This window comes from Agrobacterium tumefaciens, from assembly GCF_031801495.1.
Taxonomy (GTDB): domain Bacteria; phylum Pseudomonadota; class Alphaproteobacteria; order Rhizobiales; family Rhizobiaceae; genus Agrobacterium; species Agrobacterium tumefaciens_K.
Genome location: NZ_JAOEGC010000001.1, coordinates 1,001,856 through 1,116,069 on the forward strand (window position 1 = coordinate 1,001,856; position 114,214 = coordinate 1,116,069).

At 58.7% G+C, this 114,214-nt stretch carries 104 protein-coding genes (1 of these 104 running past the window's edge); 70 read left to right on the forward strand and 34 right to left on the reverse strand.

The window, feature by feature from the left end; all coding sequences use genetic code 11:
- The first annotated feature begins 390 nt into the window (after positions 1 to 390).
- A complete protein-coding gene (locus N7578_RS04625; protein WP_311109123.1) occupies positions 391 to 1,284 on the forward strand; it encodes an AraC family transcriptional regulator in 894 nt (297 codons plus the stop codon).
- 45 nt (positions 1,285 to 1,329) lie between these two features.
- On the opposite strand, the gene N7578_RS04630 is transcribed toward N7578_RS04625, so the two are convergent.
- The gene (locus N7578_RS04630; protein ID WP_311109124.1) at positions 1,330 to 3,504 is read right to left on the reverse strand and encodes a TonB-dependent siderophore receptor; all 2,175 of its coding nucleotides are present in this window, start codon (positions 3,502 to 3,504) and stop codon (positions 1,330 to 1,332) included.
- Between the two features lie 255 nt (positions 3,505 to 3,759).
- Here N7578_RS04630 and N7578_RS04635 point away from each other — a divergent pair, with 255 nt between their 5' ends.
- Genes N7578_RS04635 through N7578_RS04650 form a run of 4 tightly spaced genes read left to right on the forward strand, consistent with a single transcriptional unit; the run spans position 3,760 to position 7,653 of the window.
- Complete coding sequence (locus N7578_RS04635) at positions 3,760 to 4,770, forward strand: iron-siderophore ABC transporter substrate-binding protein (protein WP_311109125.1); 1,011 nt, start codon at positions 3,760 to 3,762, stop codon at positions 4,768 to 4,770.
- Positions 4,767 to 5,810, forward strand: a complete 1,044-nt coding sequence (locus tag N7578_RS04640) for an iron ABC transporter permease (RefSeq protein WP_311109126.1) — start codon at positions 4,767 to 4,769, stop codon at positions 5,808 to 5,810. Before N7578_RS04635 ends, N7578_RS04640 begins: the two co-directional genes overlap by 4 nt.
- A complete protein-coding gene (locus N7578_RS04645; protein WP_311109127.1) occupies positions 5,807 to 6,847 on the forward strand; it encodes a FecCD family ABC transporter permease in 1,041 nt (346 codons plus the stop codon). The genes N7578_RS04640 and N7578_RS04645 overlap by 4 nt, the downstream gene beginning before the upstream one ends.
- Positions 6,844 to 7,653, forward strand: coding sequence for an ABC transporter ATP-binding protein (locus N7578_RS04650; RefSeq protein WP_311109128.1), 810 nt, complete (start codon positions 6,844 to 6,846; stop codon positions 7,651 to 7,653). Before N7578_RS04645 ends, N7578_RS04650 begins: the two co-directional genes overlap by 4 nt.
- Positions 7,654 to 7,685: 32 nt before the next feature.
- Here the strand turns inward: N7578_RS04650 and N7578_RS04655 are convergent, their stop codons facing one another.
- Complete coding sequence (locus N7578_RS04655; RefSeq protein WP_311109129.1) at positions 7,686 to 8,561, reverse strand: AraC family transcriptional regulator; 876 nt, start codon at positions 8,559 to 8,561, stop codon at positions 7,686 to 7,688.
- Between the two features lie 136 nt (positions 8,562 to 8,697).
- Here N7578_RS04655 and N7578_RS04660 point away from each other — a divergent pair, with 136 nt between their 5' ends.
- From N7578_RS04660 to N7578_RS04685, 6 genes are all read left to right on the forward strand, one after another.
- Positions 8,698 to 9,912 carry an amino acid ABC transporter substrate-binding protein gene (locus tag N7578_RS04660; RefSeq protein WP_311109130.1) on the forward strand — a complete coding sequence of 405 codons (1,215 nt, stop codon included), beginning with the start codon at positions 8,698 to 8,700 and terminating at the stop codon, positions 9,910 to 9,912.
- 75 nt (positions 9,913 to 9,987) lie between these two features.
- Positions 9,988 to 10,860: a branched-chain amino acid ABC transporter permease gene (locus tag N7578_RS04665; protein ID WP_311109131.1), complete on the forward strand. Its 873-nt coding sequence runs from the start codon at positions 9,988 to 9,990 to the stop codon at positions 10,858 to 10,860.
- The gene (locus N7578_RS04670; RefSeq protein WP_311109132.1) at positions 10,857 to 11,765 is read left to right on the forward strand and encodes a branched-chain amino acid ABC transporter permease; all 909 of its coding nucleotides are present in this window, start codon (positions 10,857 to 10,859) and stop codon (positions 11,763 to 11,765) included. Before N7578_RS04665 ends, N7578_RS04670 begins: the two co-directional genes overlap by 4 nt.
- Entirely contained in the window at positions 11,762 to 12,490 is a 729-nt protein-coding gene (locus N7578_RS04675) for an ABC transporter ATP-binding protein (RefSeq protein WP_311109133.1), read from the forward strand. Before N7578_RS04670 ends, N7578_RS04675 begins: the two co-directional genes overlap by 4 nt.
- Entirely contained in the window at positions 12,483 to 13,205 is a 723-nt protein-coding gene (locus N7578_RS04680) for an ABC transporter ATP-binding protein (RefSeq protein WP_311109134.1), read from the forward strand. The genes N7578_RS04675 and N7578_RS04680 overlap by 8 nt, the downstream gene beginning before the upstream one ends.
- Positions 13,206 to 13,222: 17 nt before the next feature.
- Complete coding sequence (locus N7578_RS04685; protein WP_311109135.1) at positions 13,223 to 14,674, forward strand: aldehyde dehydrogenase; 1,452 nt, start codon at positions 13,223 to 13,225, stop codon at positions 14,672 to 14,674.
- Between the two features lie 45 nt (positions 14,675 to 14,719).
- On the opposite strand, the gene N7578_RS04690 is transcribed toward N7578_RS04685, so the two are convergent.
- The gene (locus N7578_RS04690; protein ID WP_311109136.1) at positions 14,720 to 15,616 is read right to left on the reverse strand and encodes a choline sulfate utilization transcriptional regulator; all 897 of its coding nucleotides are present in this window, start codon (positions 15,614 to 15,616) and stop codon (positions 14,720 to 14,722) included.
- A 94-nt stretch (positions 15,617 to 15,710) separates the two neighbouring features.
- Between N7578_RS04690 and choX the strand changes: the two genes are divergently transcribed.
- Both choX and betC read left to right on the forward strand, forming a co-directional pair.
- Positions 15,711 to 16,664 (forward strand): choline ABC transporter substrate-binding protein, encoded by a 954-nt coding sequence (gene choX, locus N7578_RS04695; RefSeq protein WP_311109137.1) that lies wholly within the window; start codon positions 15,711 to 15,713, stop codon positions 16,662 to 16,664.
- Positions 16,665 to 16,680: 16 nt separating this feature from the next.
- Positions 16,681 to 18,195 (forward strand): choline-sulfatase, encoded by a 1,515-nt coding sequence (betC, locus tag N7578_RS04700; RefSeq protein ID WP_311109138.1) that lies wholly within the window; start codon positions 16,681 to 16,683, stop codon positions 18,193 to 18,195.
- A gap of 12 nt (positions 18,196 to 18,207) precedes the next feature.
- Here betC and N7578_RS04705 read toward each other — a convergent pair whose 3' ends face one another.
- From N7578_RS04705 to N7578_RS04730, 6 genes are read right to left on the reverse strand one after another with little or no spacing between them, the layout of a single operon-like run.
- On the reverse strand, positions 18,208 to 19,107 hold the full coding sequence (locus tag N7578_RS04705; RefSeq protein WP_311109139.1) for a PfkB family carbohydrate kinase: 900 nt from the start codon (positions 19,105 to 19,107) through the stop codon (positions 18,208 to 18,210).
- Complete coding sequence (locus N7578_RS04710) at positions 19,104 to 20,144, reverse strand: sn-glycerol-3-phosphate ABC transporter ATP-binding protein UgpC (protein WP_311109140.1); 1,041 nt, start codon at positions 20,142 to 20,144, stop codon at positions 19,104 to 19,106. The genes N7578_RS04705 and N7578_RS04710 overlap by 4 nt, the downstream gene beginning before the upstream one ends.
- Complete coding sequence (argH, locus tag N7578_RS04715) at positions 20,144 to 21,658, reverse strand: argininosuccinate lyase (protein ID WP_311109141.1); 1,515 nt, start codon at positions 21,656 to 21,658, stop codon at positions 20,144 to 20,146. Before argH ends, N7578_RS04710 begins: the two co-directional genes overlap by 1 nt.
- 4 nt (positions 21,659 to 21,662) lie before the next feature.
- Positions 21,663 to 22,505 (reverse strand): carbohydrate ABC transporter permease, encoded by an 843-nt coding sequence (locus N7578_RS04720; protein ID WP_262526499.1) that lies wholly within the window; start codon positions 22,503 to 22,505, stop codon positions 21,663 to 21,665.
- Entirely contained in the window at positions 22,502 to 23,443 is a 942-nt protein-coding gene (locus N7578_RS04725; RefSeq protein WP_311109142.1) for a sugar ABC transporter permease, read from the reverse strand. Before N7578_RS04725 ends, N7578_RS04720 begins: the two co-directional genes overlap by 4 nt.
- A gap of 15 nt (positions 23,444 to 23,458) precedes the next feature.
- Positions 23,459 to 24,724 (reverse strand): extracellular solute-binding protein, encoded by a 1,266-nt coding sequence (locus N7578_RS04730; RefSeq protein ID WP_311109143.1) that lies wholly within the window; start codon positions 24,722 to 24,724, stop codon positions 23,459 to 23,461.
- Positions 24,725 to 24,966: 242 nt separating this feature from the next.
- Between N7578_RS04730 and N7578_RS04735 the strand changes: the two genes are divergently transcribed.
- From N7578_RS04735 to N7578_RS04745, 3 genes are read left to right on the forward strand one after another with little or no spacing between them, the layout of a single operon-like run.
- Positions 24,967 to 26,193 (forward strand): ROK family protein, encoded by a 1,227-nt coding sequence (locus N7578_RS04735; RefSeq protein WP_311109144.1) that lies wholly within the window; start codon positions 24,967 to 24,969, stop codon positions 26,191 to 26,193.
- Between the two features lie 19 nt (positions 26,194 to 26,212).
- Complete coding sequence (locus N7578_RS04740) at positions 26,213 to 28,615, forward strand: PIG-L family deacetylase (protein ID WP_311109145.1); 2,403 nt, start codon at positions 26,213 to 26,215, stop codon at positions 28,613 to 28,615.
- Positions 28,612 to 29,520 carry a DMT family transporter gene (locus N7578_RS04745; protein WP_311109146.1) on the forward strand — a complete coding sequence of 303 codons (909 nt, stop codon included), beginning with the start codon at positions 28,612 to 28,614 and terminating at the stop codon, positions 29,518 to 29,520. Before N7578_RS04740 ends, N7578_RS04745 begins: the two co-directional genes overlap by 4 nt.
- A 15-nt stretch (positions 29,521 to 29,535) precedes the next feature.
- Here N7578_RS04745 and N7578_RS04750 read toward each other — a convergent pair whose 3' ends face one another.
- Positions 29,536 to 29,997, reverse strand: coding sequence for a hypothetical protein (locus N7578_RS04750; RefSeq protein ID WP_311109147.1), 462 nt, complete (start codon positions 29,995 to 29,997; stop codon positions 29,536 to 29,538).
- An 87-nt stretch (positions 29,998 to 30,084) separates the two neighbouring features.
- Entirely contained in the window at positions 30,085 to 30,972 is an 888-nt protein-coding gene (locus N7578_RS04755) for an AraC family transcriptional regulator (RefSeq protein ID WP_311109148.1), read from the reverse strand.
- A gap of 197 nt (positions 30,973 to 31,169) precedes the next feature.
- On the opposite strand from N7578_RS04755, the gene N7578_RS04760 reads away from it, so the two are divergent.
- The 6 genes from N7578_RS04760 to N7578_RS04785 all read left to right on the forward strand — a co-directional run bounded on the left by N7578_RS04760 (position 31,170) and on the right by N7578_RS04785 (position 40,156).
- Entirely contained in the window at positions 31,170 to 32,636 is a 1,467-nt protein-coding gene (locus N7578_RS04760) for an alpha-glucosidase/alpha-galactosidase (RefSeq protein WP_311109149.1), read from the forward strand.
- Positions 32,637 to 32,740: 104 nt separating this feature from the next.
- Positions 32,741 to 34,840, forward strand: coding sequence for an ABC transporter substrate-binding protein (locus N7578_RS04765; RefSeq protein WP_311109150.1), 2,100 nt, complete (start codon positions 32,741 to 32,743; stop codon positions 34,838 to 34,840).
- Between the two features lie 96 nt (positions 34,841 to 34,936).
- Positions 34,937 to 35,944 (forward strand): ABC transporter permease, encoded by a 1,008-nt coding sequence (locus N7578_RS04770; protein WP_311109151.1) that lies wholly within the window; start codon positions 34,937 to 34,939, stop codon positions 35,942 to 35,944.
- Position 35,945: 1 nt separating this feature from the next.
- Entirely contained in the window at positions 35,946 to 37,076 is a 1,131-nt protein-coding gene (locus N7578_RS04775; protein ID WP_311109152.1) for an ABC transporter permease, read from the forward strand.
- Positions 37,077 to 37,090: 14 nt separating this feature from the next.
- Positions 37,091 to 38,758: an ABC transporter ATP-binding protein gene (locus N7578_RS04780; protein WP_311109153.1), complete on the forward strand. Its 1,668-nt coding sequence runs from the start codon at positions 37,091 to 37,093 to the stop codon at positions 38,756 to 38,758.
- Positions 38,759 to 38,782: 24 nt separating this feature from the next.
- Positions 38,783 to 40,156, forward strand: a complete 1,374-nt coding sequence (locus tag N7578_RS04785) for an alpha-glucosidase/alpha-galactosidase (RefSeq protein ID WP_311109154.1) — start codon at positions 38,783 to 38,785, stop codon at positions 40,154 to 40,156.
- On the opposite strand, the gene N7578_RS04790 is transcribed toward N7578_RS04785, so the two are convergent.
- On the reverse strand, positions 40,134 to 41,339 hold the full coding sequence (locus tag N7578_RS04790; RefSeq protein WP_311109155.1) for an MFS transporter: 1,206 nt from the start codon (positions 41,337 to 41,339) through the stop codon (positions 40,134 to 40,136). The two genes, N7578_RS04785 and N7578_RS04790, sit on opposite strands and share 23 nt — an antisense overlap.
- A 113-nt stretch (positions 41,340 to 41,452) precedes the next feature.
- Here N7578_RS04790 and N7578_RS04795 point away from each other — a divergent pair, with 113 nt between their 5' ends.
- From N7578_RS04795 to N7578_RS04830, 8 genes are all read left to right on the forward strand, one after another.
- Complete coding sequence (locus tag N7578_RS04795; RefSeq protein WP_311109156.1) at positions 41,453 to 41,941, forward strand: helix-turn-helix domain-containing protein; 489 nt, start codon at positions 41,453 to 41,455, stop codon at positions 41,939 to 41,941.
- A gap of 57 nt (positions 41,942 to 41,998) precedes the next feature.
- A complete protein-coding gene (locus tag N7578_RS04800) occupies positions 41,999 to 43,012 on the forward strand; it encodes a substrate-binding domain-containing protein (protein WP_311109157.1) in 1,014 nt (337 codons plus the stop codon).
- Between the two features lie 218 nt (positions 43,013 to 43,230).
- Positions 43,231 to 44,382: an extracellular solute-binding protein gene (locus N7578_RS04805; protein WP_311109158.1), complete on the forward strand. Its 1,152-nt coding sequence runs from the start codon at positions 43,231 to 43,233 to the stop codon at positions 44,380 to 44,382.
- On the forward strand, positions 44,379 to 45,263 hold the full coding sequence (locus N7578_RS04810; RefSeq protein ID WP_311109159.1) for an ABC transporter permease subunit: 885 nt from the start codon (positions 44,379 to 44,381) through the stop codon (positions 45,261 to 45,263). Before N7578_RS04805 ends, N7578_RS04810 begins: the two co-directional genes overlap by 4 nt.
- A 1-nt stretch (position 45,264) precedes the next feature.
- Positions 45,265 to 46,089 (forward strand): ABC transporter permease subunit, encoded by an 825-nt coding sequence (locus tag N7578_RS04815; RefSeq protein WP_311109160.1) that lies wholly within the window; start codon positions 45,265 to 45,267, stop codon positions 46,087 to 46,089.
- Between the two features lie 8 nt (positions 46,090 to 46,097).
- Positions 46,098 to 47,132, forward strand: a complete 1,035-nt coding sequence (locus tag N7578_RS04820) for an ABC transporter ATP-binding protein (RefSeq protein ID WP_311109161.1) — start codon at positions 46,098 to 46,100, stop codon at positions 47,130 to 47,132.
- A gap of 3 nt (positions 47,133 to 47,135) precedes the next feature.
- Complete coding sequence (locus tag N7578_RS04825; RefSeq protein ID WP_311109162.1) at positions 47,136 to 47,972, forward strand: glycerophosphodiester phosphodiesterase family protein; 837 nt, start codon at positions 47,136 to 47,138, stop codon at positions 47,970 to 47,972.
- Positions 47,969 to 48,778: an inositol monophosphatase gene (locus N7578_RS04830; protein WP_311109163.1), complete on the forward strand. Its 810-nt coding sequence runs from the start codon at positions 47,969 to 47,971 to the stop codon at positions 48,776 to 48,778. Before N7578_RS04825 ends, N7578_RS04830 begins: the two co-directional genes overlap by 4 nt.
- An 82-nt stretch (positions 48,779 to 48,860) precedes the next feature.
- Here the strand turns inward: N7578_RS04830 and N7578_RS04835 are convergent, their stop codons facing one another.
- The 7 genes from N7578_RS04835 to N7578_RS04865 all read right to left on the reverse strand — a co-directional run bounded on the left by N7578_RS04835 (position 48,861) and on the right by N7578_RS04865 (position 54,512).
- Entirely contained in the window at positions 48,861 to 49,574 is a 714-nt protein-coding gene (locus N7578_RS04835; protein WP_311109164.1) for an anti-sigma factor domain-containing protein, read from the reverse strand.
- Positions 49,571 to 50,113: a sigma-70 family RNA polymerase sigma factor gene (locus tag N7578_RS04840; protein ID WP_311109165.1), complete on the reverse strand. Its 543-nt coding sequence runs from the start codon at positions 50,111 to 50,113 to the stop codon at positions 49,571 to 49,573. Before N7578_RS04840 ends, N7578_RS04835 begins: the two co-directional genes overlap by 4 nt.
- Before the next feature lie 134 nt (positions 50,114 to 50,247).
- Positions 50,248 to 50,679 (reverse strand): DUF2177 family protein, encoded by a 432-nt coding sequence (locus N7578_RS04845; protein WP_311109166.1) that lies wholly within the window; start codon positions 50,677 to 50,679, stop codon positions 50,248 to 50,250.
- A gap of 15 nt (positions 50,680 to 50,694) precedes the next feature.
- Positions 50,695 to 50,997, reverse strand: a complete 303-nt coding sequence (locus tag N7578_RS04850; protein ID WP_422646688.1) for a DUF2147 domain-containing protein — start codon at positions 50,995 to 50,997, stop codon at positions 50,695 to 50,697.
- 68 nt (positions 50,998 to 51,065) lie between these two features.
- Entirely contained in the window at positions 51,066 to 52,325 is a 1,260-nt protein-coding gene (locus tag N7578_RS04855; RefSeq protein ID WP_311109168.1) for a cyclopropane-fatty-acyl-phospholipid synthase family protein, read from the reverse strand.
- Positions 52,312 to 53,130 (reverse strand): DUF1365 domain-containing protein, encoded by an 819-nt coding sequence (locus tag N7578_RS04860; protein ID WP_311109169.1) that lies wholly within the window; start codon positions 53,128 to 53,130, stop codon positions 52,312 to 52,314. Before N7578_RS04860 ends, N7578_RS04855 begins: the two co-directional genes overlap by 14 nt.
- On the reverse strand, positions 53,127 to 54,512 hold the full coding sequence (locus tag N7578_RS04865; RefSeq protein ID WP_311109170.1) for an NAD(P)/FAD-dependent oxidoreductase: 1,386 nt from the start codon (positions 54,510 to 54,512) through the stop codon (positions 53,127 to 53,129). Before N7578_RS04865 ends, N7578_RS04860 begins: the two co-directional genes overlap by 4 nt.
- Before the next feature lie 192 nt (positions 54,513 to 54,704).
- On the opposite strand from N7578_RS04865, the gene N7578_RS04870 reads away from it, so the two are divergent.
- From N7578_RS04870 to N7578_RS04895, 6 genes are all read left to right on the forward strand, one after another.
- Positions 54,705 to 55,496, forward strand: coding sequence for a DUF1295 domain-containing protein (locus N7578_RS04870; protein ID WP_311109171.1), 792 nt, complete (start codon positions 54,705 to 54,707; stop codon positions 55,494 to 55,496).
- Positions 55,493 to 56,518, forward strand: a complete 1,026-nt coding sequence (locus tag N7578_RS04875) for a cyclopropane-fatty-acyl-phospholipid synthase family protein (protein ID WP_311109172.1) — start codon at positions 55,493 to 55,495, stop codon at positions 56,516 to 56,518. The genes N7578_RS04870 and N7578_RS04875 overlap by 4 nt, the downstream gene beginning before the upstream one ends.
- Before the next feature lie 209 nt (positions 56,519 to 56,727).
- The gene (locus N7578_RS04880; RefSeq protein WP_311109173.1) at positions 56,728 to 57,792 is read left to right on the forward strand and encodes an HlyD family efflux transporter periplasmic adaptor subunit; all 1,065 of its coding nucleotides are present in this window, start codon (positions 56,728 to 56,730) and stop codon (positions 57,790 to 57,792) included.
- Between the two features lie 11 nt (positions 57,793 to 57,803).
- A complete protein-coding gene (gene rbbA / locus N7578_RS04885; protein ID WP_311109174.1) occupies positions 57,804 to 60,578 on the forward strand; it encodes a ribosome-associated ATPase/putative transporter RbbA in 2,775 nt (924 codons plus the stop codon).
- A complete protein-coding gene (locus N7578_RS04890; protein ID WP_422646668.1) occupies positions 60,575 to 61,693 on the forward strand; it encodes an ABC transporter permease in 1,119 nt (372 codons plus the stop codon). Before rbbA ends, N7578_RS04890 begins: the two co-directional genes overlap by 4 nt.
- 112 nt (positions 61,694 to 61,805) lie before the next feature.
- Positions 61,806 to 62,408 (forward strand): hypothetical protein, encoded by a 603-nt coding sequence (locus tag N7578_RS04895; protein ID WP_311109175.1) that lies wholly within the window; start codon positions 61,806 to 61,808, stop codon positions 62,406 to 62,408.
- A 138-nt stretch (positions 62,409 to 62,546) separates the two neighbouring features.
- Here N7578_RS04895 and N7578_RS04900 read toward each other — a convergent pair whose 3' ends face one another.
- Positions 62,547 to 63,743 carry an MFS transporter gene (locus tag N7578_RS04900; RefSeq protein WP_311109176.1) on the reverse strand — a complete coding sequence of 399 codons (1,197 nt, stop codon included), beginning with the start codon at positions 63,741 to 63,743 and terminating at the stop codon, positions 62,547 to 62,549.
- A gap of 125 nt (positions 63,744 to 63,868) precedes the next feature.
- On the opposite strand from N7578_RS04900, the gene N7578_RS04905 reads away from it, so the two are divergent.
- Positions 63,869 to 64,708 carry a helix-turn-helix transcriptional regulator gene (locus N7578_RS04905; RefSeq protein WP_311109177.1) on the forward strand — a complete coding sequence of 280 codons (840 nt, stop codon included), beginning with the start codon at positions 63,869 to 63,871 and terminating at the stop codon, positions 64,706 to 64,708.
- Positions 64,709 to 64,729: 21 nt separating this feature from the next.
- On the opposite strand, the gene N7578_RS04910 is transcribed toward N7578_RS04905, so the two are convergent.
- Positions 64,730 to 65,626, reverse strand: a complete 897-nt coding sequence (locus tag N7578_RS04910) for a helix-turn-helix domain-containing protein (protein WP_311110058.1) — start codon at positions 65,624 to 65,626, stop codon at positions 64,730 to 64,732.
- An 86-nt stretch (positions 65,627 to 65,712) separates the two neighbouring features.
- Here N7578_RS04910 and N7578_RS04915 point away from each other — a divergent pair, with 86 nt between their 5' ends.
- From N7578_RS04915 to N7578_RS04940, 6 genes are all read left to right on the forward strand, one after another.
- A complete protein-coding gene (locus N7578_RS04915; RefSeq protein WP_311109178.1) occupies positions 65,713 to 66,984 on the forward strand; it encodes an ABC transporter substrate-binding protein in 1,272 nt (423 codons plus the stop codon).
- Between the two features lie 100 nt (positions 66,985 to 67,084).
- Positions 67,085 to 67,945: a sugar ABC transporter permease gene (locus tag N7578_RS04920; protein ID WP_311109179.1), complete on the forward strand. Its 861-nt coding sequence runs from the start codon at positions 67,085 to 67,087 to the stop codon at positions 67,943 to 67,945.
- The gene (locus N7578_RS04925; RefSeq protein WP_311109180.1) at positions 67,942 to 68,778 is read left to right on the forward strand and encodes a carbohydrate ABC transporter permease; all 837 of its coding nucleotides are present in this window, start codon (positions 67,942 to 67,944) and stop codon (positions 68,776 to 68,778) included. The genes N7578_RS04920 and N7578_RS04925 overlap by 4 nt, the downstream gene beginning before the upstream one ends.
- A 12-nt stretch (positions 68,779 to 68,790) precedes the next feature.
- Positions 68,791 to 69,876, forward strand: a complete 1,086-nt coding sequence (locus N7578_RS04930; RefSeq protein WP_311109181.1) for a sn-glycerol-3-phosphate ABC transporter ATP-binding protein UgpC — start codon at positions 68,791 to 68,793, stop codon at positions 69,874 to 69,876.
- A gap of 41 nt (positions 69,877 to 69,917) precedes the next feature.
- Positions 69,918 to 71,921, forward strand: coding sequence for an aldo/keto reductase (locus N7578_RS04935; protein WP_311109182.1), 2,004 nt, complete (start codon positions 69,918 to 69,920; stop codon positions 71,919 to 71,921).
- Positions 71,922 to 72,019: 98 nt separating this feature from the next.
- Complete coding sequence (locus N7578_RS04940) at positions 72,020 to 73,252, forward strand: Xaa-Pro peptidase family protein (RefSeq protein WP_311109183.1); 1,233 nt, start codon at positions 72,020 to 72,022, stop codon at positions 73,250 to 73,252.
- Between the two features lie 2 nt (positions 73,253 to 73,254).
- Here N7578_RS04940 and N7578_RS04945 read toward each other — a convergent pair whose 3' ends face one another.
- The 3 genes from N7578_RS04945 to N7578_RS04955 form a co-directional block, all read right to left on the reverse strand.
- Positions 73,255 to 73,569 carry a cupin domain-containing protein gene (locus N7578_RS04945; protein ID WP_311109184.1) on the reverse strand — a complete coding sequence of 105 codons (315 nt, stop codon included), beginning with the start codon at positions 73,567 to 73,569 and terminating at the stop codon, positions 73,255 to 73,257.
- A 42-nt stretch (positions 73,570 to 73,611) separates the two neighbouring features.
- Complete coding sequence (locus N7578_RS04950) at positions 73,612 to 74,349, reverse strand: FadR/GntR family transcriptional regulator (RefSeq protein WP_311109185.1); 738 nt, start codon at positions 74,347 to 74,349, stop codon at positions 73,612 to 73,614.
- Between the two features lie 125 nt (positions 74,350 to 74,474).
- Positions 74,475 to 75,266, reverse strand: a complete 792-nt coding sequence (locus N7578_RS04955) for an NAD(P)-dependent oxidoreductase (RefSeq protein ID WP_311109186.1) — start codon at positions 75,264 to 75,266, stop codon at positions 74,475 to 74,477.
- Positions 75,267 to 75,396: 130 nt separating this feature from the next.
- On the opposite strand from N7578_RS04955, the gene kduI reads away from it, so the two are divergent.
- From kduI to N7578_RS04995, 8 genes are all read left to right on the forward strand, one after another.
- Positions 75,397 to 76,221: a 5-dehydro-4-deoxy-D-glucuronate isomerase gene (kduI, locus tag N7578_RS04960; RefSeq protein ID WP_311109187.1), complete on the forward strand. Its 825-nt coding sequence runs from the start codon at positions 75,397 to 75,399 to the stop codon at positions 76,219 to 76,221.
- Positions 76,218 to 76,961 (forward strand): 2-dehydro-3-deoxy-D-gluconate 5-dehydrogenase KduD, encoded by a 744-nt coding sequence (gene kduD, locus N7578_RS04965; RefSeq protein ID WP_311109188.1) that lies wholly within the window; start codon positions 76,218 to 76,220, stop codon positions 76,959 to 76,961. Before kduI ends, kduD begins: the two co-directional genes overlap by 4 nt.
- 108 nt (positions 76,962 to 77,069) lie before the next feature.
- The gene (gene kdgD, locus N7578_RS04970; RefSeq protein WP_311109189.1) at positions 77,070 to 77,981 is read left to right on the forward strand and encodes a 5-dehydro-4-deoxyglucarate dehydratase; all 912 of its coding nucleotides are present in this window, start codon (positions 77,070 to 77,072) and stop codon (positions 77,979 to 77,981) included.
- Between the two features lie 25 nt (positions 77,982 to 78,006).
- On the forward strand, positions 78,007 to 79,143 hold the full coding sequence (locus N7578_RS04975) for a mandelate racemase/muconate lactonizing enzyme family protein (RefSeq protein WP_311109190.1): 1,137 nt from the start codon (positions 78,007 to 78,009) through the stop codon (positions 79,141 to 79,143).
- The gene (locus N7578_RS04980) at positions 79,140 to 80,018 is read left to right on the forward strand and encodes an amidohydrolase family protein (protein WP_311109191.1); all 879 of its coding nucleotides are present in this window, start codon (positions 79,140 to 79,142) and stop codon (positions 80,016 to 80,018) included. Before N7578_RS04975 ends, N7578_RS04980 begins: the two co-directional genes overlap by 4 nt.
- Before the next feature lie 140 nt (positions 80,019 to 80,158).
- The gene (locus N7578_RS04985) at positions 80,159 to 81,136 is read left to right on the forward strand and encodes a TRAP transporter substrate-binding protein (protein ID WP_311109192.1); all 978 of its coding nucleotides are present in this window, start codon (positions 80,159 to 80,161) and stop codon (positions 81,134 to 81,136) included.
- A gap of 72 nt (positions 81,137 to 81,208) precedes the next feature.
- Positions 81,209 to 81,730, forward strand: a complete 522-nt coding sequence (locus N7578_RS04990; RefSeq protein ID WP_311109193.1) for a TRAP transporter small permease — start codon at positions 81,209 to 81,211, stop codon at positions 81,728 to 81,730.
- Positions 81,730 to 83,010: a TRAP transporter large permease gene (locus N7578_RS04995; RefSeq protein WP_311109194.1), complete on the forward strand. Its 1,281-nt coding sequence runs from the start codon at positions 81,730 to 81,732 to the stop codon at positions 83,008 to 83,010. The genes N7578_RS04990 and N7578_RS04995 overlap by 1 nt, the downstream gene beginning before the upstream one ends.
- Before the next feature lie 28 nt (positions 83,011 to 83,038).
- Here the strand turns inward: N7578_RS04995 and N7578_RS05000 are convergent, their stop codons facing one another.
- Positions 83,039 to 83,968 carry an AraC family transcriptional regulator gene (locus tag N7578_RS05000; RefSeq protein WP_311109195.1) on the reverse strand — a complete coding sequence of 310 codons (930 nt, stop codon included), beginning with the start codon at positions 83,966 to 83,968 and terminating at the stop codon, positions 83,039 to 83,041.
- A gap of 209 nt (positions 83,969 to 84,177) precedes the next feature.
- Here N7578_RS05000 and N7578_RS05005 point away from each other — a divergent pair, with 209 nt between their 5' ends.
- The 6 genes from N7578_RS05005 (at position 84,178) to N7578_RS05030 (ending at position 91,150) form a co-directional block, all read left to right on the forward strand.
- Entirely contained in the window at positions 84,178 to 85,059 is an 882-nt protein-coding gene (locus N7578_RS05005; protein WP_311109196.1) for a sugar ABC transporter permease, read from the forward strand.
- 4 nt (positions 85,060 to 85,063) lie between these two features.
- Positions 85,064 to 85,948 carry a carbohydrate ABC transporter permease gene (locus N7578_RS05010; protein ID WP_311109197.1) on the forward strand — a complete coding sequence of 295 codons (885 nt, stop codon included), beginning with the start codon at positions 85,064 to 85,066 and terminating at the stop codon, positions 85,946 to 85,948.
- Between the two features lie 2 nt (positions 85,949 to 85,950).
- Positions 85,951 to 87,051, forward strand: a complete 1,101-nt coding sequence (locus N7578_RS05015; RefSeq protein ID WP_311109198.1) for a sn-glycerol-3-phosphate ABC transporter ATP-binding protein UgpC — start codon at positions 85,951 to 85,953, stop codon at positions 87,049 to 87,051.
- Positions 87,052 to 87,093: 42 nt separating this feature from the next.
- Positions 87,094 to 88,359 (forward strand): ABC transporter substrate-binding protein, encoded by a 1,266-nt coding sequence (locus N7578_RS05020; RefSeq protein WP_311109199.1) that lies wholly within the window; start codon positions 87,094 to 87,096, stop codon positions 88,357 to 88,359.
- 128 nt (positions 88,360 to 88,487) lie between these two features.
- Positions 88,488 to 90,047 carry a glycoside hydrolase family 28 protein gene (locus tag N7578_RS05025; RefSeq protein WP_311109200.1) on the forward strand — a complete coding sequence of 520 codons (1,560 nt, stop codon included), beginning with the start codon at positions 88,488 to 88,490 and terminating at the stop codon, positions 90,045 to 90,047.
- 8 nt (positions 90,048 to 90,055) lie between these two features.
- On the forward strand, positions 90,056 to 91,150 hold the full coding sequence (locus tag N7578_RS05030; protein ID WP_311109201.1) for a glycoside hydrolase family 88 protein: 1,095 nt from the start codon (positions 90,056 to 90,058) through the stop codon (positions 91,148 to 91,150).
- A gap of 68 nt (positions 91,151 to 91,218) precedes the next feature.
- Here the strand turns inward: N7578_RS05030 and N7578_RS05035 are convergent, their stop codons facing one another.
- Positions 91,219 to 91,506, reverse strand: a complete 288-nt coding sequence (locus tag N7578_RS05035) for a hypothetical protein (protein WP_311109202.1) — start codon at positions 91,504 to 91,506, stop codon at positions 91,219 to 91,221.
- Between the two features lie 84 nt (positions 91,507 to 91,590).
- Between N7578_RS05035 and N7578_RS05040 the strand changes: the two genes are divergently transcribed.
- Entirely contained in the window at positions 91,591 to 92,784 is a 1,194-nt protein-coding gene (locus N7578_RS05040; RefSeq protein WP_311109203.1) for a M20 aminoacylase family protein, read from the forward strand.
- 176 nt (positions 92,785 to 92,960) lie between these two features.
- Positions 92,961 to 94,055, forward strand: a complete 1,095-nt coding sequence (locus tag N7578_RS05045) for a helix-turn-helix transcriptional regulator (protein ID WP_311109204.1) — start codon at positions 92,961 to 92,963, stop codon at positions 94,053 to 94,055.
- Positions 94,056 to 94,123: 68 nt separating this feature from the next.
- Here the strand turns inward: N7578_RS05045 and N7578_RS05050 are convergent, their stop codons facing one another.
- Positions 94,124 to 94,432: a hypothetical protein gene (locus N7578_RS05050; protein ID WP_311109205.1), complete on the reverse strand. Its 309-nt coding sequence runs from the start codon at positions 94,430 to 94,432 to the stop codon at positions 94,124 to 94,126.
- Between the two features lie 248 nt (positions 94,433 to 94,680).
- On the opposite strand from N7578_RS05050, the gene N7578_RS05055 reads away from it, so the two are divergent.
- Complete coding sequence (locus N7578_RS05055) at positions 94,681 to 95,379, forward strand: hypothetical protein (protein WP_311109206.1); 699 nt, start codon at positions 94,681 to 94,683, stop codon at positions 95,377 to 95,379.
- A 258-nt stretch (positions 95,380 to 95,637) separates the two neighbouring features.
- On the opposite strand, the gene N7578_RS05060 is transcribed toward N7578_RS05055, so the two are convergent.
- Positions 95,638 to 96,591: a sugar-binding transcriptional regulator gene (locus N7578_RS05060; RefSeq protein WP_311109207.1), complete on the reverse strand. Its 954-nt coding sequence runs from the start codon at positions 96,589 to 96,591 to the stop codon at positions 95,638 to 95,640.
- A 372-nt stretch (positions 96,592 to 96,963) separates the two neighbouring features.
- On the opposite strand from N7578_RS05060, the gene N7578_RS05065 reads away from it, so the two are divergent.
- The 7 genes from N7578_RS05065 to N7578_RS05095 all read left to right on the forward strand — a co-directional run bounded on the left by N7578_RS05065 (position 96,964) and on the right by N7578_RS05095 (position 104,215).
- Complete coding sequence (locus N7578_RS05065) at positions 96,964 to 98,598, forward strand: ABC transporter substrate-binding protein (protein ID WP_311109208.1); 1,635 nt, start codon at positions 96,964 to 96,966, stop codon at positions 98,596 to 98,598.
- Positions 98,599 to 98,691: 93 nt separating this feature from the next.
- The gene (locus N7578_RS05070; RefSeq protein WP_311109209.1) at positions 98,692 to 99,699 is read left to right on the forward strand and encodes an ABC transporter ATP-binding protein; all 1,008 of its coding nucleotides are present in this window, start codon (positions 98,692 to 98,694) and stop codon (positions 99,697 to 99,699) included.
- 1 nt (position 99,700) lies between these two features.
- Entirely contained in the window at positions 99,701 to 100,678 is a 978-nt protein-coding gene (locus N7578_RS05075) for an ABC transporter ATP-binding protein (protein ID WP_311109210.1), read from the forward strand.
- Positions 100,679 to 100,689: 11 nt separating this feature from the next.
- On the forward strand, positions 100,690 to 101,616 hold the full coding sequence (locus N7578_RS05080) for an ABC transporter permease (RefSeq protein ID WP_311109211.1): 927 nt from the start codon (positions 100,690 to 100,692) through the stop codon (positions 101,614 to 101,616).
- A gap of 11 nt (positions 101,617 to 101,627) precedes the next feature.
- Positions 101,628 to 102,509 (forward strand): ABC transporter permease, encoded by an 882-nt coding sequence (locus N7578_RS05085; protein ID WP_311109212.1) that lies wholly within the window; start codon positions 101,628 to 101,630, stop codon positions 102,507 to 102,509.
- A gap of 24 nt (positions 102,510 to 102,533) precedes the next feature.
- Positions 102,534 to 103,280 (forward strand): glycerophosphodiester phosphodiesterase family protein, encoded by a 747-nt coding sequence (locus N7578_RS05090; protein WP_311109213.1) that lies wholly within the window; start codon positions 102,534 to 102,536, stop codon positions 103,278 to 103,280.
- Positions 103,281 to 103,300: 20 nt separating this feature from the next.
- On the forward strand, positions 103,301 to 104,215 hold the full coding sequence (locus tag N7578_RS05095; protein WP_311109214.1) for a TIM barrel protein: 915 nt from the start codon (positions 103,301 to 103,303) through the stop codon (positions 104,213 to 104,215).
- Between the two features lie 51 nt (positions 104,216 to 104,266).
- Here N7578_RS05095 and N7578_RS05100 read toward each other — a convergent pair whose 3' ends face one another.
- The 6 genes from N7578_RS05100 to N7578_RS05125 form a co-directional block, all read right to left on the reverse strand.
- Positions 104,267 to 105,502, reverse strand: a complete 1,236-nt coding sequence (locus N7578_RS05100; RefSeq protein ID WP_311109215.1) for a Gfo/Idh/MocA family oxidoreductase — start codon at positions 105,500 to 105,502, stop codon at positions 104,267 to 104,269.
- A gap of 21 nt (positions 105,503 to 105,523) precedes the next feature.
- Positions 105,524 to 106,345, reverse strand: a complete 822-nt coding sequence (locus tag N7578_RS05105) for a sugar phosphate isomerase/epimerase family protein (protein WP_311109216.1) — start codon at positions 106,343 to 106,345, stop codon at positions 105,524 to 105,526.
- Positions 106,342 to 107,775 carry a mandelate racemase gene (locus tag N7578_RS05110; RefSeq protein ID WP_311109217.1) on the reverse strand — a complete coding sequence of 478 codons (1,434 nt, stop codon included), beginning with the start codon at positions 107,773 to 107,775 and terminating at the stop codon, positions 106,342 to 106,344. Before N7578_RS05110 ends, N7578_RS05105 begins: the two co-directional genes overlap by 4 nt.
- Position 107,776: 1 nt before the next feature.
- Positions 107,777 to 108,940 carry a dihydrodipicolinate synthase family protein gene (locus N7578_RS05115; protein ID WP_311109218.1) on the reverse strand — a complete coding sequence of 388 codons (1,164 nt, stop codon included), beginning with the start codon at positions 108,938 to 108,940 and terminating at the stop codon, positions 107,777 to 107,779.
- Positions 108,941 to 108,951: 11 nt separating this feature from the next.
- A complete protein-coding gene (locus N7578_RS05120; RefSeq protein WP_311109219.1) occupies positions 108,952 to 110,094 on the reverse strand; it encodes a Gfo/Idh/MocA family oxidoreductase in 1,143 nt (380 codons plus the stop codon).
- 249 nt (positions 110,095 to 110,343) lie between these two features.
- Positions 110,344 to 111,042, reverse strand: a complete 699-nt coding sequence (locus tag N7578_RS05125) for a TetR/AcrR family transcriptional regulator (protein WP_311109220.1) — start codon at positions 111,040 to 111,042, stop codon at positions 110,344 to 110,346.
- Positions 111,043 to 111,160: 118 nt separating this feature from the next.
- On the opposite strand from N7578_RS05125, the gene N7578_RS05130 reads away from it, so the two are divergent.
- The 3 genes from N7578_RS05130 to N7578_RS05140 form a co-directional block, all read left to right on the forward strand.
- The gene (locus N7578_RS05130; protein WP_311109221.1) at positions 111,161 to 112,450 is read left to right on the forward strand and encodes an ABC transporter substrate-binding protein; all 1,290 of its coding nucleotides are present in this window, start codon (positions 111,161 to 111,163) and stop codon (positions 112,448 to 112,450) included.
- Positions 112,451 to 112,522: 72 nt separating this feature from the next.
- Complete coding sequence (locus N7578_RS05135; protein ID WP_311110059.1) at positions 112,523 to 113,410, forward strand: sugar ABC transporter permease; 888 nt, start codon at positions 112,523 to 112,525, stop codon at positions 113,408 to 113,410.
- On the forward strand, positions 113,403 to 114,214 hold the 5' portion of the coding sequence (locus N7578_RS05140) for a carbohydrate ABC transporter permease (RefSeq protein ID WP_311109222.1). The gene runs 64 nt beyond the window's last position; the window shows 812 of its 876 coding nt (coding positions 1-812); it begins with the start codon at positions 113,403 to 113,405; the stop codon falls past the right edge of the window. Before N7578_RS05135 ends, N7578_RS05140 begins: the two co-directional genes overlap by 8 nt.

The following is a 114,214-nucleotide window of genomic DNA, read 5'->3' on the forward strand; positions in this document are numbered from 1 at the left end:
CATTTCATGAAAGAAGCCCGTCGCGTCCTGTGCGCGCCGGGCTTCAATGCCGCTTGTCTGTTTCAGGGAACATGCGACGGCCGATAGTATCGTCTACCTGTGGTGGCATATAGCCCGATAAATTACCTGCGATTTGAATCGAAATGTTCCGGGCGCGTTGTAAGAAACATTCCGCGCACCTCGGATCCGAAATATTTCGTTGCGATTTATAACCTTGCTACCGCCAGATAAGCTGATAAAATAAATCATGTTATCGACGTTGCCGGATGTGGGGAAGTCGGCATTTCAACAGCGTGCGAGAATGCGGCCGATGACCAGGAAATGTATCACCGTGACGCCATTTTACCCTGAACGACGATCTTCTATCTGAACTGCGGACGGACACCTACATTGAGTTTCTGGCATACCATGACATGGCATACGGAGGGCATCCGCGTAACTGCTCCCGTAAAATGGCGCTGCCTCGATGGCTTGGTGAGTGCGTTCTGGCAGGCTGAAAGTCAGGCTGGAGCAAACGGATATTATCTGGCCGATGATCCGCGCATCATGATCTTTTTCGATGATGTTTCGTCCCGTGTCCGTATTTCGAACCAGAACGGCGATTTTTCAGGGGATTTTCGCCCCATGACGCGTGCTGTCTATGTGCCTGCGGGGGTGCCCATGTGGACCTCCAGTACGGTGACGCACCGTTTCTCGCATCTCAATCTTCATATGCACAAGGACCGTGTGCTGCGGTTTTTGTCGCCGTCTCTGGGAGCCTCGGCGGCGATGACTGCGCTGCGCCGCCCGGTGGAAATTCAGGATATCGGAGCAATCGAGACGCTTGCCGGTCTTCTGGTCGATGAAGTCTCCGAACCGTCCAAACACCCGATCTATGCCGAAAGCCTGGTCGGCAGCATAGTCGCAGGGCTTCTGGAAATTCCTGAACATCCCGGTGAACCTTCAGGCGGGCGGCTGACGAAGGCCCAGATGAACAAGCTGACAGCCCGCTTCGATGGACGTTGCGATGGCCGCATGACCGTTGCAGAGATGGCAGCAGTCGTTGGGCTGTCTGAGAGCTGGTTCTCGAATGTCTTCAAGCAGACGACAGGCAAGACGCCGTTGCAGTGGCAGCTCGAAAAGCGGATCGATGCTGCGCAGAACCTTCTGCTCGGGGGTGATCTTACCGTCGCGGATATTGCCGCACAGCTCGGCTTTTCGGATCAGGCGCACCTGACGAAGACATTTCGTCAGGTGGTGGGTGACACGCCCGCCGCGTGGCGACGCTTGCGGCGGGCAGTCTGAACGGCATGTGTACCCGGCTGACTGAAGGGCCGCCGGGCCTTGACGTTACCAGGTCTGACGCAGCGTTGCGTAGATGCTGCGACCGGGATTGTAGTAGAGCCCGCCCGCGTCCCGGCTTGCCATGTGCTTCTCGTCGAACACATTGTTGACGTTCAGCTGGAAGGTCGTGTTTTCCTTGATCTTGTATGTGAAGGCGGCATCGAAAACGATGGCGCTGTCAGACGATATGGTGTTGGCAATGTCCGTGAAATAGGAAGCCGTGTAGCGAGCGCCAACGCCGAATGTCATGTCGCCGCGCGCGCCTTCGCCTTCGAGCGTGTAGGTGCCCCATAGCGACGCGAGGTTTTTCGGGACGCGCATCAGGCGGTTGCCGTCGTTCTTGCCACCCGGCTCGTCGATCTTGGAATCGATGTAGCTGTAAGCCGCGATCACGCTGATATTGTCAGTCAACTCCGCCTTGGCCTCAAGCTCCAGGCCACGGTGCCTGACCTTTTCGACGGTTGCGGGTATATAGCTCACCTGATCCTGCACGGTGATGTTCTCTTTCCTGAGGTCGTAGACCGAGGCCGTGAACAGGGCAGGGAAGGCATCCGGTCTGTACTTGAGACCAACTTCATACTGCTTTCCGGTCGTCGGTTCGATCTGACCGCCGGTTGCGGGATTGATCCCGACAGCCGGTGGTGCTGCGGATTCGGCGTAGCTGGCGAAAGCGGCCAGTTCCTCGGTGAATTTGTAGCTGGCGCCGAAACGTGTTGTCAATTCGCTGTGGTCGGCCGTCTGCGTTGTATATGGCGAGAACAGGTTCGTCTGGCTAAGGTCGAGCCAGTCGTTACGAAGGCCGAGGCTTACAGTCAGTCTGTCCGCAAAGGTCAGATCCTGCTGCACATAGATCGCATTCGTTTTCTGGTCGCTTGTGGAACCGGATGTGGGCGCGGTCGATATCGGTCCACCTGTATAGACCGGGTTCAGCCAGTTGATGGGCGGCGTCCCGGCAGGCGCGATATACAGCCCATAGTTCTGCGACTGGAAATGATTGTAATCGACGCCTGCGAGCGTGCGGCTCTCCACATTGTCAAAGGTCGTTTCGTAGATCAGGTTCGCATCGATCACGAACTGTTCGGTCGAGTTGTCGCTGCCAAAGAAGTAGCGGCCGGCCGTATTCGAGCCATCGGTACTTGTGCTTGCGATATAGGCACTGCCGAAATCGAGGTCGGAGCGGGCGTAGCGCGCATTCGAGCGGAAGCTCAAACCATTGCCGAAGTCGTGATCGAACATCAGGCTGTAGGTATTGCGGTTTATGTCGTTGAAATAATAGTCGGGTTCCCCGAAGAACACGCTTCGGTCGAAGTCCGTTCCAAGTGGATGGCCGCCGCTACCCGGAACGCCCTGCTTGTCCAGATGGTCGAAGACGAATGTCAGGCTCGTCGCCGCGGACGGGCGCCATGTCAGGCCGCCCATGATGAAGTTCTCGTCATTCTGCGAATAATCGTATTCACCGTCGGCGCGCTGGAGTTTGCCTGTCAGACGATAGGAGAGCGTGTCGTCCGCGGTGATATTGTCACCGAAGTCGAAACCCGTTTCCTTGTGAGAAAATGAGCCTGTCGTGCCGTAGACTTCGCCAAAACGCTCGCTCTTCGGTGTCTTCGTGACGTAATTGATAGACCCGCCCGGTTCGGCCGCCCCAAACCCTGCGGAGCTGGCGCCCTTCAGGATTTCGATGCGCTCGAAGGCATATGGCTCTTCCTTCGTGCCGCCGAACGTGCGGCCGACAATGAGGCCATCGCGATACGTATTGGGCGTGAAGCCGCGAATATCGACATAGTCGTAGCGGTCGTCGCCACCGTAGAAATCGGTCACGACACCGGCGGAATACTGAACCACTTGCTCGACGCTATCGGCTCCGCGTTCCTCGATCTCCTTGGAGGTGATGACGGAAACCGATGCGGGCGCCACCAGAACATCGGTCGCCATTTTGCCGGCGCCTGTCGTTTCCTTGGCGACGATCGACTTCGAATCGTTGCTGGTGTCGAGCCTTGCGGCGGTGCCGTTGCCCCGTACGACGATGGGGGCGAGCGTCGTGCCCGAATTTGATCCGTCTGCCTGCTGAGCGAACGAGAGAGATGGCGCAAGGGCCGCGAGTGCGGTGCAGCCGAGAAGCGCCATGCTCCGGGAGCGGATAAGCGCCTGTAATGAACGTCTGCCTGATCTATCGATATTCATTTGCCCAATTTCCAACAGAATAAAATAGTCGGGCCTCACTGCAGTGGCTTCCCCCGTGGAAGATGGCCTGATCAGATATGCCCCTCGCAGCGCCAATAACTTGAGAGAGTTTGTCCGGTATTGTAGATTTTGTCTGTTTTGTAGAAAACCACGGAAACTTCAAGGCTGATCTTCGCAAGCGGCCACATGATGCTTGACGATCAGGAGTTAAGCTGAGAGTTGAAGTCCACTTTTAACGTTTCGAGAGCTTGACGAATGTTCCGTTTGTTTCGTGGCCTCGCGCCCTTGATCGCGATCTGCCTGTCGGTCGCTGCCGTAACTCCTGCCGCTGCTGGCGAAAGCACGACCTATCCCGTCGTCATCAGACATGCGCTCGGCACCACGACCATTGCCAGGAAGCCGGAACGTGTCGCGACCGTGGCATGGGCGAACCACGAAGTTCCGCTTGCGCTTGGCATTGTGCCGGTTGGTTTTGCCGCGGCGAATTTCGGTGACGACGATGGCGATGGATTGTTGCCGTGGGTGGCCGAAAAGCTGAAAGAGCTCGGCGCCGAAAAGCCGGTTTTGTTCGATGAGGGCGACGGAATTGATTTCGAGGCGGTGGCTGCAACTCAGCCGGATGTCATTCTCGCCGCATATTCCGGGCTGAGCCAGTCCGACTATGACACGTTGAGCCAGATTGCGCCGGTCGTTGCCTATCCCGACGCGCCATGGTCAACCGGCTGGCGTGAGATGATCCGTCTCAACAGCGCGGGGCTTGGCATGAAGGTGGAGGGCGAGGCCCTGATCGCCCGCATCGAAAAGCAGATCGCAGATGTCGTCGCGGGCCACCCGCAACTCGCCGGCAAGAAAGCGATGTTCGTTACACATCTCGACTCGACAAATCTCAGCATCGTCAATTTCTATACGGCCAACGACAGCCGTGTGAAGTTTTTCGCGGATCTTGGCCTGACCTCGCCCAAAAGCGTGGTGGAGGCCACCAAGCCGGGCCAGTTTGCGGCAGGCGTCAGTGCTGAAAAGGTCGATGCCTTCGATGACGTCGATATTGTGGTGACCTATGGCAGCCAGCCTTTGCTCGACGCCATGCGAGCCGATCCGCTGCTGTCGCGCATGCCCGCCGTGACCCACGATTCCATCGTCATGCTTGGCCGTAACCCGCTTGGCACTGCATCAAACCCCACGCCGCTGTCGATCTCATGGGTTCTGAAGGACTATGCGGATCTGCTTGCCGGTGCGGCTGGCAAATCCGCCGGAAAATCGCAATGATATCCGGCGAAGCCGAGCCGCAGCATGCAACGGGGTTCAAAGTCCGGTCGGATAGCGTGCGCACGCTTGCGATGATTGGCGCGATTGCTCTGGTTGTTTTTCTGTGTGTGCTCTCGGTGTCCGTCGGCACGCGCTCGGTTAGCCTCGCGGATATTGTCGCGGCACTCGGTGGTCAGGTCGACAATATCGGGCAGGCGGCCGTCGCTGTCCGGTTGCCGAGAACGCTGCTTGCCCTGTTGGCCGGGGCGGCGCTCGGACTTGCAGGTGCGGTCATGCAGGGTGTGACCCGAAACCCTCTTGCCGATCCCGGCATTCTGGGGGTCAACATGGGCGCGTCACTGGCGGTCGTGGTTGCCGTGGCATGGTTCGATATCGCTTCTGCCAACGCCTTCATTCTGGTCGCCATCGCAGGGGCAGCGGCCTCTGCGGTTTTCGTATATGTCATCAGTTCTCTGGGGCGCGGCGGAGCAACGCCGCTCAAGCTCGCACTGGCCGGTGCCGCCACGTCGGTTGCCTTCTCGTCTCTGGTGATCGCCGTGGTGCTGCCGCGAAACGATATCGCCGGCGGTATCCGCGCCTGGCAGATCGGTGGCGTCGGTGGTGCGACGCTCGATCGTATTCTTCCTATTCTGCCGTTTTTGCTGGTCGGTTTCGCGATCAGCCTCTTCTCGGCGCGAAAGCTCAATTCACTGGCTCTGGGCGATGAGCTGGCGGCTGGCCTTGGTGAAAATGTTGCCGTCGCCCGCGCCGTCGCCTCCTTCGGTGCCATCCTTCTGTGTGGGGCAACAACGGCGATCTGCGGACCTATCGGCTTCGTCGGGCTGGTCGTTCCGCATCTCTGCCGCTTGCTCGCGGGTGTCGACCATCGCTGGCTACTGCCATTTTCAGCGCTTGGAGGCGCATGCCTGCTGCTGGCCGCGGATGTCGGCGGGCGCATCGTTGCCCGGCCATCCGAACTCGATGTTGGCATCGTCACCGCTTTCATCGGTGCGCCGTTCTTCATCTGGATCGTCAGACGCCAGCGGGTGCGCGAACTGTGACGACGCTTGACCCCATCATCGCTTCCGTCAGCGGAAATCGCCGTTATCGCGCACGCAGACGCAACCTCGTCATCGCAGTTCTCGGTCTCATCCTTTTGGGCGCCTTTGCCGTCACACTCATGCTGGGGCAATCCTTCACGCCGCCCGGCGACGTGATGCGGGTGCTGTTCGGCGAGAACATCGCGGGCGTGAGTTTCACCGTGGGTCAGCTTCGCCTGCCGCGTGCTGTCCTTTCAATCCTGGCGGGATTGAGCTTCGGTCTTGGCGGTGTCGCATTCCAGACCATGTTGCGCAATCCGCTCGCCAGCCCGGATATCATCGGCATCAGTGCCGGGGCGAGCGCCGCTGCCGTATTCGCCATCGTCGTTCTGTCGCTGAACGGCCCGGCGGTATCCGTTTTTGCTGTTGTGGCGGGATTGGCCATCGCCCTGCTTGTCTACGGTCTTTCATTCCGCAACGGGGTTGCCGGAACGCGTCTTATTCTTGTCGGTATCGGCGTTTCGGCGATGCTCGAAAGCTTTGTCGCCTATGTGCTGTCGACCGCACCCGCCTGGACATTGCAGGAAGCGATGCGCTGGCTGACGGGCAGCGTCAACGGCGCTAAGCTCGATCAGGTGCTGCCGCTTCTCGTCGCGCTCGCGGTGTTCGGCGGCTTGCTGCTCAGCCGCGCCCGCGATCTGGAAGCGTTGCGCCTCGGGGATGATGCCGCTGCGGCCCTCGGCGTCGGCGTTGCGAAAACCCGGATCATCGTCATTGTCGCGGCCGTCGGTATCATCGCCACGGCAACGGCCGTCACTGGGCCGATCGCGTTTGTGGCATTCCTCTCAGGTCCGATTGCCGCCCGCATCATGGGGAGCAACGGTTCGTTGCTTCTCCCTTCAGCACTAGTCGGGGCCGTTCTTGTGCTGGTAGGTGACTATTGCGGCCAGTTTCTCCTGCCCGGACGCTATCCCGTCGGCGTCGTTACAGGCGCGCTGGGTGCTCCCTACCTCATCTATCTGATCGTACGCGTCAATCGCGGCGGAGGTTCTCTATGACAGCCCATTCCCTTTCCGTGAATCAGCTTTCGGCCGGGTATGGTGACGCGATCATCCTCGATAACCTTGATCTCGTTGTGCCTCCGGGCAAGGTCACGGTGATTGTTGGCGCCAACGCCTGCGGCAAGTCCACATTGCTGCGTGCCATGTCCCGGCTTGTCGCGCCGCGTCATGGGCATGTCCTGCTCGATGGAAAATCGATCCACAGAACACCGTCCAGAGAGCTTGCCCGCACCATGGGCCTGTTGCCACAATCGCCGATTGCCCCGGAGGGCATTCTGGTCGCCGATCTGGTCAGCCGCGGCAGATATCCGCATCAGGGCGTTTTTTCACGCTGGACACGCAAGGATGACGAAGCGGTTGCCGCAGCCCTTGCCGCCACCAAGACGGTGGCTCTGGCGGATCGTGCGGTGGATGAACTTTCCGGAGGGCAGCGCCAGCGGGTCTGGATCGCCATGGCGCTGGCCCAGCAGACAGATATCCTGCTGCTGGACGAGCCGACGACATTCCTCGACATCAATCATCAGGTCGAAGTGCTGGATCTTCTGACCGATCTCAACCAGACGCGTGGAACCACCGTCGTCATGGTTTTGCATGATCTCAATCTGGCAGCCCGCTACGCGGATTTCCTCGTCGCGATGGAGGGAGGACGGCTGCATGTCTCCGGCAGGCCCGAGGAGGTGTTGACGGAGGAGAACGTTCTTCATGTCTTCGGTATCGAAAGCCGCGTCATTGTCGATCCGACGTCCGGAAAGCCGATGATGCTGCCGATCGGCCGGCATCGCGCGTCACGGGAAGGGATCTGAACCTTTTCTAATGACAGAGTTCGGTGCGCTCTTCATGGCCAGGCGGCGTAGGACTGAACCGCCTTGTCCTGGGCGCGCCTTGCATTGCGGCGAAAACGACCCGGTGATGTGCCTTCGTTGCGGGTGAAAAACCGGTTGAAATATCCGGGGTCCTGGAAACCCAGCCGGAAGGCAATTTCCGTCACCTGTAGTGATGAGTTGACGAGAAGATCTTTCGCCTCCGCAAGCAGTTCGCGGTGTATGTAGTGCTGCGGTGACAAGCCCGTCGCCTTGCGGATAGCAGCGCCGAGCCGCTCGCGGCTGGTGCCAAGCTTTTCTGCACAGGTTTCGACCGTTAGCTGGTCGCGCTTATGCTGCGCCACAAGCAATACGAAACGCTCGACGATACTGCTCGTCGACGTCGTTGCGCTGGTGAGATTGACAATGGCCTGCTGGCAGAGGCGGATGAGGACAACACTCAAGAGGCTGGTGATGACGGTGTCTGATCCGGTCGCAGGTTGAAAACCCTCGGCCGAGATCGTCTCAAGATAGTTTGTCAGTTCCCGCCGGTCTTTGTCGGACAGGCTCTGGGTCAGAACACGCTGCAATGTTTCGCGCACCGCCATGGCGCTGGTGCCGGTTGGCATTGCGTGGGCAAGCCCGACTTCCGTCGCCTTGAGCCATGTGCCTCGGCTCCCCGCATTAATTCTAAAACGTCCTGCCCTGCCAGACGGCAACCATATCATTTCGGAGGCCTGGACCGCCATCTGCGCCTCGTCACGAATGATCTCCGCTTCTCCCGATGAAAGTATCACAAGGTGGGCGGCATTTGCCTCGAGGCGAAATTCCGAAGTCCTCAGTGCAGGCGCCAGAATTCGGGCCTCGATCATTTGTGAGCGGAGCGTTGGCAAAGGGAGCGATGTTGGCATCGTGTAGCTCCAAAAGTACAATAATGGGATACATTAATGCATTTTATATCGATCTGTCGCTGTTAAACTTTCATCAGCGCATAAGGATGCCGGAGAGGAGCCGGCTACCTTCACAGACGCGCTTGGGAGGAAAATCATGACTATTTTGAAGCGCAGAACGCTGTTCTGCCTGCTGTCCGGTATTGCCGTTTCGGCCATCACGCCGTCGCTGACCTACGCGGAAGACCGCAAGTCGGTAAAGATCGGTTATGCCGTGTCGAAGAGTGGTGCCAACGCGACCGGAGCAGGCATCACGACCATTCCGAATTACAAGCTCTGGGTCAAGGAAGTGAACGATGCGGGTGGTTTGACGCTTCCCGATGGATCACGCCTTCCCATTGAAGTCGTCGAATATGACGACCGCTCCTCTGCGGAAGATGCGGTTCGTTCGACCGAGCGTCTGGCCAGCCAGGACAAGGTCGATTTTCTCCTTCCGCCTTGGGGAACAGGGTTTAATCTTGCTGTCGCGCCGCTCTATGACCGCTTCGGTTACCCGCAGCTCGCAGTCACCGGCGTGACCGACAAGGCACCCGAGTTTGCCGCTCGCTGGAAGAAAAGCTTCTGGATGCTGGGGGGCGGGCATGACTATGCCAATTCGCTCGCGGGCGTTCTCAAGGCAGCGCGCGATACGGGACAGATCAACGACAAGGTCGCGGTGATTTCCGTCGCTGACGGTTTCGGGATCGATCTTATCAAGGCGGCACGTCCGGCCTTGAAGGAGGCGGGTTTCACACTGGCCTACGACAAGACATACCCGGTCGGCACATCGGATTTCGCCGCGCTCGTCAATGAAGCCGCCGCAAGTGGCGCAGATAGCTTCATTGCCTTTTCATACCCGCCAGACAGTTTTGCGGTGACGAAGCAGGCGCAGACCAACAAATTCAATCCCAAGGTGTTCTACGTTGGTGTTGGTGGTGCCTTCCCGATTTTCCCGAAAGTCTCGGACGGCAAGCATGAGGGCGTCATCAGCATTGGCGGTGTCGATGGAACGAGCGACAAGATCGCCGATTACTTCAAGCGCCATGAAGCGTTCATCGGTGCAAAACCCGATAGCTGGGCAAGTGCCATCACCTATGCCAGCCTCGAAATGCTTGCGCAGTCGGTAAAGCGCGTCGGCCTGGACAAGGCTGCTGTGGCAGAGGAACTGTCGACCGGAGAATTCGATACGGTCATCGGTCCCGTCAAGCTTGAGGACAACCAGCTTCGGCAACTCTGGTGGGCCGGACAGTGGCAGGGTGACCGTTTTGTCGCCATCGCGCCCTCTGATCGAACTGGTGCCGCAAAGCCGGTCGTCCCGAAGCCCGACTGGTAATATTTTACCGTGAGCCGGTGTCTTCAAGCGCCGGCTCCACATGTCCGCTACTCCTGCATAGTGGAGAAATTTCTCGTGTTTTTATCCACCCTGGTCTTCGGCTTGATGCTGGGCGGGACCTATGCGCTCATCGCGCTTGGACTTTCGCTGCAATATGGCATCGCGCGCATCATGAACCTCGCTTACGGCGAAGTCCTGATCGCCGCCGCCTTCCTGACTTTCGTGCTTTTTTCTGGCTTCGGCATTTCGCCCCTCATCGCGCTTCTGATCGCCGCCCCGGCCGGCTACGTATTTTCGTTTGTCGTCTATGAGGTCATGATGCGTCCGCTTGTACACCGCTCAGGCGGGAGCGGCCGTCTAGAGGTCGATTCCATTCTGGCAACCTTCGGCTTGCTGTTCGTCATCCAAGGCGTCATGCTCGTCGTCTTTGGTGGCAACTATCACTCCTATTCCTATCTGACTGAAGGCGTCGATATTTTCGGAACAACTGTTGCCCTCAACAGGGTGCTGTCCTTCGTCCTGTCCGTGGTGATCGGTGGCGGGCTCTATCTCGCATTGACGCATAGCCGCTGGGGCCTGAACCTGCGCGCCGTCGCCCTTGCTCCGCGCTCTGCGCCGCTTGTCGGCATCGATGTCAACCGTATCGCCGGTTCCGGATTTGCGCTTGGTGGCGCGCTGGCAGTCGCGGGCGGTGTCATGATTTCGATGTACCAGACGTTTTCTGCCTCCTATGGCGTGGTCTTCACCATGAAAGCACTCGTCGTTGTCATCATGGGTGGTGTCGGCAACCTGCTTGGTGCGCTTGTTGCAGGCCTGCTGCTCGGTCTCGTGGAAACCTTCGTGCTTGTTTATGTCGATCCCGGCCTGACACTTGCCGCAACCTACGCTCTGTTCCTCGCTGTCCTGCTCTGGCGGCCGGAAGGCATCTTTGCAAGGAGAGGCAAATGATCGCGCTCGTCATCTCCGCCATAGTGGTTGCCCTTCTGGCTCTCTCACCCTTCTTCTTCGATGCCTATGGTGTCGGCCTGATAGTCGGTCTTCTCGGTTACGCAACGCTTGCCTCGGCCTGGGCCATGTTCTCCGGCCCGACACGCTATGTCTCCCTTGCCACCGTCGCCTTCTTCGGTGTCGGCGCCTACACGGTCGCTGTCCTGAGCGAGGTGCTTGCCTGGCCTCTGGTTCTCGTTTCCGCCGCGCTCGTTGGGGCAGGGCTTGCGCTGGTCGTCGGCCTTTCGACACTTCGCGTTGCAGGCATCTATTTCGTGATTTTCTCCTTTGGTCTCGCCGAACTTATCCGCCAGCTCATTACCTGGTATGAGGTCAATCTGACCGGTACGCTCGGCCGCTACATCTTCCTTCCGATCGAACCCCAGCATGTCCTGTGGCAGCTTCTGGCGCTCGCCGTTTTAACCCTCTTGCTTGCAGCCCTTATCGAACGCAGCAGGCTTGGTCTCGCCCTCAAAGCAATCGGTGACGATGAGGTGGTTGCCCAGCATGCAGGCATCAATCTGGCGCGAGCCAAGCTGACCCTCTTTGTGCTGTCCGCTACGATCATTACACTGGTCGGTGCGATCCAGGCGCCGCGCTGGGTCTATATCGAGCCAGCCATCGTCTTTAACCCGCAGGTCTCGTTCCTGACCGTCATCATGGCGCTTCTTGGCGGCGCGAACCGTCGTTGGGGACCGATCCTGGGCGCCGTCCCGCTCTTCCTTCTGTTCGAATGGCTAGGGGCAAACTTTCCGAACCACTTCTCTATCATTCTCGGCCTCCTTTTTATCGTCATCGTTTTTGCTCTGCCCGATGGCGTCCTGGCTGCACTCGAGAAAACCCGCAGGAAGGAGGCGCGCGCATGACGCCCGTTCTCGAGATAAAAGAGATACGCAAGACATTTGGGGGGCTGAAAGCCGTGGACGGACTAAGCTTCTCCATCGCACCGGGTGAGGTTGTCGGGCTGCTCGGACCCAATGGTTCAGGTAAGACGACACTGATGAACCTCATCTCCGGTGCCCTGAAACCGACGGAGGGCTCGATCCGTCTGGACGGCAAAGAGACGGGTGGTATGCGACCGGATCTGATTGCCCGCACCGGAGTGGCACGGACCTTTCAGCTCGTGCGACTGCTGCCCTCCCTGTCGTTGCTGGAGAATGTCGCCGTTTCCGCGGTGTTCGGTCCGCGCCAGCTCTCCAGAGCCGACGCAGAGGATGTTGCCCGTCAATGCCTGAAGCGGATAGGGCTTGCGGGCCGGGAACACATCAACGCCGGCGACCTAACCTATATCGATCAGAAACGGCTGGAACTTGCGCGCGCACTTGCAGGCGAACCGAAGTTGCTGTTGCTCGATGAATGGCTTGCAGGCCTTAATCCGACAGAATTGACGGAGGGAATTGAACTGATCCGCCAACTCGCGCGTGAAGGAACGACCATCCTGCTCGTCGAACATATCATGGCGGCCGTGCGCGCACTCTGCCCTCGGTCCGTCGTCATGGCGGCAGGTCGCAAGATTGCGGATGGCCCAACGTCTTCCGTCCTCGACGATCCCAACGTGATTTCAGCCTATCTCGGAGTGGTCCATGCTTGAGATCGACTCCCTGACAATCCGTTATGGTAAACATCTTGCCGTGGACGGCGTAAGTTTAAGCGTTGCTCGGGGGGAAACCGTTGTGCTTCTTGGCGCAAACGGTGCTGGCAAGTCGTCGTTACTGAAAGCGATTGCCGGCCTTGTCAAACCGGTCTCCGGAGATGTTCGTGTCGACAATAACTCGCTCGCCACCATTTCAGCCCACGCGATTGTCGACCACGGCGTCGCAGTCGTGCCGGAGGGGCGAGGCATATTCCCGGCTCTGACGGTCGAGGAAAACCTTCGCCTTGGAGCCAATCCTTCACATGCCCGCGGCCTTGAAGCCAAAACACGTGACAGCATTTTTGCACTCTTTCCGCGGCTAGCAGAACGGCGGGGTCAGATCGCTGGAACCATGTCCGGCGGCGAGCAGCAGATGGTGGCGATCGGTCGCGCGCTGATGTCTGCGCCCGATTACCTGTTGCTCGATGAACCCAGCCTCGGTCTTGCGCCGATTGTGACGCAGGAACTTTTCGCGGCTCTTGCCCAGATCCGCGCCACCGGGCTGGCGATTCTTCTTGTGGAGCAGAATGTGCGTGAGAGCCTTGCTCTTGCCGATCGGGGCTATTTGCTCGAGGCCGGACGTGTTGTCGGAGCTGGTTCAGCCGCGAGCCTTTCTGCCGACCCGGCTGTGCAGCGGGCGTTTCTTGGCGGTGCGACCGCCGCTGTCAATTGAATTCAGGAGGAATTATCATGCAATCCATCAATCTCTTCATCGCTGGCGAACATCGCCCCGCAGGCGACGGCAAACGCTTCGAGAGGAGCAATCCGATTACCGGTGATATTGCGACCAGTGCGGCCGCTGCGACCCTTGATGATGCGACGCTTGCTGCCGATGCGGCCGCGGCCGCCTTTCCTGTCTGGTCGGCAACACCTCCCGGTGAACGCCGTCGCCTGCTTCTGGCTGCCGCCGAGGCCCTTCGCGCTGCAGGACCTGCAATCACCGACGCGATGAAGGAAGAAATTGGTGCGACCGATGCCTGGGCGGGCTTCAACGTTAAGCTCGCAAGTGACATGCTGGTTGAGGCAGCGAGCCTGACGACGCAGATCAAGGGAGAGGTCATTCCCTCCAACCGGCCGGGGACTATGGCGATGGCTTTGCGCCAGCCGGTTGGCGTCGTCCTTTCGATGGCGCCCTGGAATGCGCCCGTCATCCTCGGTGTTCGCTCACTCGCCACGCCGCTTGCGTGCGGAAATACCGTCGTCATGAAGACCTCCGAACTGTGCCCGCGCACCCACGCTCTGATCGTTGAGGCCGTAGCATCGGCCGGACTCCCGAAGGGTGTTTTGAACGCCGTATCCAATGCACCCGAAGATGCCGCAAAGATCGTCGAAACACTGATCGCTCATCCAGCTGTCAGACGGGTCAATTTCACCGGATCGACGCGTGTTGGCCGCGTTATTGCCGAGACCGCCGGCCGTTACCTCAAACCCGCACTTCTGGAACTTGGAGGCAAGGCACCCTTCATAGTCCTCGACGATGCCGATATCGATGCTGCTGTCGCCGCTGCTGCCTTCGGTGCCTTCATGAACCAGGGCCAGATCTGCATGTCGACGGAACGTATTATCGTGCTGGATGCCGTTGCCGACACATTCGTCAGTGCGTTTGCCAAGAAGGTCGAGACACTGAAGGCAGGCGATCCGCGTGAAGGCAAGACACCGCTTGGCTCGCTCGTCAGCGCTGAGGCCGCCGCCCGTATTCGCACCCTCGTCGACGACGCCGTTTCCAAGGGGGCGAAACTCGTTGCCGGTGGCAGCGGAAGCGGCACGATGCTCGATGCACTGGCCGTCGACGGTGTGACGCCAGCAATGCGACTTTACTCGGAAGAGAGCTTCGGTCCGGTCGTTTCCATCATTCGTGCCACAAGCGTTGATGAAGCTGTCAGTATCGCAAACGAAACCGAATTCGGTCTTTCGGCCGCAATTTTCGGTCGCGACCAGGCGCGGGCCCTTCAGATCGCCGGGCGTATCGAAAGCGGTATCTGCCACATCAACGGTCCAACCGTGCACGACGAGGCACAAATGCCGTTCGGTGGCGTGAAGGCGTCCGGGTATGGTCGTTTTGGTGGGACCGCCGGTATTGCCGAATTCACTGAGCTGCGCTGGGTCACGCTTCAGGACGGGCCGCTGCATTACCCCATCTGAGGAGGAGAAACCTTTGATTGGCGCCGCTCTTTGATAGGAGCGGCGTCATCGCGCCTGGCCGACAAGCCAATTCGTCAAGTTCCGGACAGGATCATCCTGACGTTTCGGCTTTACGAGCCAATACCCCCGGTCAGGGGCATCAAGGGCAGGGCCTGCAATAACGAGCACACCTGCATCAACAAGGGAATCGACAAGTCCCGCCCACCCGATTGCCAATCCTTGTTCACCGACCGCTGCCTGTACCACCATGGAATAGTTGTTGAATGTCAGGTCGCCCTGTTCCATTGCCGACTGCCGTTCGACGCCGAAATGGCTAAAATAGCTCCTCCAGTCGAACCACTGCGTTGACGAGGTGTTTTCCAGATGGATGAGCTTGTGGCGAGACAGTGCTCGCGGATCTGTCTCTGCTCCTGCTTTTTGCAGATAGGCAGGAGCGCAAACCGGTGCGATCTTCTCCGAGACAAGCAGGACCGCACCTTCGCCGGCTTCTGCGCGTGAACCGAAGATCACCATCACATCGCCGTCTTCCTTCGCCTGCCTCAGCGGGTTCTGGGTTGCGACGATCTGGATATTGATATCAGGATCGACGGCACGGAAGGCGTGCATGCGGGGAATGAGCCAGAGCGAGGAAAAGGCGTAATCGGTGTGGACCCTGATTGATGGCCGCTCGCTCTTGCGGCGCAGTTGCTGCGTAAAGAGATCGACGGCATCGACGTTGTTCGAGACGATCTCGAAAAGACGCTTGCCATCTGTGGTCAGTTCTATGCCGCGATGCTTTCGTCTGAGAAGCGCTGTCTGCAGTTCGTCCTCGATCTTGCGAATCTGGTAGCTGACAGCAGGCTGCGTCAATCCAAGGTTTTCGGCTGCCGATGTCAGACTACCGCGGCGCACGACTTCGCAGAAAATGCGCATCCACCCTAGGTCGAGCGGTCTCTCAGGCATAAAAAATCCTTATGTGAAATATCGAAAATTACCGGCTTCACAGCAGGTTCGGTGCTGTTGTTCAATAAATATCTCTAATAACTGCGGAACTCCAATGAAAACCATCTCTCGCATGAACAGGATTGCCACAGGTGTCTTTTTCTGTGTGGCTGCTTTCTCCACGACTGTTCAGGCCGCTGACGATGCCGCCTGCAAGACGGTCCGCATGAGTGATCCCGGCTGGACGGATATTACCGCGACCAACGGTGTTGCCGCCGTCCTTCTGGATGCGCTTGGCTATGAAGCCGATGTCAAGACGCTCTCGGTTCCTATCGGCTATCAGGCCATGAAAAACGGCGAGATCGACGTTTTCCTCGGCAACTGGATGCCGGCCCAGAAATCCTTCGTCGATGACCTGAATGCTGCAAAAGCGGCCGAGGTGATGACGAAGAACCTCGAAGGTGCAAAGTTTACGCTCGCTGTCCCCGCCTATATGGCAAGGAAGGGTGTGAAAGACTTTTCCGACCTCGCCAAACACGCAGACGAGTTCGAAAGCAAGATCTACGGCATCGAGCCAGGTGCTCCGGCAAACCAGAATATCCAGAAGATGATCGATGCCAATGATTTCGGTCTGAAGGGCTGGCAATTGGTCGAATCCGGAGAACAGGCCATGCTTGCCCAGGTCGAACGTGCCGGCAAACAGGAGAAGGGTGTCGTTTTCCTCGCCTGGGCGCCCCATCCCATGAATGAGAAGATCGAGATTTCCTATCTGTCGGGAGGGGACGCCTATTTCGGAGCGAATTTCGGCGGAGCTGAAGTCTATACGCTGGCAAGGACCGGATGGGCACAGCAGTGCCCGAATGCGGCGAGCCTCTTCAAAAAACTGAAATTCGAAATCGGAATGGAAAACAGCCTGATGGGTTCGATCCTCGGCGGTGAAGATGCAAAGGCCGCAGCCACAGGCTGGCTCAAAGCCAATCCGACGGCGCTCGATGGCTGGATGACGGGTGTGACCACGCTCGATGGCAAGCCGGGCGCGGACGCGGTCAAAGCCAAGCTCGGGCTCTGACAGGAACCATTATTTCATGACGCGTCCGAATATCCTGATCCTCATGGTCGACCAGTTCAACGGAACATTGTTCCCTGACGGGCCGGCCGATTTTTTGCATGCCCCGCATCTGAAGGCGTTGGCGGAACGCTCTGTGCGTTTCGCCAACACCTATACGGCAAGCCCCTTATGCGCGCCGGCACGCGCGTCGTTCATGTCCGGGCAGTTGCCGAGCCGTACCCGTGTGTACGATAACGCGGCTGAATTCGCCTCAGATATTCCGACCTACGCACATCATCTGCGGGCAGCAGGTTATTACACCGGGCTTTCGGGAAAGATGCATTTTGTCGGGCCTGATCAGCTACATGGTTTTGAAGAACGTCTGACAACCGATATCTATCCGGCCGATTTTGGATGGACGCCCGACTATACGAAGCCCGGCGAGCGGATCGACTGGTGGTACCACAATCTCGGTTCGGTGACGGGGGCAGGGGTCGCCGAAATCACCAATCAGATGGAATATGACGATGAAGTCGCCTATCATGCGACCCGGAAGCTCTATGACCTGTCGCGCAAGCTTGATGACCGCCCGTGGTGCCTGACGGTCAGCTTTACGCACCCGCATGATCCATATGTCGCGCGGCGGAAATTCTGGGATCTCTATGAAGATTGCCCCGTTCTTGATCCGAAGGTCGGCGCCTTGCCGTTCGAGCAGCAGGACCCGCATTCGAAGCGCCTGCTCGAAGCCTGCGATCATACGGCGTTCGACATTACGGATGAGGAGGTGCGAAGGGCACGCCGCGGATACTTCGCCAATATCTCCTACGTCGATGAGAAAATCGGCGATATCCTCGATGTGCTGAAGCGCACCCGCATGGATGACGACACGATCATCCTGTTCCTCTCCGATCACGGGGATATGCTGGGTGAGCGCGGCCTCTGGTTCAAGATGTGTTTTTACGAGGGATCTTCGCGGGTGCCCTTGATGGTCGCGGCTCCAGGATGGGAGCCTGCGCGGATCGATGCACCGGTTTCAACGCTCGACGTCACACCCACGCTGTGCGGGCTGGCTGGCCTCGATATGGCTTCGCTGAAACAATGGACGGATGGCGAAGACCTATCCGGCGTTGTCGCCGGCACGGGCGTGCGTGGTCCAGTGCCGATGGAATACGCCGCAGAAGGTTCGATCGCCCCGCTTGTCGCTATCCGGGACGGTCGCTTCAAGCTCACAGTCTGCGACGCCGATCCGCCCTTGCTGTTCGATCTCAATCAGGACCCTGACGAGCGGGTCAATCTTGCCGATGATCCGGAGCATGCGGCGGTCGTCAGGGATATTCTCTCACAGATCACAAAACGCTGGAACCTTGCATCCTTCGACGCATCGGTGCGGGAAAGCCAGGCAAGGCGCTGGGTGGTCTACAAGGCGTTGCGAAACGGTGCCTATTACCCCTGGGATTACCAGCCGTTGCAAAAGGCATCCGAACGCTACATGCGCAACCACATGGATCTCAACGTGCTGGAAGAAAACCAGCGTTTTCCACGCGGAGAGTAAGCGGTCAGACAATCAGGCCGAGCGATGTACTCTCGGTGCGCCTCCCATGGCCTGCACCGCGAGGCTGCCAGCCTGGATGCCGGCTTCAAGGCATTGTTGCGGGCTTTCACGGCTGAGCCATGCGTCAAGGAAGCCGGCATTAAAGGCGTCACCGGCGCCGGTGGTGTCTATGACGGGAACATTGCGGGCGGCCGCGTGGAAAACACCACGATCCGCTGATAGCCATGCGCCTTCAGCGCCGCCTTTCAGCGCAACAACGGGAAATGCGGATGATAGGGCATCAATTGCCTCGCGAGGGTCGGCCTTTCCGGTGATGGCTTCTGCCTCCTCAAGGTTCGGTAGGAAGACATCGACGCCCTCGCAGGCCGCGAGCAGGCCGTTGCTGTAGATGAGGGCGGCGTCCCAGCTTGGATCGAGCGAGACGGTAAGGCCGTTCTCCTTGGCGCGGGTGACGAGATCGGGGATTTCGTTGAGGGTGGCAAACTCGGCAATGTGGAGATGGCAAGCCTTTTCCCAGGCGAAGGCCGCATCCAGTGTCGACGGCCGCGCATGTCCTGCACGATGCGTCAGGAACGCCCGGTCATGCCCGACAACCGTTGCAACGGTGACTTGCGGACCGGCGTCGGCTGAATGCTCCAGGAATTGCAGATCGATACGATGCTCACCCATCTGTTTGCCGATGGCGCTGGAGAAGGTATCGGTCCCGAGCCTTGCCAGTAACGCAACGTCACGGCCAATATACGCAAAATGGGCCGCGGCAATGAACGCACCGCCGCCGGCTGCCATCTTCATATCGCTCGCAAATGTCTCCCTACCAAGGACGGGCATCGCATCGAGCCCGGTGAAGACTAGGTCGCAATAGATGCGACCAACACTGATAATCGCAGACTTACGCGTGACACTCGCCATCATGCACGGTCCAGAAGCTTTTCCGTTTTGGTATCAAACAGATAGAGAGAACCTTTTTCCGCGTGGCATCGGAGCTGGCTGCCGACTGCTGGTATCGATTTGCCGCGGGCGGTCGCGATGATCGAACTTGTCGACGTATCCAGATGGACAAGCGTTTCAGGGCCGAGAGGCTCGACTGCTGTTACTGTCCCTTCGATGGAAAACGTGCGCTCCGTCTCACTGTTCTCGCCAACGAGAAGATCATGAGGGCGTATGCCGATCAGCAGCTCACCTGTGGCTGAAAACGTTATGCCTTCGGCTTTGCGCGTTCCCTGCAGGAGGTTCATTGACGGACTGCCGATAAACCGCGCCGTAAAGACATCCACGGGTTTCTCGTAAAGTTCAGATGGCGTGCCGACCTGAAGGATATGCCCGTCTTTCATCACAACGATCCTGTCGGCCATCGTCATGGCCTCCACCTGGTCATGTGTCACGTAAACGGTGGTTGTCTTAAGACGTTGATGCAAGCGTTTGATCTCTATGCGCATTTGTGATCTGAGCTGTGCGTCGAGATTGGACAACGGCTCATCGAACAGAAAGGCAGAGGGATCACGCACCATGGCACGTCCGATCGCGACGCGCTGCCTCTGGCCGCCCGATAGCGCGGCCGGCCGGCGGTCAAGCAGGGCCTCGAGGCCGAGAACACGTCCGGCCTCTTCGATGCGTCGGTTTTTTTCCGCGCTGTCGAGCTTTGAGGTGTAGAGACCGAAGCCAATGTTCTGGCGCACGGTCATATGCGGGTAGATCGCGTAATTCTGGAACACCATGGCGATATTGCGCTGCTTGGGTTCCTTCTCGTTGACAACATTGCCGCCGATTTTCAGCGTTCCGTCAGAAATCTCTTCGAGCCCGGCAATCATCCTGAGCGTCGTCGATTTTCCGCAACCGGATGGACCGACGAAAACGACGAATTCCCCATCCTCGATGGCGAGATCAATACCCTTGACCGCCTCGACCTTGCCGTAGCGCTTTACGATTTGATTGAGTTCGATTGTCGCCATTATCGCGCTCCCGTCAGGGCGGTAAATTTCTCGGTGAGTTCAGCGGCTTTCGCGGCTTCGTAGTCGGCCGACTTTTGGGCCTCGGCAGCAAGGGCGCCTAGCTTTTCACGATAGGCCGCGATTGCCTCGCGCATGGCGGTCGGGGCAGGACCGCCGAAACGGTTGCGAACGGCAACGAAGTGCTCCGGCGATACGATTTTTCTGAATGTCGTTTCGTCGACGGTCGTATCGTGGCCTGCCAGTTCCCTGAAGGCTTTCTGGAATGGAGGAAAGCCGTCAGTCGGCAGGTCGCCTTTCAAGGCGACAACACTTTTTGCGACCGCAGCAGCGATTTCATGTGCCTGGCGGAAAGAGAGGCCCTCGATGCGGACTAGGGAATCTGCAAGTTCGGTGATGGTGATGCAGGAGCGGCGAATGTTCTGATCGACCCGTTCAGGATCGATGCTGATCTTGCCGATGAGGCTGGCAAGGAGATCAAGCACACGTCCGGCCGAGGCGAAGGCCTCATAACCGACACCCTGCGTTTCGCCTTCGCTGTCATTCATGTCGGTAAAGGGCGTGTTGTGCATCACGTCGAGCATGGTGCGTGCCCTACCGAAGGTTTGGCTTGCGAGATGGCGCAGGTGCTCGATCGGGACGGGATTGCGCTTTTGCGGCATGATCGAAGATATCTGCACGAGCGAATTCGGTACGTATATCTGGCCGACTTCAAAACTCGTCCAGAACTGAAAATCCTGAATGAGCCGCCCAAGATGCAGGAACATCAGTTCCATGGCCGAATAGGTTGCTGTGGTATAGTCGACTGCAGCAATACAGGAATAGGAGTTGCGCAGCGGTGCCGAGAAACCCAGCAATTCTGCGACCCGGGCCCGGTCGATCGGAAAACCGGACGTCGTGATGGCCGCAGCGCCCATCGGTGAAAGGTCGACAATCCGCCGGGCTTCTGCGAAGCGGTCGATGTCGCGCACCAAAACCTCGATCGCCGCGGAGAGATAGTGGCCGAACGTTGTCGGCTGCGCCGGTTGCCCGTGGGTGTAGGCGACGATCAGCGTGTTTTCATTACGCTCGGCGGCGTCAATCATTGCCTCAAGAAGAAGACGCGCCTTGGTCATCAGGGCATCGATCTTCTCTTTCAGGCCGATCTTGAAAAGCGTGTGATCAATGTCGTTTCGTGAGCGGGCGGTATGCAGTCGCCCGGCCACATCGACACCAATCCTTGCTTTCAGTTCTTTCTCGATCAGGAAAAAGAAGTCCTCGACCTCGCCGGTATAGATGAGCGTCGAGGGATCGATGGACCTGTCGATATCCTCAAGGGCACCAGCAATTTTTGCGGAGGTTTCAGCGTCAAGAATGCCGGTTTCACGCAGCATGACCAGATGAGCACGGTCAATGCGCCTAAAGCCATCGACGTGATGATTTTTTGCGCCATCGAACAGGGGGCGAAGCACTGTTTCCTTGTAAACGGCATCGGGAAACTTGCTGGTATCGGAAAGGCGCGGGTTCGTATCGGCCATGATGTTATCCTTTCAGGCCCGCCAGCATCACACCGCGGACGATGTAGCGTTGCAGGACGATGAAGACGATCAATGTTGGAATGGTCGCAATAGCGGCTCCGGTCATGATCATTTCCCACTGGATCTGCTGCTCGACAGCAAAGCTCGAGAGGCCGACAGGCAAGGTGTAAAGCTCCTTGCTGGTGGTCACGATCAACGGCCAGAAAAAAGCTGTCCAGTTGCCAAGGAATGTGAAGATGGCAAGGGCGGAGAGCGCAGGTGTCACCAGAGGCAGGGCAACCTTCCACCAGATCTGGAATTCGTTCAGTCCATCGACCCGGGCAGCCTCGATGAAATCGTTTGGGACCGTCTCGAAGAACTGCTTCATCAGGAATGTGCCGAATGCCGTCATCATGCCCGGGAACATGATGCCCCAGTAGCTATCCAGCCAGCCGAGCTGGCTAGACATCAGATACCATGGAATAACGAGCATTTCCGTCGGGATCATCAACGTCGAGAGAATTGCGATGAAGATGAAGTAGCGTCCACGGAACTCGAATTTTGCCAGCGTGTAGCCAACAAGACTGTCGAAAAAGCAGTTCGAGAGGGTCACGATGATCGCAACCAGCATCGAGTTGAAGAACCACCGCAGGAAGCGTCCGTCAGCCATCACGGTGACATAGTTCGAAAGCGTTGGCGCAGCCGGAATAAGTCGGAGATCGTAGACCTGATCTGCCGTTTTCAACGATGTCGAGAACATGAAAAGCAGCGGTGATACCATGATCAGGCCGCCAATAAAGAGCAGCGTCCATGCGATGATGCGGCCAGGACGGATACGGGCGTGGGAAAGTGGCTGTGCTTCGCTCATTTATTTCCCCTCAGCACCCAGAGCTGAACCAGCGATACGGCAAGTAGAATGGTGAACAGAACGACCGTTTGTGCGGCCGCATAGCCCATCGCATAGGAGTTGAACGCCGTCTGGTAGATCATCAGCACAAGCGGCTTCGTTGATCCGAGCGGGCCGCCCGGGTCGTTGGTGGTCATGTTGTAGACCTGGTCGAAGATGCGCAAAAATCCGATCGACGAGAATACCACGAGAAAGACCGTGGTCGGTTTGAGGAGCGGCAGGGTGATCTTGCGCAGGATCGCCCACTCGCCAAGGCCGTCTATGCGCGCAGCCTCATAAAACGTTGTTGGAATGGCACGCAGCCCGGCCATGAAGATGATGATCTGGAAACCCAGCCCCGCCCAGATGGCCGTCACCATGATCGAAAAGAGAGCCTGGTCAGTCGAACGGATGAAAGGCTGCTGCGGAATTCCGATGAGGCCCAGCACGTCATTGATGATGCCGATCGGGGGTGGTTGATAAAACCATCGCCAGACCCACGCCATCGCCGCAGCTGTCGTCAGATAGGGAAGGAAATAGAGCGCGCGGATAAGCCCGTGCAGAATGCGGACACGATCGAGATAAAAGGCGATAACAAATGCCAGAACGAGGCTGATCGGTGTGCCGATGATGAGATAGGTGAACGTGTTCTTGAAGACCTTCCAGAACTGTGGGTCCTTGAACAGTTTCACATAGTTGGCAACGCCAATGAACTTGGCCGGCCGCAGCAGATCCCAGTTAGTGAAAGACAGCCAGAAGGCCTGCAGCGTCGGATAAAAGCGAATGACGCTGTAAAACAGGATTGGGATCGCCAGGAAGCTCCAGATCCAGATAAGCCGTTTGGTGCGCATGGAAAGGCGATCTCCAAAGGAGCCGCCGGGGCGGCCGGATGCCGCCCCCTGTTGGTCGATCGCTGTCATGACTTGACCTTCAGTTTAAGGCTTGGCCGCGTCGATGATTTCCTGTTCGGCCTCGGCGGCCGCCTTGATGGAATCCTCAACCGATTGACCCTCCAGCAAAACGCGGTTCGTCATGTCGATCGCGTTTTGTCGTTGGGCAGCCTCGTCCTTGAAGAGGGTGGTGTGGGCGTACTCAAGGCCCTTCAGGAACGGCGCATAAACCGGGTCCTTCAGGTTCTCAGGTGTCAATGCCGCTTCACGTCGGGCGGGCAGTTCACCCACTGTCTTCAGCCAGATCGCCATGGCCTCGGGCGAGGAGATATAAGCGAGGAATTTCTTCGAGGCCTCCAGTTCTTCGCCGGTCGTTTTGGCGCTGATGCCGTTTGCGAAGTAGCTGGCGTAGTTCGAACGGATGTTCTTCTCATTTGTGGGAAGCTCGGTGACGCCCCATTCGAAATCCTTGATGGTCCGGAAGGAGCCGAGACGGAACGTACCGTCGATCGTCATACCCGCTTTTCCGGCTCGGAAGGCGGCCTGGCCTTCATCCATGAAACCAGCCTGACCGATCTTCTTTTCAAGCTGCAGGCTCGTGTAGAATTTAAGCGCCTGAACACCGGCCTCGCTGTTATAGGTAACCTTCTGGTCGTTGTCGGTATAGGGCGCGCCGCCATACTGGCGAATCAGCACCTCACGCCACCATTGGTGATCCTGACCACCCATGTCGAGTGTCGAGCCAGCAACGGTGAGGTTGCCCGCTGCATCATGCTTGGCGATTTTTTCTGCGGCTGCGACAAATTCATCCAGCGTTTTCGGAGGGTTGGCAGGATCAAGGCCCGCTTCCGCAAACAGCTTCTTGTTGTAGAAAAGGGCAAGCGAGCGAACCGCTGTCGGAAGGCCGTAATAGTCGTCGCCACGCTTCATGGCGCTGACGATTGGGAAGAAATCGCTTTCGATCTTGTCGTGCGGGAATGCATCGGTTGGCAGCGGCTGCAAGATCCCGCCGGCAGCGAACTTGTCCAGCCAGCCATAGAAGAGTTGCATGACGTCAGGGCCATTGCCGGACATGTTGGCGGCAATGACGCGTGTCTGATAGTCGGCGTAGGGGAAGGTTACCTGTTTAACGGTTATATCAGGGTTTGCCTTCTGGAACTCCGCAATGAGTTCGTCCATCGCTTTTACGCGTGTGTCGAAGACATATTGCCAATATTCGATTTCGACAGCTTGCGCTGCGTTGAATGCGAATGTGCTGAAACCGGCGACCAAGCCGGCGAACAAAGTTGCCCTGCGCATGTAAGCCTCCATTGTCTCCGCCTGCTTTGCAGATGCGGAGTGAGTTCCCTTTATCCACGCTTTCGCGCGCACTTTATCGGCTCGCAACAGTAGGGTTTGCCAATCCCTGAAACGCGCTGAGCCGGACCCCCGGTCGGCCTCTACGGTTCTCTGAAGGCGCGAGTTTGTCAATAAGATAATTTACTTGAATTATTATATTGCGCTTATCGTTATTTCGACGGTATGAATTTTCTACGATACGGGAAGTTGAAGAGATGACGGTGCACACGTTGGATGCCTATCCGGTCGCAATTGGCAAAAATCCCGAGCGAAGCCGCGAACATAACAGGCGGGTCGTGCTCGATCTTGTTCGCCGGCACGGCTCGCTTGGTCGCGCCCAGATTGCCAAGATCACCCACCTGACCCCGCAGGCGGTTGCCAACATCGTCGACGAGCTAATGGGCGAGCAGCTTCTGAAGGAAATCGGACGTCGGCGCACCGGCCGTGGCCAGCCGCCGATCCAGTTTGCGGTCAACCCCGACGGTGGGGCGACGATCGGCGTGGAAATTGCCGCCGACCGCATGGTCACGGTTGGTCTCGACCTTGCCGGCGTTATGCGCGCCGAGCGTGTGACGCGCCTGAAAAAGACTACGCCGGATTATATCCTCAAGACTTTTGCCGCAGAGCATGCCGCTGTCGCGGGAGCTCTGGGATGCAGGCTGCTAGGCACCGGTGTGGTTATGCCAGGGCCTTTCGAGATCGACGGTATGACGTCGGTCGGGCCGACAACCCTCTCGGGCTGGGTGGGGATCGATGCCCGTCAAATGCTCAGCGATGCCTGCGGCCAACAGGTCGTGGTTGAAAACGACGCGACCGCAGCCGCCGTCGGTGAGCGCCTGTTCGGTCAAGGTCTCAGCATCCCGAACTTCTGCATGATCTATTTCGGTGTCGGTATCGGCCTAGGCATGATTCAGGAAGGCGCCCCTTACCGTGGTGCCTTTGGAAACGCCGGTGAAATCGGCCATGTGACCGTTTCCCCACGTGGCAGGCCTTGCCCGTCCTGCGGACAGAGAGGCTGCCTGGAAGCTTATGCTTCAGCTTATGTGCTCAAGGAAAAATTGCAGGCCATCGGCATTGTCGATACCGAGCTTGGTGACCTTGAGGGGCTGTTCAACGCATCCAATCCCGTCATGATGACGTGGATTGATGAGGCCGCCGATCATCTGGCGCCGATCATCGCGATGCTCGAAAACATCCTCGATCCGCAGACAATCATTCTGGGTGGCGCATTGCCGGAGCCCGTCATCCGCGAAATCATCACCCGCATGGGCAGCTTGCCGACATCGGTTGCGAGCCGCCGGCAGCGCGAGTTGCCACGCGTGATCCATGGAACATCCGGGCAGTTGACGGCGGCCCTTGGCGCTGCAGCTCTTCCCCTGTTCGATATCGTCACACCGAAACTCGAGACGTCGACTGCGGCGATTGGGGCTGCACAGACCTGAATTCTGGAGGAGACTGTCAATGCTGAACCCACGAGAGCGCATCGAACGGCAGATGGCCGATCCATGGCTTGTGCGCATGCACCGACGGCTGAGTGCTCTGAAATCGGTTGCGACGGTGATGCACACCGGTGCGCATCCCGATGATGAGCAGAACGGGTTGCTTGCCTATCTCAGGATGGAGCTGGGCATGCGGGTCATTATCGCCTGCTCGACGCGTGGCGAAGGGGGGCAGAATGCTCTGGGGCCAGAACGCCTCGGTGCTCTTGGCGTCATACGGTCCCGCGAGCTAGAGGAGGCCGCTCGCGTCATCGATGCCGACGTCCATTGGCTCGGGCACGGACCGGTGGACCTCATTCATGATTTTGGCTTTTCCAAGGATGGTGACCGGACGTTCGACCGGTGGGGAGAAGCGCGCATCGTTGAACGTTTGGTCCGTGCCTATCGCAAGGAACGTCCCGATATCGTCATTCCGACCTTCCTCGATGTCCCGGGGCAGCACGGGCACCACCGCGCCATGACACGCGCTGCGAGAAGTGCGATCTCGCTGGCTGCTGACAAGTCGGCCTTTCCGGAGCATTTTTCCGAAGGACTGACGCCGTGGAAAGTGGCGAAATTTTATCTTCCTGCCTGGTCAGGTGGGGGAGACACCTACGACGATGAGGTTCCTCCACCCGAAACGACGCTCGTCATCGCCGCGCAAGGAAAAGAGCAGGCAACTGGTGCTCAATACGACCGCATCGGTGAATGGTCCCGTTATTATCACGCATCACAGGGGATGGGGCACTGGCCGAAGGATCCGCAGGTATTTTGGCCGCTGCACCTTGAGACAAGCGAGGGCAGCGATCGCGACGAGGCAACGATTGCCGACAACCTTCCATCGTCACTCCTGCACCTTGCCGCGCATCCGGGACTTGAGGCAGATCTGGCGAAGGCATTGAGCGATGCCGATGAGGCGATTAACAGGGCAGTTTCGGCCTTTCCAGACCGGCAGTCAATCGAGGCGTCACTTCTTGAAGCGGCGACCCTCCTGCAACATGTCGACGAAACCGCAGGAGAGGAATTCAGGGGCCTGCACGGGCATCGGATAGTCCGTAAACGAGCTCAGCTTGACGCGGCGATCCTGACGGCGATCGATATTTTTGAACGCGCCTATGCGGAGCCTGCCGAGATCAGCCCGGGCGGACAAGCTGTTTTGCACGTCGAATTTTCGGCATCACCTTCTGATTACGAGGTCGACGTCACGCCTGTTCTTCCACCCGGCGTCTCATGCTCCGTTCAAGCGCTCGGTCAGGCCACGATGTTTTCGCTGCTCGCCGAAAAGGATACGCCTGTATCAGGGTTCTACCAGCCTGTCTGGAATGCCATGGGTGGCAATGGTCATGCATCTGTCCGGGTGTCGGCGAAGATTGGAGGGCGGACCGTCACGGCCGGCTTTGATCTCGAAGAGCCGTTTTTCGTTTCCCCCGCGCTATCTCTGACACTGACGCCCGACGCGCTCCTGGTGCCACTTGGCAGTTCGGCGGCACAGTTGGGGTTCAAGGCGGTGACAAAGGGCGGCGAGGCGGCTGTCTCTTTCAATCCCGTGGACGGCTGGAATGCGCGGAAATCAGGCGAAGACTGGGTTGCAGAGCGCACAGGGGAAGCGGTTGCGGGACTTGTTTCGCTTGAAGCACACATCGGATCACATGCTGTGTTTCAGGTGACGCCGATTGCCTATCCTCACATCGGCCGGGCGAGGTTCTTGGTCCCGTCCAGACTCAGAATTTTATCGCTCGACATGAAGCTACCTGCCGAAGCACGGGTGGGTTACATCGGCGGTGGCGCAGACAACGTTGGATCCTGGCTCGGCCGCATGGGCCTCGATGTTACCGAGCTCGATGCGCAGGCACTCAGCGGCGATCTCAGTCCCTACACGACGATTGTCGTGGGTATATTCGCTTTCGGCATTCGTATGGATCTCGCCGCAGCAACCGTCAAACTGCACCGATTTGTCGAGCAGGGAGGGCATCTCGTCACTCTCTATCATCGCCCGACCGATGGATGGGATCCTCAGTCAACGCCTGTCAGGCAGCTTGAAATCGGAAAACCGTCTTTACGCTGGCGCGTGACGGACCCTAATGCCGAGGTGACGGTGCTGGCGCCGGATCACCCGTTGCTTGCGGGGCCGAACGTGATCAGTGAGGAGGATTGGGCCGGATGGGACAAGGAGAGAGGCCTTTATTTCGCGGCACGCTGGGATGATGGTTACGAACCATTGCTTGCCATGCATGATGTCAACGAACAGCCCCTGAAGGGCGCTTTGATTTCGGGCCGTTTTGGTAGGGGACGCCATACGCATACCAGTCTTGTCCTCCATCACCAGATGGACAAACTGGTTCCCGGCGCGTTCCGTCTGATGGCAAACCTCGTGCAGCCGGCGTGAACGGGCAGAGCGATAACGCAGCCGCATCGCAGACGCATGGCTCCAATGCCCGCGCCGGTGTCAGCTGGCTGCTGCTTGACATGACCTTGGTGGCGGGCGGCATGACGGCGCTCGTCAAGGCGCAAGGTGCGACCTATCCCGCGTTTCAGCTGGTCTTCATTCGCGCAATGATCGGCCTATTGTTCATCCTGCCGTTGGTCTGGCGTCATCGGAGGGAAATGCTGCGTGTTAAATATCCGCTCCGCAATCTCTTTCGCATTGCCTGCAACGCGATCGCACTGACGAGCAATTTCCTCGCGATCACCATGTTGCCGCTTGCGACGGTCACTGCAGTTGGCTTTTCAAGGCCGCTGGTGACCATGGCAATGGCGGTCCTGTTTCTCGGCGAATATGTCAGCCGCATTCGCTGGGCGGGGGCGATCGTGGCGTTCTTGGGTGTTCTCGTGGTCATTGCACCGGGGACGTCCGATTTTAACGCAGGCGTCCTGGTCGTTCTCGTTTCGGTCATCTTCGGAGCACTGGCGATCATACAGACCCGTGCGCTGCGCGAGGAAAACACCACGGTGATGATGGTCTTCTACACTGTCGGTCTGGCAGCCATCACAGCGGTCCCGGCACTCTGGACGTGGCAACCGGTTCTGCCGTTCGACTGGGTGCCGCTCCTGGCGATAGGCATTCTTGCACAGCTCGGGCAATACTGCTTCCTTCGAGCCTATCGCATGGCGGACGCCAGCCTTCTTGCGCCGGTCGGTTATCTCTCGCTGCTTTTTACGACAGCGGTCGGTTACTTCATTTTTGGGGAGGTGCCGGAGGCACGCGTAGGCGCTGGCGTTGCAATCATCCTTGTCTCACTCCAGGTCGCGGCGCTGTTGGAAAGACGCTCGAAAAGGAGCGACGAACCATAATTGCCGTGATGCGCTTCAGGACATGAGAACGCGCAACCGCACCCAGTTCAACACGGCAAGTCTGATCCGATCGTAAAACGCCCTTGCGATCCCTACGTAGCGCATGCCCCATGCGAGCCAGGCATAGGTCAAAAGCTTTTCTCGACCGGCATGATAGATGCGCTCAACAATCAGGAATGTCGCAAGGTGCGCCATAATGACCATAGTAAGGCCGGACGCGACGTGTCCGTGTGCCATGACGATTAGTCCGACCACCTTTAGCGGTTCGGCAATTGCAAAAGGCACAGCAAGAAGAAGCAGGATCACCAGTCGCGACTGCCTGGCGATATGAGCCTCGATATGCCTGAACACCGCCATTGCCGAGATTGCCTTTACCACGGGCCGGTAAAGTGGGCGAAAGATCACATCGATGAAAGACACCATGACAATGATCGCCCGAATTGGCATTGATAAAACCAGCCAGAACGTCCTTTTCATTTCAAGCGGTCTCCATCGTCGGCACTGCCTAGCCTTTCTCTTTTTTAGCCGCCTCAAACGTGGCAAAAGCAAGTCTTGAACACGTGCTCACGTGTGTCTGATGCTCGCATACATACCTGTCGTGCGGAAATCGCGTGGGTTGGTACCATAGAGGCGTCTGAAGACTTTCGAAAAATAGTTGGGATCGTCAAAGCCGCACAGAACGGAGACTTCTTTGATAGGCATCGTCTCGGCTGTCGTCAGCAGTTTCGCGGCGCGCCTGAGACGTCGCTGGAGAACGAATTCTGCAGGTGGCATGCCTTCACTCGCGGCAAAGATCCGTGAAAAATGCGCGCGGCTGAGGCCGGCAACGGCGGCAAGGTCGCCGACCGAAAGACGGTCGCCGAGATGGCTGTCGATGTAACTCAGGACCTGCTGCATCGTACGGTATTCACCACTGAAGGAAGGGTGAGAGCCGAAGACGTCATCGTAGAGGATCATTGCCGCCTCATAGGCGACTGCGGAAGCTGCTCCCGGGGTTTCCGCACCATTGACGAGCCGAGAGCAGCAGGAGGCAAGATGGTCTATCGTCGCTGCCTGCAACTTGAGGATCGGGCCTGTGACGGCGAGAATGTTGCGATGGATGCGCAAGGCCTCCTCGCCATTCATGGAAATCCAGAAGAACTCCCACTCCCTACCGTCTTCCAGCCAGTAACGATGATTGTGGGGGATCAGGAGTAACAGCGTCTCACCCGGTTTGACGGTGTAGAGGCGGTTTTCGTAGCGCAAATTTCCCTGCCCGGCGATTGAGTGCTGGAGAACGGTAAAGGGCGTCTGCCCGCGTTTGCGCCCGTCCCAGTCATAACCGCTGTCACGCCGGATTTCATAACCGCTGCTCGTCGGCATGGTGTGCAATGTCTGGCGCCCGCGTGGCAACGAGACCGTCCGCATCCCAGGGCCCGCGTTAATCAAATCCTGCAGCACAAAATTACCCATGAAAGCATAATCCTTCTCTGGTTATGCCCATCATTATACGCATAATCCCGATCCGAGGAGACAGTCAGAGGGACGATCGGGAGGAAAGTTTGGAAATAGCGCTGATTTTTTAGCGTTTCTGAACTTTGTGGTGTCTGATCGCTATTTGAGACCCTCTGGTCCGTTTCACCCGTTCGATATGCAACAGAGGTGATGCTATGAGTTTCAAAATCGCTATTATTGGTGCTGGCAGCGTTGGATTCACGAAAAAGCTGTTCACGGACCTGTTGTGCGTTCCGGAGTTTCGCGATATCGAAGTCGCGCTGACCGATGTCAGCCAGCACAATCTCGATATGATCAAGGCAATTCTCGACAAGGTCGTCGAGGCAAATGCGCTGCCGGTGAAGATCACTGCAGATACCGAGCGCAGAAAAGCTCTTGAGGGCGCAAAATACGTTATCAGCTGCGTTCGTGTCGGTGGGCTTGAAGCCTACGCAGACGATATCCGTATTCCGCTGAAATATGGCATCGACCAGTGCGTCGGAGACACCATCTGCGCCGGAGGCATTCTCTACGGCCAGCGCAACATCCCGGTCATACTCGACTTCTGCAAGGACATCCGCGAGGTTGCTGCACCCGGTGCGAAATTCCTCAATTACGCTAACCCCATGGCCATGAACACCTGGGCGGCGATTGAATACGGCAAGGTTGATACTGTAGGGCTTTGCCATGGCGTCCAGCACGGTGCTGAACAGATTGCAGAAATACTCGGTGCCAAATCCGTGTCCGAGCTGGATTACATCTGCTCGGGGATCAACCATCAGACATGGTTCATCGATCTCAGACTGAACGGCCGCAAGATTGAAAAGGACGAGCTCGTTGCTGCCTTCGAGGCTCATCCGGTGTTTTCTCAGCAGGAAAAGCTGCGCATCGACGTATTGAAGCGTTTCGGCGTCTATTCGACCGAGAGCAACGGCCATCTTTCCGAATATCTTCCCTGGTACCGCAAGCGTCCTGACGAGATCGCCCGCTGGATCGACATGTCGGACTGGATTCATGGCGAGACTGGCGGATATCTGCGCCATTCGACGGAAACCCGAAACTGGTTTGAGACGGAGTTCCCGCAGTTTCTTGCATCGGCAGCAAAGCCGATCGAGCCGGCCAGGCGTTCGAATGAACACGCAAGCCATATTCTTGAAGCTCTCGAGACAGGGCGCGTCTATCGTGGTCACTTCAACGTCAAGAACAATGGCGTCATCAGCAACCTGCCATCTGACGCGATTATCGAATCGCCCGGCTTCGTTGATCGTTTCGGGATCAACATGGTCTCCGGCATCACTATACCGGAAGCGTGCGCTGCCACCTGCCTCGCGTCCATCAATGTTCAGCGCATGTCGGTCCATGCGGCGATCAGTGGCGATATCGATCTCTTGAAGCTTGCCGTGCTGCACGATCCGCTGGTCGGTGCCGTCGCCACACCGGAGGAGGTCTGGCAGATGGTGGACGAGATGGTCGTCGCGCAGGCGCGTTGGCTTCCTCAATATGCGCACGCCGTACCGGCGGCAAAGGAACGTCTTGCGAAATCGAGCGTCAAGACGCGCGACTGGGCCGGTGCTGCCCGCCGCAATGTCCGCTCCATCGAGGAGTTGAGAGCCGAAAAATCGGCGCTGAAGAAAGCTGTGTGAGCAAATGCATAAGCGTGGTGCGTGGCGATAGGGAGTTCGCAACGCACCCGTCGCCATGGAGAAGAGGCAGACGCCGGGCGCGCTGCCATTTGGGAGGAATGACGATGCAACTTCGACGTAAGACTGCCACCATCGCTGCCTTGACCCTTAGCGTTTCAATGATTGCGCTTGGTGCCAATGCGTTCGAACCGACCACGCCGCCGGAGCCGCCAAAGTTTCCGGCAGAGGGCAAGGTCAACTATGTGCCGCGCGATTCCATTCTCGAATTCAAGGCGCTGCCGCAATACAGCCAGCCGGAATGGGTGGCGGAAAAGTTCGAAAAGACCGGCAATCTACCGCCGCTGAAGGATCGCCTGCCGGAAGAACCGCTGGTCTACAAGACCGGCAACATGCCCGATGGCGTCGGCGTCTACGGCGATACAATGCGCCATGTGGTTGGCGGGCGGCCCGAGGGGTGGAACTATATTGCCGGGCAGAGCCAGGGCTGGGGCGGCATCGATATCGCGCTGTCAGAATGCCTGACCCGCACCGCGCCGCTGTTCCAGGTCAATGCCGAAGATACCGAGCCGCTGCCCAATCTCGCCAAGAGCTGGGAGTGGTCTGAAGACGGTCACAAGCTGACCATGCATCTGGTCAAGGGCGCCAAATGGTCCGATGGCGAAGCCTTCAACGCCGATGACGTGATGTTCTATTGGGAGGATGCCGTCCTCGACCCGAATGTTTCTCCGCTCGGCGGCGGTGCGTCGCCTGAAGCTTTCGGCGAAGGCACGACGCTCAGGAAGATCGACGACTACACCGTCGAGTGGACGTTCAAGTCAGCGTTTCCAAAACAGTATCTCTATACGATGGCCTACCCGACCTTCTGCCCGGGACCGTCGCATCTCCTGAAGCCTCAACATCCGAAGTATTCGTCCAACACCTATAACCAGTTCAAGAACGCCTTTCCGCCGGAATTCATGAACATGCCGGTCATGGGCGCCTGGGTGCCGGTCAGCTATCGCTCCGACGACATCATCGTGCTGCGCCGCAACCCCTACTACTGGAAGGTCGATGAGAAGGGGCAGCAGCTGCCTTACATCAACGAGCTTCACTACAAGCTTTCGACCTGGGCTGACCGTGACGTGCAGGCGGTGGCCGGTTCCGGTGACCTTTCCAATCTCGAGCAGCCGGAGAATTTCGTCGCTTCGCTGAAGCGCGCCGCGGATGAAAACGCACCGGCCCGTCTCGCATTCGGCCCGCGCCTCACCGGCTACAATCTCCTGATGAATTTCTCCGCCAACGGCTGGGGCAACCCGGATGAACGCGGCCAGGCGATCCGCGAACTCAACCGCAACCCGGAATTCCGCAAGGCAATCACCTCCGCGATCGATCGCAAGGCGGTCGGCGACTCGCTGGTGAAAGGGCCGTTCACGGCCATATATCCGGGCGGGCTTTCTTCCGGCACGAGTTTTTATGATCGTGCCTCGACGGTCTATTACCCCTTCAATCTGGAGGAGGCCAAGGCGGCGCTAACTAAGATCGGGCTGGTCGACACCGACAATGACGGTTTCGTCAACTTCCCGGCCGAAACTGCGGGCGGCAAGAATGTCGAGATCGTCGTTCTGGTCAATAACGGCTATGCGACCGACAAGAGCCTTGCCGAAGGGCTGGTGGGTCAGATGGCCAAGCTCGGTATCCGTATCGTCATCAATGCGCTCGATTCCAACCAGCGTGACGCCAAGCATTACGGCGGTCAGTTCGACTGGGCGGTTCGCCGCAACAGCACCGAACTGTTTTCGGTCGTGCAGAACACCGAGCAACTGGCGCCCGTTGGCCCGCGCACCAGCTGGAACCACCGCGCGCCCGAAGGCAAGCAGGTCGATATGATGCCCTTCGAGGCTGACATGGTCGAGGTCGTGAACAAGTTCACCGCATCGCAGGACAATGCCGAAAAAGCGGAGCTGATGAAGCGCTACCAGAAGCTCTATACCGAAAACCTCTACACGATCGGCCTGACGGAATATCCGGGGGCTCTGATCATCAACAAGCGCTTCTCCAACGTTCCGGCTGGCACGCCCATCAACATGTTCAACTGGGCCGAAGACGCCATCATCCGTGAACGCATGTGGGTGGCCGCCGACAAACAGGGCAAATACGAACTGTTTGCCGAGCAGCTGCCCGGCAAGCCGGGTGACAAGGGCCCGGACAAGGGCCCGACCCAATAACCTCCTCCCAGAAGAAGCCACCGGTCGCGCGCGAAGTGCGGCCGGAGAGGATAAGATCCGGGCGCCCCGGCGTCCGTCAAAAGGAGAGAGACGGAAATGCTTAGATTTCTGTTGACCCGCATCGGCTCCGCCATACCGGTGCTGTTCATCCTGAGCGTGGTGACATTCGCCATCATTCAGGCCCCACCCGGTGATTACGCCGATTACATCCGCTCACAGCTGATGAACCAGGGCGGCGCATCCTTCGAACAGGCGGAAGCGCAGGCGCAGGCCTATCGTATCGAGCACGGCCTCGACCGGCCGATGGTGGTGCAGTATTTCAACTGGATCAGCGGGATCGTGACGCGCGGCGATTTCGGCTACAGCTTCTATTACAACAAGCCGGTCGCCGAAGTGGTGGGGGAACGCCTTCCCCGCACGCTGGCTCTCGCCATCGTCTGCCATATCCTCGCATCGCTGTTCGGCATCGGTTTCGGTATATGGGCCGCAACCCGGCAATATTCTTGGATCGACAACGTCCTGTCGGTCGTCTCTTTCCTCGGCATGACCATACCGCGTTTCCTGATGGCGCTGGTGCTCGTCTATTTCATGGTCTTCCATTACGACGTGTCGGAGATCGGCAGTTTCTTCTCGCCGCAATATGGCGGTGCGCCTTGGTCATGGGCCAAGTTCGTCGACCTCGTCAGTCACGTCTGGCCGGTCGTGGCGATCGCCGTGTTCGGCGGGCTCGCCTACAACATGCGCGTCATGCGCGGCAACCTGCTCGACACGCTGAATGCCCAATATGTGGAAACGGCGCGGGCCAAAGGTCTGTCGGAAGGTGCTGTCATCATGCGCCATGCGGTGCCGAATGCCGTGCATCCGCTTGTCATGTATCAGGGCGTCGTTCTGCCCTACATGCTGACCGGGGAAATCGAGACGGCGATCATCTTTTCGCTGCCGACCGTCGGTCCGGCCATTGTCGGCTCGATGGCGGTGGGGGACGTCTATGTTACCGGCACGTTCATGATGGTGCTCGCCGCAACGCTGATCATCGGCAACATCATCGCCGACATGCTGCTTGCCTTGCTCGACCCACGCGTCCGCGAATTCGGGAGGGCGTGAGATGACTGCCATCGATCAAACCACCACCAAGACGATCACGCCGGCTGCCGAGCCGCAGCAGGTCAATGAAAGTTATGTCGCGCTGGTCTGGCGGCGTTTCCGCCGCTCCGTCACCGGCATCCTCGGGCTGATCCTCGTCGGCCTTCTGTTCCTCATCGCCATCTTCGCTAATTTCTTCGCGCCGATGGACCCGATGGAAACGCATGCGAGCTTCGCCCCGCCGCAGGCCATCAGTTTCACAGACAAGGAAGGAAGTTTCAGCTTCTTTCCGCGGGTCTATGCCATCGCCGAAACCGAGGAGCTTGATCCCGTCACGTTCCAGCCGATCGTGGGCCCGGATTACGACAACCCGCATTATCTCGGTTTCTTCGTGAAGGGCGCGGAATACAATCTGTTCGGCCTGATCCCTATGGACCGTCATTTCTTCGGCGCTACCGATGGCCATCCCGTGCATTTCCTCGGCACTGACAAGTTCGGACGAGACGTGTTGTCGCGCGCCATCCACGGTTCGCGTATCTCGCTTTCCATCGCGCTGAGCGTGGTTTTCATCGTTACGGTGATCGGCACCACGGTCGGGCTCGTGTCGGGTTATTTCGGCGGAGCGGCGGATACCTGGATCCAGCGTTTTGTCGAGGTCGTGCTGGCCTTTCCGCAACTGCCGCTTTACCTGGCGCTCACCTCGCTGATTCCGGTCACGGCGCCAACCCACGTGTTCCTGACATTCGTGGTCGTCGTCATGTCGGCGCTCGGTTGGGCGCAGATGTCACGCGAGGTGCGCGGTAAGTCGATGGCGCTCGCCCGTATCGATTACGTACGCGCGGCAATTGCCGTCGGCGCCACCGATCGCCGCATCATCTTCCAGCACATTCTGCCCAATGTGATGAGCCACGTGATCGTGTCGGTCACGCTGCATATCCCGAGCGTCGTGCTCTTGGAATCCTTCCTCGGTTTCCTTGGTTTTGCGGTCAAACCGCCGCTGATCTCCTGGGGCCTGATGCTGCAGGACACCTCCACCTATTCCGTCATCGGATCCTATCCGTGGATCCTCGCCCCCGTCGGCTTCGTGCTGGTCACCGTCTTTGCGTTCAACGCGCTGGGTGACGGTCTGCGCGATGCGGTCGATCCCTATTGAGCGGAGGACAGAACATGGCTCTCGCAATCGTCAACAACTACGCGCCGGTCGACCGTTTCGATCATGATGTGCAGAAGGGCGTCCCGATCATCGATGCCCGCAATGTCGGCGTCACCTTCAAGGTGGAGCATGGCACGGTGGAAGCGGTGAAGGATATTTCCTTCCAGCTCTATCGCGGCGAGACCATCGCCATCGTCGGTGAATCCGGTTCCGGCAAGTCGGTTACGGCACGCACCGTGATGGGGCTGCTGTCGAAGCGCGCAACCATTTCGCCGAAGGCGACGGTCGGCTTCAACGGCGACAACATCCTGAAATTTTCTCCGCGTGCCCGGCGCGCTTTGCGGGGTAACCGCATCTCGATGATCTTTCAGGAACCGATGAGCTCGCTCAATCCGCTTTATACGATCGGTAGTCAGATCATCGAGGCGATCCGCGCCCATAACAGGGTCAACCGTCGCGAAGCGGAGGCCAAGGCGCTCGATCTCCTGAAGCAGGTGCAGATCCCTGAGCCGGAAGCGCGGCTGAAACAATATCCACACCAGCTTTCAGGGGGGCAGCGCCAGCGCGTCATGATCGCCATGGCGCTGTCCAACGATCCCGACGTACTGATTGCCGACGAACCGACCACGGCGCTCGACGTGACGGTTCAGGCGCAGATACTCAACCTCATCCGCAATCTTCAGAAAGAGCGTGGCATGGCCGTGGTGCTGATCACCCACGACCTGACGATCGTGAAGAAGTTTTCCGACTACGTTTATGTGATGCAGCATGGCGAAATGCGCGAGCACAACACGACGGAGCGTATCTTTGCCGATCCACGGCATCCCTACACGAAAAAGCTTCTGGCCTCCGAACCCCATGGTCATGCCGGACCGTTGCCGGAGGATGCCGGTGTGCTGCTTACGGCGAATGGCGTGCGGGTGTCGTTCATGATGCGCCATGGCGGTTTGTTCAAACCGGACCTGCGCGAACTGGTGGCTGTCGATGGTCTGGCCTTGAGCCTCCGCCGGCACGAAACACTCGGTATCGTCGGCGAATCCGGCTCGGGCAAAACCACGTTCGGGCAGTCGCTTTTGCGTCTCAACCAGCCGAGTGCCGCCGAGATCACCTTTGACGGTGAACGCATCGACGCCCACTCACGCGCCCAGATGCGACCGCTACGGGCGAAAATGCAGATCGTTTTTCAGGATCCGTTTTCCTCGCTCAATCCGCGCATGACGATCGGTCAGATCATCGAGGAGGGGCTTGTCGTCAACGGTCTCGGCGCGACCCGCGCCGAACGACTGGCGCGGGTGCGCGAAGCGCTCGATGCGGCGGGCATGCCGACAAACATCCTGTCGCGTTTCCCGCACGAATTTTCCGGCGGTCAGCGGCAGCGTATCGCCATTGCCCGCGCCGTGGCGTTGGAGCCGGAATTCATCCTGCTCGACGAGCCGACGTCCGCGCTCGACCTGTCCGTTCAGGCGCAGATCATCGAGCTGCTTCGAAAACTGCAGGACGAGCGTGGCCTGAGCTACCTGTTCATCAGCCATGACCTGAAAGTGGTGCGGGCACTCTGCCACCGCGTCATCGTCATGCAGAACGGTCGCATCGTGGAAGAGGGGCCGGTCGCGGACGTGCTCTCAAACCCGAAAACCGAATATACACAGCGGCTTGTGAAGGCTGCTTTCGAAATCGCTTGATATTGCCGAATGTCGGAGGAACACATGGCAGGACATCCCAAAATCACATTCATCGGTGCCGGTTCGACGGTCTTCATGAAAAACATCATCGGCGACGTGCTGCAGCGGCCCGCTCTTTCTGAAGCCCATATCGCGCTGATGGACATCAATCCGCAGCGGCTGGAAGAAAGCGCCATCGTCGTCAACAAGCTGATTTCGACGCTTGGCGTGAAGGCGACGGCGGAAACCTTTACCGATCAGCGCAAGGCGCTGGCCAATGCCGATTTCGTCGTCGTGGCTTTCCAGATCGGCGGGTACGAACCCTGCACGGTCACGGATTTCGAACTGCCAAAAAAATACGGCCTGCGCCAGACGATTGCCGATACGCTCGGCGTTGGCGGCATCATGCGTGGGCTTCGCACCGTGCCGCATCTGTGGAAAATCTGTGAGGACATGCTCGCCGTCTGCCCCAATGCGATCATGCTGCAATACGTGAACCCGATGGCGATCAACACCTGGGCGATAGCGGAAAAATATCCGACCATCCGGCAGGTAGGGCTTTGCCACTCAGTGCAGGGAACGGCGATGGAGCTCGCCCACGATCTGGATATCCCTTACGAGGAGATCCGCTACCGCTCGGCCGGCATCAACCACATGGCGTTTTATCTCGAATTCGAGCATCGCCAGAAGGACGGCAGCTATCGCAATCTCTATCCGGATCTGCTGCGCGGTTACCGGGAAGGCAGAGCGCCAAAGCCCACATGGAACCCGCGTTGCCCCAACAAGGTGCGGTATGAGATGCTGACGAGGCTCGGTTATTTCGTCACCGAAAGCTCGGAGCATTTTGCTGAATACACGCCCTATTTCATCAAGGAAGGCCGCGAGGACCTGATCGAAAAATTCGGCATCCCGCTCGATGAATATCCCAAGCGCTGCATCGAGCAGATCGAGAAATGGAAAAATCAGGCGGATGCCTATCGTTCGGCCGAAAAGATCGAGGTCAAGCAGTCGAAGGAATATGCCTCCTCGATCATCAACTCGGTCTGGACCGGTGAACCCTCGGTCATCTACGGCAACCAGCGCAACAATGGCTGCATCACCTCGCTGCCCTTCAATTGCGCCGCCGAAGTGCCTTGCCTTGTCGATCACAACGGCGTCCAGCCCACCTTCATCGGCGATCTTCCACCGCAGCTGACGGCGCTGATGCGCACCAATATCAACGTCCAGGAACTGACGGTTCAGGCACTGATGACGGAAAACCGCGAGCATATTTTCCACGCCGCGATGATGGACCCGCATACGGCGGCGGAACTCGATCTCGACCAGATCTGGTCGCTGGTGGATGATCTGCTTCTGGCGCATCGCGACTGGCTGCCGGAATGGACGCAGCTTGAAGTCAAGCGGGTTCGCGCCGTGTAAGGGCGATCATCCATACCACGAGCGCACCGGCGCTGAAGGTCGCTCCCAAAAATGATACGCCCGTCCATCCGAGCCGGGCGTAGGCTGTTGTCGAGGCGACAGCTCCGATTGCGCTGCCGATGGAATAAAAGACCATATAACCTCCGATCAGGCGGCTGCTCATTTGAGGGTGCAAGGCGACGATGACGCCAAGGCTGGTGACGTGAACGGCATGCACTGCGAGATCGAGCAGGAGGACGCCCGCCAGCAACAATGGCATGGATGTTGGAAGAAAAAAGATCAGCCCCCAGGATGCCAGCAGAAGCGCAAGAGAGACACCTGTCGTCCATTTGCCATAACCGCTATCTGAAAGCTTTCCAGCATAGGTCGCAGCGACCGCGCCCGCAACACCAACGAGCCCGAACAGGCCTATCTGACCATGGGAGTACGAGAATGGTGGAGCGCTCAAGGGCAGGACAAGAGCTGTCCAGAACGTGCTGAAAGACGCGAAGATCAGAAGAGCAAGCGTGCCTCGAAGGAGCAGAGCCGGTTCACCAATGAACGCGCGCGGTATGGAAACGAGGGCGTTGATATAGGTTTCTGGTGCCCGGTTTCCTGTTTGTCGCGGCAGTTTTGATAACAACGCGGCGACCATCATGATCATCAGGATGGCGGACATGAGGTAGACGGCGCGCCAGCCACCGAAATCCGCAACCACACCGGCCACGGTGCGGGCTGCAAGAATACCCGTGACGACCCCGCTTGTAACCGCGCCGACGATCCTGCCGCGTTGTGACGAGCTTGCGAGAGCGGCTGCGTGGGCGACGAGTATCTGAACGAGAACAGCAAGCAGACCGACCACAATCATGCCCATCAGCAGCATGGTTGCCGTGGTGGCTGTTGCGACGACAGCAAGGGCGGTCGCCGACAGAAGGCTCAGGACCACGATGAGATGGCGTCGATCAATAATGTCTCCAAGCGGTACGATGAAGATCAGGCCGAGGCCGTAACCGATCTGCGTCAGTGTCACGATGAGGCCGACCGCTGCCGGTGAAATTCCAAGGTCGCCGGCAATCAGGTCGAGCAGCGGTTGGGCGTAATAGATGTTGGCGACACTCAGGCCTGCGGAGGCCGCGAGTATGACAGTCTGTAGTCTCGACAGCCCTTGGGCGTGCCCGTCACGTGTAGCGGCGCGTGATCTCATGTCCATTGTTCAACCCTTTTTGATGCCGGTTTGGTTGCATCTTGAGATCATTTGGATTGCTGCATTTCCAGTTCCAAGTTAGAACCAGTTTGACGAGATGGAGATTAGCGTGGATGGTGAAACGTGTCAGCCTGTGGAACGCCGGATGTCCGGTGGCGCGTTCGCTCGACGTGATTGGCGACTGGTGGTCGCTGCTGATCATTCGCGACGCATTCGATGGCGCGCGCCGTTTCGGTGAATTCCAGACGGGGCTGGGTATCGGCAAAGGCGTGTTGGCCACCCGGTTGCGCGACCTCGTGGAACGCGGGATTTTTGAGACTGCACCCGCCTCTGACGGAAGCGCCTACCGCGAATATGTTCTGACGCCGAAAGGGCAGGGGTTGTTTCCCGTCATTGTCGCGCTTCGGCAATGGGGGGAGGGGCATCTGTTCGCACCAGACGAAGATCGCTCGTCGCTGGTCGACAGGCAAAAAGGTCAGCAGATCGCACGGCTGGACGTACGATCTGCCGATGGCCGCGCCCTTGAGTGGAGCGACACGGAGGTGCGGCCTGCAACACGTTCTGGCGCACGGCCACGTCGAGGGCATGAACAGGCCTCTTGACCAAACTCCGCGCTTCGCCACTATCGCGCCAGCATTCAAACCGAGCACGTACCCCTCATGAGTGAACAGGAACGCCGTCTTTTCATCAGTGCCCGCATGGTTGCGGAACGGGCGGGCGTTTCGCGCTCTGCAGTCTCCCGGACATTTACCGATGGTGCCAGCGTCTCGGAAGAAACCCGTCGAAAGGTGCTGGAATCGGCACAGGCTCTCGGTTATCACGTCAATCATCTCGCTCGTGGTTTGCGAGAACGCAGCAATATCGTTTGTCTCGTCGTTGCGGATATCGCCACGCCCATCCGGGCAAAACTGATCGATGAACTTACCCGCAAGTTGCAGGCTGCCGGAAAGATCACCATGGTCATCAACAGTGAGACGGACACGGCGAGCGTGTCGGCAGCACTGGGCATGACCCTGAACTACCGCGCCGATGCAACGGTGGTTCTCTCCGGTACCCCTTCCGCTTCGCTCATAGAAACCTGTCTGGCGAACGGTCAGCAGGTCGTGCTCATCAATCGCGACGATCAGTTTTCCGGTGGACACAATCTCGGCGTGGACAATGCGTTTGCCGGGCGAGAAGCGTTTTTCCTGCTGCAGCGGGCCGGTTGCAAACGTCTCGGCGTGGTCACGTCGACGGCGCGGACGGCCAGCCTCTTGGAGCGCGAGCGCGTGTTCGTCGAGGCGGCAGAGCGGGCGGGAGTGCCGGTTTCCGTCATCGCAAGCGGTCCCACCAGCTACGCATCCGGGCTGGAGGCTGCGCGTCGGCTGTTTGGCCGGTCAGAAGCGCCTGACGGCGTATTCTGTGTCACGGATCTTCTGGCTCTGGGGTTTATGGACGGTGCCAGGGATGAGTTCGGGATCGATGTGCCCGGCGATCTATGCGTCGTCGGGTTTGATGATATCGCCGAATCCGACTGGCGAGCCTATCGGTTGACGACGTTCGCCCAGCCTCTCGCTGAAATGGCGCAACACGTTGTTGCACTCATTGCTCAACCGGCGTTCGGCGGAGAAGAAAGACGTATCTTCGAGCCTATGCCTGTGTGGCGAAATTCGGTAAGGCCATCCGCACGATAGACGAATATCGGCATGTCGATCAGGCCGCTCGATCGAGTTTGCACACGTGATCATTTGTTTCTCTGTCATGAAAGCGTTACTTACCGGTTTTAGAAGCTGATCAGGCAGAACAGATGAGTGCACACGTGTGTATCTCTGTTGGCCTGCGTCGGTTTTCGATCTCCAGGCAATCGGGTCCGCGCTTCAAAAAGTCAACGCCGACTGAATCGGAGACAACGATGAAACGCCGCACTTTTATGATATCCGCAGCCGGCGCCGCCGCTGGTTTCGCACTCGCACCACGCATGAGCTTCGCTGCTCAGGGAACGATCGACTGGTATACGGGCTCTGATACCAACGTCCTCGACTTCTGGACCAACACCGTCAAGCCTGCTTTCGAAGCGGCCCACGCCGGCATCAAGCTCAACCTCGTCGATGCAGGCGACAATGCCGGTATTCTGGCGATCGCCGATCGCGCCATTGCTGCCAAGCAGACGGGTACCGATCCGCAGGCTGACTATTTCGAGCACTCCGATCCGCTTCTGCCGGCTGGCGCCATCGATGCGGGCATCTATGTCAATCTGGCGAAGGCCGGTCTTTCCAACTACTCGCGCGTCAACCCGCTCGCCATCCAGAGCGAATACAGCCTTCCCTATCGCGGCAGCCAGGTTCTGCTGGCGTATGACACAACGAAGCTGAAGCCGGCCGATGCGCCCAAGACCTGGGATGAACTCGTTACCTGGATCAGGGCCAATCCGGGCCAGTTCGTTTACAACCGTCCCGACAAGGGCGGCTCTGGCGGCAATTTCGTTCGACGCGCCATCCATGAAGCCAATGGTCGTGATCCGCAGGCCTTCACCGTCGATAACTATACTCAGGAATTTGGCGACGAAGCGCTCGGCAAGGCCTGGAAACTGCTGACCGACATCGCGCCTTCGCTTTATGACAAGGGCGCTTACGCCTCGGGCAACACCCAGTCGCTGCAGCTTCTGTCGCAGGGCGTGGTCACGATGATCCCGGTATGGTCCGATCAGGTGCTTCAGGCAATCGATCAGGGCGTGCTGCCGAAAGAAACCGGTCTTGTTCAGCTACAGGATCTGGCGCTTTGCGGTAATTTCTCGCGCGCCGTCGTCCTCGAGAACGGCGTCAACCGTGATGCCGCGCTCAAGCTGGCCGATTTCATTCTGTCGGAAGAGATGCAGGGCGCGATCCTCACCGAACTCGGCGGTTTTCCGGGCGTTTCGTGGGATCACGTTTCGGACGATCTTCGCAAGAAGTTCGCCGACATCATTCCGCAGTCGATCCCGACTTTCCCCGGCGGCAAGTGGGAAGCGGCCATCAATGATGGCTGGTATCGCAACGTCGCACCAAGCATCGATCGCAAGTCGTGAGCGAGGTTGTTGAAAGAGCGGCTGCGCCGCTCGCCGAAACCGCAGCAAGCAGGAGGCCCGTCGGCCTCCTGCTTGTCGCCATACCCGTTTTTCTGGTGATCTGGCTCGTCATATGGCCTGCGATCAATGCCATCAGCCGTACGATGTGGCGAACCGATGCAGATGGTCGGTCAGGCTTTGATCTCTCAAGTTATGCCTTCTTCTTTTCGGATGGCTACAGTCTCGATAATCTTGCGGTAACGCTGTGGACCACGATAGTCTGCGCCGTTCTGCTGCTGGTTATCTGTCTGCCGATCGCGCTTTATCTGCGGTTTTCGCAAGGCCGACTGCCAGCCTACGTGCAGGCGCTTGCCATCCTGCCGATGTTCGTGCCGTCGATCATCCTGGCTTTTGCGTTCATCCGCGTACTTGGTCCAAACGGCATGCTGGATATTCTCCTGAATGCCGTAGGGCTTCCCAAGATCCGCACGCCCTATCTCACGCCCTGGGGGCCGGTCATCGGTCTGGTGTGGGACAACATTCCGCTGACTGTCCTGATCCTGCTTTCGGGTCTTGGTAGCGTCGCCAATCAGTCTATCGAGGCTGCGCGTGATATCGGTGCCAACGCTTATCGCGTTTTCTGGCACATCATTCTGCCGCGTATTTCCAACTCCATCCTCGTGGCGCTTTCCTTCTCGGTGCTCGGTATCTTTTCGTCCTTCACGCTTCCCTATCTGCTCGGCCCGGCTTCGCCGGAAATGCTCGGCCCCTTTATGCAGCGAACCCTTCGCGACGTTCAGGATCCCATCGGCGCCATGACGCAAGCCGTCGTTGCCTTCGGTTTCTGCATCGTGTTCGGGTTGTTTTACGTGCGCTCCGTCGCCAGAAATCGGGGTAAATGAGATGGCCGCGATTGCTTCCACACGATCCCGCATCGACTGGTTTGGCATCACCTTTGCCGTCTTGCTGACGCTCGTCATCGTCGGCCCGCTCGTCGTCGTGGCTACATGGGCCTTTACCGAGGTCTGGCGTTATCCGAACATCATCCCGCAGCAGTTCGGCTTCCGGTTCTGGGGGCAGACGCTCGGGCGACCCGATGTCTGGAACGCGCTGATGCTGAGCCTCAAACTGTCGACGGTGGTGACGCTGCTATCGGCGCTGATCTGCCTTCCGGCAGCTTACGCTTTCGCGCGGATGAAGTTTCCGGGGCGTGATGTCCTGTTCTTCTCCTTCCTCGCCGGTCATGCCTTTCCGAAATTCGGCCTGCTGGTGGCGATTGCCGCCATCTTCCTGCAGCTCAATCTCATCGGCACCTTCTGGGGCGTCGTGCTGATCCAGCTCGTCGGCACGTTGATGTTCATGATCTGGATTCCGGTCGCAGCCTTCCAAGCGGTTGATCGGCGCATGGAAGAGGCCGCCCGTGATGTCGGCGCAAGCCCCTTGCGGGTATTCTGGTCGATCACCCTGCCGCAAGCGGGACCGACCATCTTTGCCGCCGTCCTGCTGAGCTTCGTCGGCACCTTTTATGAAACCGAAGGCGCATGGCTGATTGGTGCTCCCGGCATCCGCACCATGCCGGTGCTGATGATCAGCTACATCAACAACCAGATGGTCATTCAATACGGCGCGGTTCTTTCGGTCCTTCTTTGGGTCCCATCGTTCGTCGCCCTCATGTTCGCCCGCCGCGTTATCGGTGGCGGCGCATTCGCCCGCGGTTTCGGCGGCTAGGAAACATCATGTCAGTTCTTCATATCGCTGAGGTTACAAAAACCTTTTCCGGCGGCACCCACGCCGTCAACAGCTTCTCCCTCGATGTCGCAGATGGCGAACTCGTCTGCCTTCTTGGCCCGTCCGGTTCCGGCAAGTCGACGCTGCTGCGCATGGTCGGCGGTTTCGAGCAGCCGACCAGCGGACGCATCACCATCGATGGCGAAGACGTCACGCATCTGCCGCCCGAGCGTCGCCCGACCGGCATGGTGTTCCAGAGCCACGCGCTGTGGACGCATATGAACGTCTTCAAGAACCTCGCTTTCGGCCTCAAGCTGCGCCGGATGCCTGCGGCCGAGATCAAGGATAAGGTCGAGGCCGTGCTCGAACTTGTCGGTCTGGCGGGATATGGCGACCGCATGACGAGCCAGCTGTCCGGTGGCCAGCAGCAGCGCGTGGCGCTTGCCCGTTCGCTGATTCTGGAGCCGAAGATCCTGCTGCTCGACGAGCCCTTTGCTAGCCTCGACCAGCACTTGCGCGAACGCCTGCGTGAAGAAGTGCGCGATATCCAGCAGCGCCTCGGCATTACTACCCTGTTTGTGACGCATGGTCAGGACGAAGCGCTTTCGATGGCGGATCGTATCGTTGTCATGGCAAACGGCAAGACCGAGCAGATCGGTCGCCCCGATGTTGTCTACCGCGATCCGAAGACACCCTTTGTCGCCGGTTTCATCGGCACGATGAACCTCGTCGAAGGTGAAGTCCAAAACGGCCAGTTCGTCCGTTCGGACTTCACTTTACTGCTGCCGATCGCGGATGGTCCGGCAGTGCTCGCCATCCGTCCCGAAGCACTGGATCTCGCCGCCTCGGACACGCCCAAGGCGATTGTGCATCGTGTGACCGATTACGGTTCGCACGGTCTGGTAGACCTCGATCTTGCCGATGGCACGCGGCTGAAATCGATGGTCGCCCATCCCGATCTTTTCCGGACCGGGCAGGGCGTCGATCTCAAGCCCCGCGCCGTCGCCGCCTATCGCAACAACCAGCAGATTTTTCGGAGCTGACCCGTGAGTGCACCTATCCATCTTGATCGCGATGGCCATCGTACCGCCATCAAGTGGCATCGCGGCCGTCGCCGTATCACCGATCCGGTCTTTACCGCAGCGCGTATCACCGAGGCGATGCGACTTGGCGCGAGCGTGGAAGTCGATCTCGTCGTCCACGGCGATCACGGTTTTGCCGTCCTTCATGACCTGATGCTGGAGCGGGAGACGACCGGTCATGGCAAGGTGCGGGAAACATCCGCTGCCGCCCTCCGTGAACTCCATCTGCGCGGAAATGACGGTGAGGCGATCACCGACAGGGTTCTGCTTTTGGAAGATCTCCGCACACTTCTCAGCCGCGAGGGTGTGCATCCCGATGCGCTGCTGCAACTCGACTATAAGGAAGATCTTGAGGCGCTGACCCCGCAGGCCATCGCCAATTTCGGCAAAAGTGCAGCGCCGATTGCCGCATCGCTCATTCTTTCGGGTGGCGGTTTCGACGCCATCCAGGCGCTGGCAAAGGCTGCCCCTGGCATCGCTACCGGATATGACCCCTGTTACGGCGAAAGCCTGGCGAGGCTGAAGGCGACGGGTGACTACCATACCTTCATCGAGCAGGCGCTACAGACGGCACCCGATGCCCGGATGATCTATCTGGATTACCGCATCGTCCTTGCCGCCGAAGATGCCGGTTTCGATCTGATAGCGCCCGTCCATGCGGCCGGCCGCCGCGTCGATGCCTGGACGATCAATCACATCACTCCGCAGACCATCCTCCAGGTCGAACGCCTCTTGAAGCTCAAAGTCGACCAGATCACCACAGATGACCCTGAAGGGTTAGCCAAGGCATTCAGTTCATGACAGTCAATTACAGCAAGATCCTCGATCACATGGTTGAAACCGCCCGCGAGGCCGGCGCTCTGACGCTCGAGCATTTCAAGCGGTTTCGCGATATCGAGATCGGCATCAAGGGGCCGGGCGATTTCGTCTCAGACGCCGACAAGCAGTCCGAAACCCTGATCCGCGAGCGTCTGCTCAGCCAGTATCCGTGGGGTCTGACCGGTGAGGAATTCGCACCGGTGGAAGGAGAAGACAGCGACCACCGCTGGCTGGTGGACCCGATAGACGGTACGACGAACTTCATCTACGGCCAGCATTACACGATCACAATCTCGCTGCGCCGCGGCAACGAGACGATGTGCGGACTGGTCTATAACCCTGTTTCAGACGAGATGTTCACCGCCATCAAGGGTGAGGGCGCCTATCTGAACGGCGCGCGGCTGAATGTCAGCGCCTCGACGGATGTCGCGTTGATGTGCGTCGGGACCGGCCTTCCCACGCCGAACCTGTCGCTGCATCCGGGTGCCTATCAACGCCTTGACGAAATCCGCGCACCCATCGGCGCGGTTCGCATCGTCGGCAGCGCGGCCAATTCCTGCGCCTATGTCGCTTGCGGTCGGCTGACCGGATATTACGAGGAAACCGGTTTTGTCGATACGGCAGCCGGCATTCTCATCGTGCAGGAGGCAGGCGGCATCGTTACCGACTGGTGGGGGCGCGGCCCGGAGGTCTACGAAAAAACCGGCACGCTGATCGTCGCCAATCCGGCAACCCACGCCTACCTTCTCGAACATTTGCGCAGCGCCCCGCCAAAGGACGCTGCATAGATTTCTGTCTTTCCGAGTTCCTGGTTGAAGCAGGATGCGCGCAAGCCTGAAAAGGCTTCCGCGCAGATTTTCGCGTCAAACGTCAAAGATGACGGGCTGTTCCAACTGCGATGACGGGGCCGGTCGCCTGCCCGGTCGGAGAACCGCCGAACGGCTCGACGCTGACCGCAAATGTCGTGCCTTCCGAGATGCTGGCGCGCATATCGGCCGGGATGATCAGATCGCCATTCGTGCCGGGCTGAAATACGCCGAGCGAACGGGTCGAGCCGTTTTTCTGCACGAGCCAGAGTTCCAGTGATTTTTCGTCGGGTCTGCCGACCGCAACCGGAACGATGCGCACCCGACCACTTTCCGTATCATAGGATGCGAGAAGATTGACCTGGCTGTCCGTTGTCGCAAGTTCCGCCACAAGCGGTGTCGATCTGTCCTGACGGATTGTGGGCAACAGGGCGAAGGCGATGGCGGCAACGGCAATCGCACTTGTGCCGAGCGAAAGCCAGCGCCAGAAGGTCACGGAACTCCACAGACCCGATCGTGTGTCCTGATTGGCGCGTCCGAACAGGCGTTCCTCGATACGCGCCAGGATCGCGGCATCCGGAACCTCGTCGTGATAGTCCTCGTTGAAGGCCGCAAGTTCCGCCTGCCAGCGCTCCACAAGCGATGCGAACGCCTTGTCCTCGACAATACGCTTTTCGATTTCACGGCGCTTTTCGAGTGAGACGACACCCAGCACATATTCACCGGCGAGGATTTCGTCGCGGGAGTTCATTCCACCGTTGTGAGGATCTCCGGTCATCGCTGCATGCACTCTCTCAGTTTGAGGAGGCTGCGTCTGAGCCACGTTCTGACGGTGTTCAGCGGGACCTGCAGTTCATCGGCAAGTTCGAGGTAACTCAGGCCTTCCACATAGGCCCGGCGCACGGCCCGTGCATGCACCGTTTCGAGCTCTTCCATGCAATTGTCGATCCTTCGGCCTTCGTCGGCCAGAACAACCTGCTGTTCAGGCGTGCGAATGGCGTCATCCGCAAGGTCGTAAGCCTCGTCTATATCATCGGTCTGTGGTCGACGTGCGCGGATCGTATCGATCGCGTGGTTGCGCGCAATCGCCGCGAGCCATGTCGCAGGTTTCCCGGCGCTCGTCGCAAATGTCCGGGCGCGCTGCCAGACCTTGATGTAGATTTCCTGAAGAGCCTCTTCGGCTTCCGCCCTGTCACGCAGGATTCTCAAGCAGATCGCAAAGAGTTTGGGACTGGTTGCCTGATAAAGAGATGAAAATGCTGCGCGATCGCCCATGCCGACGCGGTTTATAAGAGCTGCGATCTCACTACCTTGCATTCGCAAATACCTTGCTGATCTTCTTTTATAGGATTCATTTTCACAGGAAAGCAAGGGATCCGGAAAACGAAAATTCCACCATTCCGCGTATCTTGTGCCGGCGTTAGACGAGATCGATAGCGGGAACGCGGCTGTCATGGCATGCCTGCCGCGTTCCCGATGGGCGGAGCCAGCCGCATCGTGACGATATAGGCAATCGTGGTAGCAGAGGCGGAAACAAACGTTCCCCACGCAAGGTCGGCCAGCGTCAGTGTCGTCGACCAGTTCTTGAGCGTCGCCTGATTGGTCAGGTCATAGGTGGCGTAGGCCATGAAACCGACGACTGCGCCATAGAGCAGGGCCGTGTTCCACTGTCCCGAAACGAGCGCCGGTCTTACCGCGAGAAACGTCAGGCCCGCCGCATAGATCAGATAGAAGGCAATTGCAGGTGCGAGCCTGAAACTATCGGCGAGCATGTCGCCGATAGCCGGGCGATAAAGACGCGATGCCATGGTGCTCAGCCAGATGAAGTCAATCACCAGAAAGGCGATGAGCGTGGAGACATAGGCAACGAGGTAGGTTTTCATCGAGAGGCGTTCCTTTCAGTCGATCCGCGTCCAGTTGATGCCCTTGCAGAGAAGACCGGCGACGATGCAGCCTTTCGTCATCATGCTGTTGCCGTCGACGGTCACCGTAATCTTGTAGGATTTGTCGCGTTGCGGATCGAAGGCGGTGCCCGAATAGCTGCCGTCGGTATCCTGATTGATGTCCATGATGAGTTTGTCTCCGGCTTTTTCCTTCGGTGTTCCTGGTTTGATCCATGTATTGGTTGCACAGATGTTGTCACCGCAAGGAGCGATGTTCACCTTCGCCTTGCCATCGCCGCGCGCCCAGTTTCCGTCCATGTCGCCTGCCCAAACGTTGCAGGCTAGGAGAACGGAGGCGATGGCGGTTGCTGTAAAGATCCGGGTTTTCATGATACACCTCGCAGGGCTTCGTCCGGCTTGTTTTCTATCGTATAGAAGCCGACATTGATGGCACCTTCCGCAAAACCTGCCTCGCAATAGCAGAGGTAGTAATCCCACAGCCGCCTGAAGCGCTCGTCAAACCCAAGAAGTGCGATCGTTTGCCATCTGGCATCAAAACGCTGCCGCCATTCTGCAAGTGTGCGTGCGTAAGACTCACCGAAAAGTTCTTTTTCGCAGAGCTTTAGGCCAGCTTTCTCGACTGCTTTTTCAACTGCATTCTCCGAGGGCAGAAAGCCACCGGGGAAAATATACTTCTGGATGAAGTCGGCCTTGCGGCGATAGCTGTCGAAACGGTCTTCCTCTATCGAGATGATTTGCAGTACGGCGCGGCCGCCTGGCTTCAGGCACCGTTTCAGGGTGTCGAAATAGCTCGGCCAGTAAGCCTCGCCGACGGCCTCGAACATTTCTATTGAGACGATGCGGTCGAAGGTGCCATGCGTATCGCGATAGTCCTGAAGGCGAAGGTCGATGTCAGCTGACCTGGCCGTCTTTTCAGCTGCGGCCTTTGCCCACCCGAGCTGGGAAGGTGAAAGCGTGATACCCGTGACCTTGGCGTCGCATCGGGTTGCCAGATGGACGGCAAGCGCCCCCCACCCACAACCGATCTCCAGGACGGTTTCGCCGCCAGACAATTGTAGCTTGTCCACGATACGGTTCAGTTTGTTTTCCTGTGCCGCCTCAAGCGAAGGTGTCGTTTCGTCGAAAAGTGCGGATGAATACAACATCGAAGGGTCGAGCCACTGCCGGTAGAACTCGTTGCCGAGATCGTAGTGCGCCTCGATGTTGCGGCGGCTGCCGCGCCTCGTATTGGCATTCAGTGCATGGGCGAAGCGGTTGATGAGGCGTGCCGCAAGACTGCCTCGCATCGGTGAATGAAGCGCGTCTCGGTTCTGGGCAGCAAAACGGATCAGTGCCGTCAGGTCCGGCGTGGTCCAGTCGCCGGAGATGTAACCATCGGCAAACCCGATATCTCCGTTGACGATAAGTCGTCTCAGCGCCCGCCATCGGAGGATGACCAGAGTGGCCTCGCAACCCGGCTTTTCGCCGCAGGCCTCGATGACAGCCCCATCGGGGAGCGTGACGCGCAATCGTCCCCTGCTGACGCTTCGAAGCATGCGCTTCATCAACCAGCCACCTTTACCGGCGTGCCGGGGGTACAGTGCGCCATCGGCGGATATGTCGGAGAGATTTTCAAACGGGGTCATGGATTTTGGCCTCGGTTTGGTTGGATGGTTTACCGATGAAGGAAACGGGTGCGTTGGGTGGTGAGGGCCGCTTGGTCAGCCGCACGCCCTTGATCCAGATTTTCAGCGCTTCCCAGTGAATGCCGCCAACGACCCGGAGCGTCAGGAACGGGATACTGAAAAACGCCTTCAGAAGTGCACGGTCCGTCAGTTCTGTCCGCCGCGCCAGATGCCGTGCAGTCAGAACCATCCCCGTGTCATCGAATGTATCGATGCGGATTTTCAGCGTGTCGCGCGGCGGACTGACATGGAAGACATAGTGCAGATCCATGTCCATGAAGGGTGAGACATAGAAACACTTGTCGCAGCGCTGAACGATTTCCCCGGCTGCGTCATCTTCGACCGGGATGAGATAAGCGTGACGTTCGCCGAAAGTGTTGTCCACTTCCCAGAGGATAGCGGTGAGCGTGCCTTCCCGCCTGTAGCAGAAATAGACGCTGAGCGGATTGAAGGACCAGCCGAGAAGACGGGGCATGGTAAGCAGGCGTATCGGTCCGCCATCCGGAGCGATGCCCGCGCCAATCATCGCTTTTTCAACCTGTTGTCTCAGGTCGGCGCCGCTCCGGTCGCCACGATCCTTGCGGTGGAAGGAAAAGACGTTGAAACGGTCGACGGAAAACAGGTGCAGCTTTTTGTTGAGGGTGTCCAGCTCATCGAGATCGATCAGCAGGGAATAGATCCGGTAGCTGAGCTTGTGTTCCTTCGGCTTGAAGCGCGCATGCGTCACATGCCCGGGGAAAAGTGCTGAGAGGAACGGTGGCTTCATGCCATTTCCTCCAGACGTTGCCGCTCTGTTGCTTTTTCCATCAGCGGCAGGCGAATGATGCGGCCGCTGTCATTGCCAACCAGCCACGGACGTTTGAAACCGCCCAGGTCTTCCGCGACGGCCAGGCCTGCCTGGAGACCGTCCTCGTGAAAACCCGCGCCGAAATAGGCGCCGCAGAACCAGGTGTTACGATAACCCTGAAGCGCCCACAGATGCCGCTGCGCACGCTCGGTGTTTTCATCGAACACGGGGTGCGTGTAGATTTCTTCCGTTATGACCGTGCTCTCGTCCGGTTCACGGGCTGGATTGAGCGTCACGAAAGTATCTGGAGCATTCCCAAGCGGCTGCAACCTGTTCATCCAGTAGGTAATGGTCGGCTGTCCGGCGCGGGCGCGGGTGTCCGCAACATAGTTCCAGCTCGACCACGCGGCGCGCCTTTTCGGCATCAGGCTGCTATCGGTGTGCAGCACAGCCCTGTTTTTCGTGTAGCTGAAGGCTCCGAGCATGCTTTTCTCCGCATGTGTCGCGTCGCTCAGCATTTTCAGGGTCTGATCGGCATGGGTCGCGAGCACCACATCGTCAAATCTATGGAACTGCCCATTGCCATCGAGGATATCGATGCCGTCAGGCACGCGACGGATGCTCGTGACAGGAGTCGCCAGCTTGATCCTGTCTGCGAAATTTGCCGTCAAACGCTCCACATATTCGCGGCTGCCGCCGGATACGGTGCGCCATATTGGGCGGTTGCGCAGCAACAGCAGACCGTGATTGTCACAGAATTTCACGAACTGTGCTGCGGGGTAGCGCCCCACCTCCATGGCTGGGGTCGACCAGATGGCCGCTGCCATGGGGTAGAGGTGGTCGTCGCGAAATTCCTGGCCATAGCGATTGCGAGAGAGGTAGTCGTCGAGTGACATGTTGCCCATGGACGACAGATCGCGCGGCGCGTTGCGGTAGAAGCGCAGGAGGTCAGTCAGCATGCGCCAGAAGCGCGGCCGGAAAAGGTTGCTCTTCTGGGCTAAAAGCCCGAAGCGGGTCCCGCCGGAATATTCGAAGGCACCGCCGTCGAGCGACACGGAAAACGACATGTTCGACGGTGTTGTCGGCACATCGAGTGCTTTGAACAATGCAGTCAGATTAGGATAGGTAACCTCATTGTAGACGATAAAGCCCGTATCGACGGACACCGGACCGTTGGGGCTTTCGAAGTCGACGGTGTTGCTGTGACCTCCAACGCGGTCGGCTGCCTCGAAAACCGTTACATCGTGATGGCGCGACAAAAGCCACGCGGCAGACAATCCTGAAATACCTGTGCCAACGACGGCGATGTTCAACCGCTTTCCGCTCTTCAAGCCGTTCTGTGCCGTTTCAGGATCGATCATGGAAGTCCTCACGCTTGCAAGCATCGTTCCGATGCCAATTTTCACACAAGTACGAAGAGCAGGATCAATGAGTTTCACCGGCCTGATGAATTTTTGAATTTTTCCGATCTGGCGTGAAACCTGCCGAGGTTCTCGTCCGTACTTGTTGAGCGGGCAGTGTAACTGGCCGTGTGTCACAGGAATGGTATGTAGATGAACTGGCCTCTTCTCATTGTCATCGCGGCTTTTCTATCCATTGCCATGGCTGCGGCCTTCACGGTTCAGCGTGTGACGGGCTCGAGTGGCTGGATAGATACGATCTGGTCGGCGAGCGTTGGCATCGGTGGCGTGGCGGTCGCGATTTTTGCCGACGATACCGATATGCGCGGCCTCGCTGTGCTCGCCCTCGTCGTTGTCTGGTCGTTGCGTCTCGGCAGTCATATCGGCTTTCGCACGAAAGGTGGGGGTGAGGATCCGCGATATGCGGCATTGCTGGACGAGTGGGGTGAAAGCGCCTCGATGCGCCTCTTCGTGTTCCTGCAGATACAGGCGGTGGCTGCCTTCGTTCTTGTTCTTGCGGTTCATCTCGCAGCCGCCAACCCTGCTGAATTTCCACGGCTCATCGACATGCTCGCAATTTTGCTGGCGATAGCGGCTCTTGTGGGCGAGGCAGTTGCCGATGCCCAGCTGTCCCGGTTCAGGAAAACACCGCAGGCGAAGGGCGCCGTTTGCGAGATCGGCTTATGGCGGTACTCGCGCCATCCGAACTACTTCTTCGAATGGTTGTTCTGGTGCAGCTTTCCGCTTCTGGCGCTGAACGCGCAACCATTGTCGTGGCTCTCCATTGCCGCGCCCGTGATGATGTACTGGCTGCTTGTGCATGTCTCCGGCATTCCGCCGCTTGAAGATCACATGCTGAGATCGCGTGGCGACGCATTCCGCCAGTTGCAGAACCGAGTAAATGCTTTTTTCCCAGGACCGCGCAAAACCGGAGGTCGCTCATGAATATGCTTGCCTTTGCCATAAACGCCGCCGAACGGGCTCCATTGAGCGACAGCGTGACCCTTGCGGGGATCGATTTTCTGTGTGCGAGAACGAGACGTCGGCTGGCTGGCATTCCGTCGACGATCGAGGCGAAATTCGTTGAGGAGATGGCGGAGTTTCCCATCGCCACCCATACCGAAGAGGCGAACAGACAGCATTATGAGGTTCCGCCGGAGTTCTTCGGCCTCGTTCTGGGCGCACAACGCAAATATTCCTGCTGTTTCTATCCGGATCAAGCGGCCAGCCTTGATGAAGCGGAGACGTATGCGCTTGCCGAGACGGTCGAACACGCCGCCCTGGAAGATGGAATGGATATTCTTGAACTTGGTTGCGGATGGGGTTCGCTTTCGCTCCATATGGCAGCACGCTTTCCCAACTCCCGCATCACGTCAGTGTCGAATTCGGCGTCGCAAAGGCGTCACATCCTCGATATTGCCGGTGCACGCGGTTTGACCAACCTTTCGGTCGTGACCGCCGACATGAACGATTTTACTCCAGCTGGATCATTCGACCGCGTTGTGTCGGTTGAAATGTTCGAGCACATGTCGAACTGGCGCACCCTGTTTCAGCGGGTTCGTACATGGCTGAGGCCTGACGGAAGGTTCTTCCTGCATGTTTTCAACCATAGGGACCGGTCCTACCGTTTCGACCATCGCAACCCGGCAGACTGGATCGCCCGGCATTTTTTCACGGGCGGGATCATGCCTGCTTTTGATCTGCCACAACGTTTCAACGATCTTCTCACTGTCGAGCAGCAATGGCGTTGGTCAGGCACCCACTATCAACGCACTGCATTTCACTGGCTTGAAAATTTTGATCGCGAAATCGATCGCATCCAGCCGATCCTGAAAGAAGTGTACGGAGCGGACGCTGGCCTCTGGCACCGCAGATGGCGGCTGTTTTTCCTCGCGACGGCCGGTCTTTTCGGGCATGACAACGGCGAGGTCTGGGGTGTCGGGCACTATCTGCTGGCGCCTGCGTAGAACAATTCCCCCGATTGGCGATTGCCCGACGCGACTTGATGTGTGTCAAAGCCATCCGCCTATGCAGCTCTTAAATAATCTCGGCCGACCGCTTCATTGTTGCGACATGAAGCGAGGCAAATGATGCAATCTGAAATCCAAGATGGTTGGCATCCCGGATTTCAACGTATTATTGTAGGATCATTGAGGGTGTCTTCGGGGGAACGCTGGTGTCGAAAAAAGGCTTGCTCATTGGTCTGGGGGTTCTGGTTCTGGCTGGCGTCCTCTGGTTTTCATGGTCAAGACTGACAGCAGGCGGTTTGCCGTCCGGTTTCGTTGCCAGCAACGGCCGTATCGAGGCGGTCGAGATCGATATTTCCACAAAGACCGCTGGCCGCCTTCAGGACATCCAGGTGCGGGAAGGTGATTTCGTCAAGGCCGGTCAGGTGCTGGCCCGGATGGATACGGCACAGCTCGAGGCGAGAAAACGACAGGCGGAGGCACAGTTTCGCCGGGCGAAAATAGCCGTCGATACGGCCCACAGCCTTGTTGCGCAGCGGGAAGCCGAGAAGAATTCGGCAGGTGCCGTTATCGAGCAACGCAAGGCGCAGCTCGATTCCGCGTCAAAGACGTATAACCGCTCGAAGCAACTGCTGACGGGCAACGCCGTATCGCAGCAGATTGTCGATGACAGTGAGGCGGCGGAGCAATCCGCCCGGGCTGCCCTCGCGTCGGCGCAAGCGTCGCTTGCAGCCTCCGATGCCGCGATCAATGCGGCAAAGGCACAGATCGTGGATGCGGAAGCCGCCGTGGATGCGGCGCAGGCCGATATCGAAAGCATTGAAACGGACATTGCTGACGCGACACTCAAGTCGCCACGCGACGGCCGCGTGCAATATCGAATTGCCCAGCCCGGCGAAGTTCTGTCGGCCGGCGGGCGCGTCCTTAATCTCGTCGATCTCGGCGATGTCTACATGACTTTCTTCCTGCCTACGGCTGAGGCGGGCCGCACATCGATGGGTTCGGACGTACGCCTCATTCTGGATGCAGCCCCGCAATACACGGTTCCCGCCAAAGTCTCTTTTGTGGCCGATGTGGCGCAATTCACGCCCAAAACGGTCGAAACGGAGGAGGAGCGTCAGAAACTGACCTTCCGTGTCAGGGCGCAGATTCCACAGGAACTGCTCCAGAAATACATCCAGTACGTCAAAACGGGTCTGCCCGGCATGGCCTATGTCCGGCTTGATCCGAATGCCGCATGGCCGGAAAACCTCGAACGTAACCTCGTCCAGTGACGGTTGCCGCCATGGACGAGCGTTCGGGAAGCAATACGGGAAACAGGGCGGACCTGCCGGTCGTGCGGCTTGGTGGCGTGCGGCTCGCCTTCAGACAGACCATTGCCCTCGACGATATTTCCGTCGAAATACCGGCGGGCCGCATGATCGGTCTTATCGGGCCTGATGGTGTCGGCAAGTCGAGCCTTCTGTCGCTGGTGTCCGGTGCGCGTGCCATACAGAAGGGCAAGGTGGAGGTTCTGGGCGGCGACATGTCCGATCCGCACCACCGCGATGATACCTGCCCGCGTATCGCCTATATGCCACAGGGGCTGGGCAAGAACCTTTATCCCACTCTTTCCGTTTTCGAAAATATCGACTTTTTCGGTCGCCTGTTCGGACAGGATGGCCAGGAACGGCGCAGTCGTATCGCGGAACTGCTCAAAAGTACCGGTCTTGAACCGTTTGCCGATAGACCGGCCATGAAGCTCTCCGGTGGCATGAAGCAAAAGCTCGGCCTCTGCTGTGCGCTCATCCACGATCCGGATCTGCTGATCCTCGATGAGCCGACAACCGGTGTCGATCCGCTGTCGCGTCGTCAGTTCTGGGAGCTGATCGATACGATCCGCGCCGGGCGTCCGGGCATGAGCGTCATTGTTGCCACCGCCTATATGGAAGAAGCGGCCAGTTTCGACTGGCTCGTCGCCATGGATGGCGGAAGGATTCTTGCGACAGGTTCTCCCGCCGAACTGCTGGAGCGCACCGGTGCCGACAATCTCGATGCCGCGTTCATTGCACTTCTACCCGAAGAAAAACGCAAAGATTACAAAGAGGTTCACATTTCTTCTCGCAAAGCAGTGGAGGATGGGCAATACGCCATCGAAGCATCGCATCTCAGCATGCGCTTCGGCGACTTCACCGCCGTGGACAATGTCAGCTTCAAGATTCCCCGCGGCGAGATTTTCGGCTTCCTCGGGTCGAATGGTTGCGGAAAATCCACAACCATGAAGATGCTGACGGGGCTTCTCGCGGCAAGCGAGGGCGAGGCGAAGCTGTTCGGGCAGACGGTGGATGCCAGCGACATGGCGATCCGCCACCGGGTCGGCTACATGAGCCAGGCTTTCTCGCTCTATTCGGAACTGACCGTCCGCCAGAACCTCGATCTTCATGCGCGGCTGTTCAAGCTGCAGGAGGAGAGGATAGGTCCGCGCATCGATGAAATGGCAAGGCGTTTCGATCTTGGCGAGGTCATGGAGAGCCTGCCGGACGATCTACCGCTCGGCATCCGCCAGAGACTGTCTCTGGCGGTGGCTATGATCCATTCTCCGGATATCCTGATCCTCGATGAACCGACGTCCGGCGTCGATCCTGTCGCACGTGATGGTTTCTGGCAGATACTTGCCGATCTGTCCCGCAACGATAACGTCACGATCTTCATTTCCACCCACTTCATGAACGAGGCGGAACGGTGCGACCGTATCTCGCTGATGCATGCTGGCAAGGTGCTGGTCAGCGATACGCCGGAAGGCATCACCAGAAGTCGCAACGCCGCGACACTGGAGGAGGCGTTTATCGCCTATCTGGAGGACGCCGCCGGAATAAAGAAGGCTGACGGCGCGGCTGCGCCTGCCGTCCCGGTGCCGTCCAACGCGTCCCATGCGCCGTCGCAGAAGAAGCGGTTTTTCGATTTCAGGCGTATGTTCAGTTATACCCGCCGCGAGGCGCTGGAACTTCAGCGTGACCCCATTCGCGGAACGCTTGCGGTGCTCGGCAGCGTGATCCTGATGTTCGTTATCGGTTACGGTATCAATCTGGACGTCGAAGATCTGACCTTCGCGGTTCTCGACAGGGACGACAGCACCATCAGCCGGGACTATGTGCTGGATATCGCCGGTTCCCGCTATTTCATCGAGAAGGAACCGATCCGCGATTATACCGACATGGATCGCCGCATGCGCGACGGCGAGTTGAGCCTGGCGATAGAAATTCCACCCGGTTTCGGGCGTGACGTTCTTCGTGGCGATACGGTCGAAGTGGGGGCATGGATCGATGGCGCCATGCCGCAACGTGCGGAGACGGTGAGCGGATACGTCCAGGGAATGCACCAGACCTGGCTCACAAGGAAGGCAAGCGAGCTTTACGGGACCGCGGCCACGCAAGGCGCGTTCAGCATCGAGACGCGTTATCGCTACAATCCCGATGTCAAAAGCCTTGTCGCAATGGTTCCGGCCGTCATCCCGCTGCTCCTGATGCTCATTCCTGCCATGTTGTCGGCCCTCAGCGTCGTGCGGGAAAAGGAACTCGGTTCCATCGTCAACCTCTACGTCACACCGACGACGCGATTGGAATTCCTGATTGGAAAGCAGCTGCCTTATGTGGCGCTCGGCATGCTCAACTTTCTGCTGCTGACGGCATTTGCCATCTTCATTTTCCGGGTTCCGTTCACCGGAAGCTATCTGGCCTATGCGACCGGCGCGCTGCTTTTCGTCATCATCGCCACCTCCATCGGCCTCGTCATGTCGTCATTCATGAAAAGCCAGATCGCCGCGATCTTCGGAACGGCGCTGCTGACACTCATCCCGGCGACGCAATATTCCGGCATGATCGATCCCGTTTCCTCCCTGCAGGGAGCCGGCGCGGTGATCGGCGAGATTTATCCCGCCACCTATTTCATGACGATTTCACGCGGCACCTTCTCGAAGGCGCTCGATTTCGCCGGGCTTTCAAGCTCTTTCCTGCCGCTTCTCATCGCCATTCCGCTGTTGCTGCTGGCCGGTGCCGCGCTGTTGAGGAAGCAAGCGTCATGAGTTTGTTTTCGTCCAACATCTTTCAGCTCGGTGTCAAGGAACTGCGTGGCCTTGCGCGCGATGGCATGCTGTTGCTGCTCATCATCTACGCCTTTACGCTGCAGATCTATACCGGCTCCAGTGCCTTGCCCGAAACGCTTAACAATGCCGCCATCGCCATCGTGGATGAGGACCAGTCACCGCTTTCGGGCCGCATCAGCACGGCATTCTACCCGCCCTATTTCTCGCCGCCGAAGCAGATTTCGATTGCCGAGATGGACAAGCGCATGGATTCGGGCCTCGACACCTTCGCGCTGAACATTCCGCCGGATTTCCAACGACGCCTGATGGCCGGTCAGCACCCCGCCATCCAGCTCAACATCGATGCGACGCGCATGAGCCAGGCCTTCAGCGGCGGTGGTTATGTGCAGACCATCATCAACAGCGAGGTTCAGGAATTCACGAACCGCTATCGCGGTGCGGCGGCGGTGCCGGTTGAACTGACACTGCGCTCGCGTTTCAATCCGCAACTCGACAAGTCGTGGTTCGGTTCGATCAACAACATCATCACCGCCATCACCATGCTGTCCATCGTTTTGACGGGGGCTGCCCTGATCCGCGAGCGTGAACACGGTACGGTGGAGCACCTCCTGGTCATGCCTGTGACGCCACTTGAGATCATGTTGAGCAAGGTCTGGTCGATGGGGCTTGTGGTGCTCGTGGCGTCTGCCTTTTCCCTGTTCGTCGTCGTCAGGGGATTGCTGGGAATACCCATCGAGGGGTCGTTGTGGCTTTTCCTGTTCGGCACGGCGCTTCAGCTTTACGCAATGACATCCATGGGGATTTTCATGGCGACGGTCGCAGGTTCCATGCCGCAGTTCGGCATGCTGCTCATCCTCGTTCTGCTCCCGTTCCAGGTTCTCTCCGGCGCCATGACGCCACGCGAGAGCATGCCGGATATCATTCAGTACGTCATGCTTCTCGCCCCCAATACACACTACGTGATTCTGGCGCAGTCTGTTCGTTTCAGGGGAGCAGGGCTCGATGTCGTTTGGCCGCAGCTGCTGGCCCTTCTGGCAATAGGAAGTGTAATGTTCTTCCTTGCCCTGCGGCGCTTCCGGAAATTCCTGCGTTGAGATCCTGCTTGCTTTTGGTTGAACTTTTTGTGTTCGGCAACGGTATGTTGGTAAGGGCTGAATATCCCTAAAAGGCCATTTGTATTTAAGGATGAGTTCAGGAGTACCCCGAATGAAGATCGCACCACGTGTGGCATTCGCCGCGATGATTGCAACGGTGGCGACGCAATCCTTCGCCTCAGAAGACATGACGGAACCGACCCGTGAGGCGATATTCGGCTTTGCCGGTGCAATAACAAGGGTGGATATGCTGAAAAGCGCCGCCCTTGTTCCGATCGATTACGAGAGCAACGCCATTCTGGGCGGCGGTTATCAGTTCTTCCCCTACGATATCGGCAACGTGCGGCTCGGCGGTGAGATAGGCGCCGCAGCACGGTTTGGAAAAGGATTTACCGGCGAAGTCTGGTTTGGTCCGGTTGCCCGCTATGAGCAGATCAGGCTCGGCGAGCGGCTTCTTGTTACCCCCAGTTTCTCGGCTGGCCTCAGTCTGGTAAGCGGTGCGCAGCCGGGACGCGAGCGGGAGCAGGAAATCAAGGACGACGGCAACGCCAATGTTCTGTTTTACCTTGGGCCTGAGATCAATATGTCCTTCAGCGAAGAGTCTTCAACGGAGTTTTTCTGGCGGCTGCACCATCGCTCCGGCGGCGGCAAGACACTCGGCAACATGAAGGGCGCAATGAACGCCAATGTGTTCGGGGTGCGCTACAAGTTCTGAGATCGGCTGAACCGGTCCTTGCTGTCGTGGCCGGTGGTCTTATGCCGGGTAAATATCTTGATCCAGATGAATGAGCGCGCCCAGCGTCTGTTTTCACGTTGGGCGCGCTTCTTTTGGTTCCGCGTGTCTCGCGGCGGTTTATCTGTGGCTCGGCAGCTTCGGCAGGAACACCGTCAGCAGGCCCAGCAGCGGCATGTAAGAGCTGATGCGATAGACGAATTCGATGCCTTCGCGATCGGCGAAAACTCCCAGAACAGCAGCGCCGATACCGCCGAAGCCGAAGGCGAAACCGAAGAACATGCCGGCAATCAGGCCAACGCGTCCCGGCACCAGTTCTTGAGCGAAGACGACGATTGCCGAGAACGCTGAAGAGAAGACAAAGCCGATGATAACGACCAGAACGGCGGTCCAGAACAGATCGGCATAGGGGAGCATCAGCGCGAAGGGAATGACGCCGAGGATCGAGAACCAGATGACGACGCGCGATCCGAACCTGTCACCGATCGGTCCGCCGAAGAAGACACCCGCGGCCGATGCGCCGAGAAACAGGAAGAGCAGCAGCTGCGCGTCCTGCACGCCAATACCGAACTTTTCGATGGTGTAGAAGGTGAAGTAGCTGGAAAGGCTGGCCAGATAGGCGTTCTTGGTGGCCGTCAGCACGACGAGAACGAAAAGTGTCATCATGACCGTACCGCGTGCGAGCGGCAGCGTTCTGCTGACCGGAGCCCTGCCTGCCGTGGTACGACGGTGGCGGCTGTACCAGACGCCCACCCACGAAAGGACGGCGAAACCGGCAAGGGCGATAAGGGAGAACCAGCTCAGGCTCTGCTGGCCGAGTGGAATGACGATAAAGGCGGCGAGCAGCGGGCCGATTGCCGTTCCGGTGTTTCCTCCGACCTGGAAAAATGACTGCGCCAGTCCGTGCCGGCCACCCGATGCGACGCGTGCAACGCGCGATGCCTCGGGGTGGAAAATCGCCGAGCCGATACCGATAAGGCAGGCTCCGATGACGAGCACCGGAAAACTGTGCGCGAAGGCAAGGGTGATGAGGCCCGCGCAGGTAGAGAGCATGGCGACGGGCAGGGAGAATGGCATCGGGTATTTGTCCGTTACCAGTCCGACAGCAGGCTGCAACAGTGAGGCTGTCACCTGAAACGCAAAGGTCAACAGGCCGATCTGCACGAAATCCAGCGCATAGTTCTGCTTCAGTAGCGGATAAAGCGACGTCAGCAGCGATTGCATGATGTCGTTCAGCATATGGCAGAAACTTGCTGCTGCGATGATTGAGAACGTCGTGCGTTCTGGGCTGAACCCGGTGCCGGTCACGGTGGCCATGGTCTTTCCTCTTTCGGTTCCCGCCTCTGTCTGGCGGGACTGCATCCTCATTTCGTCCCGCTTTTATCGTTATTGTTGATGGCCTGCATTTGCATTTTGGACGATTTTCTTCGAGAATGGGCCAAATGATGAACATCAAGCCTCACGAGCCGGTTCGGCGACCGGAAATAGATCACGATACCAGCCTTCGATTGATCGAAGGGACGAACGAGCCCGTGCTCGCGCTGCAGCGGATCTATCCGAGCGGGCACCATACGCCGCTGCACCACCATGGGCGAGCCCAGATATGGTGCGCCCGAAAGGGCGTCGTGCTGGTCAGCACCGCCGGCGGGCGCTGGATGATTCCACCGGACCACGGGCTGATCATTCCCGCCGGAATGAAACATGAGGCGGATGCAATCAGCACGGTGGAAATGTATTCCATCTATGTGCATCCGGATCTGTTCTTTCCGCAGACGCCCAAAGTGGTGGAAATTACCGCGCTCGCATCCAGTCTGATCCTGGAATTGCTCAATGAGGAGCACAAGCCCTCCGCGTTCCATCGGCAAGGGCTTGTCCGGGCATTGCTGCTGGATGAGGTAAATAGCCTGCCGGAGCGTCCCCTCGGCCTGCCGTTTCCGCGCAACGCACGCCTCGCGGCGCTCTGCCGGGAATTCCTGAAAAAGCCTGTCGTCAAAATCGAGATCGATGACTGGGCCGCTGTTATGGGTATCAGCCGCCGATCCTTCACCCGTCTGTTTCGCAGTGAACTGGGGGTGAGTTTCGTCACCTGGCGCCAGCAGGCATGCATATTTGCCTCACTGCCAAGGCTTGCGGAAGGGGAAAGCGTCACCAGCGTGGCGCTGGATGCGGGATATGAGAATATTTCCGCCTTCACAACGATGTTCCGGCGCATGCTTGGTAGTTCGCCTCGCGCTTATGGCAAGCGAGCGGGAGGGGAGAGCGCGCCGTCGGCGGATGATTGAATGAGGCCGAAAATGTCGAAGTCAGGCGGCAGTCGCGCGCGTGTCGCGGCGAAAGTCGGAAGGTGACATTCCTGCAATCTGGCGGAATGCCTTGTTGAAGGCGCTCACGGAGCCGAAACCGCTTTCCATGGCGATCTGCAGGATGTTGTCCCTGTCGTTCATCAGCATTGCCTGAGCGCGGGAAAGCCGAAGCAGGGTCAGGTATTTGATGAGCGTCATGCCGGTCGACCTGCGAAACAGGTTCATCGCATATTTCGGATGAAGCGATGCGGCCCTTGCGATATCGGTCGCGTCTATGTCTTCCAGAAAGTTGGCCGCGATGTAGTCGCACATACGGACGACGCCTGCCGATGGCGCCATGCTCTCTTCGTCCATCGCACGTTTACCGTCGGCCGCCGAAGAGACGACGCTGTAGGGTTCCATGAACATCCGTTCGACGCGAAGAAGCAACTCCTCGACGGCATGCTGCGCCTTCGCCGCATCGCCTGATGTCGCGTAGCGGAACCAGCGGGGAAAGTTTTCGCGATCCGCACCGTCCGTTGCCGACGTCACCATGGTCGCCCCGCCCATCAACATGCCGGAGATCGCGGCCGGCAGTCGCATCCGGAAAAAATGCACCAGCGGCAGATGCGCGCCCGCATAGATCGAATCATCGGAGGACTGATCCATGCAATGCGGCTGTCCGCCCCAGAAAATACAGATTTCCCCGGCGTGCAGGTGCAGTTCATGGTCGCCGATGCGGTAGTGGACGTTTCCCGCCATTACGTAATTGACCTCCACCTGCGCGTGCCAGTGCGGTCTGAGCATGATGGGCGGATGATTGTGGAAAAACTGAAGCGTCGTCGGCATGCCTTCGATGCTGCTCGCGCCCGGCTGGTAAACCGCTCTTTCGGCAATCTTACTTTCCGCCAAATCGATGTTCCCTTTTTACGAGACAGATTTCCTTCGCTCGCTAATCTGCCCACGTTCGCTGAAGAACGGCAATTGAAAAAGGGAGGTTTTCAATGTGCTTTAGACTTCTGGGCGCGTCGACAGCTTTGGTGCTGCTCGCAGCCCCGGCATTTGCGCAATCCACAACTGTCACCATCTGGAGCTGGAACGTTGCCGCATCGGCGCTGAAATCCACCGTGGAAGGTTTTAATAAACAGAATCCCGACATCAAGGTCGTTGTTGAAGATCTTGGAAACAATCAGGTTTTCGATAAAACTCTGGCGGCGTGTGCTGCGGGCGGCGATGGCCTGCCGGATATTGTGACGGTGGAGAACTTCGAGGCCGAACTTTTCTGGAGCCGGTTTCCCGATTGCTTCACCGATCTGACGGCACTTGGATACACGCCTGAGAAACAAGCACTTTTCCCGGATTTCAAGCGTACTGAACTCGAGGTGGATGGTGTTGCCTATGCCGTTCCGTGGGATTCCGGCCCGGTGGCCGTGTTCTATCGCCGTGACTTCTACGAAAAGGCAGGTGTCGATCCTGCGACGATCAAGAACTGGGATGATTTCATCGCTGCCGGCAAGAAGGTCATGGCGGCCAATCCCGGAACGGTGATGGCGCAGGCGGATTTCAACGGCGACAGTGAATGGTTCCGCATGATCGCCAATGAGCAAGGCTGCGGTTACTTTTCGACCGATGGCCAGAGCATTACCATCAACCAGCCTGCCTGCGTCGCGACTCTTGAAAAGGTCAAGGAAATGAAGGACGCCGGTATTATCACGGCGGCCATCTGGGACGAGAAGATACAGGCCAACACGGCTGGAAAGGCCGCCAGCCAGATGTATGGCGCCTGGTATGAAGGCACTGTCCGCTCCGGCTCGCCAGATCTTTCGGGCAGATGGGGGACCTATCCGATGCCGAGCCTGACGGCGGACGGCCCGCATGCGGCCAATCTTGGCGGCTCGTCTCTGGCCATCAGTTCCGTGTCCGAGCACAAGGAAGCGGCATGGAAGTTCGTGGATTATGCCCTTACCACCAATGAGGGCCAGGTCACGATGCTGAAGTCTTTCGGTCTGGTGCCATCGCTGCTTTCGGCTGTTGACCATCCATTCGTCAAACAGGCGCAGCCCTATTGGGGCGGTCAGACGGTCTGGGCCGATATTCTCGCAACGCTGCCGAAGATCGTTCCAAGCCGCGGCACCGCGTTCCAGTCGGATGCCGATGCCATCTACAAGGCCGCCCAGACGAAATATTTCGCAGGCGGTTATCCCGATGCGAAAGCCGCACTGGATGATGCCGCAAAGCAGATAGAGACAGCCACCGGCCTGCCACAAGCGGAATGATGCATGACGGGGTCTGCCCTGTCCGCACCGGACAGGGCAAGCATCGACATCCACCGTATCTATCCCGCCCACTCACCTGAACCGGCAACGGGAGGTCGTCATGCCGTCAAGGAACAGGATCGCTTATGCGTTCCTTGCGCCCTATCTTCTGGTCTTTGCAACATTCTGGGTCTGGCCCATCATCAGCTCGTTTCTGCTGTCGTTCCAGAACACGCGTATCAACCCATGGCGGTACGCGCCTTCCCTGAACTGGGGCAGGCTCGTTGCCGATCCCGCTTTCTTCAATGCGCTTTATAATACCCTCATCATTCTCGTCATTCAGGTGCCGGTGATGATTGCCCTCGCCACGGTCATGGCGGTGCTCCTCAACTCGCCCCTTCTGAAGGCGCGGCCGCTTTACCGGTTTGCGTTTTTTGCGCCGGTCGTCGTCGGTGAGGTCGCCTATGCGGCGGTGTTGCGGCTGATGTTCAGCGCCGATTTCGGCATCATCAACAAGCTGATCACCTCGGTAGGTCTCTCGCCCGTCTCCTGGTTCGACAACGCCAATGCCGCCATGGCGCTCGTCATCATCGCCGTGACTTGGCGCTGGGCGGGTTACAACGCCATCATCATTCTGGCCGGGCTGCAATCCATTCCCGGCGATGTCTATGAGGCCGCCACGCTCGACAAGGTGAGCAAGAGGCAGCAGTTCTTCCACATCACGCTGCCGCTTTTGAAACCGATTATCCTGTTCTGCGTGGTCCTGTCGGTCATCGGCACCATGCAGCTGTTCGCCGAACCGTTCCTCATCACCAATCGCGGCGGACCGGGGGGCGGCACGGAAACGCTCGGGCTTTTCCTTTACCGACAGGGCTTCACCTCGCTGAACTTCGGATATGCTTCCGCCATCGCCTACACCATGGCAGCGCTTGCCATCGCCATTTCTCTTCTCAACCTCTGGGTCGGGAGGGATCCGAAATGAGATCGAAGTCAAAATCCCTGTTCTGGCAGAAAGTCACCCTGCATGCGGTTCTAACGCCGTTTGCCATCATCTGGCTGTTTCCGCTGTGGATGATGTTGGTGTTCTCGACGATGCCGGATTACGGCATTTTCAGCCCGGACATCGTGCTCGTTCCATCCACGAATTTTCTGGACAACTTTCAGAACCTTCAGGCGGATACAAACTTCCTGCGGGCCATGTTCATTTCGATCACCGTGGCGGTGATCTATACCGTCCTGTCGGTATTGCTGACGTCGATGGCGGGCTGGGCGCTGGCGCGTTACCGTTTCGCCGGAAAAACCGTCGTTGTCGCCATCATTCTGGGCACGATCACGCTGCCTTTCGCGGTCGTCGTCATTCCGCAGTTCATCATGGTGGCGCGTGAATTCAAGCTGGCGAACACATGGGTGGCGCTCATCGTGCCACCGCTGTTCAACTCGCTTGGCGTGCTGTTCATGCGCCAATCCTTCTCGATGATGCCGACGGAGCTTTTCGACGCCGCCCGCGTCGAAGGCGTCAAGGAATGGCAGATTTTCCTGCGCATTGCCCTGCCGTTGGCGCGGCCAACGATGGCGGCGCTATCGATCATTCTCTTTCTGGCCTCGTGGAACAACTACCTCTGGCCACTTCTCATCAATTCGCGCCCGGGAATGATGACCGCACCCGTAGCGCTTGGCACACTCATCGGGCTGACCAAGGTGTCGTGGGGCGGCATCATGGCGGGGGCTGTCCTGCTCACGGCGCCGATCCTCGTGGTTTTCGTCTTTCTGCAACGTCATTTCATTGCCGGCATTTCCGCCGGTGCGGTCAAGTAAGGGAGAGGCCGCATGGCGGAACTTTCGCTCAAAAATGTCATCAAGCGCTATGGTGCGCTGGAAGTTATCCATGGCGCCGATCTGGAAATTTCCGATGGTGAATTCGTGGTTTTCGTCGGTCCGTCCGGCTGCGGTAAATCAACGCTGCTGCGCATGATCGCCGGGCTGGAAGACATTTCCGACGGCGATATCAGCATCGGCGGGCGCACCGTCAACGATGCCGATCCAGCCGACCGAGGCATTGCCATGGTGTTCCAGTCCTATGCGCTCTATCCGCACATGACCGTCTGGGAAAACCTGTCCTTCGGCCTGCGGATGAATGGCAACCCCAAGACGGACACGGAAAAGCGGGTCGCCCGTGCGGCCGAAATCCTGCAGATCAACGAGCTGATGGAACGCCGCCCGAAACAGCTCTCCGGCGGGCAGCGCCAGCGTGTGGCCATCGGTCGCGCCATCGTGCGCGAACCGCAGGTCTTCCTGTTCGATGAGCCCTTGTCGAACCTCGATGCCGAGCTTCGCGTGCAGATGCGCGTCGAGATTTCGAGGCTGCACAAGCAGCTCGGCACGACGATGATCTACGTCACGCACGACCAGACGGAAGCCATGACGCTGGCCGACAAGATTGTGGTGCTGCGGTCCGGCAGGATCGAGCAGGTGGGGGCACCGCTCGATCTATACGACGATCCCGCCAACCGTTTCGTTGCCGGTTTCGTCGGCTCGCCAAAGATGAATTTCATGGACGCGACCGTGATCGCCTCCGGGATGAATGAGGTGACCGTGGCGTTGGCAAGCGATCCTTCCGTGCGGCTTTCCCTGCCGGTTCAAAGCCGGATTATCGAAGGGACTGCGGTTGCCCTCGGCGTAAGGCCGGAACATTTCGCGGATGCCGGTTCGGGTGATGCGGACCTTTCTGTCCACGTGGATGTCGCCGAGCATCTCGGCAATACGAGTTACGTCCACGCCAGCACGGAGGGCGGAGAGCCGCTCGTGATCGAGCGCCCGGAATCACGCGATGTCGGCAAGCGGGATCGCCTGACCGTTGGCATCAGCGCTCAGAAAGCATTCCTTTTCGACAGTCAGGGCAAACGCCTGCGCTGACGTCTTCCAAGAGCCACACTTAAACAGAGTACGAGGTTTTCATGACGACCGACCAACCGATCCGCTGGGGAATCATCGGCCCAGGAACCATTGCGCGGACCTTTGCGGATGGCATCGCGCATTCCGGAACCGGGAAACTGGAAGCGATCGCGACCCGCAATCCCGACAAGCCGGGCCTTGCTGAGGCATTCCCCGGTGCACGCATCGTCAAAGGTTATGATGCGCTGCTGGCCGATCCGCAGATCGATGCCGTTTATATCGCCACGCCCCATACGGGCCATGCCGAATGGGCGATCAAGGCGATACGGGCCGGCAAGCATGTTCTTGTCGAGAAGCCGATAGCATTGTCCGCCTATGATGCCGATGCCATGTTCCATGAAGCGAAGAAGGCGGGCGTTTTCGCGGGCGAAGCCTATATGTATCGTCTGCATCCGCAGACGGCGAAGCTGGTGGAGCTGATCAAAAACCGGACCGTCGGCGATATCCGTATCATTCGCTCCAGCTTCGGTTTCAACATGGGTTCGTTCCGTGCCGATCACCGGTTGTTTGCCAATGAGACGGCGGGCGGCGGTATACTGGACGTTGGCGGTTATCCCGTTTCCATGGCGCGGCTGGTTGCTGGTACGGCAGAGGGCAAGGCGTTTGCGGAACCTGAAAAAGTTTCCGGAGCCGCGTATCTCGGCCAGTCCGGTGTCGATGAATGGGCGTCCGCCGTCCTGAAATTTCCGAGCGGCATAGTAGCAGAGGTTTCATGCTCGATCATGGCGACACAGGATAACGTGCTGCGCATCATCGGTTCGGAAGGCCGTATTGAAGTCAAGGACTTCTGGTTTGCCGCAGGTCACAAGGGCGGTGTCGGTCGCATCGACATCATTCGCGGCGACAATACGGAAACGATTGAGCTGGCGGAAGACCGTTGGCTTTACTCCTTCGAGGTCGATGCGGCAGGAAAGGCGATCCGCGAAGGCAGGCACGAGTTCGATGCGCCGGGCATGACATGGGCGGACACGCTTGGCAACCTGCGTGTCATGGATCAGTGGCGAGCATCCGTCGGCCTCGAATACGGTGTGGAAAAAGCTGCTCTGCGAAGGACCAACATTGCCGGTGAACCCGTCGTGGCGGGCAATGCGGTGCCGAAACGCCAGGTGCCGGGACTGACCAAGCCCGCTTCCGTCGTAGCGCTCGGTTTCGAATTTTTCCCGAATTTCGCCTCTGCTTCGCTGACGCTGGACGCGTTTTACGAAGCGGGCGGCAATCTCTTCGATACGGCCTATGTCTACGGCGGAGGCAAGACAGAGGCGATCTTCGGCGACTGGCACACCAGCCGCAACGTCCCGCGTGAGGATATTGTGCTGATCGGCAAGGGGGCGCATTCGCCGCTCTGCTACCCTGACATGATTGCCAAGCAACTCGATCAGTCGCTCGACCGGCTGAAGACCGATTACGTCGATGTCTATTTCATGCATCGCGACAATACGGACGTACCGGTCGGCGAGTTCGTCGATGCGATGGATGCAGAAGTGCGGCGTGGGCGCATTCGCGGTATTTTTGGTGGGTCGAACTGGACGCGCGAGCGGATGGATGAAGCCGCAGCCTATGCGGAAAGAACCGGGAAACAGAAGCCGGCGGCGCTTTCCAACAACTTTTCGCTTGCGGAAATGCTGGACCCGATCTGGCCCGGATGCGTTGCTGCGTCCGATGACGACTGGAAGAGATGGCTGAACGCCCGAAACGTCCCGAACTTCGCATGGTCGAGCCAGGGGCGCGGTTTCTTCACGGATCGGGCCGGACGCGACAAGCGCGACGATGAGGAAATCGTGCGCGTGTGGTATTCCGACCGCAATTTCGAGCGTCGTGACAGGGCCATCGAACTTGCCAACGAACTCGACCGGCTGCCGATCCATATTGCGCTGGCCTATGTCATCGCGCAGCCGTTCCCGGTCATCCCGCTGATCGGACCGCGTACGATTGCGGAGCTGGAAGATAGCCTTTCAGCGCTCGATATCCGGTTGACCGCAGATCAGCTGAAACGGCTTGCGGCCTGAAAACAACAGGATGCGGGGGAACGCATCTCCCGCCTTTTTTCTCCGGCCCTGGGCTGCTAAAGCGGAAGCCTCGATCACAACAGGCTTTCGGAGGCGTCATGAGCGATATCGATCGGCACCGTGCGGAAAAACTGATGCGGGAGGCCGGGCTCGATGCGCTTGTTCTCTTTCAGCCGGAAGCCTTTCGTTATGCGGTCGGCGCGCCGGCCGGTGTCGCGACCATGTGGGGCAGGGCGGGTTCCGCGATCGCGCTTGTGCCGTGCGACGCAGCACCATCGATCTCAGCCGTCGTCAGTGATCACGCCGCACCGCTCGTCGCGAAGGCAGCGCCGAATGTCGAGATACGAATGCACCGCATCTGGATCGATCTGGTCGACCTTGCCGGTGTGGAAACCGTGACTGAGGTCAATGACGCCTACCGCCGCCATAATTCCGGCGGGCAGCGGCCTGAAACCTTCGATCGTGCCGCCTGTTTCAACCTGTTGAAAGAGCTGCTCGAAGAGCGCGGTCTTGCAACGGGCCGTATCGGTGCGGATCTGGAGTTCCTGCCGGCCGCTGATTTCGAAGCGTTGAAAGGTGCCGTGCCGGGCGTCGTCTGGGTGGATGGCTCCGAAACGCTGCGGCGTCTGCGTGCCGTCAAAACGCGCAATGAGATCGTACGCCTTCGAAACGCTGCTCTTGCGGCCGAAGCGGGGCTTGTCGAAATGGCCGAGGCGGTTCGTCCCGGCGTTTCGCTCGGCGCATTGTCCGCGGCATGGAAGGCGGGCGCGCAGGGATATGCTGCCCGGTCCGGATTTTCCCTGAGCGGCCACTGGGATTATATTTCAGTCGGTCCCGGCCTCTCCGACATGGCGGCGGTCGTTACGCCGGGTGCCTTGATAAAAGCCGATATCGGAACGCTGGTCGATGGCTACTCATCGGATGGCGCACGCACTTTTTCCTTTGGTGCGGTGTCGCCGCTTGCCGCAGAAATCTACAGTGCCCTTGAACATGCTTTCTCTTGCGGACTGGAGGCGCTGCGTCCGGGCAATACGTTCGGCGCAGTTCATGCGGCAATGCTTGCCGCCATGCGAAGCCGTGGGTTTGGGGAATATTATCGCGGCCATTTCGGCCACTCGGTTGGCGGCAGCGTAGGCATCGAGGAATGGCCGTTTTTCTCGAATAAAAATGCCGAGATCATCGAACCCGGCATGGTCGTCGCTGTCGAAGCGCCGTTTTATGGCGAAGGTTTCGGTGCTCTGATGATCGAGGATCAGTTCCTCGTGACTGAAACCGGTGCGGAATGCATGACCACCCTGCCGCGCAGTTTGCGGGATCTGTCCGTTGGTTGATCCTACAGAAAGTCGTCGCGGCGCGGCGTGAAGCAGTCGATCAGTTCGCCTTTCTCAAGGCACAGGCAGCCATGCTCCACATTGCCAGGAATGACAAGGCTGTCACCCTGTTTCAGTTCATAGGCTTCGCCGTTGCGGAAAAAGCGGAAACGTCCGCTGGCCACATAGGTAGACTGCACGTGCGGATGGCTGTGCAGCTTGCCTTCCGCGTCCGTTTCGAAACGGAAGGACACGACCATCAGTTCTGGTGCTTCCGAAAGCACGGTACGCTGAACACCCTTGTCAGGGGAAACCGTCGGGAAGGCGGGAAGCGACATATGTTTATTCTCCTCTTTCAAATCGTCGTCTGGTCGCCATGCTCAGCGCGGTGTGCGCAGCATGGCGCGGTAGCGCATCTGGCTATTTTTCAGATGATGGCGCATCGCAGCTCTTGCGGATTCCTCGTCGCCGTCCTGTATCGCAATCAGAATGGCCTCATGCTCACCCACAAGCCGGTTTATGTCCTCGGGTGAGAGGACTTTTTCCGCTCCGTCCTTCGAAACGGCTCGGCGCGGAATAAGGGTTGCCCCAAGAACTTCGAGGAATTCGCTGAAGCGCGGATTGTTCGCGGCCTCGGCAATCGCAAGATGGAAGGCGAAATCAGCCTCCGCCGTTGGAGCCCCACGCGCCGCGCTGGAGCGGAAGGCGTCGAAAGCCTCGATGATCTTTTCCTCCTGGGCGGGTGAGCGGCGAAGTGCGGCAAGTCCCGCCGCGTCACCTTCCACGGCGGTGCGCAACTCCAGCATCTCGATCAGCGAGGACACGCGCGCAAGGTCGACATTGTCAAAGGGCCGCCGTTCGGCAGGTGCCGGCTCCAGCACGAAAACACCGGCTCCCTGTCGTGGCTCTACCAGACCGTCGGAGCGCAGCGCTGCGATGGCCTCGCGTATGACTGTGCGGCTGACGCCGAACTCCTGGGTCATCTGCGCTTCGGACGGCAGGCGATCACCGGTCTTGTAGCGCCCCTTGGATATCTGACTGCGAAGTTCGTCCGCAACCTTCACCACAAGGGTTCTGCCTGGCGGGGCCGAGGGTTCGGAGAGGATCGCTTTTGTCATCGTCGGAGCCGTTTCATAAAGGGGCATGTTGCCTGTGAACTGTGTCGATACGCCAATCGTCGCACGCCATGCAATCGTTATGAGGATCGGGGCGAATGGAAAATCGCCCTCATACGCCGTCACTCTTACTTGAAAATCGGGTTGTCGATAAAGACGCCGCCCTGAAACCGCGCCACGGCATCCGCTGCGGCAGGCTTTGGCACCGTTGCATCGATATGCTGTCTGTAGCTTTCCGCGTTGTCCTTCGGCTTCCAGCCGAGCCAGCCAATGTGCGAGTTGTCCCACCAGCTGGCATCATTGGCGGATGCACCCCAGATGACGGGGCAACCAAGGACGGGCGCACGGAAAACCGCTTCCATCAACGACGTGAAGTCATCATGCGAAAACCAGCTGGACAACATGCGGTGGTTCGTCGGTTCCGGGGTACAGGAGCCGATGCGCACGAGAGCGGTTTCCTGCCCGAATTTCTCGAAATACATGCGTGCCAGCGCTTCACCGAAACATTTGGAAACACCGTAGAGGCCATCGGGCCGAAATGGCACGTCCTGCGTCAGCCGTTCCGTCTGAGAGTAATAACCGATGGTATGATTGGAGCTGGCGAAAACGATGCGCGGCTGACCGTTGGCGCGGGCCGCTTCGTAAAGATTGTAGAGTCCGACGATATTTCCCTGCAGGATCTGCTCGAAAGGCCGTTCGACCGAAATGCCGCCGAGATGGATGATGCCGTCGCAGCCCGCTACCATGTCGTTGACGGCGGCCGCATCGGCCAGATCGCATCGCACGCACTCCTCGTTCAGTCCCGGCTGGCCCAGAGGGGCAATATCGGCAAGACGTAGGATGTCGGCCATATGCGCGAGACGTGTCCTCATGACCTGGCCGAGTTGACCTGCCGCTCCGGTAACAAGAAGCCGTTTCATCGCAATTTTCCTCCAGAAGATGCCATGCGGTCCTTCGGTGTCGAGCCTATTGACCTTGTCATACATATCGTACAATAAGTGGATAACATATATTATGTGTTTGTTGCAACAGTTCCCAAGGAGGAGTTTCATGCTGACCGTCGAAACACGTCAGGCCGTCAATCCGGAATACGCGAAAACGCTGGATACGGAGGGGCTTCGCAAGCATTTCCTTGCGAACGACATGTTCCGCAGTGGTGAGATTCGGCTCATCTATACGCATTATGACCGCTTCGTGATGGGTGCTGCCGTACCGAACGGTGGGTCTTTGGTGCTCGACAAGGTGGAAGAAACGAAGACGCCTTCGTTCCTCGATCGTCGTGAAATGGGCGTGGTCAACGTTGGTGAAACAGGGACTGTCAGTGCTGCGGGCGAGACCTATACGCTGAACCGTGGCGATGTGCTTTATCTCGGTGCGGGTTCCGGTGCCGTCACGTTTTCGGGCGCTGGCCGCTTCTACATCGTATCCTGCCCGGCGCATCGCAGCCTGCCGTCAAGGCTCGTCACGATTGCCGATAGCAAGGAAGTAAAGCTCGGCGCGACGGAAACGTCGAACAAGCGCACCATCAACCAGTTCATCCACCCGCTTGTGATGGAAAGCTGCCAGCTGGTGCTAGGTTATACCATGCTGGAAGATGGTTCCGTCTGGAACACGATCCCCTCGCATGTGCATGACCGCCGTATGGAGGCCTATCTCTATTTCGGTATGGATGAGAAGTCCCGTGTCCTGCACCTGATGGGTGAGCCGCAGGAAACGCGTCACCTGTTCATTTCGAACGAGGAAGGCGCGATTTCTCCACCCTGGTCGATCCACTCCGGTGCCGGCATCGGTTCCTATACCTTCATCTGGGCCATGGCTGGCGATAACGTCGATTATACCGATATGGACTTCATTCAGCCGGGGGATCTGAGATGATAAATCCCTTTTCGCTTCAGGGACGTAAGGCACTTGTCACGGGTGCCAATACCGGGCTTGGGCAGGCGATTGCCATCGGTCTGGCAGCGGCCGGCGCAGAGGTTGTCTGCGCCGCTCGCCGCGCGCCGGACGAGACACTGGAGCTCATCACAGGGCAGGGGGGGAAGGCGAGCGCCCTGCTCATCGACTTCGCGGATCCACTTGCTGCGAAGGATGTTTTTGATGGGGCCGGTTTCGATATCCTTGTCAACAATGCGGGCATCATTCGCCGCGCGGATGCCGTGGAGTTTTCGGAAGCTGACTGGGATGACGTAATGGACGTCAACCTCAAGGCGCTGTTCTTCACGACGCAGGCTTTTGCAAAGGAACTGCTTGCAAACGGCAGGTCCGGCAAGGTCGTCAATATCGCTTCCCTTCTGTCGTTCCAGGGCGGTATTCGCGTTCCGTCCTATACGGCGTCGAAGCATGGTGTTGCCGGTCTTACCAAGCTGCTGGCAAACGAGTGGGCGGGCAGAGGTATCAACGTCAATGCCATCGCGCCCGGTTACATCGAGACAAACAACACCGAAGCGCTGCGCGCCGATGACGCCCGTAACAAGGCCATCCTCGAGCGCATTCCCGCCAATCGCTGGGGGCGCTCGCAAGACATTGCCGGTGCGGCGGTCTTTCTGTCGTCGTCGGCGGCCGATTATGTGCATGGCGCCGTTCTTAATGTTGATGGCGGGTGGCTGGCACGTTGATTGCGCCACCCTTCTCGAAATTCATCATATAAGTTGTATGATGACTTATTGACAAATATATGCTGGGCTGCTTAGTTGCAGTGAATGGATTTACAAAGGACTTCCGAAATGACCCCTGAACAGATCAAGGCAGCGCTTGGCTCCGGCCTCCTTTCTTTCCCCGTCACGCATTTTGATGCAGAAGGCCGTTTTGCTGGGGATAGCTACAGGGCGCATGTCGAATGGCTCGCGGGTTACAAGGCGCCTGTGCTTTTTGCCGCTGGCGGTACGGGCGAGTTCTTTTCGCTGAAGCCGGGCGAGATCCCGGAAATCGTTGCTGCTGCCAAGGAAGTGTCCGGCGAGACGGCCATCGTGTCCGGTTGCGGATACGGTACGGACATCGCCGTCGATATCGCGCAATCCGTGCAGAAGGTCGGCGCAGATGGCATCCTGCTTTTGCCGCACTACCTGATCGACGCGCCGCAGGAAGGCCTTTATGCGCATATCAAGAAGATCTGCCAGTCGATCGATATCGGCGTCATGGTCTACAACCGCGACAACTCTGTCCTTCAGGCTGACACGCTTGCCCGCCTCTGCGACGAATGCCCGAACCTGATCGGTTTCAAGGATGGCACCGGCGATATCGGTCTTGTTCGCCAGATTACCGCGAAAATGGGTGATCGTCTGATGTATCTCGGTGGCATGCCGACGGCTGAACTGTTTGCCGAAGCCTATCTCGGCGCCGGTTTCACCACCTATTCATCGGCGGTCTTCAATTTCGTTCCGGGTCTTGCGAACGAATTCTATGCGGCTCTCCGTTCCGGCGACCGCGCTACCTGCGAGCGTATTCTCATCGACTTCTTCTATCCGTTCATGGCAATCCGGAATCGCGCCAAGGGCTATGCCGTTTCCGCTATCAAGGCAGGTGTCCGTCTGCAGGGCTTCGATGCAGGTCCGGTTCGCGCCCCGCTCAAGGATCTGACGGACGAGGAGCTTGGCATGCTCGACAAGCTGATCGGTTCCCATAAGCGCAAGGGCTGATTGCAGGGCAAAGGGAGGGGAGCCAATGAAGATCACAGCTGTCCGCACGCATCTGCTCGAACACCGGCTGGATACGCCTTTCGAAAGCGCATCCATGCGGTTTGATCGTCGCGCCCATGTGCTGGTCGAAATAGAATGCGATGACGGAACCGTGGGCTGGGGCGAATGCCTCGGTCCGGCGAGGCCCAACGCCGCCGTCGTCGCTGCCTATTCCGGCTGGCTTATCGGCAAGGATCCTCGCGAGACGGAAAAGATCTGGGCAACCCTCTACAACGCCCTGCGTGACCAGGGGCAGCGCGGCCTGAGCATTACCGCGCTGTCTGGCATCGATATCGCGCTCTGGGATATCAAGGGCAAGCATTACGGCACGTCCGTTTCCATGCTGCTCGGTGGTCGTTGGCGCGAAAGCGTTCGCGCCTATGCGACCGGCAGCTTCAAGCGTGATGGCGTGGACCGGGTGGCGGACAATGCCGCCGAAATGGCCGAGCGCCGGGCGCAGGGATTTCATGCCTGCAAGATCAAGATCGGTTTTGGTGTCGAGGAAGATCTGGCCGTCATCAAGGCTGTCCGTGAGGCGATCGGCTCCGATATGCGTCTCATGATCGATGCCAATCACGGTTATACACTTCAGGAAGCCATCACCGTCGGCAACCGTGCGGCTGAGTATGGAGTGGATTGGTTCGAGGAGCCGGTGGTGCCGGAGCAACTGGATGCCTATGCCCGCGTTCGCGCCGGCCAGCCGATCCCGGTCGCGGGCGGCGAGACGTGGCATTCACGTTACGGCATGTGGCAGGCGCTATCAGCCGGTGCGGTCGATATTCTCCAGCCGGATCTGTGCGGTTGCGGCGGTTTTTCCGAAATGGCGAAGATCACGACGCTTGCGACCCTTCATGGCGTGCGCGTCGTGCCGCATGTCTGGGGAACGGGCGTGCATATCGCCGCAGCGCTCCAGTTCATGGCGGCAATGACGCCGGACCCCGTTCGTGTCAATCCGATCGAGCCGATCATGGAGTTTGATCGCACCCATAACCCGTTCCGTCAGGCGATCCTGAAAACGCCGATCGAGGCGGTGAACGGTGTCGTGGCGATCCCGAACACGCCGGGTATTGGCATCGAGATCAATCGCGACGCTCTCGTGGAATACAGGATGCCGGACGCATGAGCGCGCTTCAGCGCCAGCTTTCCGGTGCTGCGCCGACCCCCGCTTTGCCGCGGGGGGCGGTTGATGCGCAGATGCACATGTATCTTCCGGGATATCCGGCACTCGCCGGTGGGCCCGGTCTGCCTCCGGGTGAACTGCCGCAGCCGGATGACTATCGCAGGCTCATGCAATGGCTGGGGATCGATCGCGTCATCATCACACAGGGCAACGCTCACCAGCGTGACAACGCAAACACCCTTGCCTGTGTCGCGGCGATGGGAGATGTCGCCCGCGGCGTGGTGATCGTTGACGATACGACGACGGATGCCGAGATGGAGCGACTTACCGCTGCTGGCACCGTCGGTGCCCGTATCATGGATCTGCCGGGGGGAGCGGTGGATCTCTCGTATCTTGAAGCCGTCGATGATCGCGCTGCCGCCGCTGACTGGATGATCGCGATCCAGTTCGACGGCAACAATCTTCTCGATCACCTGCCGCGGCTGGAGAAAATCCGTTCGCGCTGGGTTTTTGACCATCACGGCAAGTTCTTCAAGGGGATCGATCCGGATGGTCCCGAGGTTGCAGCGCTTCGAAAGCTGATCGACCGGGGCAACGTCTGGTTCAAGTTTGCCGGTGTTTACGAGAGTTCGCGGGATGCGTGGCCTTATGAGGATGTGGCCGCCTTTTCCCGTCGTGTCGCCGCCCATGCACCGGAGCGCATCGTCTGGGGTACGAACTGGCCGCATAATTCCATTCGGGAAACGGCTCTCTATCCGGATGATGCGCGGTTGGCGGAACTGGTGCTCGGCTGGTTGCCTGACGATGTGGCGCGGCACCGCGCGCTCGTTGAAAACCCGCAGGAACTCTTCAAGCTCCCACGATTTCCGGCGGCTTGATTGCAATTTGATATCGGCAGGAAGGGATTGGTTTCTGCCGCGGCAGTCATGAAAGGTTTGCATACCGGCCCGGACGGGCAGGACAATACGGTCCAGGGGGTCATCATAAGGCCGGACCGATCACAAAGAGGAGGAAGACAATGAAAAAGATAGCAGGCATGCTTTGTGTCGCCATGGGGATGGCGCTTTCCGGCATTTCGGCGCAAGCGCAGGAAATCACCCTGCGTTCCGCGGATATTCACCCGGACGGTTATCCGACCGTCGAGGCGGTGAAATATATGGGCGAGCTTCTCGCTGAGCGGAGCAAGGGACGCATCAAGGTTCAGGTGATGAACAACTCCGTTCTTGGCGGAGAGAAGGACACCATCGAGCAGACGCGTTTTGGCGTCATCGACATGAACCGTGTCAACGCCGCGCCGTTCAACAATCTCGTCAAGGAAACCACCGTTCTCGGCCTGCCGTTCCTGTTCCGCTCCACCGAGCATATGCACAACACCGTCGATGGCCCGATTGGTGATGAAGTTCTGGCGGCATTCGAACCGCATGGCCTCGTTGGTCTCGCTTTCTATGATTCCGGCGCGCGCTCGTTCTACACGACGAAAAAGCCGATCGAGAAGCTGGCGGACCTCAAGGGCCTTAAGATCCGCGTCCAGCAGTCTGACCTGTGGATCTCGATGATGCAGGCTTTCGGCGCCAACCCGACCCCCATGCCGATGGGTGAGGTTTACTCTTCGCTGGAAACCGGCGTTGTCGACGGTGCTGAAAACAACTGGCCGTCCTACGAGTCCGCGCGTCACTACGAAGTGGCCAAGAACTACACGCTGACCGAACATTCGCTAAACCCGGAAATCCTCGTCATCTCAAAGGTCACCTGGGACAAGCTGAACCCGGAAGACCAGAAGCTCGTGCGTCAGGCCGCAAAGGACTCGGTCGGCAAGATGCGTGAACTGTGGAGTGCCCGTGAAAAGGCTTCGGAAGAGAAGGTGCGTGCCGGCGGCGCAAATGTCATCAAGGTCAACAAGGAGGAATTCGCAGCCGCGATGGCTCCAGTTTACGACAAGTTCGTGACCGACCCGAAGATGAAGGATCTTCTCGAGCGCGTTAAGGCAGTCAAGTGATTTTGGAGAACCGGCCCTGTCATTAGGGCCGGTTTTTTTGTCTTGCCGCGCCTCAGTAGAGGAGGAAAAACAATGCGAAATTTTATGAGGGCCATCCGCCCGATCCTCGGCGTGCTCAGCCGCACGTCACTATACATCGCCGGCATCGGCATGGTTGCCATGACGCTCATCGTGGGCTGGCAGGTCTTCGCCCGCTACGTCCTGAATGACTCGCCCAGCTGGTCGGAGCCGCTCTCTCTTCACCTGATGTCATGGTTCATCATGCTTGGGGCTGCGGTCGGCGTACGTGAGAGTGTGCACCTCGGGCTTGATATCGTTCGTTATATGATGCCGCCCCGCGTGCAGACCGGTATGGATATGACCAGCCTGGCGCTCATTTTCCTGTTTGGTATCGGCATGGCCTGGTACGGCACCTCACTTTCGATGGGTACCTGGACGGCAACGATCCCCGTGCTTGGCTGGCCGGGTGGTGTTGATTTCTTCCCGCTGATTGCCGGTGGTTTTCTGATTTCCCTGTTTGCAGCCGAGCGTTTTGTCGATCTTGCCCTCGGCGAGGAAATCGCTGCGGATGTTCTCGTGCAGGAGGCCGCATAATGGCATACGCAATCCTTTTTGGCGTGTTTACCGTGCTGATGATGATCGGTACGCCGATCGCATTCTGCCTCGGCATCGCGTCTTTCGCTACGGTTCTTTATCTCGGCCTTCCGCCCATTGTGGTATTCCAGCAGTTGAACTCGGGTATGAACGTCTTCGCGATGATGGCGATCCCCTTCTTCATCTTCGCAGGCGATCTGATGGTGCGTGGCGGTATCGCTCATCGTCTGATCCGGTTTGCAGCCGGTCTCGTCGGGCATCTCCGTGGTGGTCTTGGTCAGGTCAACATCGTCGCTTCGACGCTGTTTGGCGGCATTTCCGGTTCGGCTGTCGCGGATGCGTCGGCAGTTGGCGGGCTGATGATCCCGCAGATGGCCCAGCGTGGTTATGACCGGGATTATGCGGTCAACGTTACCGTGAATTCCGCCATTATCGCGCTGATGATTCCGCCGTCCCACAACATGATCCTCTATTCGATTGCTGCGGGCGGCAACGTTTCCGTGGCGGACTTGTTCACGGCTGGCATCATCCCGGGCCTGCTTCTGGCGCTTGCGCTTATGGTCACGGCTTACATCGTTGCAAGGCGTAAAGGTTATCCTTCGGAGCCATTCCCGGGCTTCTCGAAGCTGATGTATTACCTGTTGGCGTCTTTCCCTGGAATTCTACTGATCGGCATCATCTTTGGTGGCGTACGCTCGGGCGTGTTCACCGCTACCGAAAGCTCGTGTATCGCGGTTCTCTATGCATTTCTGGTCGCGATGCTCGTTTATCGCGAGCTGGACTGGAGTGGTTTCGTTGAGGCTGTGATGGGTGCGGTGCGCACCACGGCCATGGTGCTGCTTGTGATCGGCACGGCCGCGTCTTTTGGCTGGCTGATGGCCTTTCTTCAGGTCCAGACGCTGATGATTGCCGCGATCAGCGCGATTTCGGACAACCCGATCATCGTGCTTCTCGTCATCAACGTCATCCTGCTTCTGCTCGGCACGTTCATGGACATGGCGCCGATGGTCATTATTGCGACCCCGGTTCTGCTGCCGGTGGTCAAGGCTTTCGGCATCGATCCGGTTCATTTCGGTGTCGTTATGATCCTGAACGCCGGTATCGGCCTGAATACACCGCCGGTTGGTACGGTGCTGTTCGTGGGGTGTGCTGTAGGCGGCATATCGATCCGCGAAGCGATGCGCACGATATGGCCGTTCTTCGGAGCCAGCATCGCGGTGCTTCTTGCCGTCACCTACATTCCGGGGCTGTCGCTCTGGCTGCCATCGCTGTTCCGCTGAGGCGCGCCGCCAAAATTGCAAAGCCCCGCTACACCAGCGGGGCTTTTTCGTTCTGTAGTGCCAGTGCTTCTTCCTGCTCCCCTTCATCTAGCTGCAAGAGGTTGCCGTGGCGGCTCCGTCTGATCTTGTTCATGTGGTCGCGGGGGCTCAAGCCCAGCGTCCGTTTGAACATGCGCGAGAAATAGTAGGGGTCGCCGTATCCAACTTCCGCGGCGGCAGAGGCGACGGATAACCCTGCCTCCAGAAAATGCATGGCGCGTTCCATGCGCTTGAACTCCTGATATTTTCGCGGCGTTCTGCCGACGCGCTTCTGAAATTCCCGCAGGAAGTAATCGCGATTATACGGTGCTGCATCCGTGGCAGTTGCGGCAATATCAGGGTCGAGCGGATTGGCCGAAATCATCGTCACCGCTTTCATCACGGCAAGATCGAGCGCTTCGGTACCCTCCGGCTGGAAACTCGGCCGATCGATCCACCCCAGAAAGGCATCGTCAATAAAGGCGATCAGCAGCACCATGAAAAGATGATGCTGACTGAGTGTGACGGAGGAGGGCGGTGCGCTCTGGCGGTAGTGTCGTGCCAGCGGCTCAAGTAGCGGCCAGCGACTGAGATGCACCTTCGGTTTGAGATCCATCTGCGCGATCAGGTTGTGCCGTCCGTAGATATCCAGCGTGAAATGCTGGGCGATGCCCCGATATGTGACCGTTTTCTCATTCCAGCCGACGAAGCGCTGTCCGCGGGAAACGAGCATGGCGTCGCCCGGCTCCATGATGCGTGATTCTCCGTCCACCAGATAATGCCCCTGTCCTTCCAGGCAGATGATCAGGTCATCGACCTGGTTGGATTTGTCGATCTGCCATGTGCGGGAATGCTCCATCTTGATCGTGGCACGCGTCAGATTGAGTGCGAGCGCCGCAGGCGGAACAGTGGAGAGGATGCCACCTTCAATTTCGTCCATCTTTTTCCTCCCCTTTGTTAATTCACTTTGATACGACGTTTTGGTTTTTATACAGCATAAACCGCCTGTAAGCGCTGCATCAATCCTGGAGGAGGTGGAGCGCGGCGAAAAGTGCATTCTCATGCGCTTCGCTGGCTGCTTCGGGAGAATCACTTGTACGAAATTGTATTCATGAATACGCGCCTTTCCGGGGCGCGGGGAGGAGTGTCATGAAGTCTCAACGCCTTCTGGGACTGGGATATCTGGCGCCATATATCATTGGGCTTCTGATCTTTACGGCGATCCCGTTTCTGGGTTCTCTTTATCTTAGCTTCACGCGCTACGATCTGATGAGCGATCCGACATGGGCAGGGCTCGCCAACTATGAGCGCCTGTTCACGCGTGACCGGACCTTTCTCAAATCGTTGAATGTCACGCTGCTTTACGTGTTTCTGACGGTGCCGCTGAAGCTGGCCTTCGCGCTGTTCATCGCAGCGATACTCAATTACAAATTGCAGTTCATCAACTTCTTCCGGACTGCCTTTTACGTTCCTTCCATTCTCGGCGGCTCCATCGCGATTGCCGTTTTGTGGCGTTACATGTTCGCGACCGAAGGTCTTGTGAACATGGCGCTCGGTTATGTCGGCCTGTCGCCGGTGGACTGGTTCGGGGATCCGACCAACGCGCTTTTCACCATCACGCTACTGCGTTGCTGGCAGTTCGGCTCGGCCATGGTGATCTTTCTGGCGGCCCTGCAATCCATCGACAAGTCGCTTTACGAGGCGGCCGCCATCGATGGTGCCGGTAAGATCAGAACCTTCATATTCATCACCCTGCCGCTTCTGACGCCGGTTATCTTCTTCAACCTCATCATGCAGATGGTTCAGGCGTTCCAGGAGTTCAACGGACCATACATCATCACCCAGGGCGGACCGCTCAAGTCCACCTATCTTCTGCCCCTCTACATTTATGACGAGGCGTTCAAGAAGTTCAACATGGGCTATGCCTCTGCCATTGCATGGGTCCTTTTCACCATCATCACCGTGCTGACCCTCGTTGCCTTCTGGTCTTCGAAGAAGTGGGTCTATTACGCCGGCGACAAGCGGAACTGATCTCATGACGGATGTTTTAACCCTCAACGAAGTTCAGGCCGCGCGCCGCGCGAAACTGAGCCTCATTTCCACCAGCATTCGTTACGTGCTGCTGTTCGCTGTCGGTCTGGTGATGCTGTATCCGCTGATCTGGCTGGTGGGCGCGAGCTTCAAGACGAATTCCGAGATTTTCTCAGGGGCCGGTTTCATCCCTGAAAACCCGACGCTCGACGGCTATATCCGCGGTTGGGAAACGTCCACGCCCTATACGTTCGGCCGGTTCTTCTGGAATTCGTTCCTGATCATCCTGCCCAAGGTCATCGGTACGGCGATCTCCTGCACGATGGCGGCCTACGCCTTCGCGCGCTTCGATTTCCCGCTGAAGAAGATCCTGTTCGGATCGGTCATCGCCATCCTGCTGCTGCCGAATGTCGTGACCCGTATCCCTCAATATATCCTTTTCCGCGATCTCGGCTGGCTGGATAGCTTCCTGCCGCTGTGGGTGCCGTCTGCAATGGCGGGCGACGCGTTCTTCGTCTTCATGCTGGTGCAGTTCCTGCGTTCGCTTCCCTCCGATATGGAGGAGGCCGCCCGCGTGGATGGCGCCAACAGTCTGCAGACCCTCGTCTACATCGTCGTTCCGATGCTGGCTCCGGCTCTGATCTCGGTCTGCCTGTTCCAGTTCATGTGGACGATGAACGATTTCCTCGGACCGCTGATTTACCTGTCCTCGGTCGACAAATATCCGGTGAGCCTCGCGCTCAAACTCTCCATCGATACCACCGAAGCGTTCGAGTGGAACCGCATCCTTGCGATGTCGGTCCTGACGATCGCGCCTGCCTTGATCGTCTTCTTCGCAGCGCAACGGTATTTCATTGAAGGGATCTCGTCTGGCGGGGTCAAAGGCTGAAAATGGCACGTGTTCAACTCAAAAATCTCGAAAAAGTCTACGGCAACAGCTTCAAGGCCGTGCATGGCATCAACCTCGATGTCGAGGACGGTGAGTTCATGGTGTTCGTCGGTCCCTCCGGCTGCGCCAAGTCCACCACACTGCGCATGGTCGCAGGCCTCGAGGAGATCAGCGGCGGCGATATCATGATCGGTGACCAGCGGGTCAACGATCTGCCGCCTGGCAAGCGTTCAATTGCCATGGTGTTCCAGAACTATGCACTCTATCCGCACATGAAAGTGCGCGGCAATCTGGCGTTCGGCCTCAAGATAGCCGGTGTCGCCAAGCCTGATATCGAAAAGGCGATCGATAACGTCGCCCGCATCCTTGAAATCGAGCCATTGCTGGATCGTCTGCCGAAGCAGCTTTCCGGCGGGCAGGCGCAGCGCGTTGCGCTCGGCCGCGCACTCATCAAGAAGCCCGGTGTTTTCCTGTTCGACGAGCCGCTCTCCAATCTGGATGCCAAGCTTCGTGCCTCTATGCGCGTGCGCATCACCGATCTGCACCGGCAACTGAAGGCCGAGGGGCTTTCATCGACTGTGATCTATGTGACCCACGACCAGACCGAAGCCATGACCATGGGCGACCGCATATGCGTCATGCAGACCGGCCGCATCATGCAGGTGGCGACACCGAAAGAGCTTTATAATCACCCCGCCAATCTTTTTGTGGCCGGCTTCATCGGCAGCCCCGAGATGAACCTGGTCGATGTCGGGATTGAGGGTGCCGAATTCGTTATCGCCGGGCAGCGTCTGCCGATTGGCGATCATGTCGAAAAACGTCTTTCCCGCCGCCCGGCAGATGCCGTCATCGGCATTCGTCCTCAGCATTTTTCGCTCGCCGGTCAGGGCGATGGTCCCGCGCTGGAAGCCAAGCTGACCAATGCCGAATTCATGGGACACGAAGTTTATCTGCATGCCGATCTCGCCGGGCAAAAACTGGTGAGCGTTGTTGGTGCTGCGGAATACGACGCGCTTGGGTCCGACGGCGTTATCCGTCTGCGTCCTGATCCGGAGAAAGTGCACATTTTCGACAAGGCCGATGGCCGCAATGTCTCGCTCTGAGGAGGGCAGTTGCGTGTCTGATTTTTCGTGGAGGAGAATACGATGAAAATAGCAAGAACAATGGCAATGCTGGCTGGCGTCGCCTACGCGGCAATGGCGGTTTCTGCGCCACTCAACGCGGCGGAACTGCGCATGTCCTGGTGGGGTGGTGAAAGCCGTCACGTCGCCACCCAGAAAGCGATTGCCGCCTGCGGCGAGAAATACGGGCATACCGTCAAGGGGGAATTCACCGGCTTCGACGGTTATCTCGAGAAGCTGACCACGCAGATGGCGGGCAAGACGGAGGCCGATATCGTTCAGGTCAACTGGCCCTGGCTGCCGCTGTTCTCCAAGAGTGGCGAGGGGTTCGCGGACCTGCGGCAGCTGAAGCCTCTCAATCTCAGCCAGTGGACGGGCTCCGATCTGGAGGCCGGTGAGATGAACGGCGTTCTGCAGGGTCTGTCCGTCTCGACGACAGGCCGCGTCTTCTTCTTCAACGCGACGACGTTCGAGAAGGCCGGGGTCGAGATACCCAAGACCTGGGACGAGTTCTTCGACGCGACCAAGACCATCAAGGAAAAGCTTGGCAAGGATCATTACACCTTCAACGCGGTGAAGGAGACGGCCCAGCTTCTGGTGACGCTGGCCGTCGTTCAGAAAACTGGCAAGGATCTGGTCGATACGAAGACCAACCGAGTCGCATGGACGCCGGAAGAGCTGGCGGAAGGCATTTCCTTCCTCGGCAAGCTGGTCGAGACGGGTGCCATCCGCTCGCAGAAGGAAGAGGCCGCTGACGGTAACGTCAACCTGTTTGAAAAGCCCTCATGGTCGGAAGGCAAGATCGCCGGTTCCTACGAGTGGGATTCGACCTATTCGAAATATGCCGATCCGCTGAAGGATGGCCAGGTGCTGAAGCCGGTGACGATGCTGAAGCTGGCAGATGCCGTTACGGAAGGCGTTTATCGCAAGCCGTCCATGGTGTTCTCGATTTCAAAGAACTCGAAGAACCAGGAAGCGGCTGCACAGGTCGTCAACTGCCTGCTGAACGAACCTGAAGGCATTGACGCGCTAGGAACCTCGCGTGGTCTGCCGGCATCCAAGGCGGCAGCAGCGCGTCTGGGTGATAAGGGTGAGCCGGAAGTCCGTGCAGCCAACGCCATCGTCATGGCGGCCACTGGCCCGACCGTTTCGCCTTTCAACGAACATCCGGAAATCCGTTCGGCCTTCATCGATACGCTCGAGGAATACGCCTACGGCCAGATCGCGGCCGATGAGGCAGCCGAGCAGATCATCGATACGGTGAACGACGTTCTGGTGAAGTTCGACTGATACGCACCATACCCCGCCGCGGCTTGCTGCGGCGGGGAAGCATTCCCCGGAAAAGTGCGACGCGGTTTTTATCCGGGAATGCGCTGATACCCGGACCCGGATACGGGACAGAAACACGAGACAGGATCATGACCCGACCATTGATTGTCGCGCATTCGGCGCGAACGGCAGCGCTTTGCCTTGAGACATCAGGCGCACTTTATCACCTGCCATCGAAAGTCGCCTGGCGCCTGTCCGCGCCGGAAGTCGGCGTCGTCGTGCAGACCGGCGAGGCTGATACGGTCGTTACCCTGCTGCATGATCTTGTACCCGGCACCCGCTACCTGTTCGAGGCTGCCGGTTTCGAACCTGTCGAGTTCCATACTTTGCCCTGCACGGGGTTGGTGGAAGCCTTGGATTTCGGCCTTCAAGCCGATATCGCACTGGATGATCTCGTGGGTGCTCGTGCAAATGCGGAAGCACTTCGCAGGGCGATCGATGCGGTGCCGGAAGGCGGAACACTGCGTTTGGCTGCCGGTGAGTGGACCGCCTTTCCCGTCCGTCTGAAAAGCAACATGACCTTTCATCTGTCAGAAGACGCCGTACTTCGCGCGCCTTCCGTTCGCGATGGTTGGCCGGTCCTGCCTGCCCGTGACGAGAACGGCCGGATGCTTGGAAGCTGGGAAGGGCTTCCGGATGCCTGTTTTGAAGCCCCCGTTCACGCCATCGGTGCGCAACAGCTGATCATCGAAGGCAGAGGTGTTCTCGACGGTTCCGGCGACAGGGGCGACTGGTGGACATGGCCAAAGGAAACGCGTGATGGCGCACGTCGCCCGCGTGGCCTGCATCTCGTATCCTGCCGTAACGTCACTCTGCTGGGGTTCGGAATCCGCAACGCGCCGTCCTGGACGATCCATCCACAGGGCTGCAACGATCTCACTGCTGCCGGGCTTTCCATCATGGCGCCGCACGACAGCCCGAACACAGACGGCTTCAATCCCGAAAGCTGCCGTAACGTGACGATTACGGGCGTCCGGTTTTCGGTCGGCGACGACTGTATCGCCGTCAAGGCGGGTAAACGCGGCCCGAATGGCGAAGACGATCATCTGGCCGAAACGCGTGGCGTTCGTGTGACCCATTGCCTGATGGAGCGCGGTCACGGCGGCCTCGTGATCGGCTCGGAAATGTCCGGCGGCGTTCATGATGTATCGGTCGAGGATTGCGAAATGATCGGCACGGATCGCGGCCTGCGGCTCAAGACGCGGCGCGGGCGGGGCGGTTCCGTTACCAATATCGCCATGCGCCGGGTACTGCTGAATGGTGTGCAGACGGCGCTTTCGGCCAATGCCCATTATCATTGCGATGCCGATGGGCATGATGACTGGGTGCAATCCAGAGCGCCTGTAACGTTTGGCAAGGGTACGCCGGTTATCGATGGCATCATCATCGAAGATGTCGAAATCCGCGGGCTTGCGCATGCCGCCGGTGCGTTTCTCGGCCTTCCCGAGGCGCCGGTGCGAAATATCGAAATCCGCGGCTTGACCATCATGTCCCACGATCCTTCCGCCATCGCGACGCCACCGATCATGGCCGATCGGGTGAGGCCCATGCGTCACGAGACGATCGTGTCCGAGCAGGCGCAGATCCGCTGTGATGATCCCGCCCTGTTGAGCCGCGCTACCGTTTCCATCGCATCAGATATTGATTGAGAAATCCCATGAAAGCCACTGACTATTTTGAAGAATTTTCACGTCGATATGAGCACTACAAGGGCGGAAGCTGGTGTTATGAGGACGGGTGCGTCTATCGCGGTTTGCAGTTTCTTGGCGAAGCGACCGGCGACCGGCACTGGAATGATCACCTGCATCGTCTGGCGGATGCCCAGATCGCTGCCGATGGCACGCTCGCCGGTTACAGCCCGGAAGAGTACAACATCGACCACATTCTGGCCGGTCGTGTTCTTTTCCCTTTGGCGAAACAAACCGGCGACGGCCGATACCTCAAGGCTGCGGATCATCTCGCGGGGCAGCTCGCGACACACCCGCGTATTCCCTCTGGCAATTACTGGCACAAGAAGCGTTATCCGCATCAGGTCTGGCTGGACGGTCTTTATATGGGGTTGCCATTCCAGGTCGAATATGGACAGGTGACCGGCCGCCCGGAATTCATCGTCGATGCGTTGCAGCAACTATCGACGGCGCTGGCTTTGACGGCAAACCCCGGCGGGCTATTCGTCCATGGGTATGATGACAGCCGCGAGCAGCGCTGGGCCAATCCCGTCACCGGTCATTCGCCAGCGCTATGGGCGCGTGCCGTCGGTTGGCTTGCCATGGCGCTTGTAGATGTCATTGTGATCCTTCCCGACGATGTGGCAACTGCTTCGCTGCGCAAACGCGCCCGTGTGCTTCTGGGCGATGTGGTTACCCGACAGACGGAAAACGGTCTGTGGATGCAGGTGCTCGATGCGCCCGATCTTGTCGGCAATTACGAGGAAACATCGGCGTCGGCGATGTTTGCCTACGCGCTGTTGCGGGCGGTTCGCCTGAAACTGCTCGAAGGCGAAGAAGCAGGGGCTGCGCTCTCGGCAGGTCGCCGTGCGCTTGAAGCGCTTCTGCAAACGAAGCTCAAGCAGGATGGCGATGGACTGACGCGTCTCACAGGTATCGTGCATGTAGCGGGGCTTGGCGGTTTCGAGGGCAACTATCGCAGCGGCACACCGGAGTATTACCTGACGGAGCCGGTCGTGTCCGATGATGCAAAGGGCGTCGGGCCGTTGATGATGGCCTATGCCGAAAACCTGCGACTGGCGTAGCGGGTTGCGGTACGCTTTCTTTTGAGAACTGCGGAAGCTTGCCTCCGCAGTTCTTTTTGGACAGCTGTTTAAAACTTGCGGCTGATGGACAGCTTGAAATTGCGCCCCGGCATCGCCGAGATACCGTCGCTCAGATACGGCATGTAAAATTTGTCGAACATGTTGTCGATCGAGGCGTGCACCTCCGTTCCGGCAAACGTTCCTTCCTTCGGCGTCCAGTCGAGCGAGATGCCGTGCAGACCGTAACCGGAGCTGGGGCCACGGGTATAACCCATATTGTCCTGACGGGCGACGAACTGGCTGTTCCAGCTGAGCGCGAGATCCCAGTCAGGTATGATGATCTTTCCGGCGCACACATGCGCTTTTCGTTTGATCCCGCGTGGATCTGCCGCTCAAATACACAGCGAACCGGAATCTCCAACCCGCTGAACTGGAATCCCATGCCTATTCCCGACAATGCCTATACACGCCTTTCCGACCTCGAAGACATGGAGGCCGAGCTGACGGAAACGCGGCGTCATCTGCACTCCAATCCGGAACTGTCGTTCGAGGAGGCGGACACGGCCCGTTATGTCGCGGAAAAGCTGGAGGGCTGGGGATATGAGGTGACACGCAATGTCGGTGGTCATGGGGTGGTCGCCCGTCTCTCCGTTGGTGCCGGAGGAAAGGGTATCGCCATCCGCGCCGATATGGATGCGCTACCCATTCACGAGGAGACAGGACTGACCTATGCCAGCAACAGGCCCGGCGTTATGCATGCCTGCGGCCATGACGGGCATACGACGGTGCTGCTCGGTGCCGCGCAATATCTAGCCCGCACCCGCCGCTTCAACGGCACCGTGACATTGATTTTCCAGCCGGCTGAAGAGGCCGGAAATCCGAGCGGTGCACAGAAGATGATCGCTGATGGGCTGTTTGAGCGATTTCCTTTCGATGCTATTTTCGGCCTTCACAACCATCCTGGATTTCCCGAGGGCACCTTCCGCCTGCGCGCCGGCCCGCTGATGGCGTCGTCCGATACGGTTCGCATTACGATCCGCGGAAAAGGTGGGCATGCGTCGCGCCCGCATCTGGCGGTCGATCCGATCGTCGTTGCCTGCAATCTTGTGGTGGCGCTCCAGACCGTCGTGTCGCGCAACGTCGATCCGACACAGACCGCCGTCGTCACAGTCGGCACCATCCATGCGGGTGAGGCGGTCAATGTCATTCCCGAATATGCAAAACTCGGGCTGAGCGTCCGCTCGTTCAACGCTGATGTCCGCAGTCTTCTCGAGGAGCGTATTACAGGCCTTACGCGTTCGGTTGCCGAGGCCTATGGCGCATCCGTCGAGATCGACTATGAGCGCGGTTATCCCGTCGTGGTCAACTCGGAAGCGGAGACGGCCTTCGCGCGCACCGTGGCGGAGGAACTGGTCGGCGCAGACCGGGTGGCGACGTGCGATCTCATTCCCGGCAGTGAGGATTTTGCCTATTTCCTCGAGCGCAAGCCGGGCAGCTTTCTCCGGCTGGGTAACGGGGCAAGTTCGGCGATGCTGCATAGTCCGAGATATGATTTCGCCGATGAAAACCTGACGGTTGGCGCGGCGATGTGGGCGCGCCTGGTAGAGCGTTATCTCGATAGTGACGCCATATGAGGGCGTCACCACACTTTGGGCGTTGCGTGTGCGAACGTTCTTCATGTCCTTGCGCGGATCCGGCCGATCGTCCCCATTGGTGATCAAACTCGCGACCGCTGACCGCATCTCTCGGTAATGGTGGATTTCAAGACGGGTTTCTGAGTATAAAAATCTTCTCGCGGGGGTGAGGGAAAATGCCGGTTGACGTTACACGCTTCTACAGTCTGCTAGCCCAGTTTCAGGATGCTGCGGTGGAGCCTGAGCGCTGGCCTCTTCTTGTGGATCAGATCGCTGCGGCGAGCGGTGCGGGTGGTGTCAATATTATGGCACCTTCAAGCAGCGGTTCCGTGGGAGGTGTTCTTTTTACGGACAGTCTCGCTTCGATCATGGACGGCTACCTGCGAGAGGGATGGGATACGCGCGACCATAGGGCAAAGTTCATCCCGTTGATGAAGCGCAACGGTGTTGTGTTTGAAACGGATTTCACCCGTAAAGAAGAGCTCGTCGAACTCGACTATTATAAATTCATGGCGAAGTATGGCTTTCAGCACACGGCCGTCGTCAATTTCTCGTCCGGCGCCGATGATCTGTTTTTTGTTCTTCAGCGTCAAATCGGTGAAGGCGGCTTCGAGAACGAAGATCGCGCACATCTTTCCGCTCTGAGGGCTCATCTTCAGATGTCGTCCCGGATCATGGCCCTTTTTTCAATGGGCGACGTGGCGGGGCGCTTAACCGCTTTCGAGCGGGCAAATGTTGCGTGTGTCATCTTCGACAACCGGGGTTACGTCGTCGCGACAAATCAGAAGGCTGATGCGCTGCTTTCCGGCGATGTGCGCATATTACAGAAGAAAATAAGGGCGTTCTGGCCGCGAGAAACGGCAACGTTCGAAAAGATGTTACGTAAGGTTACCCTGTCCGAGAACGGAGCCTGTGGGGAAATCGTTACGTTAAGTCGGAGTGATAAAAGGCCGCTGTTGGCGCGTATCGAGCGAATTGGTCCGAATTTGCGGGATGTTTTCGCCAAATCCTACGTCATGGTGCTGTTCGAAGACGTCAATGACCCGCGGTTCATTTCCTATGAGGTGCTTCGGCGTATGTTTGGACTGACGCCGTCTGAATACAGGATCGCTTTGCTTCTCAACGATGGCGCTGATGTTAGGACGATAGCGGAGCAATCAGGCATTCATTACGAAACTGCCCGAACGCACATACGATCCATTCTCAGGAAAACGGGAACGGACAGACAGGCAGAACTCTGCCTGCTGCTGGCAAGCATTCGTCTGGGATAAGCGCTCCGCGTTCGCCTTGTGATTGGTCGACCTTGCGCGGGTTGTTTTCCAGACAGTTGGCGAGCCTCTCAGCCGCAGGAGGCTGCGGCCTGATTTTTGGCGTCGCGCAACAGCTTTTCGAGTTCTTGTTTGTATGCGCTCAATCCCGGATCGCCGAGGCACGGATTCACGAGTTTGATGCTTTCGGTATAAAGAGTGATGCCTGCTTTTGCCGTTGCGCATATACCTGTCGCGTTTTGCGCGCGGTTTGCAAAAGGCTGGATTTTTTGACTCATGTAGGCGTCTGAGCAGATGTCCTTGCTGAACGCTGATTGTCCGCTCACCATGACAACTACAAACATCACGACGCTGGCCTGCGCGAGCTTGCTAAATTTCATACGTGTCATCTCCGGTATTTTGGATCGTGTCATTTGAAGCGGGTGCACGGAAGAAATCAGACTTATGCACCTGCCACATCCTCCAATTGGAGTGGCTGCGCGTTCGGAGCCCAAGGCTCTGCGTGTACTCCAGCAGGAGTATGACTTTGTTTTCCGGGAATGATGTTGTCTGTGGTGTCGCGCGCACATGAGCAGGGGACGGTGCCAGATGCTTCGCGACGTTATCAATGATCCAGCGAGAGGCTAGAATGAACTGGCGTATTATTTCTCTGATTTTACTTTCGTCACTGTGGTTGGCTCCCGTTGCAGATAAAGCCGAAGCACGATGCGAACTTGCTCCGAACGGCGGTGGTCGCTCCTCTTCATGCGGTGGCGGATCCACGCAACGCAGTTCGTCAGGTGCAAATGCAGCCGCATTGCTGGGGCTTGGAATTGCGATCCTGGATGCTCTGCCCGAACCTGAGGAAAGGCCTATTGAACGCGTGCGCCCTCGAGATTCGGATAATATAGACCGCATGAGCCGCGCCTTCGGTCGCGCCGGTGCCATAGCGTCTGCGGCCAATGATCCCAGCCCCAGGCCGGCGGCGACGCGGCCTGTTTCCAATAAGCCAGCAACCAGCGGCAATCGTGCTCCCTATGCCAATGACGCCTGTGTGAAATTCAACCAACGCAGCCGGGGCAAAATCGACTGGGACTACGTAGACCTGACCAACACCTGCAATATCCCGATTCAGGTTTTGACGTGTTACTACCTGAATGGGGAGGAAAGCCTTTGCAATCAGCGCTCGCGCTGGGGGGTGTCGGATACCATACAGCCACGGGCGAAATCCGTCGGCGTATCGTCGACCAGGACCTTTCCCTTCAAGGTACGGTATTTCGTATGTGACATGAGCGGGGTTACGAAGCACAGCAAACTGTGCCTGCTGCCAAAGTTGCCCAAGGCGTAACAGCGCACCTGGTGGTTCCAGATTTCCGGAACCGCTACGACCATAAATTTCGCTGTGTCGTCTGTGGTCGTGTTTCAGAATCTGGCCGCGATACGCCCAAGGATTCCAGTCGATGGGAGGTCCACGGGAAGACAATGTGGAAGCCGACGCGGTGGAAGCGGCAGCCTCGACACGCCCGTCCATGGATTGCAGAAACGCCATCATTTCGGTTGATGACATGAAGAAGCGCCGGATTGTCCGGCGCTTCTTCAACTGCGATCACGCTGCGGCCTGCGCAGCGTTTTCCAGCAGCCATCGCGCGCTCTCGGTGTCGGTCACGAGGACCGTTGCCAGACCGGCAGACAGGGCCGCCCGCAGCGTATTGTGCTTGTGAGGCCCGCCGGAGGTGATGATGCGGCAGGGAATACGCCGGTACTCTTCCAGATCGAGTGCGATGACCCGTTCGTTCATGTCATGCGCCACCGGGCGTCCGCTGCGGTCAAGATAATGACCGATGATATCGCCGACTGCGCCGGACGCCAGCAACTCATTAATGACCTGCCGCGATGGCAGGCCGTAGCGGACCTGTAGCGATTCCTGTGTCAGGTCACCGACGCTGAGGCACGATACCTCGACGCCTGCCGCTTCCTGCAGCAGCGTGCGGAAAGCGGGTTGCTCCATGATGATGTCGCGGGAGGCGGCGCTATCGACGTAAATCGGGGCGGCGAGATAGTGGCATTCCGCGCCCAGCACCTTGGCGAAACGTCGCACGATCTCGAACGTGTTTATTTCCGAACCGCGGGTCAGTCCGCCCATCATAGAGCGCACCTTGATGTCCGGCGCATTGGCGGGCGTCATGTGCTCCACCGTTTCGCGCAGCGTCGTACCCCAGCCGACACCGAGCGATGCAGGCTTTCGGACCTGAAGAAACCTGTCGAGATAGGCGGCGGTGGTGCGGCCGATGACGTTCTGCAACTGCGTGATATCGGTGGGCGTCATGACGACGGCGGCTTCTTCCAGCCCGAAGACGTCGCACAGGCGCGATTCCAGCTCGACATTCTCTGCGAGCGGAGAGGCGAAGCTGATCCGCACGACGCCCTCATCCAGCGCCATCGCCAGCAGTTCGTTCACGCGACGGCGCGTCAGATGCATGCGTTCAGCGATCTGTGCCTGTGTCAGTCCCTCGACGTGATAGAGCCACGCCGCCTTCACCATCATGTCCCGGTTGTCCAAACGATCCCCCGTATCAATTGTCACATGTGCGTAACATTTGTAACTTAATCAATGGCCGTAGAGGGAAGCGCCGTCAAGTCCGTTCGTTACGGATTGATGCGGCGCTTTCCAGATCATCGATGCGTATCAGTGTGGCCACCCGATAAAACGACCATGAACCTCGTAGTCCTCGATTGTGACAGTGTTCTCATCGCGGGTGATTTTTCGGTTCGGCAACCTGTTCGTGTATGAAGAAAGCCCTTCGCGGTTGTCGCGACGGGTCGTCATCAAAGGTTCACCGGGCTGTAAAAAGCTCTTCATCGAAACGGTGCAGAAGCGGGTTCTCCCGTTTCGCGTCCTCGTCGTCTGTCGTCTCTCGAAGGAGAAATCCCGATGCTTTCCATCAATCGCCGTCACGCTCTCGGGCTGATGGGTGCCGCCGCCGGTTCGCTTATCCTGCCCCGCATGTCGTTGAGCCAGGGCCAGCGCCCGTCAATCACGATTGCGGTGCAGAAGATCACCAACAACAATACGCTTGATGTCTGGTATGAACAGTCCAACGTCGGCGAACGTGTTTTCTATCCCAACCTGTGGGAAGGTCTGATCCTGCGTGACTGGATGGGCAATCAGGGTCCGGTTGCCGGCCTTGCGACAGAATGGAAGCGCATAGACGACAAGACGCTGGAACTCAAGCTGCGCCAAGGCGTCAAGTTCCACAACGGCGACGAGCTGACGGCTGAAGACGTCGTTTTCTCATTCTCCAAGGAGCGGGTTTTCGGCAATACCGAGCCGAAGGGCGGCAAGACCGTTTTCGAAGCGGATAATAAGCCGTCGACTGTCAAGGAACTGCCTGCCACTGTTCCGGGCGCCGGTCGCCGTCTGTGGCCGGCCCTTGCCGGTGTCGAGGCCGTCGACAAGTATACCGTCCGTTTCCACAACGCCACGCCGGATGTGACGCTGGAAGGCCGCCTCTATTCCGGCGGCAGCCAGATCGCCAACCGCCGCGCCTGGGATGAAGCCCCGTCCTACGCCGACTGGGCGCGTAAGCCTGTCACGACCGGTCCTTACATGGTTGGCGAATACAAGCCGGACGTTTCTCTCACGCTCGTCGCTTTCGATGAATATTGGGGTGGCCGTCCGCCGCTTCAGGAAATCCGTTTCGTAGAGGTTCCGGAAGTCGCGTCGCGCGTCAACGGTCTGCTCTCGGGCGAATACGATTTCGCCTGCGATCTGCCGCCGGACCAGATCGCCACGGTTGCCGCGGCTCCGGGCCTCGAAGTCCAGAACTCGGTGATCTGGAACCACCGTATTTCGGTCTTCAACACCCAGAACCCGATCCTTGCCAACCCGCTGGTGCGTCGCGCCATGACCCACTCGATCGACCGTCAGGCGATCGTCGAGGCGCTTTGGGGCGGTCAGACGGTCATTCCGGCCGGTCTGCAGTTCGACTCCTACAGCGCGACGGACATGTTCATCGATGGCTGGAAGGCGCCTGAGTACAATCCGGAACTGGCGCAGCAGCTTCTCAAGGAAGCCGGTTACAAGGGCGATGCGATCCCTTACCGCCTGCTCAACAACTACTACACCAACCAGACTGCCAATGCGCAGATCATGGTCGAGATGTGGAAGCAGGTCGGCCTCAACGTCGAAATCGAAATGAAGGAAAACTGGGCGCAGATCCACGATCCGCAGGGCGTCAAGGGCGTGCGCGACTGGTCGGCCGGTAACTCCATCAACGATCCGATCACGCCAATGGTCACGCAGTTCGGCCCGAACGGCGAAGTCCAGCAGAAGAAGGACTGGTCCAACGAAGAGGTCAACAAGCTCTCCGTCCTGATGGAAACCTCGACAGATCACGACCAGCGCAAGAAGGCATTCGCCCGCATGCTCGAGATCTGCGAGCGCGAAGACCCGGTTTATCAGGTTCTGCACCAGAACGCCGTCTTCACCGGCATGAAGAAGTCCCTGAACTGGAAGGCGGCTCCTGCCTTCGCCATGGATTTCCGCTCCAACAACTGGTCCACCTGACCGACCTGAAGAAGCCGGTCGCCTGAACGGGGCGACCGGCATTTTTCTTGCGGCCGTCGAGGCTGCACATCTGTCCATTCCAATTTCAAGAAGGTGAGCGCGATGGGACCCAATCTCGTGGAGTTGCGTAACCTCAAGGTTTCTTTCGACGGCGTTCAGGTGCTGCATGGCATCGATCTCGACGTGAAGCGCGGTGAGGCCATCGGGCTGGTCGGTGAATCCGGCTGCGGCAAGTCCGTCACCTGGCTGGCCGCGCTCGGTCTTCTGCCCGGCAAGGCGCAAGTCTCTGGCTCCGTACGGATCGAAGGCCGCGAGCTGGTCGGGCAGCCGCGTGCCGCGCTGGAAGCCGTACGCGGCGGCAGGATCGCCATGATCTTTCAGGACCCGTCTTCGTCGCTCAATCCCGTCATCCGTATCGGCCGCCAGATCACCGAGGCGCTATCGCTGCATCGTGGCCTGAGAGGGGAAGTGCTGAAAGCAGAGGCGCTGAGATTGCTGGACATGGTCGGGATTCCAGATGCCCGCCGTCGCTTCGATCTCTTTCCCCATGAGTTTTCCGGTGGCCAGTGTCAGCGTCTGATGATCGCCATGGCGCTCGCCGGTGAGCCTGACCTGCTGATCGCCGATGAGCCGACAACGGCGCTCGACGCCACCATTCAGGCCCAGATTCTCGATCTTCTCATGGAGCTGCGCCGCGAAACCGGTATGGCGACCGTATTCATCAGTCACGATCTCGGTGCCGTTGCGCAGGTCTGCGAACGCGCGCTGGTCATGTATGCGGGCCGGGTGGTTGAGCAGGGCGAAATCGATGCCCTGTTCGACAATCCGCGTCATCCCTATACCCGTGGTCTTTTCGATGCATTGCCGAGCCTCGATGGAGAGCGCAGGCGGCTCGTTCCCATTCCCGGCACGGTGCCGGATCCGCGCCATCTGCCGCAAGGCTGCGCATTTTCCCCCCGATGTTCGCATGTCGTGGACGCCTGTCTTAACACTAGGCCGGACCTTTCGGAGGCGGCTGAGGGTCGCCGTATTGCCTGTCTTCGTCCGCTGGGCATGTCTTCGCAGGCGGGCCGGCAGCGCGTTCTTGAGGGAGCATACTGAGATGGCTCACCTCATCGAAGCAAGAAATCTGGTCCGCACCTATCAGGTAAGGCGCGGCGTGTTTGGCAAGCAGACGCCTGTGCGTGCCGTTGACGGCGTGTCGCTGTCCGTCCGTCCGGGTGAAACGCTCGGCATCGTCGGTGAAAGCGGTTCTGGCAAATCGACGCTCGGGCGCATGCTGCTCGGCATCGATGCACCGCAGGGCGGCGACGTGATTTTCGACGGCCAGCCGATGCCGGATTTCGCAACGCCGGAATGGCGCAAGCTGCGGGCAAAAATGCAGCTCGTCTATCAGGATCCGCTGGCGGCTCTGGATCGCCGCCTGACGATCGCTGCCCAGATCGGCGAGCCGCTCGAAATCCATGCGCTTCTGCCGAAGGAGCATATGGCGTCCCGCGTTTCGGAGCTGATGAGCGCCGTTGGCCTACGTCCCGATCAGGCCGGGCGTTACCCGCATGAACTTTCCGGTGGCCAGCGCCAGCGCGCCGTCATTGCCCGTGCGCTTGCGTCGCGTCCGAAACTGCTCGTCTGTGACGAACCTGTCTCGGCACTCGATGTTTCGATTCAGGCGCAGGTCGTCAACATGCTGCGCGACCTTCAGGAGCAGAACGACATTTCGATGGTGTTCATCAGCCACGACCTGAAAGTGGTGCGCAACATCGCCGACCGCGTAGCCGTGATGTATCTCGGGCGTATCGTCGAGGAGGCGTCTTCTGACGTGATCTTCAGAACTCCGCAGCATCCCTATACCAAGGCGCTCGTTTCCAGCGTGCCGGTACCCGGCAGATCGCTGGAGGGCCGCCTCATCCTGCAGGGCGAACCGCCGAACCCGGCGAACAGGCCGTCCGGCTGCGCTTTCCATCCCCGCTGTCCGATGGCGTCGGAACTGTGCCGTACCACGGTCCCGGAGTTGCGCTCCGTCGCAGCGGGACGGACGGCGGCATGCCATCTGGTGCCAGCGCTCGCCGCTGCGGCTTAAGGAAATAAACGATGATCCGTTTCGTTCTCATCCGCCTGCTGCGGGCGCTCGTCACCATTCTGGCCGTCATCACCTTCGCTTTCGTCGTCCTGCGCATGTCCGGCGATCCCGCGCAGGTGATGCTTGGGCCAGACGTGCCGGAGGAATCGCTGCGCGCGTTCCGCGCCACCTGGGGGCTCGATCAGCCGCTCTGGGTGCAATATCTCGCCTACATGAAATCGATCTTCACCGGCGATTTCGGTGTTTCGATGCGTGACAAGGCGTCTGCCATCCAGCTCGTCATCGAACGGATCCCGGCAACCCTGCAACTCACCATTCCGGCTCTGCTGTTGAAGCTCGTCATCGGTATTCCGGCGGGTGTCTATGCCGCCCTGCATCGCCAGAGCGTCATAGACCGGGGTGTTATTTTCGGGGCGATCCTGGGGTTCACCATCCCGTCCTTCGTCATGGGGCTTCTGCTGGTGCTGATCTTCTCGATCACCCTCGGCATGCTTCCATCCGGTGGACAGGACACCTGGCAGCACGGCATCCTTCCGACGCTTACGATGAGCATCGGCGGTATCGGCATTCTCGCCCGTTTCTCACGCTCGGCGATGATCGAGGTCATGGGCCAGCCGTTCATCCGCACCGCATCCGCCAAGGGGCTGAAGTGGAACGATGTGGTCTGGAGCCACGCGCTCCCCAATGCAGCGGTGCCGATCGTCACCATCGTCGGCTTCATGGTCGGTTCGCTGATCGCCGGTGCCGTGGTGGTGGAATCGATCTTTTCGTGGCCGGGCATCGGTCGCCTGCTGGTTGTGTCCGTCACCAACCGCGATCTGGCCGTGGTGCAGTGCATCTTGCTGGTCATCGCCGCCGCCATGGTCATTTCCAATCTCATCGTCGACCTGCTTTACGGCTGGCTCGATCCCCGGCTGCGCAGCCAGTCTGCCCATTGAGGAGAGCGCGCATGACGATTGCAGAAACCTCCATATCCGCAAAGCCGCAAGATCACGTTCTCTTCCGTCTCGGCAAGGGGTTGCGCAGGCTGCCGTTCTCCGTCGGCTACGGCATGTTCTGGCTGGCCGCGATGGTGCTGGTTGCCATCTTCGCGGATCATATCCGACCCTATGGCATCACCGCCATGGATCTGCGCGCCCGCCTTGCCCTGCCGGGTTCCTTTCCGCACCTGCTCGGTACGGATGAGCTTGGCCGCGATGTGCTTTCGCGCCTCATCCAGTCGATCCGCGTCTCGCTTGTCATCGCCTTCGGCGCGACGATCATTTCCGCGGTCTTCGGAACGACGCTCGGTTTTCTCGCCGCAAAGTTTCGTGGCTGGGTGGAGCATCTGGTGCTGGTGCTGGCGGATTTTCAGGCCGCGCTGCCGTTCCTCATCATGTCGCTTGCCGTGCTGGCGTTCTTCGGCTCCTCCATGCCGCTCCTGATCTGCCTCATGGGCTTTTACGGCTGGGAGCGTTACGCCCGCATTGCCCGCGGACTTGCCATTTCCGCCAGCGCGCAGGGTTATGCTTCGGCCGTCGTCCAGCTCGGTGCCACACCTTCGCGGGTCTACCTCAAGCATATCCTGCCTAATGTCGCCTCGACGCTGATCGTTTCCATGACGCTGACATTCCCGGAAATCATCCTGATGGAAAGCGGCCTGTCCTTCCTCGGTCTTGGTGTGCAGCCGCCGGAAACCAGTCTCGGCAATATGGTCGGCTTCGGCCGCGAATACCTGACCCGCGCCCCATGGATCATGCTTGCCCCGGCCTTCGTCATCATGATGACCACGCTTTCCATCTCGCTTGTCGGTGACTGGCTGCGAGACAAGCTCGACCCCACACTTCGCTGACTTGAACCCAATCAGGAAACGACCATGACCAAGATCACCGGCCATCGCGGCGCCCGTAACCTCTGGCCTGAAAACGGCCTCACGGGCTTCCGTAACGTCATCGCGCTTGACGTCGACGCCATTGAATTCGACGTGCATCTGACCGATCAAGGCGAGCTGATCGTCATTCATGACGCGACGCTCGATCGCACCACGGAAGGACAAGGGCCGGTCCGCCTCCTGACGCCGGAAACGCGCAGGACGACGAAGCTGATCGGTTGCGATGATGTGGTCCCGACGCTGTCCGAGGTCCTGGAAGTGCTTGCGCCTTCGGGCAAGGACCTGCACGTCGAGATCAAGGTGGACGAGAACGGCAAGCCCTATCCGGAAATCGCCGCGCGCGTTGCCGCGGAAGTCGCCCGTTTCGATATCGCGGACCGCTGCCATCTGACCTCGTTCAATACGACGATCCTTGAGGATTGCCGGCGGGAGGCACCGGAAATCGCCCGTCTCGTTTCCGTCAATCGGGACGGGGCCGAGCGTCAGGGTGGTCTTTCCGCATTTATCGACAAGGTGGACAGCCTCATCGATATCGTCGCCATCAATCATGTCCTGATGGGCGAGGAGTGGGAGACGATCACCGCGAAACTGCCCCTCTCGCGTCTCTGCGTCTGGACGCTTAACGACGAGCATCTCATCCGTCATTGGCTGGAACGGGGCATCGGTCATCTGACCAGCGACAGCCCGGATCTTGTGCTGCGTTTGCGCGCGGCCCTTCACGAAACTGCATGAACCATCTGGAGAAAATGAAGATGAGCAATCTGATTGGCACCGGCTTCAATGCCGGATCGGACGACGGTGAGCTGGCAACGCTCGAAAGCGATCTTCGGGCGCTTGCGGATATCGGGTGCGATACCGTGGAAATCGGCATCACCAGCCTAGATATCGTGGCGGGCGGCCGCATCATCGAGGAGCGCGCCGAGCGTTTCGTGAACCTCGTGAAGCAGTTCGATTTCCGTTACACCGTGCACGGTCTCGTTTCGTCCAACTTCATGGACCCGGTGACCTGCCGTTATCAGATCGATGCCGCCAAGGCGCTCGCCGTTCTCTGCGATCGTATCGGTGCCGGGATCCTCGTCCAGCACGGCGGCGCGTTGCGTCCCGACCAGATCGCCGAGCGGGCCGATGCCGACAACCGCGAGCGTGATGCGCTGCTGGAACTTGCCGAATTCTGCAAAGGTTACGGCGTTCGCGTGGCTTTGGAAAACATCTTCTCTACACAGCCGGGGCAATATCGCCAGACACCCGCGGAAGTGGCTGAAACCGTCAAGGCGGTCAACCACCCGAACCTTGTGGCGCTGATCGATTTCAGTCACGCCTACATCGAATCCACCTATCGCGGGCTGGATTTCCGCGAGCAGCTTCGCGCGATGGCGCCGGTTGCCGGACACCTGCACGTCCACGATTCATTCGGTCGTCCGCAGGGCTTCTATCAGGCCTATCACCTGCAGGAGAATACCGCGCTCGGCATCGGCGATCTGCACATGCCGCTTGGCTGGGGTGATATCGACTGGGACGGCATTTTCGCCGAACTGACCTTCCTGCCGGATACGGTGCTGATGATGGAAGTTGGCCGTCGTTACCGCGCCGAGCAGCCGCAGAGCCTTGAACACGCGCGCAGGCTGATGGCGCTCAACACCGGCAACGCGGCCATCGCTGCCGAATAATCCTGTTTTAAACCCCTCCGGCTTTTGCATGAGCCGGAGGGGAGAACGCCATCACACGGGCAGCGACTTGACCGCCACAGAGCCGCCCTCGCGTGAACTTTTCAGTGCCGCCACGCCGCACAGGACCGACATGGCGCCAGCGCGTGAGCCTGCCCTCTGTCGCAGGCGGTCATTCGAGCCGGGCTTGAAGATCATGTCGCGCATGCGGTTGTCGCCGCCATAGTGGCCACCGGGTTCGTGCGGCACCCAGATGCGTTCCACGCCGCCGCCGAAACTCTTGACCACCAGGATTTCGTCGGCCGGCGGTTCCGTCCATGGCTGCTTTTCATACTGCCGCATTTCGATACGGCCCTTGTGGCCATTGAAGGCGATATGGTGGCCCTCTATCGGCATATAGGTGTTGAGCGAATAGGACACCTGGACGCCACTGGCGTAGCGGATCGAGGCGCTCATCGTATCCGGAATGTCGATGTCCTCGCGGAAGACACAGGCGTCGCGCACATAACCGTCCACCTCCGAAGGCTCCTCATAAAGCGTGTCCAGGAACGCATCGGCCGAGAGGTCCATGAAATAGTCGCACTCGTTCTTGTGTTGACACATGCGACAGCGTTCACCCCGAAACGGGCCGTTTTTGCCGTAATGAAGCAACTGCCCGAAACCCTTCACCTCAACAGGATCGGAATCAAGATACCAGTTGAGGAGGTCGAAGTGATGGGTGGCCTTGTGCACGAAGAGGCTTCCCGAATGTTCGGTGAAGGCGTGCCAGCGGCGGAAGTAGTCCGCACCGTGCTGGTTGTCGAGATACCAGTGGAAGTCGACGGAGGTGACGGTTCCGATGGCTCCTTCATCGATAAGCTCCTTGATGCGCGCCGCGGTGGGGGAAAAACGATAGTTGAACGATACATCCACACGGCGGCCGCTTCTGGCCTCCGCCGCACGGATACGGTCGATCTTCTCGGGCGTTGTGGTCATCGGTTTTTCACTGATGACGTCAGCACCTGCTTCCAGTGCCCGGATGATGATGTCGTCATGCGTGTCGTCGGGTGTGCAGACGATTACCAGATCGGGTTTCAGTTCGGCCATCATCCGGTCGAAGTCGTCGTAAAGCGGCGCGGCCGATCCCATCATCGCTCGCGCCCGTTCGGCGCGCATTAGGTTCAGGTCGCAGATGCCGACCAGTTCGACATAATCGCTCCAGCCGGCCAGAAGCTCGCGCCCCCACATGGTCGTGCCGCGATTGCCGGTTCCGACCAGTGCGTAGCGTTTGCGTTTAACCTTGTCTGGCATGATCTCTCTCCCGAAAAACAATCAACAAACGGTCTTGAAACGTTCAACGCAGGTGGCCAGTACCTCGTCCATCGGGCGTGCCTGCCAGCGGTGCGAGAATATTTCCACCTCCTGCGGGCCGAAGAAACCGGCGGCCTCGATCATGGCGCGAAAGGCCTTGAGGTCAATGACGCCATCGCCCATCATGCCGCGGTCGTTCAACGGGTCGGTGGTCGGCACCAGCCAGTCGCAGATGTGGTGCGCGAGGATCTGCCCGTTGCGCCCGGCGCGCGCCACCTGTTCCTCAAGCTCCGGATCCCACCAGACGTGGTAGACGTCGATGGCAACACCGGTTCCCGCACCCAGCTTGTCGCACAGGTCGAGCGATTGCTTCAATGTGTTGAAGCAGGCGCGCTCAGCGGCATAAAACGGATGCAGCGGCTCGATGGCCAGTGGCACACCCGCAGAGCGCGCATATGGAAGAAGTTCAGCCATGCCATCTTCCACCATCTGCCGCGCGCCCTTTATGTCCCGGGAGCCAGCAGGCAGGCCGCCGACAACCAGCACAAGGCAATCGGCCTTCATGGCTGCCGCTTCATCGACGGCGCGTCTATTATCCTCTATGGCGCGGCGACGGCCTTCCTCATCGGGGGCGGGGAAGAAGCCACCGCGGCAATGGCCGCTCAGACGAAGACCGTTCTGCTCCACGATGCGCGCGGCTTCAGGCAACCCGACGCCGTGAACATGTTCGCGCCAGGGTGAAATGGTGGTGATGCCGTGCGCGAGGCACGCATCCACGATGGCGCCGAAGGAACCGCCCTGCCGGACGGTGGCGAAATTGATCGAAAGGCCTTCAAGGCTCATGCGGCATCCTCCGTTTGTTCCTGCAGTGTCGCGAACGTGGCACGGGCGGCGTTCTCCTCAACGCCAAGTCCCGATGTCCGCAATGTCGTGTCGAGCGCAATCACACCGTTGCGAATGGTGAGCCGCGGACGTCCCTGTGCCTCATGATAGAGATCGCCATGTCCGGTCAGCCATGCGCGCCCCTCAGCGGGTGACGCGCCCTGCATGCCATCGACGTAATGATGGCCGTTGCGTTCGATGTGTTGCAGCCCGATGATGGAAGCCAGCGCCAGATCCTGCTGAAGCGCGATCCCCGCCTGCGTAGTCAGGTCTTCCGCTGACATGAAGAAGTCGCTTGCCGTTTCCGCTTTCCATGCTTCGACCCGCATGCGGTTGAGAAGCGAGCGGTAAAATCCCTTGCAGGATTTCGAGGACACGCCGCGATATCCCTGCCGCCGGGCTTCGAGAAAGGCATCTGGCGTTCCGTCGGACTCGTCGATTTCGACCGCTATACGACCGGCGAGCTTTTCGACGGAGGTGGACAGCGCGGTGGCGCGCGCGAAGGGCTGCTCCACGAACAGCAGCGATTGTCGCAGCCGTGAAAGCGCAGGTTCGGCCTCCATGCGGTCGAGGAGGTCGATCATCGCCGCCTCGCTTTCGAACTGCTCGTTGCCATCGAGCGTGGCCTTATAGTCGGGCAGGCGGTCGAGAACCCTGGCAATCGCTTTCAGTCGCTCGGCATCGTCCGTCGGCCTGCCGGAGACCTTCAGCTTGAAAAAGCGTGGGCCGTAGGCGAGGATTTCATCCTCAAGGCATTCGGGCAGGCCGTCATTGCGGCGCGGCGTCTTCACCTCGTCCCGCGTCAGCGCATCGATGTAGCCGACAGTGTGACGCAGCATGATGGCGGGCTGCGGGGTAAGCCGCGAAAGAAACCCGCCCAGATCGAACCCGGCGAGATCGGGCGTGGTGGTGGAATCGATGCCGGGAAGATTGGCACGGATCGCATCGGCCACCGGAAGATCATTAAGCCGGCAGAGCCCGTCGAGGATCGCCCGATCCACGAGCGCCAGCCCGAAGGAGGCAATCAGCCCGTTCAGGCCGTTTGCTGTCGCATCGCGGTGCTGTTGCGGTTCGAGCGATGCATGTATGCCGAAAGCGCTCGCAGCCGGAGCCGCAAGCGCCAGTGAAACGGCGATCTGTAAGGAAAGGCGCAGCTGCGCCTCGTTGTCTGCGTTGCTCAGCGCCGGGTTCTTGTCGAACCACTTCGGCACCATCAGTTCGGCGGCATATCCCTCCGTCGTCCGACCGGACTGGTCCTCGATCACCAGCCGAAGAAAGATTTGCCGTGCTTCCGTCACCGTTGCCGCTCCGAAGCGGAACGGCATGCGCATGGAAACGCCGCGCTCGAAGACGGAGGCGTCGGCGACCCTTATCTGTGTTGCTCCAGCCATTTCAATGGACACCTCTCAACGCAAGGAAAGTCTTCATGCGATGGGTGGCGGCATCCGGGTCGGCCAGCACATTGGCCTTGTCCGCCAGACGGAAAAGTTCCGCGAAGTGCTGTGTCGAGCGGGTGCTTTCCTGTCCGCCGACCATCGTGAAGTGGTCCTGCAATCCGTTGAGATAGGCAAGAAACACGACGCCTGTTTTGTAGAACCGGGTCGGCACCTTGAAGATGTGGCGGGAAAGCGCGACCGTCGGCTCCAGAATGTCGAAGAACTCGTTATCCGCGCCGCGTTTCAGGCTGGCCATCGCCTTGGAAGCCGCCGGTGCAATCGCATCGAAAATGCCGAGCAGCGCATCCGAGTGACCTTTCTCATCACCGGCGATCAGTTCGGCATAGTTGAAGTCATCGCCCGTATACATGCGCACGCCGGATGGCAGGCGCCTGCGCATGACGATTTCCTTCTCCTTCGACAGTAGCGAAATCTTGATGCCGTCGATCTTGTCTGCATTTTCGTCGATCATGGTGAGGCAGGTATCCATTGCCGTCATGTGATCGCCGGATCCCCAATAGCCCTCAAGCGCCGGGTCGAACATTTCACCCAGCCAGTGGATGACCACCTTGTTGTCGGCCTTGGCCAGAACGCGGGAATAGGTTTCCAGATAATCGGCTGCTGAACGGGCTGCCGCGGCCAGCGCACGGCTTGCCATCAGGATGACGCGCCCGCCTTGCCCCTGCACGAAATCGAGTTGCTCCAGATAGGCATCGACGATCTGGTTCAGATCGTAGCCGGTGCCTGTCAGATGGTCGGTGCCGACCCCGCAGGCGATCAGCGCATCCTTGCGGGTGGCGGCTTCCTTCAGGGCGCGAGAAATCAGGTCCTGCGCCTGCGGCCAGCCGAGGCCCATGCCACGCTGGGCGGTGTCCATTGCTTCGGCGACACCCAGGCCGAGATCCCAAAGCCGGTGGCGGAACCGCAGCGTAGCCTCCCAGTCGATGGCCGGTGTCAGCCACGGATCATTATCGGCAAAGGGATCCGCTACCACATGCGCAGCAGCGAAGACGACACGGTTGAAATCGGCCGCACTGCGTTTTTCAAGCGCGATTGGCGTGCCGGAGAGTTTGTAGAGTTCGATCGAGCGATCGTCTTTCGGAAGCCGGAGTTCGGTCATGTCCGATCTCCTCAGCCGATTTCCGGAACGTCGAGCCAGCGGCGTTCCTTCCATGACTTGATGCCGAGTTCGGCAAGCTGCACGCCCTTGACGCCTTCCATCAGCCCATAAGGCCAAGGCTCGTTGTCGACGATGTGGCGAATGAACATTTCCCACTGAGCCTTGAAGCCGTTGTCGTAAACCACATTGTCCGGCACTTCCTGCCATGTCTTGTAGAAGTCGATGGTCTGCGGCTGGTCGGGGTTCCATACCGGTTTCGGCGTATTGGTGCGGTGCTGTGTGTAGCATTTGGTCAGACCCGCGACTGCCGAGCCATGCGTGCCGTCCACCTGGAAGGTCACGAGATCGTCGCGGCGCACGCGCACCGCCCATGACGAATTGATGTGGGCGATCACGCCGCCTTCCAGTTCGAAGGTGGCATAGGCCGCATCGTCGGCGTCGGCCTCATAGGGACGACCCTGCTCATCGAAACGCTGTGGAATATGTGTTGCGCCGAGGCAGCTGACGGACTGGACCTTGCCGAAAAGATTGTCGAGCACGTAGCGCCAGTGGCACAGCATATCAAGAATGATGCCGCCGCCATCCTTCAGGCGATAGTTCCACGAGGGCCGCTGCGCGGGCTGCCAGTCGCCTTCGAACACCCAGTAACCGAATTCGCCGCGCACGGAGAGGATCTTGCCGAAGAAGCCGCTGTCACGCAGCATGGCCAGCTTGCGAAGACCGGGGAGGAACAGCTTGTCCTGCACCACGCCATGCTTGATGCCAGCGCTTTCGGCAAGTTTGGCAATTGCGATCGCCTCTTCCATTGTGTCGGAGATCGGCTTCTCGCAATAGACGTTCTTGCCGGCCTTGATCGCCTTTTCCAGTAGACTGCCGCGCATCTGGGTGGTTCCGGCGTCGAAAAACAGCGTATCGTCAGGATTTGCGAGCGCTGCGTCGAAGTCTGTCGTCCAGCGGGCGATGTTGTGCCGTTTGGCGATCTCTTCGATCTTTTCGGCGTTGCGTCCGACAAGGATCGGGTCGAGCATGACTTTCTCGCCGCTCTTCAGGGTTACGCCGCCCTGGTCGCGAATGGCCAGAACCGAACGCACGAGATGCTGATTATAGCCCATGCGGCCTGTGATGCCGTGCATGATGACGCCGATACGCTTCATGAATTTTCCTCCCAGGATCAGCCGTCTCCCGTCGGCCGCGGTTTTTCGAAAACGGATATTTGTAACCGTTTGGTTATTTGTGAACGCGAAGGGCGCGATCTGTCAAGGCGCATTTGTGATGGAAAATGAAAAAAGGCGGAACAGCAACGTGTTTCGCCTTTTGATCTTTTTACGCGAAAATAAGTTCTTCTTCGCAACTGCGAATGATGCCTTCTCCTTGGTCTGAAAGGAGAAATCGGGATGCCTGTCTCAGGCCGGTCGCAATGCAGCAAGCACTGTGTCGACGATATGCTGGCCCCACCGCTCCAGTTCCGCAGGGGCGCCGAGATCGCGCTGGAAGATGGTCGACAGGGTGAAGCGGTTCGACAGGTAGAAGAAGCCCAGCGAGGCGATCGTGAGGTAAATGTCTACAGGGTCCAGACCAGGCCGGAATTCCCCGGTCTCCCGACCACGGCGCAGCACGTCTTCGAGTTCGGAAATGAAGTTCGAGTGCATTTCCGTAATAGTCTGAGATTGCTTCAGATATCTGGCTCTATTGAGATTTTCCGTGGCCAGAATGCTCAGGAATTCAGGGTGATCGAGGTAATAATGCCAGGTGAAAAGGGCGAGTTCGCGCAGGCCTTCGCTCGGGGCTTTGCGCGTCAGGTCCAGCCGCCTCTCGGCATGGCGGATGTGGCGGTAGGCATCTTCAAGGACGGCCAGATACAAAGCATCCTTGTCGCCGAAGTAATGATAGATCATCCGCTTGTTGGTACCGGCGCGGCGCGCAACCACATCGATTCGTGCACCCGCCAGCCCCTTTGAGGCCACCTCCCGACGGGCGGCTTCCAGGATGGCTGCGCGCGTTCTTTCCGGGTTGCGGGTCTGCGTCACGGCGCGTTTGCGCTTTGTTGTTGGCGCTTCTTCGGGTGCCGTCTCGGGCAGGATGTCTTTCTCTGTTTTTTCCATTTCGGCACCCGCTTGACAATGGTATCGATCAGTGTTCACATGTAACCAATTAGTTATAAAACGGCAAGTGTCGTTTACTCTCATCATTAATTTGGCAGTCAATAGGGAGGAGTTGCCAATGTCCGTGATGCTTCAGAGGCGTACTGTGCTTTCGGCCGGGCTCGCGGCCCTTTCACTTGCAACATTGGGGGGAGGTTCGGCGTCCGCACAGGCCGCCCGCCTGCGTATGTTGTGGTGGGGGTCGCAGGAGCGCGCCGATCGTACCAACAAGGCCATCGCCGCCTATAAGCAGGTCAAGCCCGATCTCGATATTGCGGGCGAATTTGCCGGGTGGAGCGATTACTGGCCGCGCCTAGCAACGCAGGTGGCAGGCCGCAACGCGCCCGATCTCATCCAGATGGATTATCGCTACATCTTCGAATATGCCCGCCGTGGCGCTTTGGCTCCACTCGATGACCATATCGGCAAAGGGCTGAAGATCGATGATTTCGGCAAGATGAACATCGATTCCGGCCGCGTTGACGGCAAGCTTTACGGCGTCAACCTCGGCGTCAATTCCAGCGCTGTCTTCTTTGATAAGGTTGCCTGGGAAAAATCCGGGATCGCCCCGCCGGCCATGGGGCAGACGTGGGAAGAGTTTGCCGAGAACGGTGCGAAATTCGCCGAAAAGAAGCCAAAGCCCAATTATTATGCCACAGCGGATGCCAGCGGCGTGGAGCCCAGCTTCGAAAACTGGCTGCGCCAAGGCGGCAAGGCGCTTTATACCGAAGACGGCGGCATCGGGTTCGATACCGCGGACGCGAAGACGTGGTTCACCATGTGGGCGGATCTGCGCAAGAGCAAGGCCTGTGTCCCGGCCGATATCCAAGCGCTGGACCAACTCAACATCGAAACCAATGCGCTGACCACTGGCAAGGCGGCGACCGCGTTCGCCCACTCCAACCAGTTCGTCGGTTACCAGGCGCTCAACAAGTCGAAGCTGGCGATGACGTCCTATCCGAAGGTTTCCAAGGATTCGCCGTCTGGCCATTACCTCAAGCCATCCATGCTGATCAGCATTGCCAATGGCAGCGCGGGTATCGAGCAGGCCATCGGCTTCATCAACTTCCTCGTGGCGGAACCGCAGGGCATCGATATCCTCGGTGTCGAACGCGGTGTTCCTGCGTCGGAATCCATGCGCAACCAGCTGACCTCCAAGCTCGATGATGTCAGCAAGAGCATGGTGCAGTACATTGCCGAAATCACGCCCGGCGTCGGAAATCTGCCGCCGGCGCCTCCTCCGGGTGCGGGCGAGTTCGCCTTCGTCCTGAAACGTACGGCGGAAGAAGTCGGCTTTGGCAAGATCACGCCGGAGCAGGGTGGCGACAAGCTCGTCAAGGAATCCGAAACCGTTATCAAACGGAAGTGATGGCGAATGGCCTTTAGATCTGAAACTCTCGTGGAGGAGAGCCGCGCTGCGGCTCTCCCGAAGCGGGGAGGCATGCGGCAAATTTTTGACCGCAATCTGTATGCCTACCTGTTTCTTCTGCCTTGGCTGATCGGCTTTTTCGGATTGACGCTCGGCCCAGCTCTTGCGTCGCTTTATCTGTCGTTCACCAATTACGACCTGCTTCAATCGCCTGATTGGGTCGGGGCTGCAAACTATGTGCGCATCGCCACCGACGATCCGAAATTCGCGGCAGCCATGCAGGTGACGTTTACCTATGTGCTGTTGTCGGTGCCGTTGAAGCTCATCTTCGCGCTTCTTCTGGCCCTTGCCTTCAATCGTGGCATCAAAGGGCTGACGCTCTATCGCGCCATTTTCTACCTGCCGTCGCTGCTGGGCTCATCGGTAGCGATCGCGGTCCTCTGGCGCCAGCTTTTCGCGTCGGACGGTCTGGTCAACATGCTTCTCTGGCAGCTCTTCGGATACGAAGGTCCAAGCTGGATCTCGAACCCGGATTACTCCATCTATACGCTGGTCATCCTCTCTGTCTGGCAGTTCGGCTCGCCGATGATCATCTTCCTGGCCGGTCTGCGTCAGGTGCCGCAGGATATGTACGAGGCCGCCGAGATCGATGGCGCGAGCAAGGTGCGGCAGTTCTTCCGTATTACCCTGCCGCTTCTGACGCCGGTGATCTTCTTCAACGCGGTGATCCAGACGATTGATGCCTTCAAGGCATTCACGCCCGCCTTCATCATTTCCGAAGGCACAGGCGGACCGATCAACTCGACGCTGTTCTACACGCTGTATCTTTATCAGGAAGCCTTCGGTTTCTTCCGCATGGGGTATGCCTCGGCGCTCGCCTGGATCCTCGTCATCATCATTTCGCTGTTCACGGCCTTCTCGTTCCTCAGCGCGAAATACTGGGTGCATTACGATGACTGATGCTGTTACCGCCCCCCGGCCGGGAAATGGCCCGCAACGCTCGCCCCTTAAATCGGTGCTGTTGCATACGACGCTGATCGTGGTGTCCTTCGCCATGCTCTATCCGATCCTTTGGATGATCTCAGGTTCGTTCCGCCCGCAGGACGAGCTGTTCGGCACGTCCTCTCTCATCCCGTCGGCCGTGGAACTGGGGGGCTATATCCGTGGCTGGACCGGCTTGCAGGTCAGCTTTGGCCAGTTTTTCTGGAATTCCGCCGTCATCGCGGTGTTCGCCACCATCGGTAATGTCCTTGGCTGTTCGCTCGCGGCCTTCGCCTTTGCGCGCCTTCGTTTCGGCGGCCGGAATTTCTGGTTTGCGCTGATGCTGGGTACGCTGATGCTGCCCTATCATGTCGTGCTGATCCCGCAATATATCCTGTTTCTGGAGCTTGGGTGGGTCAACACGTCGCTGCCGCTTATCGTGCCGAAATACCTTGCGACGGATGCCTTCTTCATCTTCCTGATGGTGCAGTTCTTCCGCGGCATTCCGCGTGAACTTGACGAGGCGGCTGTCATGGATGGATGCAGTCCCTTCCGCATCTACTGGAAGATCATGCTGCCGCTCTCTATGCCGGTTCTGGCAACGGCCGCTATCTTCTCATTCATCTGGACCTGGGACGATTTCTTCGGTCCGCTGATCTATCTGAACGACATCGACACCTACACGGTGCAGCTTGGTCTGCGTTCATTCGTGGACTCGACAGGCAGCTCCGACTGGACCTCGCTTTTTGCAATGTCCAACCTGTCTCTGGTTCCTGTCTTCCT

What these genes read in the sequence shown, in the direction of transcription:
- N7578_RS04630 (WP_311109124.1), bottom strand. Translation starts at nt 3,504, where the DNA reads ATGAATATCGATAGATCAGGCAGACGTTCATTACAGGCGCTTATCCGC.
- N7578_RS04635 (WP_311109125.1), top strand. Translation starts at nt 3,760, where the DNA reads ATGTTCCGTTTGTTTCGTGGCCTCGCGCCCTTGATCGCGATCTGCCTG.
- N7578_RS04640 (WP_311109126.1), top strand. Translation starts at nt 4,767, where the DNA reads ATGATATCCGGCGAAGCCGAGCCGCAGCATGCAACGGGGTTCAAAGTC.
- N7578_RS04650 (WP_311109128.1), top strand. Translation starts at nt 6,844, where the DNA reads ATGACAGCCCATTCCCTTTCCGTGAATCAGCTTTCGGCCGGGTATGGT.
- N7578_RS04655 (WP_311109129.1), bottom strand. Translation starts at nt 8,561, where the DNA reads ATGCCAACATCGCTCCCTTTGCCAACGCTCCGCTCACAAATGATCGAG.
- N7578_RS04660 (WP_311109130.1), top strand. Translation starts at nt 8,698, where the DNA reads ATGACTATTTTGAAGCGCAGAACGCTGTTCTGCCTGCTGTCCGGTATT.
- N7578_RS04670 (WP_311109132.1), top strand. Translation starts at nt 10,857, where the DNA reads ATGATCGCGCTCGTCATCTCCGCCATAGTGGTTGCCCTTCTGGCTCTC.
- N7578_RS04675 (WP_311109133.1), top strand. Translation starts at nt 11,762, where the DNA reads ATGACGCCCGTTCTCGAGATAAAAGAGATACGCAAGACATTTGGGGGG.
- N7578_RS04680 (WP_311109134.1), top strand. Translation starts at nt 12,483, where the DNA reads ATGCTTGAGATCGACTCCCTGACAATCCGTTATGGTAAACATCTTGCC.
- N7578_RS04685 (WP_311109135.1), top strand. Translation starts at nt 13,223, where the DNA reads ATGCAATCCATCAATCTCTTCATCGCTGGCGAACATCGCCCCGCAGGC.
- N7578_RS04690 (WP_311109136.1), bottom strand. Translation starts at nt 15,616, where the DNA reads ATGCCTGAGAGACCGCTCGACCTAGGGTGGATGCGCATTTTCTGCGAA.
- choX (WP_311109137.1), top strand. Translation starts at nt 15,711, where the DNA reads ATGAAAACCATCTCTCGCATGAACAGGATTGCCACAGGTGTCTTTTTC.
- betC (WP_311109138.1), top strand. Translation starts at nt 16,681, where the DNA reads ATGACGCGTCCGAATATCCTGATCCTCATGGTCGACCAGTTCAACGGA.
- N7578_RS04705 (WP_311109139.1), bottom strand. Translation starts at nt 19,107, where the DNA reads ATGATGGCGAGTGTCACGCGTAAGTCTGCGATTATCAGTGTTGGTCGC.
- N7578_RS04710 (WP_311109140.1), bottom strand. Translation starts at nt 20,144, where the DNA reads ATGGCGACAATCGAACTCAATCAAATCGTAAAGCGCTACGGCAAGGTC.
- argH (WP_311109141.1), bottom strand. Translation starts at nt 21,658, where the DNA reads ATGGCCGATACGAACCCGCGCCTTTCCGATACCAGCAAGTTTCCCGAT.
- N7578_RS04720 (WP_262526499.1), bottom strand. Translation starts at nt 22,505, where the DNA reads ATGAGCGAAGCACAGCCACTTTCCCACGCCCGTATCCGTCCTGGCCGC.
- N7578_RS04725 (WP_311109142.1), bottom strand. Translation starts at nt 23,443, where the DNA reads ATGACAGCGATCGACCAACAGGGGGCGGCATCCGGCCGCCCCGGCGGC.
- N7578_RS04730 (WP_311109143.1), bottom strand. Translation starts at nt 24,724, where the DNA reads ATGGAGGCTTACATGCGCAGGGCAACTTTGTTCGCCGGCTTGGTCGCC.
- N7578_RS04735 (WP_311109144.1), top strand. Translation starts at nt 24,967, where the DNA reads ATGACGGTGCACACGTTGGATGCCTATCCGGTCGCAATTGGCAAAAAT.
- N7578_RS04740 (WP_311109145.1), top strand. Translation starts at nt 26,213, where the DNA reads ATGCTGAACCCACGAGAGCGCATCGAACGGCAGATGGCCGATCCATGG.
- N7578_RS04750 (WP_311109147.1), bottom strand. Translation starts at nt 29,997, where the DNA reads ATGAAAAGGACGTTCTGGCTGGTTTTATCAATGCCAATTCGGGCGATC.
- N7578_RS04755 (WP_311109148.1), bottom strand. Translation starts at nt 30,972, where the DNA reads ATGGGTAATTTTGTGCTGCAGGATTTGATTAACGCGGGCCCTGGGATG.
- N7578_RS04760 (WP_311109149.1), top strand. Translation starts at nt 31,170, where the DNA reads ATGAGTTTCAAAATCGCTATTATTGGTGCTGGCAGCGTTGGATTCACG.
- N7578_RS04765 (WP_311109150.1), top strand. Translation starts at nt 32,741, where the DNA reads ATGCAACTTCGACGTAAGACTGCCACCATCGCTGCCTTGACCCTTAGC.
- N7578_RS04770 (WP_311109151.1), top strand. Translation starts at nt 34,937, where the DNA reads ATGCTTAGATTTCTGTTGACCCGCATCGGCTCCGCCATACCGGTGCTG.
- N7578_RS04775 (WP_311109152.1), top strand. Translation starts at nt 35,946, where the DNA reads ATGACTGCCATCGATCAAACCACCACCAAGACGATCACGCCGGCTGCC.
- N7578_RS04780 (WP_311109153.1), top strand. Translation starts at nt 37,091, where the DNA reads ATGGCTCTCGCAATCGTCAACAACTACGCGCCGGTCGACCGTTTCGAT.
- N7578_RS04785 (WP_311109154.1), top strand. Translation starts at nt 38,783, where the DNA reads ATGGCAGGACATCCCAAAATCACATTCATCGGTGCCGGTTCGACGGTC.
- N7578_RS04790 (WP_311109155.1), bottom strand. Translation starts at nt 41,339, where the DNA reads ATGAGATCACGCGCCGCTACACGTGACGGGCACGCCCAAGGGCTGTCG.
- N7578_RS04795 (WP_311109156.1), top strand. Translation starts at nt 41,453, where the DNA reads ATGGTGAAACGTGTCAGCCTGTGGAACGCCGGATGTCCGGTGGCGCGT.
- N7578_RS04800 (WP_311109157.1), top strand. Translation starts at nt 41,999, where the DNA reads ATGAGTGAACAGGAACGCCGTCTTTTCATCAGTGCCCGCATGGTTGCG.
- N7578_RS04805 (WP_311109158.1), top strand. Translation starts at nt 43,231, where the DNA reads ATGAAACGCCGCACTTTTATGATATCCGCAGCCGGCGCCGCCGCTGGT.
- N7578_RS04815 (WP_311109160.1), top strand. Translation starts at nt 45,265, where the DNA reads ATGGCCGCGATTGCTTCCACACGATCCCGCATCGACTGGTTTGGCATC.
- N7578_RS04820 (WP_311109161.1), top strand. Translation starts at nt 46,098, where the DNA reads ATGTCAGTTCTTCATATCGCTGAGGTTACAAAAACCTTTTCCGGCGGC.
- N7578_RS04830 (WP_311109163.1), top strand. Translation starts at nt 47,969, where the DNA reads ATGACAGTCAATTACAGCAAGATCCTCGATCACATGGTTGAAACCGCC.
- N7578_RS04835 (WP_311109164.1), bottom strand. Translation starts at nt 49,574, where the DNA reads ATGACCGGAGATCCTCACAACGGTGGAATGAACTCCCGCGACGAAATC.
- N7578_RS04840 (WP_311109165.1), bottom strand. Translation starts at nt 50,113, where the DNA reads ATGCAAGGTAGTGAGATCGCAGCTCTTATAAACCGCGTCGGCATGGGC.
- N7578_RS04845 (WP_311109166.1), bottom strand. Translation starts at nt 50,679, where the DNA reads ATGAAAACCTACCTCGTTGCCTATGTCTCCACGCTCATCGCCTTTCTG.
- N7578_RS04850 (WP_422646688.1), bottom strand. Translation starts at nt 50,997, where the DNA reads ATGGACGGAAACTGGGCGCGCGGCGATGGCAAGGCGAAGGTGAACATC.
- N7578_RS04855 (WP_311109168.1), bottom strand. Translation starts at nt 52,325, where the DNA reads ATGACCCCGTTTGAAAATCTCTCCGACATATCCGCCGATGGCGCACTG.
- N7578_RS04860 (WP_311109169.1), bottom strand. Translation starts at nt 53,130, where the DNA reads ATGAAGCCACCGTTCCTCTCAGCACTTTTCCCCGGGCATGTGACGCAT.
- N7578_RS04865 (WP_311109170.1), bottom strand. Translation starts at nt 54,512, where the DNA reads ATGATCGATCCTGAAACGGCACAGAACGGCTTGAAGAGCGGAAAGCGG.
- N7578_RS04870 (WP_311109171.1), top strand. Translation starts at nt 54,705, where the DNA reads ATGAACTGGCCTCTTCTCATTGTCATCGCGGCTTTTCTATCCATTGCC.
- N7578_RS04875 (WP_311109172.1), top strand. Translation starts at nt 55,493, where the DNA reads ATGAATATGCTTGCCTTTGCCATAAACGCCGCCGAACGGGCTCCATTG.
- rbbA (WP_311109174.1), top strand. Translation starts at nt 57,804, where the DNA reads ATGGACGAGCGTTCGGGAAGCAATACGGGAAACAGGGCGGACCTGCCG.
- N7578_RS04890 (WP_422646668.1), top strand. Translation starts at nt 60,575, where the DNA reads ATGAGTTTGTTTTCGTCCAACATCTTTCAGCTCGGTGTCAAGGAACTG.
- N7578_RS04895 (WP_311109175.1), top strand. Translation starts at nt 61,806, where the DNA reads ATGAAGATCGCACCACGTGTGGCATTCGCCGCGATGATTGCAACGGTG.
- N7578_RS04900 (WP_311109176.1), bottom strand. Translation starts at nt 63,743, where the DNA reads ATGGCCACCGTGACCGGCACCGGGTTCAGCCCAGAACGCACGACGTTC.
- N7578_RS04905 (WP_311109177.1), top strand. Translation starts at nt 63,869, where the DNA reads ATGATGAACATCAAGCCTCACGAGCCGGTTCGGCGACCGGAAATAGAT.
- N7578_RS04915 (WP_311109178.1), top strand. Translation starts at nt 65,713, where the DNA reads ATGTGCTTTAGACTTCTGGGCGCGTCGACAGCTTTGGTGCTGCTCGCA.
- N7578_RS04920 (WP_311109179.1), top strand. Translation starts at nt 67,085, where the DNA reads ATGCCGTCAAGGAACAGGATCGCTTATGCGTTCCTTGCGCCCTATCTT.
- N7578_RS04925 (WP_311109180.1), top strand. Translation starts at nt 67,942, where the DNA reads ATGAGATCGAAGTCAAAATCCCTGTTCTGGCAGAAAGTCACCCTGCAT.
- N7578_RS04930 (WP_311109181.1), top strand. Translation starts at nt 68,791, where the DNA reads ATGGCGGAACTTTCGCTCAAAAATGTCATCAAGCGCTATGGTGCGCTG.
- N7578_RS04935 (WP_311109182.1), top strand. Translation starts at nt 69,918, where the DNA reads ATGACGACCGACCAACCGATCCGCTGGGGAATCATCGGCCCAGGAACC.
- N7578_RS04940 (WP_311109183.1), top strand. Translation starts at nt 72,020, where the DNA reads ATGAGCGATATCGATCGGCACCGTGCGGAAAAACTGATGCGGGAGGCC.
- N7578_RS04945 (WP_311109184.1), bottom strand. Translation starts at nt 73,569, where the DNA reads ATGTCGCTTCCCGCCTTCCCGACGGTTTCCCCTGACAAGGGTGTTCAG.
- N7578_RS04950 (WP_311109185.1), bottom strand. Translation starts at nt 74,349, where the DNA reads ATGACAAAAGCGATCCTCTCCGAACCCTCGGCCCCGCCAGGCAGAACC.
- N7578_RS04955 (WP_311109186.1), bottom strand. Translation starts at nt 75,266, where the DNA reads ATGAAACGGCTTCTTGTTACCGGAGCGGCAGGTCAACTCGGCCAGGTC.
- kduI (WP_311109187.1), top strand. Translation starts at nt 75,397, where the DNA reads ATGCTGACCGTCGAAACACGTCAGGCCGTCAATCCGGAATACGCGAAA.
- kduD (WP_311109188.1), top strand. Translation starts at nt 76,218, where the DNA reads ATGATAAATCCCTTTTCGCTTCAGGGACGTAAGGCACTTGTCACGGGT.
- kdgD (WP_311109189.1), top strand. Translation starts at nt 77,070, where the DNA reads ATGACCCCTGAACAGATCAAGGCAGCGCTTGGCTCCGGCCTCCTTTCT.
- N7578_RS04975 (WP_311109190.1), top strand. Translation starts at nt 78,007, where the DNA reads ATGAAGATCACAGCTGTCCGCACGCATCTGCTCGAACACCGGCTGGAT.
- N7578_RS04980 (WP_311109191.1), top strand. Translation starts at nt 79,140, where the DNA reads ATGAGCGCGCTTCAGCGCCAGCTTTCCGGTGCTGCGCCGACCCCCGCT.
- N7578_RS04985 (WP_311109192.1), top strand. Translation starts at nt 80,159, where the DNA reads ATGAAAAAGATAGCAGGCATGCTTTGTGTCGCCATGGGGATGGCGCTT.
- N7578_RS04990 (WP_311109193.1), top strand. Translation starts at nt 81,209, where the DNA reads ATGCGAAATTTTATGAGGGCCATCCGCCCGATCCTCGGCGTGCTCAGC.
- N7578_RS04995 (WP_311109194.1), top strand. Translation starts at nt 81,730, where the DNA reads ATGGCATACGCAATCCTTTTTGGCGTGTTTACCGTGCTGATGATGATC.
- N7578_RS05000 (WP_311109195.1), bottom strand. Translation starts at nt 83,968, where the DNA reads ATGGACGAAATTGAAGGTGGCATCCTCTCCACTGTTCCGCCTGCGGCG.
- N7578_RS05005 (WP_311109196.1), top strand. Translation starts at nt 84,178, where the DNA reads ATGAAGTCTCAACGCCTTCTGGGACTGGGATATCTGGCGCCATATATC.
- N7578_RS05010 (WP_311109197.1), top strand. Translation starts at nt 85,064, where the DNA reads ATGACGGATGTTTTAACCCTCAACGAAGTTCAGGCCGCGCGCCGCGCG.
- N7578_RS05015 (WP_311109198.1), top strand. Translation starts at nt 85,951, where the DNA reads ATGGCACGTGTTCAACTCAAAAATCTCGAAAAAGTCTACGGCAACAGC.
- N7578_RS05020 (WP_311109199.1), top strand. Translation starts at nt 87,094, where the DNA reads ATGAAAATAGCAAGAACAATGGCAATGCTGGCTGGCGTCGCCTACGCG.
- N7578_RS05025 (WP_311109200.1), top strand. Translation starts at nt 88,488, where the DNA reads ATGACCCGACCATTGATTGTCGCGCATTCGGCGCGAACGGCAGCGCTT.
- N7578_RS05030 (WP_311109201.1), top strand. Translation starts at nt 90,056, where the DNA reads ATGAAAGCCACTGACTATTTTGAAGAATTTTCACGTCGATATGAGCAC.
- N7578_RS05040 (WP_311109203.1), top strand. Translation starts at nt 91,591, where the DNA reads ATGCCTATTCCCGACAATGCCTATACACGCCTTTCCGACCTCGAAGAC.
- N7578_RS05045 (WP_311109204.1), top strand. Translation starts at nt 92,961, where the DNA reads ATGCCGGTTGACGTTACACGCTTCTACAGTCTGCTAGCCCAGTTTCAG.
- N7578_RS05050 (WP_311109205.1), bottom strand. Translation starts at nt 94,432, where the DNA reads ATGAAATTTAGCAAGCTCGCGCAGGCCAGCGTCGTGATGTTTGTAGTT.
- N7578_RS05055 (WP_311109206.1), top strand. Translation starts at nt 94,681, where the DNA reads ATGAACTGGCGTATTATTTCTCTGATTTTACTTTCGTCACTGTGGTTG.
- N7578_RS05065 (WP_311109208.1), top strand. Translation starts at nt 96,964, where the DNA reads ATGCTTTCCATCAATCGCCGTCACGCTCTCGGGCTGATGGGTGCCGCC.
- N7578_RS05075 (WP_311109210.1), top strand. Translation starts at nt 99,701, where the DNA reads ATGGCTCACCTCATCGAAGCAAGAAATCTGGTCCGCACCTATCAGGTA.
- N7578_RS05080 (WP_311109211.1), top strand. Translation starts at nt 100,690, where the DNA reads ATGATCCGTTTCGTTCTCATCCGCCTGCTGCGGGCGCTCGTCACCATT.
- N7578_RS05085 (WP_311109212.1), top strand. Translation starts at nt 101,628, where the DNA reads ATGACGATTGCAGAAACCTCCATATCCGCAAAGCCGCAAGATCACGTT.
- N7578_RS05090 (WP_311109213.1), top strand. Translation starts at nt 102,534, where the DNA reads ATGACCAAGATCACCGGCCATCGCGGCGCCCGTAACCTCTGGCCTGAA.
- N7578_RS05095 (WP_311109214.1), top strand. Translation starts at nt 103,301, where the DNA reads ATGAGCAATCTGATTGGCACCGGCTTCAATGCCGGATCGGACGACGGT.
- N7578_RS05100 (WP_311109215.1), bottom strand. Translation starts at nt 105,502, where the DNA reads ATGCCAGACAAGGTTAAACGCAAACGCTACGCACTGGTCGGAACCGGC.
- N7578_RS05105 (WP_311109216.1), bottom strand. Translation starts at nt 106,345, where the DNA reads ATGAGCCTTGAAGGCCTTTCGATCAATTTCGCCACCGTCCGGCAGGGC.
- N7578_RS05110 (WP_311109217.1), bottom strand. Translation starts at nt 107,775, where the DNA reads ATGGCTGGAGCAACACAGATAAGGGTCGCCGACGCCTCCGTCTTCGAG.
- N7578_RS05115 (WP_311109218.1), bottom strand. Translation starts at nt 108,940, where the DNA reads ATGACCGAACTCCGGCTTCCGAAAGACGATCGCTCGATCGAACTCTAC.
- N7578_RS05120 (WP_311109219.1), bottom strand. Translation starts at nt 110,094, where the DNA reads ATGAAGCGTATCGGCGTCATCATGCACGGCATCACAGGCCGCATGGGC.
- N7578_RS05125 (WP_311109220.1), bottom strand. Translation starts at nt 111,042, where the DNA reads ATGGAAAAAACAGAGAAAGACATCCTGCCCGAGACGGCACCCGAAGAA.
- N7578_RS05130 (WP_311109221.1), top strand. Translation starts at nt 111,161, where the DNA reads ATGTCCGTGATGCTTCAGAGGCGTACTGTGCTTTCGGCCGGGCTCGCG.
- N7578_RS05135 (WP_311110059.1), top strand. Translation starts at nt 112,523, where the DNA reads ATGCGGCAAATTTTTGACCGCAATCTGTATGCCTACCTGTTTCTTCTG.